Raw genomic sequence first — 114,340 nt, 5'->3', positions numbered from 1 at the left:
AGGCCCGGCTGATGTCCCAGGCGATGCGCAAGCTGACCGGCTCGATCTCCCGCTCGAAATGCATGGTCATCTTCATCAACCAGATCCGCATGAAGATCGGCGTGATGTTCGGCTCGCCCGAGACCACCACGGGCGGCAACGCGCTGAAATTCTACTCCTCCGTCCGTCTCGACATCCGCCGCATCGGCGCGCTGAAGGACCGGGACGAGGTGGTCGGCAACGCCACCCGCGTGAAGATCGTGAAGAACAAGGTCGCCCCGCCGTTCAAGCAGGTCGAGTTCGACATCATGTATGGCGAGGGGATCTCCAAGACCGGCGAGCTGCTGGACCTCGGGGTCAAGGCCGGCGTGGTCGAGAAATCGGGCTCCTGGTTCTCCTACGGCGATCAGCGGATCGGCCAGGGGCGCGAGAACGCGAAGACGTTCCTGAAGGAAAACAAGGACATCGCCTGGGCGATCGAGGACAAGATCCGCGCGGCCCATGGCCTCGACTTCGACGCGCCCCCGGGCGGGGACGAGGACGAGGTGCTCGAGGGCTGAGCGCCCCGGCATGACGGCGTTCGAACCGGCGCGCGGCCCCCACCGCGCGCCGGTTTTGCATTTGCGCCTTGCGGCGACGCGCCCCTTGCTCCCGGTGGAAACTTTCTTAGAATCATTCCAAATCTGATCCCACCGGAGCATTCCCATGTTCGGCTTCACCCTTGGCCGCAAGCGGTTCGGCGACCTCTCGGACCGCGAGATCCTCGCCCTCGCCATCTCCTCCGAGGAAGATGACGCGCGCATCTATCTCGACTTCGCCGAGCGCCTGCGCCTCGACTTCCCCGCCACCGCGAAAATCTTCGAGGAGATGGCGGCGGAGGAGAACGAGCACCGCCGCCGCCTGATCGACCGGTTCAAGAAACGCTTCGGCGAGGTGATCCCCCTGATCCGGCGCGAGCACGTCGCGGGCTATTACCAGCGCCGCCCGTTCTGGCTGGTCGAGGAGCTGTCCGCCGACGACATGCGCGCGGAGGCGGCGCGGATGGAGCGCAGCGCGGCCGAGTTCTACGAGCGCGCCGCCGCCCGCACGCCGGATGCGGACACGCGCAAGCTGCTCGGCGACCTCGCCATGGCCGAGCGGGGGCATGAGAACCGCGCCGAGGCGGCCGAGAAGCGCCACGTGGGCGAGGACGACGCCGCGGCGGAAGAGGCGGCCTCCCACCGCAACTTCGTGCTGACCTGGATCCAGCCGGGCCTCGCGGGGCTGATGGACGGCTCTGTCTCCACGCTGGCGCCGATCTTCGCCACCGCGTTTGCGACGCAGGACCCGTGGACGACCTTCCAGGTCGGCCTCGCCGCCTCCATCGGCGCGGGCATCTCCATGGGCTTCACCGAGGCGGCGTCGGATGACGGCGTGATCTCGGGGCGCGGGGCGCCGTGGAAGCGGGGGCTGTCCTCGGGCGTGATGACCGCGGTCGGCGGGCTGGGCCATGCCCTGCCGTACCTGATCCCCGATTTCTGGACCGCCACCATCATCGCCCTGGTCGTGGTGTTCATCGAGCTCTGGGCCATCGCCTGGATCCAGAACAAGTACATGGAGACGCCCTTCGTGCGGGCCGCCTTCCAGGTCGTGCTCGGCGGCGCGCTGGTGCTGGCGGCGGGCATCCTGATCGGCGAAGTCTAGGCGCCGTCAAAGACGCCGAATTCACGCGCGGGCGGCGGGTTTTTGACGCCGCCGCCCGCGCGAACCCCTCTAAAATCGCGGCCATATCCCTGTATTCACCCCGAGGATCGCCGCGTGCCCCTGCCTTCCCCAAGAACAACCGCCCTGTCCCTCGCCGCCTGCGCGGCCCTGGCCGCCGCCGCCGCCCCCGCCGCCGCGGCGACGCGCGTCACCGTGCAGGGCACGATTCTCGAGAACGCCGACCCCGCCTACCCGTCGGGCGATTTCGCCGCCGGGGGCGCCTGGGCGCTGCCCACCGGCGCGCGGTTCACCGCCAGCTTCCGGGTCGAGGACGGCTGGCTCGGCGCCGATGACGGCTCCTTCGGCCGTCCGGTCGCCGCCGCCCGCGGGGCGCTGCGCATCACCGACCCGGACTCGGGCGCCGTGCTGTTCTCCGCCTCCGCGCCGACGCTGGGCGGGCTGTTCACCGGGCCCACCCCCGTCGCCGCGGACGAGGCGGCGCTGATCGGCCTGCCCGCGGTCGAGGCCGAGTACGACCTGATCGAGGCGACCGGGCTGACCGGCATCGACGACCTGCGCCTGACCGTGAGCCTGTTCGGCCCGCTCGGCCTGTGGAACCAGGACGGGCTGGCGGCCGAGGCGCTGGACCTGTGGCTGGGCGGGGTGATCAGCCTCTCGAATTTCAGCAACGTGTCGAGCGAGTCGGAGACCTCCGGCGACCCGGCGGCGACCGACCCGGTGGTGTTCGACGAGGCTTTCGCGCGCATCGATGCGCTCAGCGTGGCCGACGTGCCCCTGCCCGGCGCGGCGCCGCTGGCGCTGGTCGGGATCGCCGCGCTGGCCGCGGCCGGGCGGCGGCGCCGGCGGGGCTGAGGCCCCTTCCCCGGACCGCAGAAGGGCGCGCCCGGCCGGGCGCGCCCTTTTCACATGCCGCGGGCGATGGATCAGGCGGCGAAGCCCCAGCCCTCGGGGTCGGCCACCGGGCGCGAGTCGTTGAGCTTCAGGAACCCGGTGATGAAGCGCACCAGCGCCCAGACGGTCCACAGCGCGATCACCGCCCAGCCGATCAGCACCAGCGTCAGGATCCCCCCGAGGATCACCGCGCCGAAGCCGATCCAGAAGCTGCGGATCTGGAAATCGAGATGGCTGCGCGCCATCGGCGCCGCCTCGTCGCGCTTCACATAGGCCAGGATCACGCCCGCAACGGCGCAGATCGGCAGGAAGAAGCCGACGAAATACAGGATGTAGACCAGCTGCGCCGCGTCCTTGCCCGAGAAATTGGAGGACGGGGCGGAAGACGGATCAAGGGTCATGGCGGCTCCTGGCAACGTGCAAAGCAAAAGGGCGGGGCCGATCCCGGCCCCGCCCCAATACATGGGCGCAACATCGTGGCAGGTCCACGGCGCCGCCCCGAAAAACCGCGCCTCAGCCGACGAGGGCGTGGTTCAGGTTCTCGTCCACCTTCTCGAGGAAGCCCATGGTGGTCAGCCATTTCTGGTCCGGCCCGACGAGCAGCGCGAGATCCTTGGTCATGAACCCGCTCTCCACCGTCTCGACCACCGTCTTCTCGAGGGTCGTGGCGAAGGACATCAGGGCGATGTTCTCATCGAGCTTGGCGCGGTGCTTCAGCCCCCCGGTCCAGGCGTAGATCGAGGCGATGGAGTTGGTCGAGGTCGCCTTGCCCGCCTGGTGCTGGCGGTAATGGCGGGTGACGGTCCCGTGGGCGGCCTCGGCCTCGACGATCTTGCCGTCCGGGGTCATCAGCTGCGAGGTCATCAGCCCGAGCGAGCCGAAGCCCTGGGCGACGGTGTCGGACTGCACGTCGCCGTCGTAGTTCTTGCAGGCCCAGACGAACTTGCCGTTCCACTTCATGCAGCAGGCGACCATGTCGTCGATCAGCCGGTGCTCGTACCAGATGCCCGCGGCCTTGAACTTGTCGGCGAACTCTTCCTCGAACACCTGCTGGAACAGGTCCTTGAAGCGGCCGTCATAGGCCTTGAGGATGGTGTTCTTGGTCGACAGGTACACCGGCCAGCCGAGCGACAGGCCGTAGTTGAAGCTCGCCCGCGCGAAATCGATGATCGAAGCATCCAGGTTGTACATCGCCTGGTAGACCCCGGCCGAGGGGGCGTCGTAGACCTCCCGCTCGATCACGGCGCCGTCTTCGCCCACGAACTTCATCGTCAGCTTGCCCGCGCCCGGGAAGGTGAAGTCGGTGGCCTTGTACTGGTCGCCGAAGGCGTGGCGGCCGACGACGATGGGCGAGGTCCAGCCCGGCACCAGCCGCGGCACGTTGCGGCAGATGATCGGCTGGCGGAACACCACGCCCCCGAGGATGTTGCGGATCGTCCCGTTGGGGCTGCGCCACATCTTCTTGAGGCCGAACTCCTCCACCCGCTGTTCATCGGGGGTGATGGTGGCGCATTTCACGCCGACGCCGACTTCCTTGATCTTCTCGGCCGCGTCGATGGTGATCTGGTCGTCGGTGCGGTCCCGCTCCTCGATCCCGAGATCGTAGTAGAGCAGGTCGACGTCGAGATAGGGCTCGATCAGCTTCTTCTTGATGAAGTCCCACATGATGCGGGTCATCTCGTCGCCGTCGAGTTCCACGATGGGGTTGTCGACCTTGATTTTCGTCATGCTGGCGCGCTCCCGGACAAGGCTGGCGGTCTGGGCGTCCCGTCGCCGCAGGGGAGGCGCGGGCGGGACGCGGATTACATGCAATCGTATACATCGGCATACCGCCGCGTACAAGGCATGCGGCGGCGCAAAAGGACGCGCCGCGCTGGACGTGGAGCGCGGGCGGGTCCAAGTGAAACCCTCCGGCGCGACTGAACGGCATTAAGGATACGAAATCATGAACAAGCGGTGGCGACAGCTGCGCATGGGCCTCTCGACGGTGACGGGATGGCGGAAGCAGGGATTCTTCATCCCCTATCGCTACGCCGGAACCGTGCCGGAGGTGCAGCCGCGATACGAAGGCGTGGAGGCGGCTTTCGACGCCGCTCGCCCGGCCTTCGAGCAGGTGCTGGACGCCGCCGCCCGCCATGCCGAGGCGCTGGCGGCGATCGGCGGCCCGGCCCCGTCGCCGCGCTGGGAGCAGGAGTGGTTCCCGCGGCTCGACGGCGCAGCGGCGTGGCTGCTGGCGCGCGAGGCCCCTCCGGCGCGGATCGTCGAGGTGGGCTCGGGGCATTCCACCCGGTTCCTCGCCCATGCGGTGGCGGCGGCGGGGGCCGGGGCGCGGCAGGTCTGCATCGACCCCGCCCCCCGCGCGGCGCTGCTGGACCTGCCGGTCGAGTGGCGCTCCAAGGTGCTGGGGCCCGAGGACATGGACCTGTTCGAGGACCTGGAACCCGGGGACATGGCGGTGTTCGACAGCTCGCACATCCTGGTGCCGGGCACGGATGTGGACATCATCCTGTCCCGCATCCTGCCGGTGCTGAAGCCGGGGGTGCGGGTGCATGTCCATGACGTGTTCCTGCCGGACCCGTACCCCGAGGCGTGGCTCTGGCGCGGGTATAACGAGCAGAACGGGCTGGCGCCCTGGATCCTGTCCGGCGGGCTGAAGCCGCTCTGGGCCTCGCATTACGCCGCCACGCGGATGGGCGCGGGCGAGCGGCCGGGGATCAGGGGCCTGCCGTATCGGGGCGCACCCGAAAGCTCGGCCTGGTTCGAGAAGGCCTGAGACCGCCTTTTCCACGCCGAAAGCTTGCCTTTTCGCCCCGCACAGGGCTAGTCCCGCCCGGGAACGAGGCAATTCAAGGGGACGGTGCGCATGAGCGGCTGGGACACGAGCGGCGGCGAGCATCCGCAGGCCGAGGGGCCGGCGATGATCCTGGTCGAGCCGCAGATGGGCGAGAACATCGGCGCCGCGGCGCGGGCGATGTGGAATTTCGGCCTCGACCGGATGCGGCTGGTGGACCCGCGCGACGGCTGGCCGAACCCCAAGGCCGTGGCCATGTCCTCGGGCGCCGCGCACGTGATCGAGAACGCGAAGGTCACCCCCACCACCGCCGAAGCGGTGGAGGACCTGCACTACGTCTACGCCACCACCGCCCGCCCGCGGGAGATGGCCAAGGCCGTGATGACCCCCGAGGCCGCGATGAAGGACGCCGCCGCCCGCATCGCCCGCGGCGAGAAGGTCGGCGTGCTGTTCGGGCGCGAGCGCACGGGGCTCGAGAATGACGACGTGGTGCGCGCCAACGCCATCGTCACCGTGCCGGTGAACCCGGCCTTCGCGTCGCTCAACCTCGGGCAATGCGTGCTGCTGATGTCCTATGAGTGGCGCCGCCAGGTGGACGACACGCCCGCCGTGCAGATGTCGACCGGCCATTCCGAGACCGCCGGGAGCGCCGACGTGGACCGGATGCTGGACCACCTGGAAGAGCAGCTCGAGGAGGCCGGGTTCTTCCACCTGCCCGACAAGAAGCCGATGATGGTGCGCAACCTGCGCAACCTGTTCCGCCGCGCGCCGCTGACCGAGCAGGACGTGCGCACCCTCTGGGGCGTGTTCCGCACGCTGTCGGAAAAGCGCCGCCGGAGGGGCTGAGCGGGAGGGGTCGAGCGGGAGGGGCCGAGCGGGAGGGGCCGAGGCCCCTGCCCGCCCCCGCGACGACCTGCGCCGCTTGGCCATGTTGGCGCGGGCGCGCGAAATGCTATCTCCGCCACTGACCCCGCCCGGGCCCTGCGCCCCGGCGGTCCCTGACGCGAAGGACAGGAGCCAACGCGCATGAGCAAGAAACGCGCGATCTTCGAGGAGACGACCCCCGAGGCCGCCGCCGCCCGTCCCGCCGCCCCCGCCCCGGGCGCGGCGGACGCGGCGCGGCGGCGCGGGCGCAGGCTGATCTCGGCCTGGATGCTGGTGCTGGCGGCGATGGTCGCGGCGATGGTGCTGGTCGGGGGACTGACCCGGCTGACCGATTCGGGCCTGTCGATCACCGAGTGGAAGCCGATCACCGGCGCCCTGCCGCCGATGTCGGACGCGGCCTGGGACTCGGAGTTCGAGAAGTACAAGGCGATCCCGGAATACGAGCTGGTGAACAAGGGCATGTCCCTGTCCGAGTTCAAGTACATCTACTGGTGGGAATGGGGCCACCGGCAGCTGGGGCGGCTCGTGGGCCTCGTCTGGGCCGTGGGCTTCGCCTTCTTCGCCCTGCGCAAGATGATCCCGCCGGGCTGGGCCGGGAAGATGCTGCTGGTCGGCGGCCTCGGCGGGCTGCAGGGCGCGATCGGCTGGTGGATGGTCTCCTCGGGCCTGCACGGGCGGATGGTGGACGTGGCGAGCTATCGGCTGGCCACGCATCTCGGCCTCGCGGTGGCCATTTTCGGCCTGCTGGTGTGGTTCTCCTGGCAGCTGCGGCGCGACGGGGCGTGGATGCTGGCGGCGCGGCGGCGCAAGCTGGTCTCGCTCTCCGGCGTCAGCCACGGGCTGATGGCGCTGGTCTTCGTGCAGATCCTGCTCGGCGCGCTGGTGGCGGGGATCGACGCGGGGCGCGGCTATGTCGACTGGCCGCTGATGAACGGGCAGTTCCTGCCCTCCGAGAGCTTCGATTACGAGCCGTTCTGGACCAATTTCTTCGAGAACCCGGCGCTGGTGCAGTTCATCCACCGCATGGTCGGCTACCTGGTGATGGGCTTCGCGGTGTGGACCTTCCTCAAGGCGCGCCGCTCGGGCCATGCCGGGGCGAAGGGCTGGGCGGGCCTCGCGCTGGCGGTCTGCGCCCTCCAGGTGGTGCTGGGGATCGTGACGGTGATGCACGCGGCGCCGCTGAACCTGGCGATCCTGCACCAGCTGGGCGCGCTGGCGCTGTTCGCCGCCGCGATCCGGCTGCGGCTGGAATGCCTGTTCCCGGCGGAAGAGAAGATCGCCCGCGGCTGAGGCCGGTCGGCGAGCAACGGAAAGGGCCCGCGCGAGGGGATCGCGCGGGCCCTTTTGCATTGCGGGGGGGCGTCCGCCCCCTCAGGGGGGCAAGCCCCCGTTCGGGGCCGGAGGGCGGCGCCCGCCGCCCGGGCGCGGGCGGCGGGCGGCTCAGCCCTTGCCCATCACCTCTTCTTCGTGGGCGATGGCCCAGTCGATCATCGGGCGCCACATGGCTTCGAGCATGTCGGGGTCCAGCCCCGCGGCCTCGCCCCTGGCGCGCACGGCCGCCAGCACATGCGCCACGCGGTCGGGGGCGGCGGCGGGCACGCCCTCCTTGATCTTGAACGGGGCGACATGGCGGACATAGCCGATGCGCTCGGCCAGCAGCGCGATCAGCTCGGCGTCGAGGCTGTCGATCCCGGCGCGGATCTCGGCGAGGGACGCGCAGTCCTGCGCGGGTTTGCGGGCGGTCATGGCGGTGTCTCCTGCGGGGGGCTGGGCCTGCGAAGGGGGCGCGCGTCAGTCGGTGGCCTTGAGCCAGCCGCCGACGGTCTGCACGAAGGCCTCTGGCTGCTCGGCATGAAGCCAGTGGCCCGCCTCCTTCACCGCCACGAAGCGGGCGGCGGGGAACAGGCGCTTGATCTGCGGGCGGGCCTCGGGGCCCACGTAATCCGAATTGGCGCCGTGGACGAAGAGGGTGGGGCCGGTGAATTCCCCTTCCGTCCCGGGCCAGCCGACGATGTCGGGCATGTGCGCCTCGAGCGCGTCGAGGTTCAGCTTCCAGCGCGCGGTCCCGTCTTCCTCGACCGCCAACGACTGCAGCAGGAAGGCGCGCAGGGCGCGGTCGGGCACGCCGTCCCGCAGCTGCGGCTCGGCGGCGGCGCGGCGGTTCACGGTGGACAGGTCCACGCCCTTCATCGCGCGGATATAGGCGAGGTGGCCGTGGTTCTCATAGGCCACGGGGGCGATGTCGGCGGCGATCAGCCGGTTCACCAGTTCGGGGCGCGTCAGGGCGAGCTGCATCGACGCCTTGCCGCCCATCGAGTGCCCGAGCACGTCGGCGCGCCCGCCGCATTCGGCCTCGATGGTCTCGGCCAGGTCCGAGGCCAGCGCCGGGTAAGACGCGTCCTCGCCCCAGGGGCTGTCGCCGTGGTTGCGCAAGTCCACCGCCACCACGCGCCGGGCGGGACACACGTTCCCCTGCGCCAGCCGCTTCGAGATCGCGCCCCAGTTCTTCGCGGACCCGTAGAGGCCGTGGACGATCACCAGCGGCGGCAGGTCGGACGGGGTTTTCGGCTCGGCGATGATGGTGTTCAGGCGCATCTCGGGTCTCCTTCGCCCCACTCGATACGACAAGGGCGGGCGAGGGTCATCCCCTCGCCCGCCCCCGATGCATCAGGCCGCGCCCGTCAGTGACGGAAGTGGCGCATCCCGGTGTAGACCATCGCCAGGCCCGCCTCGTCGGCGGCGTCGATCACCTCCTGGTCGCGGATCGAGCCGCCGGGCTGGATCACGCAGGTGGCGCCCGCCTCGGCCACGGTCAGCAGCCCGTCGGGGAAGGGGAAGAACGCGTCCGAGGCGACGGCGGACCCGATGGTGAGCGGCTGCGGCAGCTCCAGCGCCTCGGCCATGTCCTGCGCCTTGCGCGCGGCGATGCGGGTGCTGTCGACGCGGGACATCTGCCCGGCGCCCACGCCCACGGTGGCGCCGTCCTTGACGTAGACGATGGCGTTGGACTTCACGTGCTTGGCGACCTTCCAGGCGAACAGGAGGTCGTTGAGCTGCGCCTCGGTCGGGGCCTTCTTCGTCACGATCTGCAGATCGTCGAGGGTGATGCGCCCCGCGTCGCGGTCCTGCAGCAGGTAGCCGCCCGCCACCTGGCGCCAGGTCGTGCCGGGCGCGGCGGGGTTGGGCAGGCCGTCGACGGTCAGCAGGCGCAGGTTCTTCTTCTTCTCGAAGATCTTGCGGGCGTCCTCGTCGACGCCGGGGGCGATGACCACCTCGGTGAAGATCTTGGCGATCTCCTCGGCCGTCTCGCCGTCCAGCACGCGGTTCAGGGCGATGATGCCGCCGAAGGCGCTGGTGCGGTCGCAGTCGAAGGCGCGCTGGTAGGCCTCGGCCAGGGTCGCGCCGCGGGCCACGCCGCAGGGGTTGGCGTGCTTGATGATCGCGCAGGCGGCCGAGAGGTTCGGGTCGAACTCCGCCACCAGCTCATAAGCCGCGTCGGTGTCGTTGATGTTGTTGTAGGACAGCTCCTTGCCCTGGAGCTGCTGGGCCGTCGCCACGCCCGGGCGGTCGTCGCCGGTGACGTAGAAGGCGGCCGACTGGTGCGGGTTCTCGCCATAGCGCAGGGTCTGGCGCAGGGTCCCGGCCACGGCGCGGCGGCGCGGGGCGGCGTCGCCGGCATGGGCCGACATCCAGGTGGAGACCGCGGCGTCATAGGCGCCGGTGCGCGCATAGGCGCGGGCGGCCAGCGTGGTGCGGAAGGCGGCGGTGGTGCCGCCGTGTTCGTCCAGCTGTTCCAGCACCGCGGCGTAGTCTTCCACGTCCGTGACCACGGCGACATGGCCGTGGTTCTTGGCGGCGGCGCGGATCATGGCGGGGCCGCCGATGTCGATGTTCTCGATGCACTCGGCCGCGTCGGCGCCCTTCGCGACGGTCTCCTCGAACGGGTAGAGGTTCACCACGAGGATGTCGATCGGCACGATGTTGTGCGCGTCCATCGCCGCCACGTGCTCGGCGTTGTCGCGCAGCGCCAGCAGGCCGCCATGGACCTTGGGGTGCAGCGTCTTCACGCGGCCGTCCATCATCTCCGGGAAGCCGGTCAGCTCGGCTACGTCGCGCACGTTCAGCCCCGCGTCGCGCATCGCGCGGGCGGTGCCGCCGGTCGAGACCAGTTCGACGCCCTTGGCGACCAGCGCCTTGGCGAAATCTTCAAGGCCGGTCTTGTCGGACACGGAAAGGAGGGCGCGGACGGGGCGGACGAGCCCGGCGGCGGCGTCGGTCATGGGGAAGGCTCCGGCTGTCGCGCCAGGGGGGATCGGACCCGTGCGGCGCGGAAAACAGGGGCGGGCCCTCAGCCCGGGAGACGCGGGCCGGCGGCGCGCGCGTCAGCCCTCGCGGCGGAAAGCCCAGGTGACGCGGCCCCAATACCCCTCCGTGCGGGCGGAGACCACGATTTGTTTCGTCGCAAGCGGCTCCGGGGCCCCGGAAGCGAAGTAAACGGCGTCTTCGAGGCCCGCGCGCCCGCCGGTGCAGGAGAATCGCCACCGCTCGGCGCCCGCGAACAGGGTGAAGTCGCCGCCATCCTGCGCCACCTGCACCTCGGGGTGCAGGTGGAAGCGGGCGGCGAAGGGCAGGCCCCGCTCGCCATGGTCCCCCAGCGCCTTGACCGCGCGGTCGACCAGCTTCTGCGCCCTGGCGTCGGGGCTTTCCACCGTGTCCTCGCCGCGGAAATCGCGGCCGTCGAGCGACAGGAACAGGCGGCGCGCGTGGATCAGCCCGTGGGTGGAGAGGAACCCGTCATGGCGCGCCAGCAGCCATTCGCCCTCGCCGTCCGAGGCCTCCTCGGCCGTCACCGTGGCAGGGCCTTCCGAGAACGGGTGCGGCCCCGGCCCCTTGGCGCGCGACGCGATGCGGGCGGAGGAGGTGCGGGCGACCGTCAGCGCCGAATGCGCCGCGGTGGCGCGGCAGGCGTCGGCCCATTCCGCCCCGAAGGCGCGGCCCGGCCCGGCGGAGACGAGGATGCGGCGCGGACCGCTGGACAGCTCCAGCGCCAGGGTCGAGGCATGCGCCTCCGGCGTCGCGGGCGGCGCGGCCACGTCCATCACCACCGCGCTGCGCCCGGCATGCATCCGCCGGAAGCCCATCGCCGCGCGGGCGGGGGCGGTGCGCGGCGCGCGGGCCAGCGCCAGCGCGTGGTCGAGCCGCCCCTCCGGCCCCGCCCCGCCGCCATGGAACCGCGCCAGCCGCCCGTCGCCGAAGCGCAGCAGGCGCAGCGCCGGGGCCATGCGGTCGAGCGCGGCCTTCAGATCATCCGGGACCGCGTGGCCCGCCGCGCCCAGCGCCTCGGCGGCGGCGGCGAGCACGAGGTGGACCTCGGACAGCTCCTCGGGGTTGCGCGACGGGATGCCCCCGTCGGCGGCGGTCATACGGTCGGCGGCGATCCCCAGCGCCTGCGCATTGCGCGCGACCTCGGAAGCGAAGCGGTCGAAGGCGAGCGAGGCCCAGACCAGCCCCGCCAGCGCGCAGATCCGCGGCCGCCCCTCGGGCGCCTTCTTCCAATGACCGGCGAGGTAGCGCGCGTGCTGGCCCACGGCGCGGTAGAAGCGTTTGGCCAGCTCCGGGTCGGCGTCGTTGAGCGCCAGCCCGGCATGGGCCGACCAGGCGATCAGGCGGCGGCCCGCCAGGCCGGGGCGCCAGCCCTCGCCCTCGCCCCGCTCGCCATGCGTCGCGATCCAGCCATAGATCCAGGAGCGCGCGACGCGCTTCGGCTCGGACCCCGCCAGCAGCGCGAAATCGCCCAGCCAGTCGAAGCCGTGCAAGGCGTCCGAGAAGGCGGCCGAGGGGGCGCGCAGCTTCCACGGGCCGAAGCCCGGGGCCTGCAATTCCTGCCCCGCGAGGCGATAGACCCCGCGCATCATCGCGCGGCCGCGGGCGCTCTCTCCCATCCAGATCGGCGCGGGACGCCCGACCAGCGCGGTCGGCGCGCCGCCGAAGCCGGCAAGCTTGATCTGGAAACCGGAGAACAGGTCGCTCAACGCTAAAGGCCTCGTCTTTCGCCCGTCCTGCGCGCGGGCCACGGGGCCCCGGCGGGCGTGCGCTGCGCTGCAACATGCGCGCGCGCCCCGCAGCTATAGCCCCGGGGCGCGGGCGGTGTCACCCGCGCTTGCGCAGGTCGGCGGCGAAAAACCCGTCCATGCCGCCCTTTTCCCACAGGAAATCGGGCCGAAGGCGCAGATCGCCATCCGCAGTCGCCCAGTCCGGGTCCCCGCCCAGCGCGGCGGGGTCCACCGGCGCGCGGGTCGCATCCGCATGGCGCTCCAGGAAGGCGGCGATGCGTGCCTCGCCTTCCTCGGGGAACAAGGAGCAAGTCGCGAAGACCAGCCGCCCGCCGGGGCGCAGCCAGCTCCAGGCCTTCTCCAGCAGCGCGTCCTGGAGGGCGGTCAGCGCCTCCACGTCCTTGCCCTGCTTGATCTGCGGCAGGTCCGGGTGCCGCCGCACGGTGCCCGAGGCCGAGCAGGGCGCGTCCAGCAGGATCGCGTCGAAGGGCGCGTCGGGGGACCATTCCTGGGCGTCGACGCAGACGATCTCGGCCGAGAGGCCGGTGCGGGCGAGGTTCTCCGCCACCCGCTCCAGCCGCCGGTCGGAGATGTCGAGCGCCGTCACCTCGGCCCCCGCGGCGGCGAGCTGCATCGTCTTGCCCCCCGGCGCGGCGCAGAGGTCGAGGATCCGTTCCCCCTTCTGCGGCGCCAGCACCCGCGCGGGCTGGGCCGCGGCGGCGTCCTGCACCCAGAAGGCGCCCTCGTCGAAGCCCGGAAGCGCCGAGACCTGCGCCTGCCGCGCCAGCCGCAGCGAGCCGCAGGGCAGAAGCTCGGCCCCCATGTCCGCGGCCAGCAGCGCGGCGTCGGCGCGCGGATGCGGGGTCAGGTCCAGCGGCGGGGCGGAAAGCTGCGCGCGCAGGATCGCCTGTGCGGTGCGCTTGCCCCAGGCTTTCTCGAGCCGGTCGCGCAGCCAGCCGGGGGCGTTGGCGGTCTCGCCCGCCTTTTCCCACGCCGCCAGCCCGTCCGGCCCGCAGGCCTTGCGCGCCACGGCGTTCACGAGGCCCGAGAGCCCGCCCGCCCCGAGGCTGCGCAGGGCCGAGACCGCGCCGTCCACCACCGCGTGGACCGGGCCGCCATCGCCATGCGCCTCGGCCGCCGCCATGCGCAGGGCCGCGCGCGCCGGGCCGGGGGGATTCGAGCGCAGGAAGGGTTTCAGCGCCGCATCCGCCTGGCCGATGCGGCGCAGGGTCAGGGCGGCGAGGCTGCGGGCGCGGGCGCGGTCGGCGGGGGCGAGGCCCGCCGGGGCGTCCTCGGCGAGATCGGCGAGCATCCGCCCGTCCTCCAGCACGCCGATCAGAAGCCGCAGCGCCTCGCGGCGCGCGTCATGGCCCTCGGGCGCGGGGCGCCGCGCGGGACCGTCCCGCCGCGGCCCGCCCCGGTGGGACCCGCCGCGCCGCCCGCCACTGCCACCGCGCTTGCCGGGGCCTTTTCCGGGGCCCTTGCCGCCGCCCGCCTGTCCGTCGCTCATCCCCAGGGTCCCCGCCGCTTGGTCGTGGGCCGCACCCCGGCCCGGGGGATCGCGGTCCGCCGCTCCCGCGCCGTCGGCGCATAGGGCTCGGCCACGCTCCCCCGCCCCATGACAGGCGCCGAGAGGCCATGCAAGCGCGCCCCGGGCCGCACGCCCATCCCGCGGGCCATCTCTTCCAGCGCCGCGATGCGGTTGCGCATCGACGGGTGGGTCGAGAACAGGTTGTCCGCGCCGCGCCCGCTGAGCGGGTTGGCGATGAAGAGATGCGCCGAGGCCGGGTCGCGCTCGGCCCGCTCCATCTGCGCATGCGGCTGCGACAGCCGCGCCAGCGCCGAGGCGAGCCAGAGCGGGTTGCCGCAGATCTCGGCCCCCAGCCGGTCGGCGGAATATTCGCGGGTGCGGGAGATCATCATCTGCACCAGCATCGCCGCGAAGGGCGCCATCAGGGCCGAGAGCAGCACGCCCACCACCCCCAGCGGGTTGTCGCGGTTGCCCCCGAACCACAGCCCGAAATTGGCCAGCATCGAGATCGCGCCGCCCATGGTCGCGGCGATGGTCATCACCAGCGTGTCGCGGTTCTTGATATGCGCCAGCTCATGCGCCATCACCCCCGCCACTTCTTCCGTGGACAGGGTCCGCAGCAGGCCCGTGGTGGCCGCGACGGCGGCGTTGTTCGGGTCGCGCCCGGTGGCGAAGGCGTTGGGCTGCGCCTCGTCGATGATGTAGATCGCCGGCATCGGCAGGTTCGCGTTGCGCGCCAGCTGGGCCACCATGTCATGCAGCTCGGGCTGGGACGCGCGGGTGACGGGGCGGGCGCCGTAGCGGTTCAGCACCGCCTTGTCGGAGTTCCAGAACGCCCAGAAGTTCATCCCGGCGGCGACCACCAGCGCCAGCAGCGCGCCCCCGGTTCCGCCGATCATCCAGCCCACGCCCATGAACAGCGCGGTGAGACCGGCGAGCAGCATCATCGTCTTGACCTGGTTCATCTCGGAGCCCTCATCCTCGGGAGCCGCGGCGGCGCGGCGTTTGCCTCGCGCCCGCGCGCGGCCTATTTGCGGTGGGAAAGCCAGTTTCCGTTCGAGGAGCGATATATGTCCGCCGACGACGAAGCGAAAGCCGCCCGCATCAAGGCCGCCGCCGAACGCGCCCTGGCCGAGGCGCAGGCCCGCAAGGCCGAGACCCCGGACGTGGCCCTGCCCACGGAACTGGGCGGCCGCGACGGCCCCGAGCCGGTCCGCTATGGCGATTGGGAGAAGAAGGGCATCGCGATCGATTTCTGATCGCGGCGCCACCTGCACGACGCCGACCGCGGCGCCGGCGCAGCGCCGACACGCGCGCGGCGGCGACGGGCGCGGCTTCCCCGGACGCACAAGGCAGCATTCCCATGACCCACCTGTTGCAGGCCATGATCCTGATCGTCGTGGCCACCCCTCTCTTCGCCATCGCCGCGCGCGTGCTGGAGATGGAGACCTCGCCCCTCGGCCTCGCCGTCTACCTGGCGCTGCTGGTCGGGCTGCACGCCCTCTGGTTCCGCTTCGTCCGCCGCCGCTGAAGCCCCTGCCCCCGCGCACGAAAAAAGGCCCCGCCGAACCCGGCGGGGCCTTTCGTCTGCGCGGGGGGCGGCGATCAGAAGAACGCCTGCAGCCCGGTCTGCGCGCGCCCGAGGATCAGCGCGTGCACGTCATGCGCGCCCTCATAGGTGTTCACCGTCTCGAGGTTCGTCGCGTGGCGCATCACGTGGTAGTCGGCCATGATGCCGTTGCCGCCGTGCATGTCCCGCGCCAGCCGCGCGATATCCAGCGCCTTGCCGCAGTTGTTGCGCTTGATGATCGAGATCATCTCCGGCGCCGCGCGCCCCTCGTCCATCAGGCGGCCCACCCGCAGCGCGCCCTGGTAGCCGAGCGAGATCTCGGTCTGCATGTCCGCCAGCTTCTTCTGGAACAGCTGGGTCTGCGCCAGCGGACGCCCGAACTGGATCCGGTCGAGGCCGTAGCGCCGCGCCTTCAGCCAGCAATCCTCGGCCGCGCCCATCGCGCCCCACGCGATGCCGTAGCGCGCGCGGTTGAGGCAGCCGAACGGGCCCTTCAGCCCCTCGACGCCCGGCATCAGCGCATCCTCGCCGACCTCGACCTTGTCCATCACGATCTCGCCCGTGGGCGAGGCGCGCAGGGACAGCTTGCCCTCGATCTTCGGCGCGCTCAGCCCCTTCATCCCCTTCTCAAGGATGAAGCCGCGGATCTTGCCGCCATGCGCGTCCGACTTGGCCCAGACCACGAACACGTCCGCGAAGGGCGCATTCGAGATCCACATCTTGCCGCCCGAGATCCGGTAGCCGCCGTCGATCTTCTCGGCCCGGGTCTTCATCCCCGCGGGGTCCGAGCCCGCCTCCGGCTCGGTCAGCCCGAAACAGCCGATCAGCGTGCCCGCGGCGAGGCCCGGCAGGTATTTCTTCTTCTGCTCCTCGGAGCCGTAGGCCTCGATCGGGTACATCACCAGCGAAGACTGCACGGACATCATCGAGCGATACCCGCTGTCGACCCGCTCCACCTCGCGCGCGATCACGCCGTAGGAGACGTAGCCGGCGCCGAGGCCGCCATATTCCTCGGGGATCGTCACGCCCAGAAGCCCGGCCTCGCCCATCTTGGCGAAGAGCTCCGGCTCCATCGTCTCGTTGAGATAGGCGTTGGTCACCCGCGGGGCCAGCTCGGCCTGCGCGAAGGCATGCGCGCCCTCGGAGAGCATCCGCTCCTCCTCGGTCAGCTGGTCGGACAGGAGGAACGGGTCCTCCCAGTTGAAGCTGGCGAGCGAGGGGCCCTTGCCTGCGCCTTCGGCCATGATGCGTCTCCTTCCCAGGATGTTTGCTTTCGCTTGGCGCATGGATAGCTTGCGCGAACCCGTTTCGCCAATGAATGATACGGCGTTTCGCATGACAAATTGGAATGCATCCATGGCCATCCCCCGCCGCTTCCTGCCCGACACCGCCCATCTCGCCGCCTTCGAGGCGACCGCCCGGCTCGGCAGCGCGACCGAGGCGGCGGCGGAGCTGGGCCTGACGCAATCGGCCGTCTCGCGCCAGGTGGCGGCGCTGGAGAAGCGCCTCGGGGTCGATTTGTTCCTGCGCGCCAACCGCCGCCTGACCCTGACCCGGGCGGGCGAGACCTATGCGCAGGAGGTCGCCCGCGCCCTGTCGATCATCGGCGCGGCCAGCCAGGCGGCGGCGGTGAACCCGGATGGCGGCGTGCTGTCGCTGGCGATCCTGCCCACCTTCGGCGCGCGCTGGCTGGCGCCGCGCCTGCCCCGGTTCCTGTCGGCGCATCCGGGCGTGACCGTGAACCTCTCGACCGCGCTGGCGCCCTTCGACCTCGCCGCCGCGGGACATGACGCGGCGCTGACCTTCGGCGAGGCGGACTGGCCCGGCGCCGTTGGCGTGGAGCTGATGAAGGAGCGGATGGCGGCCATGTGCGCCCCGGCGATGGCGGCCGAGCGGCGCTTCGCCTCGCCCGCCGACATCGCCGCGGCCCCGCGGCTCGACATCGCCACGCGGCCCCATGCCTGGGCGGACTGGTTCGCGGCCCATGGCGCGCCGCCGCCGCGCGCGCCGGGCATGGTGTTCGACCATTTCGCCGCCATGTCGCGCGCGGCCATGTCCGGTGTCGGCGTCGCGCTCCTGCCCCTGTTCATGACCGAGACGGAGCTCGCGCGCGGCGAGCTGGTCGTGGCCTTCGGCCACTCGGTCGAGAGCCGCGGCGCCTACCGCATGGTCAGCCCCGCCGGGCGCCCGCCCTCGGCCCCCTTGCAGGCCTTCCGCGACTGGCTGCTGACCGAGGCGCAGCGCGGTCGCGACGGGGTGGGCTGAGCCGCGTCTTCCGGCGGCCCAGAGCGGGCGCCCGCAAAAGGCCGCAGGTCACATTCGCATTATCGCAACAAACGTTGACATGGATCAAAGCGGTTCATTTCCGCGTCGCTAGGTTGGTGCTCGAAATCGTTTCGGAGGGCCGGACCATGAAGATCGACAGCTATTTCCCGTACCGCCTCGTCAACCTCGCCCGCGCGGTGGACGAGTCCATGAACGCCGTGCACGCGGCGCGGTTCGGGCTCTGCGCCGACGAGTGGCGGGTGCTGTCCGCGGCGGCCGAGGCGGACCCCGCCCCGACGCGCGAGATCGCGCGGCTGGCCGAGCTCGACAAGGTCGCCATCTCCCGCGCCGCCTCGAAGCTCGAGGAACGCGGGCTGATCCGCCGCCACGAGGCGCGCGAGGACCGGCGCATCAAGATCATCCACCTGACCGAGGCGGGCCGCGAGATGGTGGCCGACGCCGACCGCATCGTGCGCGAGCGCGAGGCCTGGCTGCTCGAGGGGCTGGACGCCTCGGAGCGGGCCGTGGTGGACGGGCTGATCGACAAGCTCTCGGTCCGCGCCGAGGAACTGCGGGAAGAGAAGAACAAGACCCGCTGCCGCCCCGACTGCACCGGCGCCTGCGAGGCGCTGCCGGGGATGGTGATGGAGCTCGAGCGGGCGATGGCGATCTGATCCGCCCGCACCGAACGCTCCGGCCAGAACGACGCGGCCGCCCGGACCCGGGCGGCCGTTTCGCGTTCCGGGCGGCGGCCGGCGGCGGGCGACGCGCGGCGATCCGCGACAGACCCCGCGGCAGCGGCGACGCGACGGCGCGGCGCCGCCATCCGGGCGGGCGCGCCGGGGCGGCGTCGCCGGGTCCCGCCATCCGGGCGGCGCCCGCAGCGCAGCGGCGGGCCGCGATCCGGCCCCGGCGGCGGCGCCCCGGCCTCACATGTCCTGGCGCACGATGTCGGTCACCAGCACGTCATGGGCGGCCTCGCCCAGCACGCCCTGCCCCGCGTCGCGCAGGGCCGAACGCAGGTCCGCCATCACCTGCCCGCCGGTGAACACCCCGTCGAAGCCCCCCGACTGGGCATGGCGGAACATCACCTGCAGGAACACGTCGCGCAGCTTCGGCTCGCGCTGGCGGATGATGTCGACGCCGTCCCCCTTGGTCTCGATCGACAGCGACATGATGATCATCGCCTTGACCCGCGCCTTGTCCACCAGCGGCACCACGAACTGCTTGTCGAGCGCGACGTACTGGAACTGCGCCGCCTCCTCGGGGTCATGGTCCTCGGGCTTGGGAATGTCGCTCGGGTCCTCGGCCGCCATCTCGTCATGGCCGTCCCCGTGCCCGCCGCCATGCCCGTCATCCGCGCCATGCGCGGCCTCGGCCCCGTGTCCGCCCTCCGCCGCGCCCTCGGCGCCCGCCTCCGCATGTTCCTCTGGCGGGGGCTTGAGGAAATGCCCGGCGGCTAGACCGCCGACGAGGCCGATGATGGCGAGGAGGATGGGGAGGAGCTTTTTCATGTCGGAAGGCCTCGGGAGGGGGACCGGTCAGAACGGCAGGATGATGTCGGCGATCTGCTGGCCGTAGCGGGGTTGCTGCACGTCCATGATCTGGCCGCGCCCGCCATAGGCGATGCGGGCCTCGGCGATGCGGTCATAGGTGATCTCGTTGCGCCGCGAGACGTCCTCGGGGCGGATGATCCCCGAGACCTGGAGGTCGCGCAGCTCGTAGTTCACGCGCACCTCCTGCGCGCCGGCGATGACCATGTGCCCGTTGGGCAGCACGTCGACCACCGAGGCGGCGACGCGCAGCGTGATCTGTTCGTTGCGCGCCACGCTTCCCGCGCCGGTGGAGGAGCTGTCGGAATTCAGCGCCGCCCCCGGGTCGGTGTTTGCGTTCAGCGCGCCTTCGACCACCGCGGGCAGGCCGAACAGCGCCGAGACGGACATGTTCTCCGACCCCGAGCGGCTGCGCTGGGTCGCGTTGTTGATCGAGGCCTCGTCGTCGATCTCGATCACCACGGTGACGATGTCGCCGGGCCGCTTCGCGCGCCGGTCGCCGAACAGCGATTGCGGGCCCGAGCGCCAGAGCGAGGCGGCGGCGGAGCCTGCCGGCTGCGGCTCGGGCGGCGGGGTCGCCAGCGCGACGCGGCGCGGCGCCGGGGGCGGCGGCGGCTCCAGCGGGGCGCCCGGGGGCGAGAAGGTCGGCGCCTTGCCGACATTGTCCAGCCGCTCGCACCCCGCGAGGATCAGGAGCGCCAGGATCGCGATGCGGATCATCGGCCGACCTCCACCAGTTCGGGACCGGAGACGCGGCCGACCACCGAAGCGCGCGAGACGAGGTTCATCACCCGCACCCGGTCGCCCTCGGCCCCGCGGTCCAGCGCGCGACCCTCCGCCTCGATGGTCAGCGGGCCGCGGCTGAAGCGCAGGGTCACGATCTGGTTGCGCTCCACCATCGCGGGGGGCGAGAGGTCCCCGGCGGCGATCGGGCGGCCCGGGAACAGGGTGATGCGGGCCTCGAGCCCGGCGATCGCCGTCTCCTCGGCCACGCCCTGCGCCGGTCCCGGCCTGCGCGACAGGTCGTCGAGCGCGATCCGTTCGCCCGCGCGGATCACGCGGCTGGGCGTGACGAAGCCGGACTCGGCAGAGCTTTGCTGCGCGGCCGCGGCAGGCGCGGCGAGCAGCAGCGCCGCCAGCACGGCGGTCACGCCGCGGGGTTCTCCTCGCGCGCGCATCTCAGCGGATCTGGCTCGTGGCGCCGAGCATCTGGTCGGCGGCGGTGATGACCTTGGCGTTCAGCTCGTAGCCGCGCTGCGCCTCGATCAGCTCGGTGATCTGGCGCACCGGGTCGACCGAGCTTTCCTCGAGGAAGCCCTGGCGCATGGTGCCGCGCCCGTCGACGCCCGGCTCGCCCGCGTTCGGCGCGCCCGAAGCCTCGGTTTCGAGGTAGAGGTTTCCGCCGATCGCCTCGAGCCCCTTGTCATTGGCGAAGGAGACGAGGTCGATCCGCCCCAGCTGCTGCGGGGCCACCTGGTCGTTGAAATAGGCGTAGACCTCGCCCTGGGCGTTGATCGAGATCGCGCGCGTCTCGTCCGGGATGGTGATCCCGGCGGCGAGCTCGAACCCGTCGGAATTGACCATCACCCCCTCGCCGGTGCGTTTCAGCGCGCCGTCGCGGGTATAGGCCGAGCGGCCGTCCGGCAGCACCAGCTCGATATAGCCGTCGCCCTCGATGGCGACGTCGAGCTCGCCGCCCGTCGCCTCCACCGCGCCCTGGCTGACATCCATGGAGACCGCGGCGGGGCGCACCCCGAGGCCGAGCTGGATGCCGGTGGGCAGCAGCGAGCCGTCGGCGGCGTTGACCGTGCCGGGGCGGGCGAGCTGCTGGTAATGCAGGTCCGCGAACTCGGCCCGGCGGGCGTTGTAGGCGGTGGTGTTCATGTTGGCGAGGTTGTTGGAGACGACCTCGACGCGCATCTGCTGCGCTTGCATGCCGGTGGCGGCGATCCTGAGGGCTCTCATGAGCGTATCCTCCGTTCTGGCGGGTTGCGGCGGCGTCGTTCGACGTCGGGGACGGGCGGCTCAGCGCGTCATCGCGGCTGGCCGATGGTTCGGATGACGGCGCGGATGCGCTCGTCCTCCCGGTCCTGGAGGGCCTGGCCGGCCTCGTAGGCGCGCTGCACCTCGATCATCCGGCTGAGTTCGAGCACCGGCGAGACGTCGGCCCCCTCGATGAAGCCCTGGTGGATGACGCCGCCCTCGACCGGCGCGACCGGCCCCCCGGGGTTGAACAGAACGCCCCCTTCGCGGGTCATGGCCGAGAGGTCGGGCGGGGCGACGAGGCCGATCTGGGTGACCGGCACGCCGTCGGCCGAGACCGAGCCGTCGGTGGCCACCGAGATCGATTTCGCGTCCGGCGGCATGAAGATCGGCGCGCCGCCGGCGTCGAGCACCCTGTGGCCCTCGGGGGTCACCAGTTCGCCATCCGCGTTGCGCAGGAACGAGCCGTCGCGGGTCAGGCGCAGGCCGCGCGGCGTCTCGACCTGGAAAAAGCCGTCGCCCTCGATGGCGAGGTCGAACGTGCCGCCGGTCTGGGACAGCTCGCCCTGGCCGAAGAACGTGTCGCGCACATGCGCCTTGGCCATGGAGAGCGAGCCGCCCTCGACCGGCACCGCCTTGACCATCTCCGCGAAGATCGCCCCCTCGCGCCGGAAGCCGGTGGTCGCCATGTTGGCGATGTTGTTGGCGATGACGCGCATTTCCTGTTTCAGCCCGCTCTGGCGGGTGATCGTGACATAGCCGGCGTTATCCATCGCGCAGCGCCTCCTCGATGAAGCTCTCGGCGGTGCGGCTGCGTGCGATCAGCGCGCGGGCGCCGGAAAGGCTGGGTTCCTGGGTGTCGGGCGGGGGCCCCATGGCGGCGAGCGCGTCCTCGGACAACGAGGGCGCGAGTTCGGCGGCGGCCTCCGGCGCGGCGCCGGAGGCCCAGGCCGCGAAGGTCGAACGCGCGGGGGACGGCGCGAGGGCCGCGGCCGCGCGCCATTCCCCGGCGCGCCAGGCGAAGCGCGAGCGGGTCTCGGGGTCCACGCCCTCGCCCGAGGCGACGGCCTCCCACGCCTCGGCATGGCGCCCCTCGGCGACGAGCGCCGCGACGCGGACCTTCTGCGCCGCGGCGCCGTCCTGGGCGCCGACCAGCTCCAGCGCCGCGTCGCCGTCGCCGAGCGCCACGTGGGCGCGGGCGGCGGCGAGCGCCGCGGGGTCGTGGCGCGCGACGCTGGGGGCGACCATGCCCAGCGCGGCGTTGGCGAGGCCGATGCGCGTCAGCCGGTCCGCGGTCGCGGTGCGCGCGGCGTCGCTGTCCGGGCCGTCGCCCATCAGCCCGGCGCGGGCGATGGCGGCGCCGGCATACTCCACGTCGCCGTCCCGCTCGGGGCCCGCGGCGAGGTACAGCTCCTGCGCCACCATGCGCAGGGTCTGGTCGCCGATCTCGCCGCGCTCGACCTCCGTCTCCAGCACGTCCATGGCCGGGATGAAACGGTCGCCGCCGCGCGCCCGGATCTCGGCGGCCTTCAGCCGGTCGCCCAGCGGCGTGCCGCGATGGGCGAGGGCGGCGGCGGCGGCCGACTGGATCAGCACCTGTTCCACCTGGCGGCCCTGGCCCAGCAGCCGCTCGATCAGCAGCGCCGTCGCCTCGGCCCCCGCGGGCGAGGAGCCGCCCGCGATGCGCCGAAGCGCGCGGTCGGCCTGGGCGTCCTTGCCCTCGGCGATGTCCAGCTTGGCCATCGCCAGCGTCCGCTCCGGGCTGCGCGGACCCGGCGCGCGCTCCATGATCGAGGCGACGCGGCGGGCGGCCTCGAGGCGGCCGCCCTCGAGCAGGTTGGTCAGCAGCCGCGCGCCGATCCGGTGCCGCAGCGGCGGCGAGATCTCGGCCAGGGCGGCGGCGAGCGCGTCGGCCGCCGGAACGGTGTCCGGGACCTCGGCGCCGTCGCCATTCGCCGCCGAAAGCCGCCAGACGGCGGCCAGCCCGGGGCAGTCCTTCTGGGTCGAGAGGGGGCCGCCCTCGGCATAGGGTTCGCCGTCCACGACATGCGCCATGTCCGTCAGAAGCGGCCCGGCGCGCAGCGGCGGCGCGACGGTTCCGATGACCGCGCGGGCCTCGGCCCCGAAGCCCAGCGCGATGTAGACCCGCGCGAGCTCGGCGGCGGCGGGGCGCACGATCTCGTCCACCGCGTCCATCAGGCCGACCCGGCGGGTGGCGATGGCGACGGCAGGGTCCTCGGACGCCTCCAGCACCGGCAGCGTGAAGCGCGGATCCGCGATGCAGTGATCCGGCGTCGGCGCGCGCCGCGGGCGGTCCCGCTCGATCACCGAGCGGATCTCGACCTGGCCGCGGGCCGCCTCGAGCATGGCGGCCATCGGGTCGCCGTCGGGGGCCGCGTCGGGGGCGCCCTGCGCGTCGGGCTCGGCCGCGTGCGGATCCGCGGCATGGTCGTCGCCATGCGCCTCGGCGGGCGCGTCATGCGGCGGCGCCTGCGGCTCCTCGGCGGGCGGGGCCTGCGGCCGTTCCGAGAACTCCACGAGCCCCTCTTCGGCCGCCCGCGACAGCTGCTCGATCAGGCGTCGCTGCGCCTCGGCGACCACCGAGGCGACGTCGTCGAGCGGCGCGGCCGGCGGCGTATCGGCCGCGTGCGCGTCATCGCCGGCTTCGGAGGGGGCCGGCGTCTCGGCGGCGGGATCCGTGGGGGCATGCTCTTCCGCGGCATGGTCCTGCGCCCCGGCGGTCGGGGCGTGGTCGTCGCCATGATCGACGGCCGCGCGCGCGGGCGCATCACCGGCATCGGGGGCGGGCGCCTGCGCGGCAGGCGCCGGCGCCGGCGCCGCGGGCGCGGGGGCGGCGGCCCGGGGGGCCGGCCGGGCCTCGGCCACCACCGGCGAGGGCGCGTCGGCGGTCGGCGGTTCCTCCCGCGCGCCGTCGCGGAAATCGAGCACCAGGCTGCGCGGCCCGAGGCGATACACGTCGGCCTCGCAGGCGCAGGACATCGAGAAGGTGATCTCGGACCCGCCGCCGGCCGTCGACGCGGTGGCGCGCAGCACGCGGGACACCCGGCGCTCGGGGAAGATGGCGGCGGAATCGACCTCCGCCTCGATGTTCGGCAGGCGCAGGGTCAGCGCGCGGCCGGCCCGATCGACCTCCCACGCCGCATCCGGCGGCAGGTCGAGCACGACCCGGCTGAACGAGGAGAACTCGCTCGCGCGCAGGCGCAGCGATTCCTGCGCCCCGGCCTGTCCGACCGGGAGCGCGAGGGCCGCGAGCGCGGCGAGAGAGGTGACGACGCGCCAGGTCATGCGGCGCTCTTGGCGCCGCGCAGCGCCTCGTTCAGGTCCGCGAAGCCGGGACGCACCTCGCCCGGCGCGTTCTGGCGGCCCACCTCGACGCAGATATCGGGGGCATGGTTGTGCAGGTTGGCCACGAGCACGTCGCGGATCAGGGTGTAGAAGGTGTGGTCCGACTCGATCACCGTCTTCACCTTGGCGGCGAAGGGGCCGACCAGGCCGTAGGCGAGGAACACGCCGAGGAAGGTGCCCACCAGCGCGCCGCCGATCATCTTGCCCAGCACCTCGGGGGGCTGGTCGATCGAGGCCATGGTCTTGATCACGCCCAGCACCGCCGCGACGATGCCCAGCGCGGGCAGGCCGTCGGCCATGGACTGGAGCGCGTGGCTCGAGTGCATGGCATGGTGCAGCTTGTGCTCCAGCCGCTTCTCCAGCACCTCCTCGACCTGGTGCGGGTCGTCGTAGTTCATCGACCCGGCCCGCATCGTGTCGCAGATGATCTCCACCGCCGACTTGTCGGCGAGGATGTTGGGATATTTCTGGAACACCGCCGATTCCTGGGGCCCCTCGATATGCCCCTCGAGGTCCATCGGGTTGCCGCGCGCGATGCGGATCAGCTCATACAGAAGGCACAGCAGGTCCTGGTAGTCCTGCGGCTTCCACTTCGGGCCTTTGAAAACCTTCCCGACGTCCTTCATCGTGTGCTTCACCGCGGCCATGTCGTTCGAGATCACGAACGCGCCGACGGCCGCGCCGCCGATCATCATCATCTCGAACGGCAGCGCCTTGATGATGATCCCCATCTTGCCGCCGGCGGCCACGTAGCCGCCGAACACCATCACGAGGATGATCACGATGCCGACAATACCGACCATCCGGGGGACCTCTCGAACTCTTCCAGACAAGGAGATGCGTGGGGGCCGAGTGTCGGCCGAACGCGGTTAAAAAAACGCTAGGCGGCGCCGGTCATTCACGCGGCGCGTTGGCGTTCCGCCCGGCGATCGTGGCGCTGATGGCGTAGGCGCGCTCGGCCGGAAGCCCGGCGAGCACCTCCGCGGCGACGTCCTGGCGCATGCGCGCGAGGAACCCGGCCGCGAAGCCGATATCCATGGTCTGGAAGATCTTCGACGACTTCTTCGGATCCATGTTCTCGTACACCTCGACCAGCCGCTTGATGTCCGCCTCGGCGGCGTCGTCGGCGATGGTCAGCGTCTGCTCGAGCCGCGCGCGCGCTTCCTCGAGTCGTTCGCGCTCCGCCCGCATCCGCGCCTCGGCCGCCTCCAGCAGCCGTTCGCGGTCGGCGATCTGAAGCGCGCGGTCGCGCAGCTGCAGCTCCCGCTCCCGCACCGCCTCGAGCAGCGCGCCGGCGTCGCCGCCGGGCGTGCACTCGGCCTGCGCGCCGCCGCGGGCGGGCGCGGCCGGCTGCGTGTCCGGCGCGGCCAGGGCCCCGGCCGCATGGGCCACCGGCCCGGCGGGATCCATGATGCGGATCGCGGCCGAGGCGACGAAGCAGCCGACGATCAGCGCGGCGGCGCCGACCCGGGGCCGCCCGGGGACCGGGGCGGGCGTGCGCGTCATGACGCCCCCCCGCGGGACAGCGCGCGAATCGCGGCCGCCAGCGCATCGCGGGACGAGCGCGGCTCGTCCTCGGGCGCATCGCCCCCGACGGCTTCGAGCTCGGGCTCGGGGTCGAGGACGTCCGTTTCCGGATCCTCCGCACGCGGGGCGGCGGCGCGCACCAGCGGCCGCGGCAGCCGCGATTCGGCGTCGTGCATCGCGGCGATCAGGATCTCGAGGCGACCGGCCGCCGCCTCGGCCCGCGCGGTGCGCTTCGCAAGCTCGCGCGTCTGCTCGTTGGCCGACTTGCGCGCCGTCTCCATGGCCTTGCGCAGGTCGTCGGCCTGGCGCGAGAGCGCCGCGACGGCGCCGCCGAGCCCCTTGTCGAGGTCGCCCAGCTTGCGCAGCCGCCGCGACAGCACGTGGCAGTAGATGGCCGCGGTGACGGCGGCGCCGATCAGCAGCCCGTCGGCGATCAGGGTCATGTCCGCGCCGATCATTGCAGCACGAAGCGGGTGATCAGCAGATCGCGCACCCGTCCCTCTCCGGTCACCACCTGGATGCGGCGCAGCATCTGGGCGCGCAGCCGGGCCATCGCGGCCGGGTCCTGCACGTCTTTCTCATCCAGCGCGCGCAGATACGTGTTCAGCACGTCCAGCACCCTCGGCTTGAGCATCTCGACCTCGGCCTGGTGAAGCGGCTCCACCTCCAGCTCCGCGCTCATCACCAGGTGGCGGGCGCGGGCGCCGCGGCCGAGCGAGATCACGATCTCGTCCAGCGGGACGAAAGCCGTCGGCGGCAGGTCCGGCGGCGGCTTGGCCGCCTTCTCCTCCTTCGCGTGCTCTTCGCCCCCGCCGATGGGGAGGGCGAGCATGCCCGAGTAGACGGCGAAGAATCCCCCGCCGCCCAGGACCAGCATCAGGACGAGGCCGATGATCAGCCCGCCCTTGCCGCCCTTTTTCTTTCCTTCCTCGACGATGTCGTCGGGATCGATGTCAGCCGTGTCGGCCATGCCGCCTCCGCGCATCCTGCTGCGTTGGGGCAAGTCCTAGACCCGCTCTGCCTAAGAGGACGTAAACCGGGGAGGTAACCTGATCTTAAGCGACGGGGGCGCATTCCTCGGGTCAAGCCAGAAGGGCCGGCCCGCCGATCGCGGGCCCATAAAGGTGTGAGATCAGAGTGAACGGTCTGCTGTCGATCTGGGAAGGAAGCGATCCGCGTCAACGCTTGGTGGCGCTGCTTGCTGGACTCGCCGCGCTTCTTGCGCTCGGCGGCCTGGCGAGCGTCGCTCTGAAACCCAACATGTCCCTGCTTTACGCAGGTTTGGACCAGAGCGCCGCCGGCGCCGTGGTCACCGCCCTCGAATCGCGGGGCGTGCAATACGAAGTGCGCGGAGACGGCATCTTCGTCGAAGAGGGGCGGCGCGATGCGATGCGCATGGCGCTGGCCGCGGACGGCCTGCCCGAAAGCGGGGCCGCGGGGTACGAGCTTCTCGATGCCCTGTCCGGTTTCGGCACCACCGCCGAGATGTTCGACGCCGCCTACTGGCGCGCGAAGGAAGGGGAGCTGGCGCGCACCATCGTCGCCCTGCCGACCATCCGGCGCGCCCGCGTGCATATCGCCAACCCGGTGCGCCGGCCGTTCGAACGCGGCTCGGAACCCACCGCGTCGGTCGTGGTCACCACCATCGGCGGCGCCCTGCCCGGCCACCAGGCCGAGGCGATCCGCTTCCTGGTCGGTTCCGCCGTCGCCGGTCTGCAGATGCAGAACGTCTCCGTCATCGACGCCGAGCGCGGGATCGCCCTGCGCGCCGGCGAAGAAGGCGCCGGGACCGCGGCCGAGGGCGAGGACCGGGCCGAGGCGATGCGGCGCAATGTGGAGCGCCTGCTGGGCGCCCGCGTCGGCCCCGAATCGGTGATCGTGGAGGTCTCGCTCGACACGGACCGCAACGCAGAGAAGATCACCGAACGGGTGCTCGACCCCGAATCCCGCGTCGCGGTGTCCACCGACACCGAGGAGACGTCCGCCGAATCCACCGGCGGGGCCGGGGGCGGCGTCACCGTCGCCTCGAACCTGCCCGACGGCGATGTCGAGACCGATGGCGGCGGCGGCGCGAGTTCGAACTCCACCCGCTCGCGCGAGCGCGTCAACTACGAGGTCTCGGAGGTGCTGCGCGAGCGCACCCGCAACCCGGGCGAGATTCGCCGCATCTCCGTCGCCGTCCTGGTCGACGGGCTGCGCGAGACCGCCGCCGACGGGACCGAGACCTGGACCGCCCGGCCGGAGGAGGAGCTGCAGGCGCTGCGCGCGCTGGTCGAATCGGCGATCGGCTTCGACGCCGCCCGCGGCGACACGATCTCGATCCAGACCATGCAGTTCGCCCGCGGCGCCGAGGCGGGAGAGTTCGCGGAGGCGGGCGCGGGCGGCTTCCTCGCCGCCAACGCGATGACGCTGATCCAGCTCGTCGTGCTCGCCCTCGTCACGCTCGCGCTGATCCTCTTCGTGCTGCGCCCGATGATGCAGCCCGCGCCCCGCTCGGGCGCCATCGGGTCGGACGAGGAGTCGCTGCAGCTCGGCGCCGATCCGCTCGGCAACGTGGAGCGCAGCATCGAGGCCGCGGGCGACCTGATTGACGCGGAAGGGGTGGGCGTCGACAAGCTCGCCGCCCTGCGCGACGCGGTGCAGGAGCGGCCCGAGGACAGCGCCTTCCTGCTCCGCTCCTGGCTCGAATCCGATGACAAGACGGGGAAAGCGGCATGAACAGGGCCATGAACTGGGAAAGCTTCGAGGACGACGAGGACGCGCCCCCGCAGACCCGCAGCGCCAGCATCGAGGAGTTCGTGCGCCCCGCCCCGCCGCCCTCGGCCGAGGAGATCGCGGCCAGGGCCGAGGAGGAGGCGCGCCGGGCCGAGGAGGAGGCGCTGGCCGAGATGCTGGCCCGCGCCCGCGGCGAGGGGAAGGCGGAGGGCTTCGAGGCGGGCGCCGCCCAGGCCGAGCAGAACTTCATCGCCGAGCGCCGGCTGATCCTGTCGGACATCCGCGAGCGGCTCGCCGACGCCGCGCTGCTGCGCGAGCGGGCGGACGCCGAGGCCGCGGCCTCGCTGCGCGAGCTGTCCGAGGCGCTGGTGCGCGCGCTCGCCCCCGCCCTGTCGCGCTCGGGGCTGGCGGCCGAGGTCGCCGCGGCGGTCGCCGCCGCCCATGACGACCAGCTCTCGTCCCGCGGCGCGCCGAAGGTGGCCGTCGCCGCGCCCGCCGACCAGCTGCCCGCGATCCGCGCCGCGCTGGACGAGGCCGGGCTCGACGCCGAGCTGACGGCGGACGATTCGCTGACCGCGCTCGAGGCGCGGGCCAGCTGGGGCGACGGGATCGACGCGATCGATCTCGGCCGCTGCGTCGACGCCGCGATGCATGCCGTCGCGGTCCATTTTGCAACCGATGAGGAGACCCGGGCCCATGGATGACCCGATCGATGGCGAAATCGATGGCGGCGGCGACGGCGCCCTCGCCGCGGCGGAGCCCGGCGAGACGCGGCGCAGCCGCGGATCCGCCGTGCTGGGCGTGCCGATCGAGGTGGTGGTCTCGGTCGGCCGCGCGCGGCCGCAGATCGCCGAGCTGGTGACGCTGCGGCGCGACTCGGTGCTGCCGCTGGACAGCCGGATCGAGGATCCGGTGGAGCTTTATATCGGCGAGAAGCTGATCGCCCGCGGCGAGCTGCAGGAGATGGACGACGATTCCGGCCGCCTGGCCGTGCGCCTGACCGAGGTCGCCGACCTGTCGGGCGGCGTCTGACCGTGACCCCGGCGGCGGACCCTCACACCCCGCACGCCGCGTTGCGCGCGCCCGGGATCCCGCCCCGGGCCGCGCGCCGCATCGCGGCCCGCGCCGCGCCCAGCGCCGCGCTCGCCGGCGCGCTCCTGCTCGCCGGCCCCGCCGCCGCGCAGGAGGTGGCCGTGAACCTCGGCGACGCGCCGCTCACCCTGCGCTCGCTGCAGATCCTCGGCGCGGTCACGCTGCTCTCGCTCGCTCCCGCCATCGCGGTGACGCTCACCTGCTTTCCCTTCATCGTCACCGTGCTCTCGATCCTGCGCCAGGCCATCGGCGTGCAGCAGGCGCCGCCCTCGATGATGATCGTCAGCCTCGCGCTGTTCCTGACCTGGTACGTCATGGACCCGATCTTCCTCGAGGCCTGGGCCGCCGCGCAGCCGGCGATCGAGGGGAATGCGCCGCTTGAACAGGGCCTGGCCGATGCGCTGGTCCCGTTCCGCGCCTTCATGGAGGCGCGGACCGCGCCCGGCACGCTGGCCGAGATGGCCGCGACCGCCCCGCGGCCCGCGCCCCTCGACGGCCCGCCGCCCTGGTCGGTGCTGGTGCCCAGCTTCCTTCTCTCCGAGATCACCCGCGCGTTCGAGATCGGGTTCCTCGTCTTCCTGCCCTTCCTGCTGATCGACCTGATCGTCGCCTCGGTGCTGATGTCGATGGGCATGATGATGGTGCCGCCCGCGGTGGTCTCGCTGCCGTTCAAACTCGCATTCTTCGTGCTCGCGGACGGCTGGACGCTGCTCGCGGGCGCCCTCGTCCGGGGATACACGTCATGAACGATTTGCCCGCCGTCCTGTCCGAACCCCCGCCCCCCGCGCTGACCCAGGCCGAGGCGCAGAAACGTTCGGTCGCGCCGAGCGCCGAGTCGCTGACCTGGCCCGAGAAGGCGACCATCGTGCTGATCGCGCTGGGGCCGGAGACGGCCTCGGCCTTCCTGCGCGACCTGGGCGAGGACAACATCCGCCGCTTCGCCCGCGCCGTCAGCCGGATGCGCGAGATCCCGCACGACGTGGTCGACGTGGTGCTGAGCAACTTCATGGAGACGCTGGGCGACGAGATGTCGGTGCGCGGCGGCATGGACGAGGCGAAGCGCTTCCTCGGGCAGGTGATGGACGGGGATTCGGTCAACCGCATCCTCGAGGACCTCGACGGGCGCGGCGGGCGGTCGATCTGGCTCAAGCTCGCCGATGCCGCCGACGCCTCGCTCGCCGGCTGGCTGTCGATGGAGCATCCCCAGTTCGCCACCGTGGTGCTGACCAAGCTGCGCTCGGACCAGGCCGCGCGGGTGCTGGAGCGGTTCGACCAGAACTTCGCCCAGGACGTGGTGATGCGCATGGCGCGGATCCCCACCCCCGACCCGGCGGCGATGGACCAGATCCGCGAGGTGATCGAGCGCGATTTCGTCAGCGTGATGGAGCGCACCCAGGGCGCCCGCAAGCCCGCGGACCTGATCGCGGGGCTGATGAACCACGTCTCCTCCTCGGTGCGCGACACCATGCTGGGGCACATGGGCGAAGAGAACCCGCGCCTGGCGCAGGAAGTGCAGCGGGTGATGTTCACCTTCTCGGACATCGCCAGCCGCGTCGGTGCGCGCGATATCGGCAAGGTGGTCAAGGGCGTCGAGGAAGACGTGTTCATGACCGCGATGAAATCGGCCATGGCGCGGGACGACCCGGCGGTCGAATTCATCCTCGGCAATGTCGCCAAGCGGCTGGCCGAACGCTACCGCGAGGATCTCGCCGCCATGCCCGACGTGCGGCGCAAGGAAGGCGAGGCGGCGGAGGCCGAGGTGGTCGCGGCGATCCAGGCCCTGGTCAAGAAGGGCGAGATCAAGCTCATCGAGCTGGATGGCGGCGACGAGTGAGCGCCGCGGCGGGGCGCCCTGCCCCGCGCGCGCCCGACCGGGCGCGCCGCCCGCCCCCGCGCCGGACATGCGAACGCCTCCCGGCCAGCAGCAAGCCGGGAGGCGGAGCGTGAGGGTCCGGGCCGCGCGCGGCGGCGCCGGGACAGGGCTCAGAGGCCGGCGAGCGCCTTGGCCTGGCCGGCCCAGTCGTCGCGCATCGGGCGGCCGCGGACCGAGCTGATCTGCTCGTCCAGCCACTCGAGATTGGCCTCGGTCATCTCCGCGATCTGCGCGAAGGTGTAGATGCCGAGCCCGTTGAGTTCGGCCTCCAGCTTCGGGCCGACGCCCTTCAGAAGCTTCAGGTCGTCGATCATCGCGGGGGCGGCGTCGTACAGGGTCGCCGGCGCGGCGGCGGCGGGGGTCGAGAACAGGTCGGCCTCGGGGGCCTCCTCGGCCACGGTCTCGACCGTCTCCTCGACCGCCGCGACGGTCTCTTCCGCAACCTCTTCCACGGCCTCTTCAACCGGGGCGGCGACGGCCTCGACGGCCTCCTCGACCTCTTCGACGATCGCCTCGGCCTCGACCGGCGGCTCGACGATGGTCTCTTCGCCCCTGGCGGGCGAGAAGGCGGCGAAACCGGCGAACATGGACTTGGGGGTCATGTCGCCCAGCGCGGAGGGTTTGAACATCTCCGCGAAGCGGTACGGCACGCCGAAGAAGGGCGCGGCCGGCGAGAAGCTCAGGCAGTAGTCGTAAAGCGTCTCGTCCTCGCGCTTCATCAGCGGGGTCGGGAAAACGGCGTCGATTTGCATGGCGTGACTCCGGGTGTGCTGCATGGAGTATCCATAACACAACCGTGCTGCATTGCAACATAACCTTGCCGCGATGCGGGCGGCGGGGCGGGACGGGATGTCGCGCCGCCCTGCCCCGATCCTTGCGGGCGCTGCGTCCGCGCCGGGCGGCCGCGCCTTCGCAGGCGCAGCGGGGTCAGACCGCGGCGCGCAGGCCCGACAGGCCGTAATGCTGCGCGAGCCGCCCGAGGGCGATCTTCAGGACCACCTTGCCCGAGCGCGCGGCCCAGCCCATGCGCCGCTCGGTCGCCTCGAGCCCCTCGAGGAAGCAGCAGGCGCGCAGGGCGGCGTCGTTCAGCCCCGGGCCCAGCGCCTCGAGCGCCTGGGCGAGGCGCTCGCGCGCCGCCGCCGGGCCCTCGGCCGGGCCGCGCCCGGCGCCGCGGGCGGATTCGTCGACCGAGGCGAGGAAGCGCGACCAGTCCTGGGCGATCTTCGGCCCCGCCTGCGCACGCTCGAAATCCTCGCGCAGCCGCTCGCCCGCCACCACCTCTTCGGCGGTCAGGAACGGGCGGCCGTCGGCGCCCTTGCGCCGGGCGAGCCAGCCGAGCGGCGTCTCGCCCATGTTCACCTGCATCTCGCGCGCCGCGCCCTGGTCGTCGACCACGCGGCGCGACCCGGCGACCTGGTGCTGGCGGGCGAAGACCGAGGGGCCCTCGGCCAGCTCCATCGCCGCCTCGACCCCGCCGCGCTCGGCCGCGCGGCGACGCGCGTCGCCATCCCCGGCCAGCGCCCGGCGCAGCCAGGCGCGCCCGGCCTCGGTGATCTCGTATTTCGCCAGGTTCCGCCCGCGATGGGCGCAGCCGATCCAGTCGCGCGCGGCCATGGCGGCGGCGCTGCGGGCGGGCAGCTTGGCGAGGGTGACGGGCCCTTCCGGCCCCGGGCGGAAGACGCAGGCGCTCTCGGCCCCCTGCGCGATGGCCAGGAAGGCGCGCGGTTCGCTCAGCCGCCGCAGGATCCGGCGCGCGTCCTTCTCCAGGGCCTTGTCCGCGTCCTGCGCGGCGCGGGGGGAAGCGGGATCGGCGGCGCTGTCGGTGACGGAAATCTGGGGCAACGCTGTCTCCATGGTCTGTGCGTAAGCTTCTGCGCCGCCCGAGCGGGCCAGCAGGGCTTCCGCTTCGGTCAGCAACACGTCGTGCAGCGGGTCGTCGCGCCGGGTTTCAAGCCGGCGCACGGTGCGCATGACGGTGGAGGGGTGAACGCCGCGGCGCCGGGCGAGGTCGCGCATGGCGACGCCCCCGACGGTGTGGGCGATGTAGTCTTCCGCTTCGGCGAGCCGCCTCGGGTCCGTTCCGGGACCGTAGACTCGCCTCACGGCGTGGATGCAGCCCTCGAGGGCGATTTGGCTGTGCATGCCGGCTGTCCAGCTTGTCCGATAATTTGAAGCAATTTCACGCTATGGTTGATTCGTGAATCGCAGGTTAACCAGCTTTGTAAAACTGGTCTATGAGCTGCGTTCGATAACGCATTCTGTTGGATTGATTTTCCCATCGCGCGGTGATGACGATTTTCGCGCAACACCCGCATTGGTGGAGTCAGGATGAAGGGGCACACCTCGAAAGGAGGAAGTCATGTTCCATTCCACCGACTTCGACGCCGCTTCTGAAACTGTCGCCGCAACCTCTGCCGCGCTCCAAGACGCGGGGCCGCGAAACCGTGCCGACAACGCCGCGGCCTCTGCGGAAGGCAGCCTGCTGCGCCGCCCGCGCCTGCTCGCCCGCGCCGCCCGCGAGGGCGCGCGCATGTACCGGCGCGAGCGCGACCTGACCGGCGCCCTGCCCGGCATGACCGGCCCGCGCCGCGGCGGGGACATCGTCTCGCGGCTGCTGGGGATCGAGGCGCAGATCGACGAGGACCGCCGCGCCGGCGCCGCGGGCTACTCGGCCCGCCGCCACGTGCAGATCCTGTCGGCGCTGGTGGCCGAGTCGATGGCGCTGGCCGAGGCGCGCAAGGCGGACTGAGCGCGCCGCCACGGACCCCCGCGCGCTTCAGAGCCCCCACGGGGCCGCGCGCCGACACGACCGCGACGCCGCCCCTCCACGCGGGGCGGACAAAGAAAAACCGGCCCGCGATGGGGCCGGTCCGGGGGCGTCACGCCCCGTTCTGAACTGTCGCCGGGACCCGCCCGGCGCGCCCGCGCCCTCAGGAGAAGGCGTCGGGCATCGCGGCCTTGCGCTGCGCCACGTAGTCCCGCAGCGCCTCGGCGATCGCCGGGTCGAGCGGCGGGGCCTCGTAGTCCCCGAGCATCTTCTTCACCCGGTCCGCGGCCATCTGGGACGTGTCGCGCGCGCCCTCTTCCGACCAGGTCTCGAACGGCTTGTTGTCGAAAGTCTCGGAGCGCCAGAACGCGTCCTGGAAGTTGTTCTGGGTGTGCGCGCAGCCGAGGTAGTGCCCGCCCGGGCCGACCTCGCGGATGGCGTCGAGGGCGAGACCGTTCTCGGACAGGTCGATCCCCTTGGCCAGCGCGTGCAGCGCGCCGAGCTGGTCGGCGTCGATGACGAATTTCTCGAGGCTCGACACCAGGCCGCCTTCCAGCCAGCCGCAGGCGTGGAGCATGAAGTTCACGCCGCCCATCAGCGCCGCGTTCAGGGTGTTGGCCGTCTCCATCCCCGCCTGCTGGTCGGGCAGTTTCGACCCGCAGAGCGAGCCGCCGGAGCGGAACGGCAGGTTGTAGCGGCGGGCGAACTGGCCCGCGCCCCACAGGATCTTGGTCGCCTCGGGGGTGCCGAAGGTCGGGGCGCCCGAGCCCATGTCGATCGAGGTCACGAAGGCGCCGAAGATCACCGGCGCGCCGGGACGGATCAGCTGGCTGTAGGCGACGCCCGCCAGCACCTCGGCCACCACCTGGGTCAGCGTGCCCGCGACCGACACCGGCGCCATGGCGCCGCCGACGATGAACGGGGAGATGATGCAGGCCTGCCCGGCGGCGGCGTAGACCTCAAGCGCGCCGGTCATGGTGGCGTCGAAGGTCAGCGGCGAGTTGACGTTGATGAGCGAAGTCATCACCGAATTCTCGCGCACGAACTCCTCGCCGAACAGGATCTCGCACATCGCGACGCTGTCGGCGGCGCGCGAGGGTTCGGTGACCGAGCCCATGAACGGCTTGTCGCCCAGGGTCATGTGCGCCATCAGCATGTCGAAATGGCGCTTGTTGACCGCGATGTCGGTCGGCTCGCAGACCGTGCCGCCGGTGGAGTGGAGCCATTTCGACATCTGGCCCAGCTTCACCAGCTTCTCGAAGTCCTCCATCACCGCGTAGCGGCGGCCCTTTTCCAGGTCGCGCACGAAGGGCGGGCCGTAGACCGGCGCCAGCACCAGCGAATCGCCGCCGATGGTGACCGAGTTCGCGGGGTTGCGGGCGTGGTGGATGAACTGCGACGGGGCCGTCTCGCACAGTTTGCGGGCGAGGCCGCGGGGGATGCGCACGCGCTCGCCCTGGACATCCGCGCCCGCCTCGCGCCAGCGCTGCAGCGCGCCGGGATTGTCGACGAAGGCGACGCCGATTTCCTCGAGCACCGTCTCGGCGTTGTACTCGATGGTGGCCAGACCCTCTTCCGACAGGATCTCCATGGTCGGGATCCGGCGGTTGATGGCGGGGACCGCCTCGACCTTGCGGGCCGTGCGCGCCGCGCGGCGGGCCGCGCCGCCGCCGCCGCCCGCGCGCCCGCGGCGGCGACCGCCGCCGGCCGCGTCGCCGGATTCAGGGATGTCCACGTGGTCCGAGCCGTCCGCCATGGCCCAACTCCTTGTCGTATGCGTTGTCGAAAGCGCGCGCCGGCGACCGCCGGAAAGCGATCCTGCGTCACCGTCCCTTTTAGGCGAGCGCGCGGCGGCGGGCCGGGCGGAAACCGCCGCCGCAGCGTCCGCTCGCGACATGCGGGGGGCGCGGCGGGGCCGCGGGGCGCGGACGCGCGCCGGGCGAGCGCCGCCGCCGGGGCGCCGCCGCCGGGACGCCGCCTGCGGCAGAACTGCCGTTACGGAAACAATCTATAGATCGCAACTGCGCTGGTGATGAACAGGATTCGAACAAACGCATACTTGATGACGAAAGGGCTTCCGCTCGTCCTCGAAATACGTATTCATTCAAGCATCCCCCTCGTTACAGAGAGTCTCTCCCGATGATGCAGGCTCAGCCCACGCCGCGCCGCTACCGCTTCAAGACGCCGACACCCCCCTCGTTCCTCGACCGCGTCCGTTCCCGCACCCGCGCCCTCGTCACCGAGGGCGAAGCCGCCGCCCGCCGGGCGATCTGGATGAAGGCCGCCCTCTGGGCCGTCATCGGCGCCTTCGCCTACTGGGCGATGATCTCCTCCGATCCCGGCTGGGGCACCGTCGGCCTCGCCATCCTCGCCGCCCTCGCGCTGACCATGCTGCCGATCAATCTCGGGCACGATGCGACCCATGGCGCGGCGTCGAAGAGCAAGCTCGTGAACGACCTCGCCACCGTCTTCACCTTCGGGGTGCTGGGCATGTCCGGGCACCTGTGGCGGCGCCGGCACATCCACAACCACCACATGTTCTCGAACCTCGAGGGCGCGGACACGGACGTGGACGCCACGATCCTGCTGCGGATGACGCCGCACCACCCGTGGCTGCCGATCCACCGCTTCCAGCCCTTCTACGCGCCGGTGCTCTACGGCCTCGCGCTGCCGCTGCGGGTCTACGTGATGGACTGGTTCAGCCTCGCCATCGCGCGCAGGACCGATCCGAAGACCTGGGCGACCCCGCGCCAGACGGCCTATTTCCTCGGCAACAAGGCGATCCACCTCTGCCTCGCCACCGCGCCGCTCTTCGTCATGGAGATCGGCTTCTGGCCCTGGCTCGGGACCTACCTGCTGGCGACCTCGGCGGCCTCCACGATGCTGACGATGATCCTGATCGGCACCCATATCCACGAGGACGCGGCCTTCCCGGTGGCGGATGAGGACAACCGCATCGCCCATGACTGGGGGCGGCACGTGATCATGACCTCCTGCGACTGGGCGCCGACCTCGCGCGTCGCGGCGTTCTTCTTCGGCGGGCTGAACGCCCATACCTCGCACCACCTGATGCCGCAGATCCCGCACACGCTCTATACCGAGATCTCGCCGATCCTCGAGGAAGAGGCGGGCAAGGACGGGCTGCCCTATCACAAGATGTCGATGCTGGAGATGGTGGCCGGGCATTACCGCCACCTGCGCAACATGGCGAAGAAGCCCGAGAACGCCGAGGCGCTGGCCGCCGAGGCCAAGCCGCGGCCGATCGCGGCCTGAGCCCGGCCCGGCGCGCGGCCCGACCGCCATCCGACGACCATCCGTCGGCCATCCGACCGCCTTCCATCTGCGGCCCGGCCGCCGCGAAAACCGCGTCCCGGCGGCGAAAACCGCCGCCGGGGCGTTCCGTCGGGGCGAAAATGCGGGTATAGGCGGCGCAACATCCCACCCCCGCCACGGAGCCGCCCATGACCCGAGCAGAGCACGACCTCATCCTGATCGTCGATTTCGGCTCCCAGGTGACGCAGCTGATCGCCCGCCGCCTGCGCGAAAGCGGCGTCTACTGCGAGATCCACCCCTTCAACGCCCTCGACGACGCCAAGGTGCGCGAAGCGGCCCCGAAGGGAATCATCCTCTCGGGCGGGCCCGCCTCGGTGCATGACGCCGGCAGCCCCCGCGCGCCCCAGGCGGTGTTCGAGCTCGGCGTGCCCGTGCTCGGCATCTGCTATGGCCAGCAGGTCATGGTCGAACAGCTCGGCGGCAAGGTGGAATCGGGCCATCACCGCGAATTCGGCCGCGCCTTCCTGACCATCGAAGAAGCGCACCCGCTGTTCGAGGGGCTGGCCGATGTCGGCTCCTCGGAGCTGGTGTGGATGTCCCATGGCGACCGCGTGACCGCCGTCCCCGAGGGCTTCCACGTCATCGGCGCCTCCACCGGCGCGCCGCAGGGCGCCATGGCCGACGATTCGCGCCATTTCTACGCGGTGCAGTTCCACCCCGAGGTGCACCACACCCCGAACGGCGCCCGCATCCTGAAGAACTTCACCCGGGGCATCTGCGGCCTTTCCGGCGACTGGACCATGGCCGCGTATCGCGACGAGGCCATCGCCAGGATCCGCGAGCAGGTCGGCGACCGCCAGGTGATCTGCGGCCTCTCGGGCGGCGTGGATTCCTCGGTCGCCGCGGTCCTGATCCACGAGGCGATCGGCGACCAGCTGACCTGCGTCTTCGTCGATCACGGCCTGATGCGGATGGGCGAGGCGGACGAGGTCGTGGAGCTGTTCAAGAACCACTACAACATCCCCCTGATCCACGCCGAGGAGCAGGACCTCTTCATCAACGCGCTCGAGGGCGTGTCGGACCCCGAGGTCAAGCGCAAGACCATCGGCAAGCTCTTCATCGACGTGTTCCAGAAATACGCCGACCAGATCGACGGGGCCGAGTTCCTGGCCCAGGGCACCCTCTATCCCGACGTGATCGAGAGCGTGAGCTTCACCGGCGGCCCCTCGGTCACCATCAAGTCCCACCACAACGTGGGCGGCCTGCCCGAGAAGATGGGCCTGAAGCTGGTCGAGCCGCTGCGCGAGCTGTTCAAGGACGAGGTCCGGGCCCTGGGGCGCGAGCTCGGCCTGCCCGACGCCTTCGTCGGCCGCCACCCCTTCCCGGGGCCGGGCCTCGCCATCCGCTGCCCGGGCGAGATCACGCGCGAGAAGCTCGACATCCTGCGCAAGGCGGATGCGGTGTATCTCGACCAGATCCGCAAGCACGGGCTTTACGACGAGATCTGGCAGGCCTTCGCCGCCCTGCTGCCGGTCCGCACCGTCGGCGTGATGGGCGACGGGCGCACCTATGACTACGCGCTTGCGCTGCGCGCGGTCACGTCCGTGGATGGCATGACCGCCGACTGGTACCGCTTCGACCATGACTTCCTGGCCGAGACCTCGACCCGGATCATCAACGAGGTCGAGGGCGTGAACCGGGTGGCCTATGACATCACCTCGAAGCCCCCGGGCACCATCGAGTGGGAGTGATCTTCGCCGCCATGGCGAGGCGCAGGGGCGGGCCTTCGGGTCCGCCCTTTCGCGTTCCGGGAGGCCCGTTCAGGGTCGCGCCGAGGCGGGTTGAAGTTTGTCGCGAAAATGTCGAAATCGCTCTTGCAGCCCCCCGCCCCGGCGGGTAGATACCGCGCCAACGGGTGATTAGCTCAGGTGGTAGAGCAGCTGACTCTTAATCAGCGGGTCGTAGGTTCGAGCCCTACATCACCCACCAAGATTTAAGACGCGGGGTCAGGCGGTTGCGCACCTGGCCCCGTTTTTTTGCCTGCACGCCGAGGCCCCCGGGTAAGCACGGGGTAAGCATCGGCGCCGCGATTTCACTTGCCCCGTCCCATTCGCAGCCCCCACCGTGAAGGCGGGAGGAATTGCGTATGGGACATGTCCGCCTCGGTACGTTGCCGCGGTCGCGGAAGTGGCGTCAGGTCGTCGGGATGCTCGGCGCCGGCGCGCCCGTGGACGAAATCGCCCGCGCCTCGGCCGATGCAGCCGACTCGGTTCTGGAACAGGCCGCGAAAGATCCCGCCTTCGGGGATGCGTTCTGGCTGCTCGCCAATCTTCCTCTTGCCGCACGGTCCCCCGGCTGGGTCGAGAACCTGCGCATGCTCGGCGTCGAAGTCACCGACGCGCCGACGCTTCTGCAGCTCACCGGCGCGGTGACGGATGCGCTGGACAGGGACGCGGGCGTCCGCGGCATGCGCTCGGATCTCGGCGAGATGGCGCGGCTGGCGCTGGTGGAGAGCCTCGTGGACACGCTCGGCCCGCAGCTGCCGGGGCTGTTCGAACCCGATCCCGCCGACCTGCGCCGGGCGCTCGGGCGCTGCGCATCCGGGGACAGGTTTGCGGAACTCTCCCGCAGTTTCTTCGCCAACCTCACCCGGCGCACGCTCGACTGGCACCTGAGCCGGGAGCTTGCGAACCATATCGGCCCGGACAAGCGCTTCGCGTCGGACATGCAGCGGCGGGCCTTCGACGAGGCCCTCACCACCCACTGCATCGAGACCTCGCGCATCGTGCGGGACTTCCTCGGGGGATGGTACGGCAAGACCGCTTGGCGTGACGGCGACCTGTCGCGCGAGGCGGCGGGGAAATTCGCGGCCGTCGCCTTCCGCAAGATCCGGGCCGAGCTGGGGCGCCGGCAAGATGCCCACTGAACCTGCGGAAGTCCTGATCCGCGGCGACCGGGCGGCGCCCAGCGGCGCGAAACGGCGGCTGCTGCTCGACGTCAACGGCCGCGAGGCTTTCGCGACGCTCGACCCGGGCCTGCTGGCCCGCGCAGAGGTCGAGGCGAGCGACCACGTGCGCGACCTCCTGGAAATCGCCGCCTGGATCTATGCCGCCGACGCCATGCTCCCGCGCGGCGATGCGACCGATCCCGGGCTGGGACGGGGCTGGCGGCGGCGGATGCGCTTCGTGCTGCCGGTCCGAGACCCGGCGTTCTGGAACCGGCCGGAGGTCGCCGCGAAGCTCGAAGCGATCATCGCGCTCATCTCCGAGGACCAGTGCCGGTTCGAGTTCGAGGAAGGGCGCGCCCCCGCCCCGGTGCAGGAGCCGATGCCCGGCCTTGAAGGCGGGTTCGCGCCCGACGCGGCGCTTCTGTTCTCCGGCGGGCTCGACAGCCTCGCGGGCGCGCTGGAGGAGACGCTGTCGCAGAACCGCCGCGTGCTGCTGGTCAGCGCCCGCTCGGCGACCAAGGTGCAGAAGGTGCAGGACACGCTCGTCCGCGCCCTGCGCAGCCAGGTCGGCGAGGGCCGCCTGCTGCACGCCCCGGTGGGCCTCAACGTCAAGGAGGGCGAGACCCGGGAGTCGACCCACCGGACCCGTTCGCTGTTCTTCGCCGCGGCGGCGGCCTGCCTCGCGCAAGCGCACGGGATCGGCGCGGTGCGCTTCTACGAGAACGGCGTGGTGAGCATGAACCTGCCGCCCTCGGGCCAGGTGATCGGCACGCGGGCCACGCGCTCGACCCACCCGCAGGCGCTGGCGATGTTCGGCGACCTGCTCACCCTCGCGCTTGGCCGACCGATGCCGGTGGAGAATCCCTTCTTCTGGAAGACCAAGACGGACGTGGTGACCCTGATCCGCGATCTCGGCGCCGAGGACCTGATCCGCGCGACGCGCAGCTGCGCCGACGTGCGCAACATGACCCGGGCGCATTCCCACTGCGGGCTCTGCTCCCAGTGCATCGACCGGCGGTTCGCGATGCTGGCGGCGGGTCTCGATGCGGCAGACCCGGAGGAGGCCTACGAGGTCGACCCGCTGCTGGGTCCGCGCCGCACGTTGCCGGACCGGGAGATCGCCCTTGGTTACGCGCGGAATGCCGAGACCTTCGCCACCAAGACGCCCGGCGCGTTCATCGCCCGCTTCGGCGAGACCGCACGCGCGACCGCCTGGCTGCACGGTCCCGCGGACGTGGTCGGCCAAAGGCTGTTCGAGATGCACCGGCGGCACGGCGTCGCCGTCAGCGGCGTGGCCCAGAAGGCGCTCTCTCGCGTGATGACCGGCGAGGTCGAAGCCGACCCCGAGAGCCTGATCGCCATGCTGGGGCAGGCACGCCTTTCTGGAGCGACGTCGGAGCCGCGCCGCATCGAGCCCGAAGCGGCGCCGAATGCGGAGACTTTCGAATTGCGTATCGGCCCATCGACCAAGCAGGTCGAGATCGCGGGTCTCGGAACCGTCGTCAACACCTCGGCCGCCATCCTTCGCTTCTTCGCCCAGCGCCATCTCGAGGCGATGGGCCAGGGCCTGGAGCCGGAGGATCATCCCTTGATCGCTGCCGGGACGCTCGAAACCGAATGGGGTGTCGAGGCAGCCACTGTGCGCCGCCGCATCAATCGCCTGCGCGCCGACATCGCGGCCCTCGCCATCAAACGCGGCCTCGCCCCTCCAGCCGAGGGCGACGTCCTCGAAAACCTCCCCTGGCGGGGATACCGGCTGAACCCGGACCGCGTGCGGGTGGTGATGCGGGCTCAGTCGTCGAGAACCTGAAGATCATCACCGCCCATCCCGAGGAGCAGTTCGCGCTGCCGCCCGGCCGACACGGCGCCGTAGCTGCGGAACGTCGTCAGCACGTCCTCGTGCCCGAGATTCTGGCTCCAGGCCTTGAACGCTTCCGGCGTCGCGCAGTGCCGCTGTGCGAGATCCACCAGCGTCTTGCGCAGAAGATGCGGGGTGAAGGGCGGCAGGCCGGCGGCCTCGAACGCCCCACGGCAGATCGAAGAGACCCGGGCCGTCCCGGACCACGGCGCTCGATCCAGGCCATCCGCCTCGAAACCGCCCGCGCCGCGCGAGACCTTCTGGCGCGGGAACAGCGGATCGCCCGGGCCGAACAGCAGGTCATGGGACAGTTCGCGGTCCCAAGCGCCCAGGATCTCCTCGACATCCGCCCCCACCGGGAAGAACCAGGTGGTGAAGCGCTTGCCGAACTTGGTCTCGACGCCCTGCCCCGCGAAATGGATGCAGCGCCCCGGCAGGTCGAGATTGCCCCGCCGCAACGTCACCAGCGCCCCGTCCCGCGCCCCGGTCAGCAGGAGCGTCGCGAGGATCGCCCTGTCCCGCCGCTGCAGCAGCGTCGCGGCGGGCATCAGGCGCAGGGCGTGCAGCGCCTGCTCGGGAGACGGGTGCGCCCGCCAGGCGCCGCCATGCGCGGCTTTCGTGGTCCGCTTCGAAGGCGTGAAATAGTCCGCATCCGAATGCCGGACCTTCGACCGATAACCGGGCTGATCCGCGAGCCAGCGGAAGAACGCCTTCAGGTCGCGCAGCGTGCCGTCGACCGAGGAGGCCGAGAGCGGCCTGCCCTGCGCGGTCCTCTCCGCCTCCAGCGCCCGTTTGAAGGCCCGCGCTTTCTCCGGGTGCAGCGCCCCGAAATCGCCGCCGCGGGTCTGCGCTTCGTACCGGGAAAGCGATGCCGCGGCCCGGTCGACGCTGGTCTCCGAGAGGCCGCGCGCCTCCTTCAACCAGACGAGGTAGGCGCGCTTGATGCGGGTGTTCCTGGAAGGCGTCTTCGCCATGGTTTCAGCTCCTGCCTTGAAGGGGACATGCACGGGGCGACCGGCGGCGCCCTTTAATCGTGCCGGGCGCTATGCGCGCGTCACGTCCATGCGGGATGCGAAGAGCGGCAGGTCGGAGGCCCTGACGGCGCGGTGCACCAGCCGTTCGCAACAGGGACAAATGCCGATCAGCATGCCGCCTGCATCGGTGCGGGCCCGGTACTCCGCCATGCCGCCCGCGGGGTGGATCGCGCGGCGACAGGGCAGGCACCAGATCTCGGCAGGACCGAGGACGACGTGCCCCCGCGCCCGTCGCTCGATCAGCCAGGACTTGAGATCCTCGCCGCGGATCAGCCAGGGTTTGGCGGAGCGATCCGCGGGCAAACCGTCGGCGGTGATCCACCTGCGGAGGGTGCGCGGATTGCGGCCGGTCGCCTCGGCCGCCTCGTGCACGGTGTAGATCTGGTGGCGCTTGATGCGGTGGGCGGTGGGGCGGGCCATGGCCTCAGCCCTCCTGCCCGAGCGGCCCAGCGGTGTTCTGGTGAAGCCGCGCGGCCTCGTAGGCCTCCACTTCGTCGAGCGGATAGATCACCCTGCCCCCGATCTTCAGGTAGCGGGGCCCGACGCCCCGCCAGCGCCACTGCTCCAGCGTGCGCGGGGAGATCGCCCAGCGCGCGGCGAGCTGGTCTTGCGTGAGGTTCTGCATGTCCGAGGCCTCGTTCTGCTGCTGCCGGGCGCGGTTCGATGCACCGGGCTTCTGCAGAACATGATGGCCTTCGACAGGGCGCAGGGATGTAGACAGGGCCGAGGGAAGTTGTGACGGGAGCGACCGCCAAGCCTCTGAAAACACTCAAACGACGCCCGCTAACCGTGACGCCGCCGCGCTTGATCCGTTGCGTTCACCTCTTTGCCGCCCAGCCGCACCGCCCCATGATGCTGCAAGACGAATCCGGAGCGCCGCATGATTTCCTTCGAAAACCCCGCACAATCGACCGACTGGCAGAAAGTCTACGACGCCGTTCTCGACGGTCTTGTCGCCCTCGCCGATGGTCGTTTCGTCAGCGTCTTCAAAGCGGTCAAAAAGGCCCGCGGGCCGGAGTCCCTGAAGCCCATGACGCTCGAACAGCTCGCGGGCGAGTGAGCGGTGATCTGCATCGCAGAGGCGACCGGCCGGATGCTGCGTGAGGATGTGCGGCTGCTCACCGCACTCTCCGAACGCCAGCTGCGCGAAGCTCAAGCCGAGTTCGTGACCAAGGCGGCTGCCTTTCCCGCAAAGGCGCAACTGGCGCCGCATCACCTCACGTCGCCGTCCGCCTGCCAGGTCTTCGATGCCGCCCGCGCCGCCCTGCCCGGCCTCCTCGACAGCGTCTCCCCCGGGCACGGCATGACCGAACCGGCCATGCACGCCCTCTTCGACCGCTGCCTCGACCTCCACGGCGGCCGGGTCCAGTTCGAAGAACCCGAGCACTACAGATCGCTCCACGAACAGCTGCTCGGCGCCCCCGGCGTCTCCGCCCGGCGTGAACTCGACTGGGCCAGGCACGAGGCCTGGATACGCGGCCTCTGGGACCGCGAGCCGATCTTCGCCCAGACGCCGAAGAGCGGCGTGACCCTCGCCCGAACCTACCTGCCGCTGCGCTGCTGCGGGCATACCCGGGTGAAGGAGGGGCGCGGGGATGACCGCGACGACGGGGGGACATGGGACGTCCACGTGGACACGCTCCACGACGCCATGCACCGCTGGATCGACGATCCCGACGGCCAGCCGGTGAAGGTCATCGCCGGCACGCCCGGCTGCGGCAAGTCGAGCTTCGCACGCGCCTTCGCGGTCGAGTTGATCGACAAGGCGCGCCGGGAGGGGCCGCGCCGCCGGGTGCTTCTGGTCCGGCTGCAGCACTTGAAGATGCAGGACGACCTGAAGACCGCCCTCACCGCGCATCTCGCCTCGCGCCACGCCCCGGCCCTTGCCGATGGCGGCGAGGGGCTTCCGGGCGATCCGCTCGCCTGGCTGACGGAGGATGGCGTGCCGCTGGTCCTCATCTTCGACGGGCTGGACGAGTTGTCCCACAGCGACCAGGGGAGAGGGTCACGCGACCCGCTTCTTCCAGGCGCTGGAGCGGCTGATGTCGAGTTGGCGCGGCCGCCCCCTGCGCGCCGTGGTGCTCGGCCGGTCCCATGCCTGCCGCACCGCGCTGCAGGCCTGCCACCTGGGCGAGGAGGGGCGGATGCTGCATGTCGCACCGCTTCGTCCGCTGACGCTCCAGTCCCGACGCTTCGACCAGAACCCGCTCTCGGACGGCCGCGACATCCGCAAAATCGCCGGGGGCGAAGCGCTCGCCGAAAAGGATCAGCGCGCGGAGTTCTACGCAAGGTCCCAACCCTTCGCGGAACACGCCCCCGCGGACCCGCCCGGGGGCGTGACAGACGACAACATGGAGGAGCTGAACGCGGAACCCCTGCTGCTCTACCTGTTCATGCTGTCCGAATATTGCGGATCAAACTGGGAGACGGCGCGGGACAACCCCAATCTCGTCTACGACTCGATCTTTCGGGAGGTCTGGAAACGCAATGCCAAAAAGGACCACGCCGCGAACGCCGGCATCCGGGAGGAGGAGGATTTCCTTCATCTCGTCGAATGCCTCGGCCTCGCCGCCTGGCAGGGCAACCTGCGCACGGGACGCGAAGACGCCTATGACCGCATCCGCCGCGTGCACGGGACCCGCGCCCGCCGCAACCGGCTGAAGGACGTGCCTGCCGCGCGGCTGGAGAACGTGGCGGTTCAGTTCTACACCCGCGCGGAGTTCGGCGAAGGGACCGGTTTCGAGTTCGTGCACAAGAGCTTCGGCGAATACCTCGCCGCCCGCGCCCTCGCCTCCGCCGCCCGCGCCTTCGCCGCCAGCCTGTCTGGCGAGGAGTCGGAGAGTTTCGAGGAGGTTGCACCACGCTGGATCGACCTGATCGGGATGGGAGAGATCTCCGGGGAGCTGATGGGCTACCTCAGGCGCGAGCATTTCGGCGACGCCGCCGGGACGGTGGCGGCGCTGGAGCCCTTCCTGCAGCGCGCGGTCGCCGACGGCCTGCCGGTGCACCAGCGCGCCACCGCGGATGACGACTGGACGACGCTGGCGGCTCGGCATCGCTGCGCGCTCACCGCGCTCTACGCCATCTGCTCGGCCGCCGCGGACGCCACGGGGCCGGGAGAGGAGACCCGCCGCCGGTTCCGGCCGATTCCGGCAGGGCGCGCGAAGGACGCGGAAGCCCACATGCCCGGCTATCGCGCGCTGGCCGGGATCGAGGCGGCCTTTCCCGGCGCAGGCGTTCGGGTGCTGAGAGCGGTCGATCTCTCCAACTTGGCTCTTCTTGGCGCGGTCCTGCAGGAGGCGGTCCTGAAGGACGCGGACCTGCGGGACGCGGACCTGCGGGACGCCGTCCTGCGGGGGGCGGTCCTGCGGGACGCGGACCTGCAGAGGGCGGGTCTGCAGGGCGCGGACCTGCGGGAGGCGGACCTGCAGGGGGCGGGCCTGCGGGGGGCGGGCCTGCAGGGGGCGGTCCTGCAGGGGGCGGACCTGCGGGAGACGGATCTGCGGGACGCGGACCTGCGGGGGGCGGACCTGCGGGGGGCGGACCTGCGGGGGGCGGACCTGCGGGGGGCGGACCTGCGGGGGGCGGACCTGCGCGGGGCGGACCTGCGCGGGGCGGATTGCAGCCGGCTGCACATTGACTCCGCTCGGCTGCAATCCGCGATTATATCGAAAACCGTTGGCCTTGAACAGGCGCAGATCGACACGGCGCAGGGCGACGCCCATACCCACCTGCCCGATCACCTCACTCGCCCGGCGCATTGGACGACGGAAGAGCCATGAGGCCGCGGACGCACGGCGCTTGCCGCTATTTCCGCAGATCGTCGAAGAACTCCGACGCCGGCGCGACGGCTGAGAGCCGCAGCCGCTCCCGCGCGCGGGTCGCCGCGACGTAGAGCAGGTGGCGCTCGGTGGCGAGGATCTCCTCGAGGCTGGCCTCGTCCGCGGCGGTCGCGATCCGCGCCTCGTCCGGCAGCGCGCCCGCGTCGAGCGCGATGACCGCGACGGCTCGGAACTCAGCCCCTTTCGCGTCGTGCATGGGCAGAACCCGCGGCCGCGGACCACCGCCCGCCGCAGCGACGGCCACGGCTTGCGCCCGCGCCGCCTGAAGCGGTCCACGGTAGAGCACGGCGCATTCCGCCGGGGCGATCCCCGTCTCCATCGCCGCGCGGAGCCAAGCCGCGGCGGCCGCTGCCTCAGCCTCCGCATTCTCGAACACCGCGATTTCCGGCGCGGGGCCCTCGAACAGCGACACCACTCCGCGTCGTCGGTCCTCGCCACCATCGGCTTCGAGGATGGAGGGCGGAAGCAGCAGGTCGGTGCGGGCCCGGATCTGCTGCGACGTACGGTAATTCACCTTGAGCGAGCGGGAGCGGCCGGCGATCTCCACCCCTGCCAGCTTCCACGGGAAGGGCGGGCGGAAAATGCGCTGGCCGATATCCCCGGCGAAGAACAGCGCGTTGGACCGACCACCCGAGAGCGCGGCGAGGACATGGAGTTCGGAAACCGAGATATCCTGCGCCTCATCCACCACCACGGCGGCGAAGGGATGTTCGCCGGTCTCTGCCAAGTGGCGGGCAAGATCGTGATGCGCACGGGCGCGGGTCGCGAGCCCCTTCGCCTCGAGCGCCCCACGGACCCTGGCGAACACCGCCCACAATTCATCCCGCCGCCGCTGCGCCATGCGCACCTTGCGGCCCAGCCGGGGAAGGTCTCGGTAGGTATCGCCATCCCGCACGTCCCATGCGTCGACGACCAGCCGCCACTCATCCTGAAGGAATTCCGGCGAGACCGACACGCCCAGCGCCGCGGCGGCGTCCTCCAGCAGTGCGGCGACATGATCATCCTCGACGATCTCCGCGGGGCCGAGCAGGTCCGCGTGCAGTTCCTCCAGCACGTCCGGCAACGCCCCTACCCGCAGGCGCCGCCGCAGGTCGCCCGTGGCGAGCAGGTCCAGCTTGTGCGCCAGCCCCTCGGCGAGCACCGGGCTGAAGGTCGCCACCAGCACCGCTTCGCCCTTGGCCTCCTTCGCGAGACGCACGGCCCTGTGCAAAGCGACCACGGTCTTGCCGGTTCCGGCCGAGCCGATGATCCTCGCGGGACCGTTGAAGTCTCGCTCGACGAACTCCCGCTGGGCCGGGTGCAGGAATACCGCCCAGCGCTCCCATGGGGCCTCAAGCGCGGCTGCGAGCTCCTCTTCGTTCTCCATGACCTTGAAGCGGCGCACCGCGTCAGGATGTGACCAAGGGTCGGCTGCAGTGGCCGCGACGGGGGTCGGGCGTTCGCCCACAGCGGCCTGAAGCAGCGCCTCCCCAGCCTCGGGCGGCAGGTGTCCGGCGATGTCGAGCACCGTGTCCTCGGTCGCGTCGCGCACGGTAAGCAGCCAGTCTTCAGGCACGCCCCAGGACAGCAGCGTTTCGTCCGGCTCTTCGGCGAAGAGGCGCGGTTTCTTCACCGCCTCCTCGACATAGCGCTGGATGACCACGTCCTCTACAGTCTCGCGGATCTCGACGATCTGGGCAGCACCCGTACGGGGATGCGTCTCGATCCGCCGCCGCTCCGCCCAGGCGTACGCGTCGTCATGGTGGCCGACCCAGGCCAGCAGCGTGTTCCCACCGTCCTTGTGCAGCACGAGGCGGATGTCGCGCGAGGCGCGAGCAGTCCAGAAGTGCGGGTCCTTCGCGCGGTCAACGCGGTGCAGAGAGAGACCAGGGGCCGCAGGGTTCATCTGGAGATCGAAGGCGGCGGTCTTCGCGGCCTTCTGCTCGGGCGCGGAGAGATTGCCGAGAGCGGCTGTGAAGGTGTCGGCGATGCGGAAGGTCACGCTAGTCCAAGCCTCTTTGCGAGCGCTGGGGCGTCATGGTGAAACCGTATCCAGTTCTGAGCCCCCTCCCGCTCGAGTCGCGCAAGCGCCGCGGGGTAGCGTTCGTCGATTTCACGGTAAATCCGCCCCGTACGCCCGCCCGGAGAGTAGACTTCACCGAGTTCTTTTGCCATCAGGCTCCGGAGTTCGAGCATGCTCTCCCAGTGCAAGACATCTCCCACTAGCTCGGGCAAAGTTCGGAACTCCACATAGTCTCGCCCCCTGTCGACGTAATGCCGTGAGCGAAGCCGGCTTTCTTTTTCGAGCTGAATCTGCTCCCTGCGCGCTTGGGCTTCGGATCGGGCCGCGGACTCGACACCCGATCCGCCGAGATAATGCCCCCTTCGGCTCATCCTCACACCCCCATCACCTTCATCACCTCGTCCCCGAGGTGGTTGATCACCTTCACCGCGATCCGCCCCGAGGCAGGCCGGCGGAACGGGCGCGACTCCGTTCGCGTCAGGCTCTCCCACGCTTCCTCGTCCACCTCCGCCTTCAGCGACCGCTTCAGCGCATCGTACGGGGACTGCGCGCCGGGGAAATAAGCGTGCCGGACGAAGAAGCTTTCCTCATTGTAGTCGGTGTCGAGGAACCAGCAGGCGATCTCGTCAGGCTCGGAGCTTACCACTTCCCCGGTCGTCGGCTTGAAGATGTCGACCCCGCGCAGGCGGACGCGGAACATCTCCCCATCCGGGACCAGCTCGATATCCGGCTCGCCGAACACCACGAACAGGTTGCCGCCGCCCGCCTTCAGGTCATCGGCCATGTGCAGGTCCGGGTTCATCCGCGCCTGCAGGATCGGGACGCGGCCCAGTTTGCGCAACTCGGCAGTATGCGCATCGAAGTTGAAGGCGCAGGCGATCACGATGTCATAGCCGGCATCCGCAGCCTCGCGCGCCGCAGCGACGAGGTCCGCACGCTGCACGGTGCCGTATTCGGGGCCGATGAAGACGCCGGCCTTCCGCTCCACCGCGTCCTCACCCTCGCCCTCCATGTACCGCGCCTCGGCGCAGAGCCATTCCCCCGGCCATGCCGTCAGCTCGTGGAAGTTCAGCCGCGCCTTCTTGTCCGCCTGCTGGACCCCCGACTTCTTCAGGTTCTCCAGCATCGCGGCCTGGTAGTTCTCCGCCTCCCGCGCGCCGCGGGACCGGGCGCCGCCCGCCGCGTCCAGGCTCTCGATGATCTCGCCGTCCTCATCCACCGCCATGGTGCGATGGGGCGAGAGGCTCTCGACCGTGAAGGGCCCGGCGACGCGGATCCTTTTGCGGTCCTCATAGGGCTTGTCGTAGAGGTTCTCGAACTCGGCCTTGGCGGCGATGGAGGCGTCGATCTCCCGCTGCCGGGCGATCCGCGCCTCCCAGAAGGCGGCGAGGGCCGCGCGGGCGGGTTCGGGCCAGGAGGGCGGGGCCTCACGCGGGATCTCCCATTCCATCAGCCCGCCGGCGGGGGCGGGCTCGCCCGAAGGGAGCGTGACCTCGCCCGTCTTGCGGAAATCGACCTTCTCGCCTTTGCGCCCGCCGGTCTCGATGGGCAGCGGCTCGGGGTGGCCGGCGAGGGCGGCGTTGAGATCCGCGCGCGCGGCCTCGACGGCCGGCTGCAGGCGGTCCCAGATCACGTCGATCTCGGCATTGTTCGCGATGGATTTGAGCGTGATGTGCGGCACCCGCTGATAGACGAAGCCGTGGCGGATGTCGTTATGGGTGGAATGGGTCGAGGGGGCTTCGCGGGTGATCTCGGCGGTTTTCTTCTGCCCCTCGTCGCTGTCGGCGAGCAGGTAATACGGGTATTTCGCGCCCATGATCCGGGCGCGGGCGAGCGCGAGGGCGACGCGGGAGGTGTCGATGGTGATCCAGCGGCGGCCCCATTGTTCTGCGACATGGGCGGTGGTGCCCGAGCCGCAGGTCGGGTCGAGCACGAGGTCGCCGGGGTCGGTGGTCATGAGGAGGCAACGTTCGAGCGTTTTACTGCCCGTTTGAACCACATAAATCTTCTCATCTGTAAAGTTTCCAGTACCCGTGTCTGTCCAAAGATTTGAAATCGGCAGCGCGCCTGAGTCCGAATGAAAGCGCCGGTACCGGAAACTGTTTGAAGCAACGTGCACGCGGCCAGCGCGGGTCAGTCGCGTCATCCCTGTGGGGAAACTCGCTTTCCAATGAGAGTTTTTGGAAAACGGATCCTGCGAAACGCCACAGTATCTAAAAAGTTGCGGCTCGCGTGCTGCACCCTGAGAAATCAGATTGTCAGGATTGTATGGCTTTGCACCAATCGGGACCTGTACATCCGCCGCTTTTTCCGCTGCGGAAACACCGCGATAGGTGAAATCATCCAGATAGAGCCAGCTTGCATTACCCGATCCAAGCTCAAAAGGCTTTTCGCGCATGATACCGCGCACTTTCAGGTTCTGACGCGACTTCGAAAACCAAACGATGTAGTCCGCGACATTTGAAATGGCATCAGCTGAGAAGCCATAGGTTTTCTGAACCACAATGTTGCTAACAAAATTCTCCTCCCCGAACACCTCATCCATCAGCGCCCTTACGCGATGCACGTTCTCATCGCCGATCTGCACGAAGCAGGACCCGCTCTCGGTCAGAAGGTCCCGCGCCGCAACCAGCCGGTCGCGCAGATAGGCGAGGTAGGAATGGATCCCGTCCCGCCAGGTGTCGCGGAACGCCTTCACCTGCTCGGGCTCCCGCGTCAGGTGGTCGAGCTTGCCGTCCTTCACGTCCCGCGACGTGGTCGACCACTGGAAGTTGGAGTTGAATTTGATCCCGTAGGGCGGGTCGAGATAGATCGCCTGCACCTGCCCGCGCAGCCCCTCGCGCTCGGCCAGCGAGGCCATGACCGCGAGGCTGTCGCCGAGGATCATCCGGTTCGACCATTTCTTGGAGTGGCGGTAGAACTCCACCTCCGCCTCGCGGTCCTCATCCGTCACGCCGAAATGGTCGAAGAGGTCGACGCCGCCCCCCTCGCCGTTCCGCGCCCGCCCCGCGCGCAGATCCTCGATGATCGCCTTGGGGTGCACCTGCTCCTGCAGATAGATCGGCGGGGCCTGAACTTCGAGCGCGTCCTGCTCCGGTTCCTTGCCGCGCCAGACCAGCTGGGGGTCGAGATCGCGGTTGCGGCGCTCATACGCGACGCGGATCGGCGCCTTGTCGGCGGCGTGCATGACGGGTTCAAGCTCGGGCGTCGGGATGTTCGCCCGGGTCGCGTCATGGTCGATGGCGGAGACGGGGGTTTTCTTGTCGGTCATGACGGGGTCTCTCAGACGGTCGCGGGGGCGGTGAGCAGAGCGTCGATGGCGGCGTCGAGCTCTTCGCGGAAGGAGTGGACGGCGCGCAGTTCGGCGAAGCCCCATCGGCCGTAGCGGCCCAGCGCGTTGACCGCGGGAACCCATATGTCCTTCGCCGCGGCGGCCTTGATGGCGGCGTTCCCGTCGCGGAATCCCTTGACCTCGATGATGAGGGTCAGGGGTTCGGTTTCCCCCCCTTCGGGCGCGTCGGGGTCGGCCAGGCGGATCAGGAAGTCCGGGCGATAGCGATGCGCTTCGCCTTCGACGCGATAGGGGATCTCGAAGCCGAGGTTGTGGTTCTTGGCATAGGCCAGCACCTTGTGATGATCCTCGATCAGGCGGGCGAGCTGCTCCTCCCACTCGCTGTCGGTGACGATGTAGTTGATGTGGGACCGGTCGGGCCGCGGCTGCCAGCGGGGCGCGGAGGTGTTGAAGTTCACGTCGGCGGTGGAGCCGGTGGGGTTGTAGGGGTCTAGGATCGCGCGCAGGACTGGCTTGCCCTCCGGCCCCTCCACCGAGAGCCCGCCGAGGATGCGGTCGCAGATGTCATCGGTGAGCAGCTTGTAGAGCGCCTGGGCTGGCATGGTGCCGCCTTCGCAGACGAGCAGATCCGCATCCAGCCATTGCTTGACGATGCGGTTGGCCTTGGGGAACAGGCCCATGCGCGGTCGACCGTCCGCATCGCGCAGTTTGTGCATCACGAGATGCGCGGCGATGCGCTGCTGGATGGTGGAGCGGCGGATGGAGCCCAGATGCTCCAAGGTAAGATCGACCGGTTCGCCGACGATGCCGCTCATCTTCACCTCGGCGGCGCCGACCTTTTCGGGCGTCAGTACGAAGGGCTCGATCTTCGAGAAGTCCGCGGTGAGACGGTCGTCGGCGAAGTCCGGGCGATAGCCTTCGACACGGGGGAAAGTGATCTCCAGGTCATCCCGCTCCGGGCTCATGGCGCGAACGTTGACCACATCGCGAGGCTTGTTGACCGGAGCCTGCACCGCCTGGCCCGAGAAGTTGAGCCCGTCGATGCCCATGATGTCGGCGTACTCGGTGCGGAACAGGCGTTGGCCGGTATCCGGGTCCGGCTCGGGGTCAAGATCGTAGGAAAGACGGCGCAGGGCGCGGCCGATCACCTGCTCGCAGATCAGGCGCGTGCCGAACGCCCGCAGGCCGAAGATATGCGTCACGTTGTTCGCGTCCCAGCCTTCCGTCAGCATGGACACGGAGACGACGCAGCGAACCTGCTCGCCGAGACGGCCCTTGCGGCCGATGGTGTTCATGACCTCGCGCAGGATGTCCGCGTCGGCGAGAACGTCGGCGCCCTGCCCCCGGCTGGCCTGCTCGCGCCTAAAGGCCTCGATCTCAGCGGCATGGGCGTCCCGGAACGCCTTGTCGATATCGCCGCCGGCTTCAAGGGTCGCGCTGTCGATCAGGATGGTTCGGGGCTTTGCGAGGCGCTCGCCATAGTCATCGTAGTTGTGGAACAGCCCCAGCTTACCTTTCACAAAGTCGATCTCGCCATCCGCGCTCTCGCGCTCGTAGCCGGCGATGTAGTCGCGCAACATTTCGGAGTTGGTGGTGTTGTTGCAGACGACGATGAAGACCGGCGGCACGCCGACGCCTTCTGCCTCCCACGCTTCGTAGGTTTTCTCATAATGGCCGTAGAGCGCATCGAGCGCCGCCTGCACCTCAAGAGGAAGGTCGGCAGGGTTTGGCTTTTTCTGCCCCTTCGCCTTCTTGGGCATCCGCTTTCCAACCTCTCTCCAGAGGTTGCGATACATCGGTTCCGGGCGGCCCGGAACGTTGTCCGCCACCGGAACGCGGGGAAGCTTGACGATCCCGCATTCGATTGCATCCATCAGCGAGAAATCGGAGACGACCCAGGGGAACAGCGTCCCCTCGACATATCCCGAGCCCGCAAGGAAAAAGGGCGTCGCGGACAGATCATAGACCACGGGCACGCCGAGCAACCGCTTCGCAGCCTCGATCCCCGAGATCCAGAGCCGCGCCGCCTCTGCGTTCGCCTCGGCCTCTTTGCGCTCGTCCCCGCTAAGCTTCCGGGCGGCTGCACCCGGTCGCTCCCGGTAGCAGTGGTGGGCCTCATCGTTGATCACGACGATGTTCTTCATCCCCATCAGGTCCTTCATGACCCGCTGGAGCATCTGCCCCTCGGTCTCCAGCGTGTCCAAGACTTCCCCGTGACCCGCCAACGCCGCACGCCCACCCTTCGAAATGTCCTGCGTCTCACGGCGTTTGAAGGCGTGGTAGTTGGTGATGACGATCCGCGCCTTGCCCAGGTCCGGCAGCAGGTCGGTGGGCACGAGACTCCGGCTGGCGTAGTAGCTGTCCGTGTCGTTGGGCTGAAGAACCCTGAGCCGGTCCTTGATCGTGATTCCCGGCGCGACGATCAGGAAGCCCTTCGAATAGCGCTTTGCATTCGGCGAGCGAACGGCATTCAGCGTCTGCCATGCGATGAGCATCGCCATGACGGTGGTTTTTCCAGCGCCCGTGGCAAGCTTGAGGGCGATACGAAAAAGCTCCGGGTTCGCCTCGGCATTGGCCTGCTCGAGCCAGCCGAGGAACCGCCGACCACGCCCTCGCGATCCACCTTTCGGCGCGACCTCGGCCAGCCATATCGCCGTCTCCACCGCTTCGAGTTGGCAAAAGAAGGGGCGGATCGGCTGGCTCTCGTCAGCCTGCAGCGCGCGCCAATGCTGCAACAGGCGCTGGGTTACAGGCGAGACGCCCCATTGGGACGGATTCGGCAGACGCCGCCAAGTGTCGACCTCCTGGCGCAATTCGTTGAGGTTCGACTGGTTGTACTCAGTACTGCTCGTAGAGAGGCCGGCGGCATGGTCGAGGCCAAGATCCCCCTGAGGCGCGCTGCCGGAACTGCGGGCGCCAGGGATCGCCGAAATCAGGTCCGCCTTCCGGCGGTGCGGCAGAATGCGGTCGGTGGGCCGTCCGTCCTCCAACTCCCAATGTCGATCCGGCACGAAATAGGGCGAATTCAGGATGGGACGCTCAAAGAAAGACATGGCTTACACTCGCTCGAAACTTCAGCGCGCAGGTTCCAGACCCATGAAACCTCTTAAATGAACGCAGCCTTAGTGTCTCGCCTGAGTCGGGGCTCCGGTTCAACCGATCTTAAGAGGTTATGCCAGCAGGAATCGTCATTCCTTCTCGTCAGGTCGTGATAACCCACCCGCTCCCGCCACCTTCCCCCCGAACCGATCCGCCGCATTCCGCAGCGCATCGTCCGCAAGGTGCGCATAGCGCTTCGTCGTCTCCGCCGAACTGTGCCCAAGCAGCTGCCCCACGATCTCGAGGCTCAGCCCCGAGGACACCAGGTGCGACGCGAATGTGTGGCGGTTGTCGTGGCGGCGGTAATCCTCCAGCCCCGCCTCCGCGGTCAGCGCAGCCCAGAAGCGCTTGATCTCCCGCAGCGGCTGCCCCTCGACCCGCCCGGGGAACAGCCAGTCCCCGGGGGCGCGCCCAGCGCAGAGGGCGCCCACCAGCTCGACCGCCGGGGCGCTGAGCGGCAGGTGCTCGGTCCGCTTTTGCTTGGTCTGGTGAGAGGGCTTGGTCCAGACGCCGCGGTCGAGGTCGAAGTCCCCGACCTTCGCGCCCAGCACCTCGCCCAGCCGCGCGCCGGTCAGCAGCTGGAGTTTCACCGCCTCCGCCGCGGGTTGGCCGGAGCGGCGTTCGAGCGCCTGCCACAGGCGGCGCAGTTCGGCGTCGGAGAGCCAGCGGCGGCGCTTCTCCTCCTGGAAACGCGCGACGCCCCTGGCCGGGTTGTCAGGGCGCCAGCCCCAGGCGACGGCGAGGGAGAACATCTTCGACAGCAGCGCCAGCGCCCGGTTCGCCTGGTAGGGGGTGGCGGCCATGCGCTCCCGCAGGTCCTCGACATCCCGGCGCGCGACGTCGCGCACGCGCTTGCGGCCCAGCGCCGGGAGGACGTGACCGTCGATCAAACCGCGGTCATTGCGGACGCTGTTGGGGCGCTTGTTGGGGATGGCGTGGCGGGTGAGATAGTCGTCGCAGAGGTCGCGCATGGTCGGCGCCTTGCGGGCCTCGGTCTTCTCCGCCACCGGGTCGGCGCCGCGCATGGCGTCGGCGAGCAGCGCGCGGGCCTGTTTCTTCGCCTGGTCGAAGCTGAGGAGCGGGCCGTGGCGACCGATGGTGGCGCGGCGCGTGGCGCCTGTGTCTTTCGCGCGGTATTGGACCACGTAGCTCCGCACGCCGCTGGGTTTGACCCGCAGGCCGAAGCCGGGGAGCGCCTCGTCCCAGATCACCACGTCGCGCGGACCCGGCTGGATCTTCTCCACCACGCTCTTGGACAGGCGCTTCGTCGGCATGTGCGGGGCTCCGCTTGCTTACCCGGGTAAGCAGCAGGTAAGCAGGAGCGCGTGAAATGGCAAGGGGCCGAGCGAAGCAGGTCGAAAGGTGGATGGCGCACAAGCATCTGATTTTATGTCATTTCTCCAAGGTGGCAGAAATGCACTGCGCGGCCGAGAAATCCCTGACTGACGACTCTTAATCAGCGGGTCGTAGGTTCGAGCCCTACATCACCCACCAAGATTTAAGACGCGGGGTCAGGCGGTTGCGCACCTGGCCCCGTTTTTTTTGTGCGCGCGGGCAAGGCCCGGCGCTTCGGGCCTCCCCGCCCTCACACCGGCACCTTCGCGTTCGCCTTCACCCGGCGCAGGGAGAAGCTGGTGTTGATCGCCCGCACATGCGGCAGCGCCGTCAGCGCGTCCTTCACCGTCCGCTCGTAATCGCGCACCGAGCGGGCCAGGACGTGCAGCATGTAATCGTGCTCCCCGGTCAGCGAATGGCATTGCAGGATCCGCGGCTCCAGCCGCACCGCCGCCTCGAACTCGCGCAGGATCTCGCGGCGATGCTCCTTGAGCGCGACGAAGCAGAAGGCCGAGATGTCGAACCCCGCCCCCTCGGGATCCACCAGCCGCAGGGGCGCGGAGACGACGCCCTCCTCCTCCATCCGCTGAAGCCGCCGCCAGACGGGGGTGTGGCTCAGCCCCACCTCCTCGGCCAGCTCGCGCGTCGTCAGGCCCGGCCGGTCCTGCACCGCCCGGAGGATCTTCAGGTCCGCCTCGTCCAGCTCCATGCCGCCCTCCTCGCAACAGCGTTCCGATTCGTTTTTATGGATCGAAACATTGTCCCACCTTGGGCGCACTTCGGAAACAGGGTCCTCGGAATGCCCCGTCCCGGCCCCGTTTTCGCGACGCTGTCCTACGCCGTCCGCGCCATCATGGAAACGCGGCTGGGAGGACGCGCCATGACCCGGGAAATCACCCTCGACGACAAGTACACGGCCGAAAGCGGCCATGTTTTCATGACCGGCACGCAGGCGCTGGTGCGGCTGCCGATGACGCAGATGCGCCGCGACCGGGCGGCGGGGCTGAACACCGGGGCCTTCATCTCGGGCTATCGCGGCTCGCCGCTCGGGGGGCTCGACCAGCAATTCGCCGCGGCGAAACGGTTCCTCGACCCGCTCGACATCGTGTTCCAGCCGGGGCTGAACGAGGACCTCGCCGCCACCGCGGTCTGGGGCGCCCAGCAGCTGCACCTGTCGCCCGGCGCCCGCAAGGACGGGCTGGTGGGCCTGTGGTACGGCAAGGGGCCGGGCGTGGACCGCTCGGGCGACGTGTTCAAGCACGCCAACGCCGCCGGGACCGCGGCCCATGGCGGCGTGCTCGCCGTCGCGGGGGACGACCACACCTGCAAGTCGTCGTCCATTCCCCACCAGTCGGACCATGCCTTCATCTCGGCGCTGATGCCGATGCTCTACCCGTCCTCGGCGCACGAGTTCCTGGAGCTGGGCCTGCTCGGCATCGCCATGTCGCGCTATTCGGGCTGCTGGACCGGGTTCAAGGTGATCTCCGAGACGGTCGAGACCACCACCGTGATCGACCTGGCGCAGGAGGGCGCCCGCTTCACCGCGCCGACCGATTTCGAGATGCCCGAGGGCGGGCTGAACCTGCGCTGGCCCGATGCGCCGCTGGAGCAGGACCACCGGTTGCAGGAGCTCAAGGGCTTCGCCGCCATCGCCTTCGCCCGCGCCAACGGCGTCGACCGGGTGATCTTCGACCAGCCGGACGCGCGGCTCGGCATCGTCGCCTCGGGCAAGGCCTATGAGGACGTGCATCTCGCGCTGACCGAGCTTGGCATCGGCCCCGAGGAACGCGCCGCGATCGGCCTGCGCCTTTACAAGGTGCGGATGCCCTGGCCGCTGGAGCCGGAGGGGATCCGCGCCTTCTCCCGGGGCCTCGAGGAGGTGCTGATCATCGAGGAGCGGCGCGAGATCATCGAGAACCAGGTCAAGCAGCAGCTCTTCAACTGGCGCGCCGACGTGCGCCCGCGGATCGTCGGCAAGCATGACGAGGACGACCGCCCGTTCCTGCCCCTGTCCTCGGGGCTCAGCGTCTCCGCCGTCGCCCGCGCCATCGCCGACCGGGCGCTGCGGCTGGACCTGCCCGGGGGGCTGGCCGCCCGTCTCCAGGCCCGGGCCGCGGCGCTGGAGGCGGCCGAGGCCGCGGCGATCGACGCCCCGACCGAGCGGCTGCCGCATTACTGCGCCGGCTGCCCGCACAACACCTCCACGAAGGTGCCCGAGGGGTCGAAGGCCATGGCCGGGATCGGCTGTCACTTCATGGTCCAGTGGATGGACCGCAACACCGAGACCTTTACGCATATGGGCGCCGAGGGCGTGCCCTGGACCGCCATCGGGCGGTTCACCGACGAAAGGCACCGCTTCGTGAATCTTGGCGACGGGACCTATTTCCACTCCGGTCATCTCGCCATCCGCCAGTCGGTCGCCGCGAAGGCGAACATCACCTACAAGATCCTCTACAACGACGCCGTCGCCATGACCGGCGGACAGACCCATGACGGCGATCTGTCCCCGGCGCAGATCACCCACCAGGTGTTCCACGAAGGGGTCGCGAAGATCGTCCTCGTCTCGGACCGCCCCGGGCTGCACCGCCCCGCCGACCTCGCCCCCGGGACCGAGATCCGCCACCGGGACGAGATCGACGCCGTGATGAAGGAGCTGCGCGAGATCCCCGGCGTCACCGTGATGGTCTACGAGCAGACCTGCGCCGCCGAGAAGCGCCGCCGCCGCAAGCGCGGGACGATGGAGGACCCGGACATGCGGGTCTGGATCAACCCCGCGGTCTGCGAGGGCTGCGGCGATTGCTCCGTCCAGTCCAACTGCATCGCGGTCGAGCCGGAAGAGACCCCGATGGGCCGCAAGCGGCGCATCAACCAGTCGGCCTGCAACAAGGACTTTTCCTGCCTGAAGGGCTTCTGCCCCAGCTTCGTGACCGTGCGCGGCGCCGCCCCGCGCAAGCCCGAAGCGCAGGCGGGACCCGATGTCTCGGCCCTGCCCGAGCCGGAGCTGCCGGTGATCGGCCGCGCCTGGAACATCGCCGTCGCCGGGATCGGCGGCACCGGCGTGCTGACCGTCGGCGCGCTGCTCGGCATGGCCGCGCATCTCGAGGGCAAGGTCCCGATGATCCTCGACATGGCGGGGCTGGCGCAGAAAGGGGGCGCGGTGCTGACCCATGTGCGCATCGCCCGCCCCGAGCGGATCGCCACCGCCCCGCGCATCGCCGCGGGCGGGGCCGACCTGCTGCTGGCCGCCGACCCGGTGGTCGCCGCGGGCAAGGAGGCGGCGCTGCTCTGCGATCCCGCCCGCACCCGCGCGGTGCTGAACGCGCGCGTCGCCCCGACCTCGGATTTCGTGCGCCTGCGCGATTTCGATTTCCGCGAGGCGGCGCTCCTGAAGGCGGTGGCCGAGCGCACGACGGGGCGCGAGGATTTCCGCGACTTCGCCGGCGCCGCCCTGGCCCTTTGCGGGGACGAGATCGCGGCCAACCTGATGATGCTCGGCCATGCCTGGCAGCGCGGCTTCGTCCCCGTGGGCCGCGAGGCGATCGCCCGGGCGATCCGGCTGAACGGCGTGGCGGTGGAAAGCAACCTCGCCGCCTTCGACTGGGGGCGGCTGATGGCCCATGACCCGGCCGCCATCGCCGCGCGGATCGCGCCCCCGTCCCCCGTCCCCGCCCTGCGCGACATGTCGCTGGAGGAGGTCCTGGCCCATCGCGAAGCGCACCTGGAGGCGTACCAGGACGCCGCCCTCGCCCGCCGCTATCGCGCCCGGATCGAGGCGCTGATGGCGGCGACCCCGGGCGAGGCGGCGTTGCACCGCACCGCCGCCATCGCCTATGCGCAGGCGCTGGCGTACAAGGACGAATACGAGGTGGCGCGCCTCTATGCCTCGCCGGACTTCGCCGAAGGGCTGAAGGCGGCGTTCGAGGATGGCGGCCGCATCGCCTTCAACCTCGCGCCCCCGGTCCTGCCCGGCACGGCCGCCGACGGGCGGCCGAAGAAGCGCGCGTTCGGCCCGTGGATCCTGCCCGTGTTCCGGGTTCTGGCGCGACTGAAATTCCTGCGCGGGACGCCGCTGGACCCGTTCGGGCGCGGCAAGGACCGGCGCGAGGAGCGGGCGCTGATCAAGGCGGTGGAGGACGATCTCGACCTCGTGACCGGCGGGGGCGTGCCCGCCGACCAGGCCGAGGCGCTGCTGCGGCTGGCGACCGAGGTCCGCGGCTACGGCCCGGTGAAATCCGCAGCCTTCGCGAAGGCGATGGCGGCGCGGGAGGCGCTGCGGGCCGGGATCGGACGGGCCGGGGAGGCGCCCCCGCTCGCCGCCGAGTGACCGCCCGGGGCGGCCCCTGCGCGACTCGCGCCCCGTCCGCCCCGCGACTCGCGCAGCCCCCCCGCCGGTCGGCGCGGGCGGCGGGCCCCGGCGCCGCCGGATCGAAAATTCTTTCCCGCGCCGGGCGCGCAGACCGGGCGCGCAGATTGCATGTCCTTTCAAGGGCTCGCGCCAGGAGGGCGCCCGAAACCCATATTTGGTTGCGAATATGAATTGATTAAAATCAAGGAAACAAGTTTCTCCCCGTGCCCAATTGACGTGCCTGAGGGCGGCGCCGGCAACGCCCCAGGGCCGCCCAGCAGCCGGCATTGGGGAAGACACATGACCGAGATCATCACGGACGGCCTTCCGTCCCTCGCCGTCGAAGCCGTCGGCACGCCCGTCGTCTACACCTCCGGCCTCCGGGTCCTGAGCATCGACGACATCCTTGGAACCTTCGGCGGCGTCACCTACGCCGACGACCCGAGCCTGATCGACACCGACGGGTCCTCGGGCGCCGAGACCTATACCGACAAGGCGGGCAACACCCTCTATCCCATCGACAGCGAATTCGGCTTCTACGTGACCGATTTCGTCGGGGCCGAGACCAAGATCCTCGACGGCGACTACGCCGAGGGCTTCGCCGGCAACGTGCTCGATGACGAGGGGAACGTCATCGGCATCTCGCTGCACAACGCCGAAACGGACATCTTCAAGTCGGGCGCGCCGCTCGGCACCTGGGCGCTCGGCCTCGGCGGGGCGACGGTGAAGGCGTCGACCGAACACTACAACGTCATGGCGCAGGTCCTGTCGGACCAGGCGTTCCCGGGCGACCCGGACGCCGTCGCGCCGCTCGACGACGACCTGAAGCTGCGCGACCTGCGGCCCACCGGGACCGACGGCGCGTGGGAGCCGGGCGTGCTGCACGAGCTTTACGTGTCCGAGCTGACCGACGCGCTCGAGACCGCGGTGGCCGACGTGGACGGCGGCGCCGCGCCGCAGACCTATGCGGATATCGACTTCGACCGCGACGGAACCCTCGACACCTACACCACCATGGCCGTGTCGCTCGATTACGACACGGATGGCGACGGCACGCCCGAGGCCATCCTCGTGGGCGGCGTCGATCTTGATGCGGATGGCGAGGCGGACGTCGTCGACAGCTGGCTCAACGGGTTCGGGACCATCGACGTCACCGACCTGCTCGAGCCCAACGAGTCCACGATCAACTACGACATCGCTTACGGCGACGACTACTCCGTCACCCTCAAGGATGACGGCAAGCTGCTCTATCGCTGGGGCACCGCGGTGAAGCGGCCGAACGACATCCGCATGGATGTCGAGATCGACCTGCCCGAGGAGTGGACGCGCGACCTCGACAACAACGGCATCGCCGACAGCCTGGAGAACGGCCACGCGGGCTTCCGCGTGATCAGCGCCCAGCTGCTGGTGACCCATGACATCACCAACAACCCGAACGACCAGATCCGCCCCGAGGACTACGAGAACGAGGCCGCCATCGGCCGCCTGCCCTCCTACTACGAGGTGACGGACCCGGACGACGCCGCCAACACCCTGTGGGTGGCCGTGCGCGACAGCTACAACGGCGAAGGCGAGCCGCTGCCGAGCTATCTCAAGCTCGACGCCTCCGGCGAGGTCGACATGACCGCCGGCGGCACGGCCGTGTACTTCCCCGACGGGACGCTCGCGGGCTACCGCAACGAGGACGCCTCGGGCGTCATCGGCGCCGTGTTCCGCGACCTGTCGCTGATCGCCGCCGCGGACGGCATGGACGCGGCCTCGGAGGATCTGACCGAGGGCTTCACCGCCGACTGGTACACCACCGTCGACCGCGAGCCGTTCGAATGGTCCTATGACCTCTACCCCGCGGACGACTACCGCCAGGTGTTCGTCAGCTTCCACAGCCGCGAAGAGGCCGAGGCCGAGGGCTTCACCGACGACGCGCTCGTGTCCGGGCCGCGCTGGCGCCTGACGCCGAACAAGTTCGGCCAGGACCTGCCGGGGCTCGAGGTCCCGCTCGAGGAGAACACCCCGCCGCCCTACCAGAGGGACAACATCAAGTACGAGACGGGCGAGCTGATCACCACCTCGATCAACCTGCTCGACTGGGAAGGCGACTCGCCGCTCTCGACCAGCCACGGCTTCATGCTGATCGACCCGACCCGCCTGGACGAGAACGGCGACGGCATCATCGATGCGGGCTGGAGCGCGGTGAACGGGACCCTGGGCGAGGGCGACGCGCTGCCCACCGGCCTGATCCTGACGGCGGTGACGCCGAACGGGCAGATGCTGCGTCCCGACACGCTCGACACGGCCGTCTACCTGAAGGGCGACCGCCAGGACAGCACCAGCATCTACGACATGCAGCTGGTGATCGAGTACGAGAGCATCGAGCCGCCGGCGACGATGGGCGCGGTGCAGACCATCGACGCGCTGACCCATGTCGACCAGACCGTGTCCTTCGAGGGCGGGGCCGAGTTCCTGAACCCGGTCGTCTTCGCCACGGTCACCTCCATGAACGGCCGCGCCCCGGTGACGGCGGAGTTCTCGGAGATCACCTCCACCGGCGCCACGCTGCACCTGGAGGAGCCGGACTACCTCGACGGCTGGCACGCCGCGGAAAGCGTGACGCTGCTGACGCTCGAGGAAGGCGCCTGGCGCCTGGCCGACGGCACCATGCTCGAGGTCGGGACCACGGTGATCCCCGAGGGGCCGACGGACACGTTCTACTCTGTGTCCTTCGAGGCGACCTTCGACGAGGCGCCGACGGTGCTGCTGCAGGTGCAGACGGCCAACGGCCCGCAGTGGGAGATCGTCCGGGCCCGGAACATCACCACCGAGGGCTTCGAGATCGCGCTGCAGGAAGAGCAGGCGAACAACGAGGGCGGGTCCCACACGATGGAGGTGGTCGGCTGGGCCGCGATCGACGTGGCGGGCGCGGACGACGTGTTCGAGTGGAACGGGCTCGGGGCCCAGGCCTTCAGCTCCAACTCGGTCACCGATTTCGGCGACGCCTTCAGCTTCGACGAGGCCGTCGGCACCGATCCGCTGATCTCGGCCGGGCTGACCAGCTACAACGGCGCGGACCCGGCGAACCTGCGGATCGCCGACGTGATCGACGACGGGACCAACGCCACCGCGCTGTGGTTCGCGCAGGAGGACCAGTCCGCCGACGCCGAGACCTCGCACTGGCCCGAGACGGCCTCGGGCCTCGCCTTCGAGACCGCGGGCCTGCTGACCGCCACGGAAGTGTTCCTCGACACGCTGGTGGTCGGCTGATCCACCAGGCCCCGGGGGCGGTCCGCCGCCCCCGGGACCCGAGGCGGAAGGGCCGCCGCGCAGATCGCGCGGCGGCCCTTTTCGCGTGCGGCGCGGCCCCGGGGGACGCATGCAGCCCGAAACCGTTTCACGACCATGGATAAATGCCGTGATCTTGCCGCTTGTCCGTCAGCGCGCGCTTATTATATGCCTGATTGCGAATATCAACAAGCAGGAGCTTACGCCCATGTCCCACGCCTCCACCGCCCGCGCCCTCGGCGCCCGCGCCCTCGGCGCCGCCCTGCTGCTCGGCCTGCCCGGCGCCGCGCTCGCCGGTCACAACAACCCGTGGTCCAGCGACCTCGCCTCGCTCAACGAGCAGTTCCACGACGAGAACCAGGCCCGCAGCGCCGACACCCCGGGCGAGGACGAGATGCGCGGCGTCATGGTGCAGAACGCGCATGGCAAGCTGTCGGACGTCGCCGGCGGGCGCGGCGCCGCGCAGGGCGGAACCGGCCAGGGCGAAGCGGGCCATGGCGGCGGCCAGGGCGGCGGCGGCCAGGGTGACGGCGGCGCAGGCGGCGGCGGCGCAGGCGGCGGCGGCGGCGGCGGCGCAGGCGGCGGCGGCAATGGCGGCCGCGGCTGATCCCGCCCGGCGCGCATGAAAAGGGGCGCGGGCGGCCCACCGGCCCCCCGCGCCCCGTGCGTCTCATGCCCCGGCGCTCGCGGCGCCCCGGCGACGCCTCAGCGGAACAGCAGCACCGGCACGGTGCAGGAGCGCACCATCTCGGTGGTGGTCGAGCCTATGATCAGCGACCGGATCCGGCTGTGCCCATAGGCGCCCATCACCAGCAGGTCGATCCCCTCGCGCTCGATATAGCCCGCGATCACCTCCTCGGGCTGGCCCGGCTGGATCCCGGCGGTGATCTCGTGCCCCGCGGCCGACAGCATCGCCCGCGCGCCGTCAAGCTTGCGCTTCGCCTCGGCCGACTCCGGACCCACCGACAGAAGGTGGATCTTCATGCCCTCGAAGAAGGGCGAGCGGGCGGCCATGTCCACGGCCTTCAGCGCCGAGGCGCCGCCGTCGAAGGCGATCAGGCAGGACCCGACCGGCTTGAAGGCGCGGCTCGACACCAGCACCGGGCACTTGGCGGCGCGCACCACGCGCTCCATGTTCGAGCCGAGATGTCCCTTGGCGAAATCCGCCGCCTCGCCGCGCTTGCCGATGACGATGACCCGGGCGTCCGCCTCGACGCTGACAAGCTCCTCGACGATGTCCCCGGCGCGCAGCTTGGCGGTCGCCTCGGCCCCCGCCTCGGCGGCGCGCGACACCGCATGATCGAGGATCATCCGCCCGCGCTGCTGGGCGAGCTTGCCGCGCTGCGCATCCAGCTCGGCCAGTTCCTCGAGCAGCGCCGAACGCGCCCCGAGGCCGATGGCGCCCGAGCGGTCCTCGCGCCCGTGGTTGCCCTCGCGCGGGCCGATCACGTGCAGAAGCTCCAGCGGGCGGCCGATGCGGGCGGCGGCCCAGGCGGCGTGGTCGGTCACGCTCTCGGAATAGATCGAGCCGTCGATCATGGCGACGACCTTGCCGGTCTCGAGCCCCGCGGCCTTGGTATCGGTCATGTCCCGTCCCCCCTCAGTGCCCGGCGTCCAGCACGGCGCCGGGTTTGTCATAGACGCCGAGCTTGTCGACGATGGTCTCGGAGGCGGCGTTCAGGCCCACCACCTCGACCTCGGCGCCCTCGCGGCGGAACTTCAGCACCGCCGCATCCAGCGCGCCGACCGAGCTGATGTCCCAGATATGCGCGCCCGAGACGTCGATGGTGACCCGCTCCAGCGGCTCCTTGAAGTCGAAGGCGGCCATGAAGCGGTCGGCCGAGGCGAAGAAGAGCTGCCCCTCGATCCGGTAGGTGCGCGCGCGCCCGTCCGGCGTCGCCTCGGAGGTCACGCGGAAGATCTGCGCGATCTTGGCCGCGAAGAAGATGCCCGACAGCAGCACGCCCACCAGCACCCCGATGGCGAGGTTGTGGGTGCCGACGACCGTGACCACGGTGGCCAGCATCACCACCGAGGAGGAGCGCGGGTGGTCCTTCAGGTTGCGGATCGAGGACCAGGAGAAGGTGCCGACCGAGACCATGATCATGATCGCCACCAGCGCCGCCATCGGGATCAGCCCGACGATGTCGCCCAGCACCACGCACAGGATCAGCAGGAACACGCCCGCGATGAAGCAGGACAGCCGCCCGCGCCCGCCGGATTTCACGTTGATCATCGACTGGCCGATCATCGCGCAGCCCGCCATGCCGCCGATGAAGCCGGTGGCGATGTTGGCGAGGCCCTGCCCGTAGCACTCGCGGTTCTTGTCGGACGTGGTGTCGGTCAGGTCGTCCACGATGTTCGCCGTCATCAGCGATTCCAGCAGGCCCACCGCCGCGACGCCCGCCGAGTAGGGCAGGATGATCTGCAGGGTTTCGAGGTTCAGCGGCACCTCGGGCAGCAGGAAGACCGGGAAGGTGTCCGGCAGTTCGCCCATGTCCGAGACGGTGCGCAGCTCGTCGAGGCCAAGGCCCATGGTGACGGCGGACAGCACCAGGATGCAGACCAGCGGCGACGGGATCGCCCTGGTGATGTAGGGGAACAGGTAGATGATCGCGAGGCCCGCGGCGACGAAGACGTAAGTCAGCATCGGCACCGTGTCGGGGTCCAACTCCGGCAGCTGCGCGATGAAGATCAGGATCGCCAGCGCGTTCACGAAGCCGGTCATCACCGAGCGGGAGACGAATTTCATCAGCCCCCCGAGGCGCAGCGCCCCTGCCCCGAGCTGCAGGACGCCTGCGAGGATCGTGGCGGCGAGCAGGTATTGCAGGCCGTGGTCGCGCACCAGCGTGACCATCAGCACCGCGGTGGCGGCGGTGGCGGCCGAGATCATGCCCGGACGCCCGCCCGCGATGGCTGTGACCACGGCGATGGAGAAGCTGGCGTAGAGGCCGATCTTCGGGTCCACGCCCGCGATGATGGAAAACGCGATCGCCTCGGGGATCAGCGCGAGGGCGACGACGAGGCCGGAGAGAAGGTCGCCGCGGACGTTGCCGAGCCATTCGGCGCGCAGGCGGTGAAGGATGTCGGGATGCAAGGGTCGCTCCTGCTGGTCGGTCAGGGGGGCGGCCGGGCCTTGCCGCGCCGTTTAGCGGGTGCGCGGCCGGGGCCGCGCCGGGGTCGACAGGCGCGGGCGTCAGGACGGCGGGCGTCCGGAGGGGGCGGGAAGGCGCCGGGCCGGGTCGCCGCGAAAGACGCGCGCGGGGTGGATTGGGTCTGGGCGGCCATGGAAACGGCCCCACGCGGGGGGCCAGGCTGCGGATGGGCGGCACAATAGAGGCGAAAACCGGGGCCGTCGACGCAGTTTTGCCGCGCCGCGGCAAAACGCGGCGCGGGCGGTGATGTTCAGGAGGGGCGTGCAGGGGGGCGCGCCCGCCGCCGTTGGATGGCGGCGGGCGCGGGGCCTCAGCCCCGGCGGCGGCGCAGGGCGAACAGGCCCGTCAGCCCCGCGGCCAGCGCGGGCAGGGATGCGGGCAGCGGCACGTCCGAGACACCGCCCGTCTCGCCACCCGACTCGGCCTGCGCCTCGGCGATCGGGCCGGTGAACGGGTTGTAGAAGACATAATCGCCGAGATCCCCGCCCCACCTGACCTGGATCGACCCGAGGTCGGTGATCTGGGCCAATCCGGAATCCGGGACCGGATTGCCCTTCGACCACCTCGAATTGACACCGCCGCTCAGGTCCAGCGCGGCCACGCCGGCGCCGTCGGTGGTGATCCAGGTGGCGATCGGGTTGGTCCCCGTGCCATAGTCGATGGACCAGCTGCGGGTGTCGACGATGGTTCCGTTCACGTCGAAGATCGCGTCCAGGATGTGGGCGTTGGTGTAGCTCTGGTTGATGTCGGTCGACCCGCCGTTGTCGACGATCAGCGTCATGCTGTAGGTCTGTCCGGCCCAGCTGTCATAGTCCCAGGCGGGCATGTCGAAGGTGAAGGAAAAGGGCGCCGCCGCGGCCGGAGCGGCGCACAGGCAGACGGCGGCCGCGAAGGCGGCCGAGCGAAGGCGTTTCGTCATGTCGATTTTCTCCCCATAGGCCGCAACCGGCCGCCACCAAAACTACGCGGTCTCCGCCCGGCACGGCAAATGATTCCGTTAATCTTTGATTAATATTCACCACGTTTCCGCCGGAGGTCACCCAGGGCGCGAAGACTTGACGGCTCGCGCAATCCAGGGCCGAGACTTGCGCCCGGCTTCACATCCCTTTCACTTGCCCTTCCCCTGCAAAACCCTGTTTCAATGCCCTCCCGCACCGGCGCCGATCACGGGAGGACCCGACGCCCATGCCCCTCCGCCTCTTCTCCACGGCGCGCCGACCGGCGCATCTCGGGCCCTACCCGCTCGAACGCCTCGCGCGCACGGACGCCGCGCCGGACCTCGCCGCCGCGCCGCCCTTCGCGCCCCTCGCCTTCGCCCGCCCCGACCGACCCGAGAGCCTCGTGAACGCCATGGCGGGCCACCAGGCGATGCTCGACGCCATCCGCGACGGGCTGGTGAACCGCGCGCAGGCCGAGATCCCCGCGGACCTGACCGAGCGCGCCAACCACCTGAAGGGCTTCGCCTATTTCTGCGACGCCTCGATGGCCGGGACCGGCGCCCTGCCCGCCGGGGCGATCCTCTCCGCCCCCGCCGTGAACCCGGGCGTGGAGCGGCTGCGCAAGGACCTGCAGACGCGCCAGACCAAGACGCTGGCCGCCGGGATCGACATGATCATGGCCGATCTGAAGGAGAGCATGGAGGCCCCGCCCTCCGGCATCGACGGCCACACCCATGCGCTGGTCCTGCTCTATGAGCATCACCGCGACCCGCGGGCGGATGAGCCGGGCGCCGACTGGATCCTCGACGCGCAGGCCGAGCGCGCCTGCCTGCGGGCGGCGGAGACCGCCGTCGTCATCGCCAATTACATCCGCCTGCTGGGCTGGGACGCGAAGGCGCATTCGGGGGCGGCCTCGGATGTGGACCTCAACCGGCTGGCCCTCGCCGCGGGGCTGGCGACGGCGCAGGACGGCGCCCTGCACGCGCCCTTCCTCGGGGACCGCTTCGGGCTGGCCGCGATCACCATGGCCCTGCCCGTCGCGCCCGACCGGCCGCTGGCCGAAGACGCCGCCCGCGCCGAACGCAGCCTCGGCTGGGCGCTGGGGCGGGGCACGGTGAAGGGCGCCCTCAACCGCGATCCCTACGCCGGGCGGAACTACGTCGACGGCGCCCTCCCGTTCGAGCGCCTCACGCGCGTCGACACTCCCACCACCTACATGGACGAGCCGCGCATCCCGCGCGTCCCCAAGCGCACCGACATGTTCGCCCGCGCCCAGTTCGGCGACATGGGCAAGCCGGTGCAGGAGGGCGCCACGGGCGGCAAGTACGCCCGCAAATCCGCGCCCTCGATGGGCCAGCGGCGGGCGCTGGGGGCCTTCGTGCTGCTCCAGGACGGGGCGCCCGGCGCCGGGCCGCGCCCCACGGACGCCAGGGCCAATGCCGAGGCGCTGAAGGCGGCGTCCTATTTCCTCGGGGCCGATGCGGCGGGCCTGTCGCGCTGCCCCGACTGGGCCTGGTATTCCCATGACGCGGCGGGCGAGGCGATCACGCCCCCCCATGACCAGGCGCTGTCGCTGATCATCGACCAGGGCTACGAGACGATGGAGGGCGCGTCGGGCGACGACTGGATCTCGGTCGCCCAGTCGATGCGGGCGTACCTGCGGTTCTCGCTGCTCGGCGGGGTGATCGCGCAGCAGATCCGCAACCTCGGCTATTCGGCCAAGGCGCATTCGGTGATGGACGGGGACGTGCTGCAACCGCCGCTGCTGCTGCTCTCGGGCCTTGGCGAGGTCTCGCGCATCGGCGAGGTGATCCTCAACCCCTATCTCGGCCCCCGCCTGAAATCCGGGGCCGTGACCACCGACATGCCGGTGGCCCATGACAAGCCCATCGATTTCGGCCTCCAGCGGTTCTGCGAGGCGTGCAACAAGTGCGCCCGCGAATGCCCCTCCGGCGCCATCACCGCCGGGCCGAAGCTGATGTTCAACGGCTACGAGACCTGGAAGTCCGACAGCCAGCGCTGCGCCACCTACCGCATCACCACCGAGGGCGGGGCGATGTGCGGGCGCTGCATGAAGACCTGCCCCTGGAACCTCGAGGGCATCTTCGCCGAGGCGCCCTTCCGCTGGGCGGCGATGAACATCCCCTCCGCCGCGCCCGCGCTGGCGCGCCTCGACGACGCGGTGGGCAATGGCGGGCTGAACCCGGTGAAGAAATGGTGGTGGGACATCGAGCTGGCCGAGAACGGCGCCTATCGGCCCGCCCGCGCGCCGGTGAACGCCCGCGACCTGCAACCGAAGCTGAAGATCGACCCGGCGGAGCAGACCCTCGCCGTCTATCCCGCCCCGCTCGCGCCCCATCCCTGGCCCTACCCCTTCCCCATGGACCGCGAGGCCGGGATCGCGGCCTATGAGGCGATGATCCCGGCGGAGGAATACCGCCGCCGCATCGCCGAGGGCGATGAGAGCATGGTGCATCGCTACACCCTGCCCGGCGGGAACCCGGTGCTGCGGGTGGTGGTGGCGGCGGTGGAGCGCCCGACGCCCGACACCGCCCTCTACACCCTGCGCGACCCGGACGGCGCGGACCTGCCGGAATGGGCCGCGGGCGCCCATGTGGACGTCGTCGTCGCGCCCGAATTCCTGCGCCAGTACTCGCTGGCCGGGGACCCGGCGGACCGGTCCTGCTACAAGATCGGCGTGCTGCGCGAAGATGCGGGCCGCGGCGGCTCGGCCCTGATGCACCGGATCTTCACGCCGGGGCGGCGCATCTTCATCTCCCGCCCCATCAACCATTTCCCGCTGCACGAGGACGCGCCGAAGAGCTTCCTGATGGGCGGCGGCATCGGGGTGACGCCGATGCTGGCCATGGCCCACCGACTGCACGCGCTGGGGCGGGATTTCAGCCTGCACTACTCGGTCCGCAGCCGCGCCGACGCCGCCTATGCCGCCGAGATCGCGGCCGCGCCCTGGGCGGATCGCGCCCATCTCCACGTCTCCGCCGAAGGGACCCGCGCCGATTTCGCCGCCCTCTTCGCCGGGGCGCCGGAGGGGGCGCATGTCTATGCCTGCGGCTCGGACCGGCACATGGACGCGGCGATGGCGGCGGCGGACGCGGCGGGGATCCCCGAGGACGCCCGCCACGTCGAGTACTTCGCCCTCCCCGAGGAGCCGGAGTATGAGAACCACCCCTTCACCCTGCGCCTGGCCTCGGGCCAGGAGGTGCCGGTGGACGCCGAGACCTCGGCCGCCGACGCGCTCATCGCCGCGGGGATCGCGGTGGACCTCAAGTGCTCGGACGGGCTCTGCGGGGTCTGCGCCTGCGGGGTCCGCGCGGGCGCGGTCGAGCACCGCGACTTCGTGCTGTCGAAGGCGCGGCGCGAGAAGGAGATGATCCTCTGCCGCTCCCGCGCAGCCGAGCCGGGGGGCGTGCTGGAGATCGACCTCTGAAAACGCGAAAGGGGGCGCCCGGACCGGGCGCCCCCTTCGAACTCCATCGCCCGGCGGATCAGATCAGCACTTCCTCCGCGGTCAGGTAGTAGCTGTTCAGCGAGCGGTTGTCGTAGTCGCGCATCGCCGGGGTCTGCAGCCCGAAGAACGAGATCGACTCCGGCAGGTGATCCGTCTCGGAATCGCCCGACCGGTCTTCGAACAGGTCATAGGCGAAGCCCCCGCTGGTCCCCTCGTCGACGAGGGCGACCGGGTCCTGCCCGTTGAAATTGGCCAGCTGCGCCAGCGTGAAGGCGTTTGCGGCCGGCCCATGGGTCCACTCCACGTCCAGGCCGTCATCGGGCTGGTCCACGACCACGCCGGTGCGCACGTCGAAGTCGAACCCGTCCCAGGACCCCACGCCGGTCTCGACGGCCATCCAGCCCACGACCTCCGAGGCATGCCAGCCGTCCGATCCCTCGGCCTCCTGCAGGAACAGCGTCGCCCCGTCGACCGTGACGTCCCGATAGCGCGCGATCACCCAGTCGGCCCCATGCGTGGTCTGCACCATCAGGAACAGCGCCGGCGGGGCGGCGAAGTCGAGATCGAATTCGATGTCCACCCCGACCGAGAGGCTGCCGCCCCCGACATCGGTCGTCCCGACCTGCATCTTGCGGCCGTCCGACAGCTGCCAGGTCCCGATATCCACGGTCATGGTGTTGAAGGTGTAGTCGCGGAACGGGTTCATCGGCCCGGTCCCCGGCAGGTTCTGCATGGTCAGGGTATGGGCGGAATGCGGCGTGTCCTTGTCCAGCCGCAGGATGCGCACCTGGCCGGAATCCTTGCTCACCAGCGGCTCGGCGAAGAACACGCTGTTGGTCAGGTTGCCGTCGAAGAACAGGTCCTGCGTCCCCGAGAGGATCGAGGGGATGCGGTACCAGCCGACCTTGGCCATGACGTCCGAGCCGCCGACCTCATCGCCCACCAGCATGTCGCCCGCGGTCCCCAGCGCCAGCAAGGAGACGCCGTCGCCGCCGTTCACCCCGTCGCCGCCCGCCGCCGGGTCCTCTCCGATGCGGCGCTGGAAGCTGTCCTGCTGGACGCCCGTGATGATCGCCTCGACCGACTCGACATCCACGAGGCTGTCGATCGAGGCGAAGATCGCGGGGATCTCGAAATCGTTCTCAAGGGTGTAGTCGGTCACGTCGGTGAAGCCGACCGTGCCCTGGTCGGCGTGCCAGGACCGCAGGTAGGACCCGTCGCCGGTGCCGCCGAAGCTGTCATCCGAGATCGCGACATAGCCGACCGGCGCGCGCAGCGGGTCGTTCGGCTCATAGACATGGTTGTCGAGATAGATGTCGCCCCCCGAGGCGGGGTCGTCCGAGTCGGGCCGCCAGCGCGACCGGACATAGCCGTCGGTCTCGCCCTGCACCTGGTGCAGCACCACCGGATCGCCGGTGAAGCCGTCGAAGCTGACGGGCGTGTTGCGGGCCGGGTCGAGGTTCAGGTCGCGCGCCGCGGTCGCCCCGGCCTGGATGCGGATGCCGCCGGCCATGGTCCAGGTCCCGGCCTCGACCACCAGCCAGCTGACCCGCTCGGCCGCGTGCCAGCCGTCGCCGCCGGGCCCTTCCTCGAGCCGCAGGTCGATATAGCTCGACCCGACCTCGGCCACCTCGACGGTGAACCAGTCGGCGCCGTTGGCGGTGTTGGCCACCGCTATGACCACCGGGTTGTCGAACGCGCGCGACAGGGCCACGCGGCTCGTCGCGTGGGTCAGCGTGGTCGTGCCGTACTCGGCAAAGAATTCTGCCATCTGTTCCACCCTGATTATTGAATGCCTGGTCGATCAACAGGTCCCGCCCCGGAAACTCCCCAAGAGGCGGATCGGGAGCATACCCGGCTTCACGCCGAGTTCAGATTAAAATCCACTTAAACGTGCCGCGGAAAAACAAGAGACCCCCGCGGGCGGCGGGCCCGCGGGGGTCAGGGGCGGCGCCGGGGCGCCGCGGGGGGGAAGGGGGTCACTCGGCCGGGGCGTGCAGGCCGCCGGCATGGCCCGAGGGTTTGCCGGGCAGCGCGATGGCGACGATGATGAACACCGCGGCCAGCGCCAGGCCCAGCAGGTCGCCGGGGATGGCGGTCAGCCCCTCGTACTTGGCGCCCGGCACCGCGCCCAGGGTCACCTTGCCGCCGCCGATGGCGTCGAGCAGCCCCGAGGCTTTCCACGCCGGGTAGGTCGCCATGTAGGCGGCCGCGCCCAGCAGGCCCCCGGCGATGAAGAACAGCGCGTCCTTGCGCCCCGAGGCCGCCGCGCAGACGCCGGTGCCCGGGCAATAGCCCGACAGCGCCCAGCCGCCGCCCAGAAGCAGACCGCCGATGAAGACGCCGACGTAAGCGGTCTTCACCGACATGTGGCCCACGTCCACCAGGCCGATCATCTGGCCGCCGAACATCAGCGCCGAGCCGGTGCCGATGGCCAGCAGGATGGTCTTCATCAGGTGCAGGTTGGAGAAGTTGAGCATCCGCCCGATCAGGTTGGGGTTGGTCGCCCCGATCCGGTCGAGGGTGGCGCCGAACGCGGCGCCGATGACGATGGCGAGCACGATCTCCATGGCTCAGGCCTCCCGGTTATAGAGGTAGAAGGCGACGGGGATCGCGGCGGCGAAGGCCCCGGCGGCGAAGATGTAGCCCGACAGCGCGGTCTGCATCATGCCCGACATCATGTGCCCCGAGGTGCACCCGCCCGCGAGCCGCGCGCCATAGAGCACCACGAAGCCCCCGAGGAAGGCGGCGGCGTAGCGCTTGGCCGCCGATCCGCCGACGCTCTCGCGCCAGAGCTGCGGCATGGTCTTTTCCGCGGCGCCGATCCCGCCCCGCGCCCAGGCCGAGAGCCCGGCACCGGCCATCATCGCCAGCACGAAGAGGAAGGAGTAGTTGATCGGGTTGGCGACGCTCTTGGCGTATTTGCCGCCCGATTTCGCGAGATAGGCGTTGGTCGAGGTGTAGCCGCCCTCGGCGGCCTGGGTCACCACCTCGGGCGAGGCCGCGTCCCAGAGGATCCCGTCCAGGATCACGAACTGCGTCGACACGCCGATCGGTTTGACCAGCGCGACGGCGAGGAAGAAAACGACGCCCAGGAGGACGCCGCCGGTTTTCCATGAGAGCGTCATGGCGTTTCCTTTCCCTAAATACATCTTCTTTATCGAATATGATGTATTGAATCGGATGCGCCTTGATCCAGGTCAAGACCCTGCCGGGCGGCGCGGTTTTCGCGCCGGCGCGGGCCCCGCGCAGGTCCGGCCCCGCGGGCGACCCTCTCGCGGGGCGCCCTGCGGGATCGGGACGGATCGGGGGAACGGGGGCGCCCGCGCCGGAAGGGCCGGGGCGCCAGGTCCGGGGCGGGCGGAACGTGGCGGGCGGGCCGGGCGGCGCGGCGCAGGCCGAGCGGCGCAGGCGGACCGACGCGGCGCGGGCCGCGCGCGGCAGGGTCAGCGGCGCGCGGCGGCGCCGTCCTCCCGCTTGCGGGCGCCCGGCAGGCGCATCCGGGCGACGACGCCCTCGGGGCGGCGCTCGATCTCGAACCGCCCGCCGCACCCACGGCAGAAATCCTCGACCACCGACAGGCCGAGCCCGGCCTCGGGGCGGCCCTTGGTGGTGTAGAACGGCTCCTTGAACCGCTCGGTCTCGACCCCGTCGCCCGGACCGCCGCCATCGCTCACGCGGATCTCGAGCCAATCCCACCCGGCGCGGCGCGGCGGGTCGGCGGCCGGGGAATCGAGCAGCTCGATCACCACCCGGCCGCCGTCCGGCATCGCCTCGCCCGCGTTCTGCACCAGCTCCTCGAACGCCTCGACCAGCGCCTCGCGGTCGCAGATCGCGAAGGGATGCGAGGTCTTGCACGCGTAGCTCGCCGTCACCCCGGCGGGCAGCAGCGAACGCAGGTAGGCGATGCGCTGCGCCAGTTCGGCGTCGACATTGGTCCGCGTCGCCACGCCGCCGGAGGCGTGGCCGGCGGTCTGCAGCCGCGCGACCAGGTGATCGGCCCGGCGCAGCGCGGCGGCCACGCGCACCCGCCACCCGGCGGCCGCGCCCGGAAGCGGCGCGACGTCGCCCCCCGGCGCGCCCATCGCCTCGAACTGCGACCGGATCACCTCAAGCGACTCCCCGGTCACCATCGACACCCGCGACACCACCCGGCGCAGCGCGGCATGGCGGTCTTCCAGGATCCGCCGCTCGCGCTCGGCCCGCGCCATCTCCTGCGCCTGCGCCTCGGCCTGCAGCCGGCTCGCCCGCCGCTCGGCCCGCAGCACGCCCAGCGCGGCGGCATGGCCCGCATGGGCGTACCACGCCGCGCAGACCATCACCGCGGCGACGGCGATCAGCCCGGCATTGACCGCGCGCACCACGAGTTCGTCCGGCGTGCCGGTGAACAGCGCCGCGAAGCCCGCCGCGACCGAGATCGCGACCAGCAGCGACAGCCGGCGCGCCATCGCGGCGACCGGCGCCGCCGACAGCGCGAAGCGGCGGCTGAGCGGCTGCAGGGGCGAGACCAGCAGCGCGGCCCCGATCAGCGTGCACGCCGCCGCCGTCGGCAGCGACAGCGCCGCGTAGGGCGTGATGGCGAGAAGCCCCCCGGGGGCGAACCAATAGCCGAACAGCGCCGAGATCCCGATGACCAGGGTCGCCGCGGTGAAGGCCAGGCCCGTCGCCCCGCAGCCCGGCCGCCCGAGGCCCGACAGCGCCAGCCCGGCGCAGAGCGCCGCCGTCGCCGTCGCCGGGGACATCACGTCGCCCTGCTGCCACATCAGCAGCACCCGGGGCGCCGCGTCGCCCAGCGCCGCCGCGACCGCGTATTCCAGGAGCTTCAGCCCCGCGAAGGCGGCGGCGATCCTGCCCAGCAGCCGCCCGCGCCGCGCGGCGCGGCCGCCGCGCTCGATCCCGACCAGGAAGACCCCCAGCCCCAGCGCCGTCGCCGCCGCCGCGGTGGACAGCGCCATGCCGGGCCAGTCCGGGTGCAGCCGCCCGGCGTCGCGCCCCAGCGCCGCGGCGAGGATCGTGTTGGCCGCCAGCGCCGCGGCCAGCAGCCCGAAGGCGGCCGAGAGCAGGCGCATGGCCCGCCGCCCGCCCGCGGAGCCGCTCAGCGCCGCGACGGGCAGCGCCCGCAACGGCGACCGGCCGGAGCCGGGTATGGCGTTTCCGAAACTCACCCGTCACCGCCCGTGCCCGCCGCGCGCCGCGGCCCGCATTCCGCCGCGCGTCTCCGCGCGCCCCGACCGGCCGCCGCCGTCCATCCCGTCACCGCAAGCTCCCCCCGCCGTCCGCAAGGTCCGTCCGTCTCCCCATGAAACGGCCCGGGCGCCGTCCGCGCAACCTTGCCGCCCGCCCGCGCCCAAAAACATCGGCGCGCAGCTTCACGAACTTGTATTAACGAGCTTTCAACTTTAGCGTCGCCACAAGAGATGTCACTCCCCTCCCTGAACCTCGCCGGCGCGCGGCTTGCGCGGCCCGCCGGAACGCAGATGGCGGACGCGATGAAGCTGGCGAGCAAGCTGAGACTGGGCGTCCTCGCCCTCGCCGTCGCGGCGGCGGCCTCCGCCGCCATCTCCGCCTACGTGCTCAGTTCCATCGGGGCGGAGCGGGAGCGGCTGACCGGCGAGTCCCTGCCGCGCATGCTCGCGCTGACCCGGCTGGACGAGATGACGTTCAGCATGCTCGCCGCCTCCCACGTGCTCACCGATCCGCGCCACCCGCGCAGCCACGCCGCCCGGCGCATCGCGCTCGAACGCGACGGGCGCCGTTTCGCCGCCGGGGCCGAGCGGCTGGCGCGGGAGGTGGACGCCGCCCACGGGGACGCGCTGCTGGACGCCGCGGCGGAGCTGGAGGGCGGGCTGGCCGCCATGGCCGCGGCCGAGGCGCGCGCCGACGCGCGCCGGGCCGAGGCGGACGCGCTGCTCGACGCGGCGGACGCGGCGCTGAAGGACGCGGCCGGGCGCCTCGCCGCCTGGCGCGAGGGGATGCGCGACGCAGGCCTCGGGCCCGGCGATGCGCAGGACCGGCCCGAGCGGGTGGACGCCTACCAGGCGCTGCTCTCCTCGGCCGCCACGCTCGACTTCGTCGGCGCCGTGATCGCGCAGTCGCGCCTTGTCGCCAGCGGCCCGCAGGTGGAGCGGATCGGCACGGCCCAGGCGATCATGCAGCGCGACCTCGCGCGGCTGCTGGCCCGCCTGCCCGACGCGCCCGAGCGGGCCGCGGTCGCCGCCGCGCTGACCGAGCTGCGCCGGCGCGTGCTGTCCGGCGCGCTGTCGGAGGCCCTCGCCGCCGCCGCCGCCGCCAGCGAGGCCGGGCGCGCGCAGGGGCGCGAGCTGGTCTACACCCTCAGCCGGGCCCGGGCGGTCACCGTCGACGCGGTGGCCATGCTGCGCGCCTCGATCGAGGCGGAGGGCGCGGCGCTGAGCGCGCGCACCCGCTCGCTCTACTCCCTCGTGGCGCTGCTCGGGCTGGTCGCCATGCTGGCCGGGGGCGCGGTCGCCTACGGCCTGGTGGAGCTTCTGCTGGCGCGGCGGCTGCGGATCGTGGACGAGAACCTGCACCGGATCGAGGAGGGCGACCTTTCCCCGCCCGGGCGCATGCCCGGCGGCGCGGACGAGATCGCCCGCATCGCCGCCGCCGTCGAACGCCTGCGCCTCGGGGTCGCCGAGCGCGCGCGGCTCGAGGCGGCGTTGCAGCGGCGGACCGAGGAGGCCGAGCGCCACGCCTCGGCCAAGAGCGAATTCCTGTCGATGATGAGCCACGAGATCCGCACCCCGCTCAACGCCGTGATGGGCCTGTTCGAGCTGATCGAGCGGTCCGACGCGCCGGAGCGCCAGCGGCGCCGCGCCGCGCATGGACGGATGGCGTCCGAGGGGCTCTACGACGTGCTGTCCAAGGTGCTCGACGCCTCGCGGCTGGAGGCCGGGCTGCTGGTGATCGAACCGCGCCAGGTGGAGACGGAGGCGCTGGTCGGCTTCCTGCGCGCCAGCCTCGAGGGCGCCGCGGCGGACAAGGGCGCCGGCGCGCGCTTCGCGGTGCGGACCGAGGGCGACCCGCCGCCCGAGATCCGCGCCGACGAGGTGCGCCTGCGCCAGATCCTGTCGAACCTGGTCGACAACGCGGTGCGCTTCTGCCCGGACGGCCGCGTCGAGGCGATCATCCGCCCGGCGCCCGGCGCGCCGGACTGGATCGAGTTCGAGATCCGCGACGACGGCCCGGGCATCCCGCCCGAGCTGCACGGCCAGGTGTTCGAGATGTTCCGCCAGGCCGAGGACGGGATCACCCGCGGCGCGGGCGGCAGCGGCCTCGGCCTCGCGATCAGCCGCGCGCTGGCCGAACTGATGGGCGGCGCGCTGACCCTGCGCAGCGCGCCGGGCGAGGGCGCGTCCTTCGCCCTGCGCCTGCCCGTCGACGCCGCCGCCTCGGCGAAACTGAGCGAGGCCGCGGAATGAGCATGGTCCTGGTGGTCGAGGACGACCCGTTCAGCCGCTTCACGATGACCGAGATGCTCGACGAGCTCGGCCACGCCACGCTCTGCGCCTCGAGCGGGGAGGAGGCGCTGCGGCTGCTGTTCGACCGGGCGCAGGATATCGGCGTGGTGCTGCTCGACATCCACATGCCGGGCGTCTCGGGGGCCGAGGTGGTGCGGGCGCTGCGCCGGAGCGACCTGAACCCGCCGCGCGACCTGCCGGTGCTGGCGGTGTCGGCCGACCCGCTGTGGCAGAGCCAGGCGCGGGTGCGCGCGGCCGGCTGCGACATCGCGCTGCCCAAGCCGGTCTCCCTCGGGGCGCTGAAACGCGCGCTGTCACGGGTGCTGGCGCCCTGAGCGCGACGACGCGGGCGCCTGGCGGCCACGGGGCGCCCCCGGCGGCCAAAGGGCGGCCTCCCGTCCACCGGGCGCGGCCGCGGGCGGGCCGAAAAGCTCCGCGCCGAGATGGACCGGGCCGAAATGGACCGCGCCGAGATGGACCGGGCCGAAATGGACCGGGTCGAGATGGACCGGGCCGGAAAGGGACAGGGCGAAAGAGGGACCGGCGGAAACGGGAAGTCCTGGGTCAGGACCGGCCCGAAGAAAACGGGCCGCGCCGACCGCGGGGCGGCGCGGCGGCCGCTCCCGCGCGCCCTCTCCGCCGCTCGAGGGGGCCGCCGCTGGAGGAGGAAGGCGGGCGCGGGACCCGATCCCCGCACGGCGCACCCTGCAAGGGCCGGTCCGACCGGGCGGAGGAGCGCGGCGCGGCTCGCCCCCCGGATCCGGCGGCGCGCCGGGCCGGGGACGGCCGCCCCCTCAGTGCACCCTGCCGGGGCCGGTCGATGTCGGGCAATCGCCCAGCTTCGGGCAGCCCTTGCAGCGCGCGAGATAGCCGGCCATGGCGCACAGGTCGTCGGGCCGCACGGGCTTGTGCAGCACCCAGGAGATCCCGGGCGCGACCTCGGCATGATCGCCCTCCCGGAACACGCTGGTGCCGGTGACGAGGAGGATCGGCGTCTCCGGGTGGCGGATCGCGATCACGTCCGAGAGCGACAGGGTCGACCTGCTGTGCAGGAAGAGGTCGAGGATCACGAGGTCGTAGCGGCTGGACAGCGAGCGCGCCTCGGCCTGCTCCAGCGTCGTGCAGACGTCGCAGGCGAAACCCGCGTCGGAGAGCGTCTCGTCCCAGAGGAACCCGAGGGGGCGATCGTCCTCGACGATCAGGGCGCGGGGCTGCTGCTCCGCGGCGCCGATGCAGGCGAGGTCAGCCATGCCGCCCGGCGGGCCGGGACCGCGCGCCGTGTCGCCGTTTCGTGGACATCTTTTTCCCCCGGGGCGTCCGCAGGACCGATCGCGACCCTTGAAGACGGAACACCGCTCATCAGATGTAAAATCCCGCGAGCTGGTTAAGAAACCCTTAAGGTTAAAATTTTCTCCTCTGGAGAACATCGGGGGCGCCGGGGGGGCGACGCCCCGGCGGCCCCTCTCGCGCCCCGTTCGGCCCGGGCGCGGTCAAGGCGTTTCGAATTGCGCGGGGACCGGCGGCGGCGGGAAGGGTCACGTTAAGGCCGCCATGCGCAGAACGGGCGTCCAGTGAACCGCCGCGCCGAGTCGCGGCCCCAGCCTGGTCGGACCGCATGAAGCGCCTCATCGAAGCCCTCGATCACCCCGCCTGGCTGTTCTCGGCCGAGGGGGACCTCGTGGCCGACAACGCCGCCGCGCGGCGACGCGCGGCCGGGCTCGGCCCGGGCGGCGGCGCGGGGGGCGACGCGGGGGGCGGCCCCGGCGGCGGCGCCCAGGCGGGCGGCGCCGACATCGCCGCCCGCCTGCGCGCCGCGGTCGACGCGGTGCGCCTCGGGGCCGGCCCGACGCCGATCGGCGACGGGGCGCCGGGCGATGAGACCCGGATCGGAGAGGTCGACTGGCTGAACCCGGACGATCCCGCGGCGGGCATCCTCGCGCAGCTCGCCCCCGGCGCGGCCGCGGACGGGGGCGCGGACGGGGGCGCGGGCGAGGGAGCGGGCGGCGGCGAGGACGCCCGGGCCCGTGCGCTCGAGGCGGAGCTCGACGCGATGCGCCGCCAGCTCGCCGGGTTCCGCAACATGGCCGACAGCGCCCCCGGCGCGGTCTATGAACGCGTGGACACCACCGACGGGCGCTGGATCTACACCTATCACAGCGCCGGGATGCCCGACCTGTTCGGCGTCACCGCCGAGGCGGTCGCGCAGGACGGGCGCGCGGTGTTCCGCAACATCGACCCGGCCGAGGTGCGCGAGATCGCCGCCAAGGCCGGCGCCGCGCGCCAGAGCGGCGAACAGTTCGAGCTGGTGATGAACGTGGCCCACCCGGAGCGCGGGCCGCGCTCGGTGCTGCTCAGCACCCAGCCCTTCCCGCAGCCCGACGGCTCCACCGTCTGGTACGGCGACATGGCCGACATCACCGCGCAGAAGGCCGCGGAACGGCGCGCGGCGCAGGCCGCCGCGGACGCGCGCCGCGCATGACCGCCTCAACCGCCTCGCCGACAACGCGCCCGGCGCGCTCTGGGAATACCGGCTGGACGCCGCGGGCGACGGGACGCTGGCCTATTTCAGCGCCAGCCTGCCGGACATGGTCGGGGTCGACGCGCCGAGCCTGCGCGCGGACCCGCGCGCGATCCTGCGCCACGCCGCGCCGGGCGAGGCGGAGCGGGTGCGCGAGGGGTTCGAGGCGGCCCGGCTGACCGGCGCCGCCTTCAGCTGCGCCTTCCGCCTCGATCACCCGCGCGGCGGCGCGCGGCAGCTGCTGCTCTCGGCCCAGCCCGCCGATCTCGGCGACGGGGTGACGGGCTGGTACGCCAACCTGCTCGACATCACCCGCCAGGCCGAGACCGAGGCCCGCGCCGCCCACGCGGCCGAGGAGGTGGCCGAGCTGAACCAGCGCCTCGCCATCCTCGCCGATTCCGCCCCCGCCGCCCTCTACGAATTCCGCGTGGACGAGGACGGGCGCGCCGAGTTCCCCTTCTTCACCGCCCGGATGCCCGAGCTGATGGGCCTGCGCCCCGAGGCCGTGTCGGCCGACGGCCGCTCGGTCTTCGACGCGGTGCATCCCGACGACCTGCCGAAGGTGGAGGCGGAGACCGAGCGCTCGCGCCTGACCATGCAGCGGTTCTCGCAGACCTTCCGCACCCGCGACGGCGAGCGGTGGCTGAGCGCGACCGCCCAGCCCGTGCGGCAGGAGGGCGGCGCGGTGCGCTGGTTCGGCTTCATGTTCGACGCGACCGAGCGGATCGAGGCCGAGCGCCGCGCGGCCGAGGCCGACGACGCCCTGCGCCGCGCCCATGCGCGCTTCCTGCTGATGGCCGAACACGCCCCGGGCGCGATCTTCGAGCTGCGCCTCGGCGAGGACGGGCGGCTGCGGTTCAAGTTCTTCAGCCCGCGGCTCGAGGAGCTCCTCGGCATCCCGCGCGACCGGCTGCGCCGCGCCGCCGGGGCCGCCTTCGACACCATCCCGCCCGGGGACCGCGCCGAGGTCGCCGCCGCCGTCGCCGCGGCGATGGAGGCCGGCGCCCCGACCGCGTTCCGCCACCGGGTGCTGCATCCCGCGCTGGGCGAGCGCTGGATTCACGTCTCGCTCAGCCCCAACGGGCGCGACGACGACGGCGTGATCGCCTATGGCAACGCCATCGACGTGACCGACGACATCCGCCGCGAGACCGAGCTGCGCGAGGCCCATGCCCTGGCCGAGCGGATGCGCCGCGAGAACGAGCGCCAGGCCCTGCATGACGGGCTGACCGGCCTGCCCAACCGCCGCAGCTATGACCGGGAGACCGAGCGCCGCGCCGCCGCCGGGGACCGGGCGGGGACGATCGTGCGCATCGATCTCGACTATTTCAAATCGGTCAATGACACGCTGGGGCACGAGGCCGGCGACGCCGTGCTGCAAAGGGTCGCCGACGTGCTGCGGGCCTGCCTCGGCCCCCGCGATTTCGCCGCGCGCATCGGCGGCGACGAATTCTCGCTGCTGCCTGACCCGGCGCGCGCGCTCGACGACGTCTGCGCGCTGATCGAGCGGGTGCGGACCGAGCTTGCGCCCCCCTTCTTCTTCGAGGGCCGCCAGTGCCGTTTCGGCGCCAGCTTCGGCATCGCGCGGACCGAGGACATGACGCGCGAGGCCGCCGACCTGCCGGTCTTCGCCGACGCCGCGCTCTACCGCGCCAAGGCGCTGGGTCGGAACCGGCTGGAGCTGTTCACCCCCGAGCTGCGCCGCGACATCCTCGAGGAACGGCAGCTGGCGGTGGAGCTGCACGAGGCGCTGGAGCGCGACGCGTTCGAGCCGTGGTTCCAGCCGCAGTTCTCGGCCCGCGACCACGGCCTTGTCGGGGTCGAGACGCTGCTGCGCTGGCGGCGCCCGGACGGTCGGGTGCTGACGCCCGAAAGCTTCATGCACGTGGCCGCCCAGCTGCGCATCGTGCCGGAGATCGACCGGATCATGATGCTCAAGGCCGGCGCGGCCCTGACCCGCTGGCGCGAGGCGGGCGTGACGGTGCCGAAGATCAGCTTCAACGTCAGCTCGGGCCGGATGCAGGACCCGGACGTGGTGGACCTGGCGAAGCAGGTCGCGGGCCAGGGCGTGCGGGTGACGTTCGAGCTGCTGGAATCGATCCTGGTGGAGGAGGAATCGGACGCCTTCCGCTTCCATCTCGACAAGGTGCGCGAGGCCGGGATCGAGATCGAGATCGACGATTTCGGCTCGGGCCACGCGTCCATCATCGGCCTGATGCAGATCGCGCCGACGGCGCTGAAGATCGACCGGCGGATCGTGACCCCGGTCGCGCGCGAGGCCCGGTCGCGCAAGCTGGTCCGCGCGATCGTGGAGATCGCCGAGACGCTGGGCATCGGCACGGTCGCCGAGGGGGTCGAGACGGCCGAGCAGGCGCGGATCCTTCGAGAGATGGGCTGCGACGTGCTGCAGGGCTTCCACTTCTCGCGTCCGCTGGACGAGGCGAAGCTGGCGGAAGCGGCCCGGGGCTGGCGGGTTCGCGCGGCCTGATCCCCGGCGTCCGCTCCCGGCCCCGCCCGGTCAAGTCCCCGGCCCCGGCCCGGAGCGGGAGGGGGAACATGCGTGCAATTGCTCTGACACCGGCGTCGATGGTGGTCGGCCGCGGCGCGCCCGGCGACGGGCATGGCCGCACCGTCGGCCATGCGCTCACGCTGCCGCCGAAAGAAGCCGCGCCCTGCCTTCGCGCCCGCCTCGACGCAATCCCCACACCGCCGATGCAGGAATACGACGAGCGCGACAGTGAAGGGCGTCTTGCCTCCCTGGCCAAGGCTCTGCGCCTCGACATCCGGCGCGTCCCCATCACGCCCGCGGGCCCCGGATCGCCCCGGGACGAAGACATCGCCGCCAAGCTGATTGCGGACGCCGCAGCGCCTGAAGCGCGGGGACAGGGGGGCGAGCATCCCCTGCACCCCTCTCAGGAACCGACACGGGGTCCAGGGCGCGCACAAATCGCATGATTCCCGCCCGGGCCTGCCCCGAGGCTCCAATGGGGGGCAAATCCCTGCCCGCCTGTGCGGGGACCGGCGCGGAGAAGGCACGTCACACCGCCGCTCATCCCCCACCGGCATCAACAGCCCGCGGCGTTCGAGGGGGACGATCGCGGGGGAACCATCCAGACAACAAAAAACCCCTTAAGGATCGACACCTTAAGGGGCTTTATGGCGGAGAGACAGGGATTCGAACCCTGGGTGGAGTCACCCCCACAACGGTTTTCGAGACCGCCCCGTTCGACCACTCCGGCACCTCTCCGCAGAAGGCTTCGTGGCCTGTGGCGCGTCATGTATCGTCGTGCCGCGCGGCTTGCAACCCCGTTTTCGACCCGAGGCGCGGAAGGCGCCGAGAAACCGCGCCTCCCCCGCCCCGGCAGGACCTCAGCCCTTGCCGATCATCGTGCCGCCGCCATGCACCGTGAACAGCTCCAGCAGCACCGCGTGCGGGGCCCGGCCGTCCAGGATCACCACCGCGCCGCAGCCCTTCTCGATCGCCGAGAGCGCGGTCTGCGTCTTGGGGATCATCCCGCCCGCGATCACGCCGTCCTCGGTCATCTTGCGCACGTCCTCGGCCGACAGCTTGGTGACCACGTCGCCCGAGGCGTCCTTGACGCCCGAGACGTCGGTCAGCAGCAGCAGGCGGTCCGCCTTCAGCGCGCCCGCGATGGCGCCCGCGGCGGTGTCGCCGTTGACGTTGTAGGTCTCGCCGTTGCGGCCCACGCCGACGGGGGCGATGACGGGGATGTAGTCGTTCTGCGCGAAGGCCTGCAGCACGCCCGGGTTCACCTCCACCGGCTCGCCGACGAAGCCGAGGTCGAGCGCCTTCTCGATGTTCGAATCCGGGTCCTTGTGAGTCTTCAGCGCCTTCTCGCAGACCAGCAGGTTGGCGTCCTTGCCCGACAGGCCCACGGCCTTGCCGCCCTGCCCGTTGATGGCCTGGACGATGGCCTTGTTGATGCGGCCCGCGAGGACCATTTCCACGACCTCGACCGTCGCCTCGTCCGTGACGCGCAGGCCCTGCACGAACTCGGATTCGATGGCGAGACGCTTGAGCATCTGCTGGATCTGCGGCCCGCCGCCGTGGACGACCACGGGATGCACGTTGCACTGCTTCATCAGCACGATGTCGCGGGCGAAGCGGCGCATCGCGTCGTCGTCGCCCATGGCGTGGCCGCCGAATTTCACCACCACGGTCGCGCCGTCATATCGCTGGAGATAGGGCAGCGCTTCGGAGAGGGTGCGGGCGGTGGCGATCCAGTCGCGTTTCATGGCGGCGGATTTCTCCATGGGAACAGACCTTCTGAAAGGACGGGCGGGTTCGCTGAAGTCTTACCCCGCGCGGGGGGCGGAGGAAAGCGCGCCGCGCCGCGCGCCCGTGCGGCGGCCCGCGCCGCCCCCCTCCCGGCGCCGCCATGCGGCACGCCGTTCCGCGGCGCTTGACCGCGGACGCCCGCCCGGTTTCTGATCCTCGCCATGACAACGCCCGCATCCCCCCCGCGCCTGTTCTACGGCTGGATCGTCGTCGCCGTGGCCTTCGCGACCATGGGGGTCGCCATCACCGCCCGCACCGGGCTGTCGCTTCTGTACCCCGAGCTGATCGACGAATTCGGCTGGTCCTCGGGCGCCGCGGCGGGGGCGATCGGGGCGGGGTTCTTCGTCTCCACCGCCATCCTGCCGGCCGTCGGCTGGATGATGGACCGCTACGGCCCGCGCCTGACGCTGCCCGTGGGGGCCTGCCTCGTGGCCGCGGGCTACGTGCTGCTGACGACCGCCGACAGCCTGCCGGCGCTCTATGTCGCGGTGGGCGGCTTCGCGGTCACCGGGTCCATGGCGATGAGCTACATCGCCCATTCCATGTTCCTGCCCAACTGGTTCGTGCGCCGCCGCGGGCTGGCGGTGGGGCTGGCGTTCTCGGGCGTCGGGGTGGCGGGGATCGGCCTCTTGCCGCTGATGCAGTGGGGGATCGACACCTATGGCTGGCGCGACGCGGCGCTGGCCATGGCGGCGCTGATCGTGGCGGTCATCGTGCCGATCAACGCGATCTTCCAGCGCCGGAGCCCGCAGGAGATGGGGCTGCAGCCCGACGGCGACCCCGCGCCCCTGCCCGGCGCCGCCCCCGCCGACGACCTGGTGGTGGACCGCGCCTGGGCCGAGACGGAGTGGACCCTGCGCCTTGCGATGCGCACCACCCGGTTCTGGTGCGCCTCGGGCGGGTTCTTCCTGGGCCTGTTCATCTGGTACGGCATCCAGATGCACCAGACGCGGTTCCTGGTCGACGCGGGCCTGGCGCCGGAGCGCGCCGCCACGGCGCTCGGCCTCGTCGCCTTCTGCGGCATCTTCGGGCAGATCGGCGTCGGCGCGCTGTCGGACCGGATCGGGCGCGAGCCGTGCTGGGGGATCGCCGGGGCAGGCTTCGCCATCGCCTCGGCCGCCTTCCTCGGCTTCGCCGAGACGGGGGACGAGCGGCTGGTCTGGCTCGCCGTCGCGGCGCAGGGGCTGATGGGCTACGGGCTGGCCTCGATCTTCGGGGCGGTGGCGACCGAGCTCTTCGCCGGGCCGCGCCTCGCCTCTATCTTCGCGGCGATCAGCGTGTTCGGCAATTTCGGCGGCGGCGCGGGGGCCTGGGCGATGGGCGCGCTGCATGACCTGACCGGGGATTACCGGGCGGGCTTCGCGCTGTGCATCGTCGCCTCGATCGGCTCGGCCGTCCTGATCTGGGCCGCGGGGCCGGGCAAGGTGCGCCGCGTGGCGGGGCGGCGGCGGGCCTGAAACCGGCCCGATCCATCGCCGTTAACGGCGCGGAAGGCGATTCGCCCCTATCCCGACGCATCTGCGGCCTGTGCGGAGGGATGGACGGTCCCCCCGCGGCGGGCCTCACCGAGTGCGGAACGGAAGGGACGGACCCATGGCGGCCAGCGCGGTGCAGTCGATCGACACGAGCGGCGCGCGGGCGCGTCCCCCGGCGCCGGGCATGGACGGCGCGCCGCCTGGCGAAGCGCCCGACACGGCGCCGGCGCGGGCGAAACCGCTGCGCCAGTTCCTGCGCACCGTCACCCCTACCGGCCGCGCCCGCCCGTTCGAACGCTCCGAGATCATCGTCTCCAAGACCGATCCCAAGGGGATCATCACCTACGCCAACGACGTGTTCCTGCGCGTCGCCCAGATGGAGGAGGAGACCGCCCTCGGCGCCCCCCATTCCATCGTCCGCCATCCCGACATGCCGCGCTGCGTCTTCAAGCTCCTCTGGGACCGAGTCTCGGCGGGGGAGGAGATCTTCGCCTACGTCCTCAACCTCGCCAGCTCCGGCGACCATTACTGGGTGCTCGCGCACGTGACCCCCAGCTGGGGGCCGGACGGGAAGATCGTCGGCTACCATTCTTCGCGCCGCGCGCCGCGCGACAACGCGGTGGAGGTCGCCGCCGGGCTCTACAGGCAGCTCAAGGCGGTCGAGGACGCGGCGGGCGGCAAGGCCGACGGCATGGCCCGCGGGGCCGCCGCGCTGGGCGATTTCCTGAAAGAAAAGGGGCTGAGCTACGATGAGCTCGTCTTCTCTCTCTGACGCCGCCCCCCGCGTCGGGGCGGCGCTCGGGGCCCTCGCCCTCGCCGCGCTCGCCGCCGCCGGGGCCATGGGCCAGGCCGCGCCCTGGATCGCGCCCGCCATCGGCGCGCTGATCTGCGCCCTCGCCGCCCTCGCCCCCCGCGCCCGCGCCGCCGAAACCCCGGCCGAGCAGGCCGAGCGGGCCGAGCGCCGGGAGGGCCGCCGCGTCATGGACCGGGAGATCGACCGCATCGCCGCGGTGCTCGACGCCGCCGCGAAGGGCGATCTCGAGGCGCGGCTGGCCCCCCTGCCCCGGGACGCCCACGCGCGGGAGATGGCGCTGAACCTCAACCGCACGCTCGACATCGCCGACGCCTTCGTGCGCGAGGTCGGCGGCACCCTGACCGCGGTGGCGCGGGCCGAGCATCACCGCCGCCTGCTGCCGCACGGCTTCAAGGGCGATTTCGCCCGCGTCGCCGCACAGGTCAACGACGCCACCATCCAGATGAGCGACCGCGTCGCCCATTTCACCGAGCTGACGGCGCAGTTCGAGGCCCGCGTCGTGGCGGTGTCCGAGGCGGTGACCTCCTCGGCCGCGCGGCTCGAGGACACCGCGCGGGGGGTGTCGAACACGGTCGAGCGGGCGCAGAACGGCGCCCGCGCCATCGACGGCTCGGCCGAGGCCGCGCGCGGCAACGTCGAATCCGTGGCCGTCTCGGCGCAGGAGATGGACGGGGCGATGGCCGCCGTCTCGGGACGCGCCGACCGCAGCGCGGGGATGGCCGACAAGGCGGTGGCCGAGACCCGCGCCGCCGCGCAGGCGGTCGAATCCCTCTCCGCCGCCGCCACCCGCATCGACGAGGTGGTGCAGATGATCAAGGGCGTGTCGGACTACACCAAGCTGCTCGCCGTCAACGCCAGCGTCGAGGCGGCGCGCGCCGGCGACGCGGGCAAGGGCTTCGCGGTGGTCGCGGCCGAGGTGCAGGCCCTCGCCACCCAGTCCGCCGACGCGACGCGCGAGGCGGCGGACCAGATCAAGGCGGTGCAGACCGGGGTGCAGTCCGCGGCCTCGGCGATGACCTCGGTCTCGGCCACCATCGACGCGCTGGCCGAGACGGCCAAGGCCACGACCCAGGCGGTGAACGGCCAGCGGGAGGAGATCCGCGGCGTCGCCGCCAACATGGACGACGCCGCCCGCAGCTCGCGCGATGTCGCCGGGCACGTGCGCGACGTCTCGGGCGCCATCACCGCGACGGAGCAGGCCGCGCGCGAGGTGCTGGCCGCGGCCCACCAGCTCAACGAACAGGCGGCCGACCTGCGGATGGAGCTCGAGACCTACCTCGCCGCCGCCAAGGCGGCCTGAACCGGCCGCCGCGCCAGCGATGCCGCGCTGCAGCGGCGAAGCGCTTGCCCGCCGTCATATATCTGTCATCATGAATTCACGAATGCGGGCCGACGCCCGCAACGTCAGACCACAGGACTTGCCGACCGCCGTATTTCCCCGCCGCTGAAAGGACCCGCCATGGCCCGCATTCTCGCCGCCGCGCTCGCGCTCGCCCTCGTTTCGACGGCGGGGCCCCTACCGGCCCAGGAGCGGCCGCGGGACATGACGGCGGAGCTCGACTCCAACGGCCACGCGCAGACCTGCAAGCATTTCGCCAACCGCGCCCGGTTCCGCCACCTCGCCCCCGCGCATCTCGTCGCCGCGGCCGAGGCCTGCCCCGAGGCGCTGGCACGCGCGGGCGAGCCCGCCGCCGACGCGCTGCTGGACGGGCTGACGCGGCTGCGCCTCACGGTGCGGGAGATGAACACCACCCGCCTCTACGGCCGCCCCGACCCGGGGCCGCGCGCCTTCCCGGTGGCGGCCGCCAACGGCGCCTGGGCCGCCGCCTCGGCCCCCGGCCGCCCGGTCTCGCGCAGCGGCGAGTACCTGATCGCGCGGGAAATGGGCGTCCTCGCCGCCCTGCGCGCCTGGCGCGCCGTCGACTGACCCAAGCCGACTGACCCCAGCCGACTGAGCCCAGCCGACCACCCCGCGCAGGCTGGGGTCCGCCCGAGGCCTGACCGGCGGCACAGACCCCGCCACGGCCGGGCCCCGCCGCCCCGCGCGCCGCCCGGCCAGGGGCCGCCGCGCGCCCGCGCCGCCCCCCGCCCGTCCGCCGCGCCATGCGCGCCGCGTCCCCGGCGCGCCCTTGCGCCGCCGCGGCGCCCGCGCCGACTGCAAGGCGCCCCCCGGCGTGATCCCCGCGGCGGGCCCCATGGCAGGCCCCGCGGCGTAGAGGCCCACGGAATCCCCTTGACCTCGCCCCCCCGCCCCTGTTCAACGCCAGCGTCCCGAACCCTGTCCGGAGCTTCCGATGGATGAGCAAAAAAACCTGATCTTCGCCGCCGGCCTCAGCCTCCTGGTGGTCGTGGTCTGGTTCTTCCTGTTCCCGCCCCAGGAGCCGCCCGCGCCCCAGCAGCAGGCCGCCGTCGAACAGGGCGCCGCCCCGTCCACCGGCGCCGCGCCGCAGATGCAGGCCGCGGACGCCGCCGCGCCGGTCACCCGCGCCGACGCCCTGGCCCGCTCCTCGCGCGTCGAGATCAGCACCCCCCGCCTCTCCGGCTCCATCGCCCTCAAGGGCGGGCGGATCGATGATCTGCACCTGCTGGACTACAAGACCTCGCTCGACGAGGACGCGGACACGGTCACGCTGCTCTCGCCCATCGGCGCCCAGCACCCGTTCTACGCCGTCTACGGCTGGCTTCCGACCGCCGAGACCCCGGTCAAGACCCCCGGCCCGAACACCGAGTGGTCGCTGGCCTCCGGCGGGACCCTCGGCGTCGACGCGCCCGTGACGCTGGAATGGGACAACGGCGAAGGCCAGGTGTTCCAGCGCCAGGTCTCGGTCGATGAGAACTACATGTTCACCATCCGCCAGACCGTGCAGAACAACGCCGAGGCGGCGATCACCCTCGCGCCCTACGGCTATGTCGCCCGCCGCGGCGACCCGGACACGGTGAACTTCTACATCCTGCACGAAGGCGCGGTGGGCAAGTTCGACGGCACCCTGCACGAATTCGACTACGACGACATGCAGGACTTCGACGGCGTCGGCGGCCCGGGCGAGCGCCAGCAGGCGGTCGCCGCCAACGAATCCGGCTGGCTCGGCTTCACCGACAAGTACTGGATGGCGACCCTCGTGCCCGATCCGGGCCAGCGCTTCGACGGCGTGTTCAAATACGCCCAGCTCGGCCAGTCCCACGAATACCGCACCGAGATGCGCATGCCCCCGGTGCAGGTCGCGGCCGGCGCCTCGGCGACCTCCTCGACCCATCTCTTCGCCGGCGCGAAGGAACTGCCGACGGTCGACGCCTATGCCGACAGCATCGCGCCGGGCTTCGACGACTCGATCGACTGGGGCTGGTTCTTCTTCCTGACCAAGCCCATCGCCCACGTGCTCGTCTGGCTCAACGGCCTGATCGGCAACATGGGCGTGTCGATCATCGTCCTGACCTTCCTGATCAAGGCCGCGCTCTTCCCGCTCGCCTACAAGTCCTACGTCTCCATGTCGAAGATGAAGAAGCTCCAGCCGGAGATGGAGAAGATCAAGGAGCGCTGCGGCGACGACAAGGTGAAACTGCAGCAGGAGATGATGGCCCTCTACAAGAAAGAGAAAGCCAACCCGGCGGCGGGCTGCCTGCCGATCCTGCCGCAGATCCCGATCTTCTTCTCGCTCTACAAGGTGCTGTTCGTCACGATCGAGATGCGGCACGCGCCGTTCTTCGGCTGGATCCAGGACCTCTCGGCCCCGGACCCGTCCTCGATCCTCAACCTGTTCGGCCTGCTGCCCTTCGATGCGCCGGACCCGTCGAGCTTCCTCGCGATCTTCTCGCTCGGCGTGTTCCCGATCCTGCTCGGCATCTCGATGTGGGCGCAGCAGAAGCTGAACCCGGCCCCGACCGACGCCACGCAGGCGACGATCATGGCGTGGATGCCCTGGGTGTTCATGTTCATGCTCGGCCAGTTCGCCTCGGGCCTCGTGATCTACTGGGTCGCGAACAACACCATCACCTTCCTGCAGCAGTACCTGATCATGCGCTCCCAGGGGGTGGAGGTGGACTTCTTCGGCAACGTGAAGAAGAGCTTCAAGCGAAAGCCCAAGGCCGACGCCAAGGGCTGACCGCCCTGCCCCGCATGAAAAAAGCGCCCCGGCCGGAAACGGCCGGGGCGCTTCGCTTTCCGGGCGCCGCCTGCGCGGATCAGCGGCCGAACTTGCCCTGGAAGGTGGCCTTGCCGAGGGCGGTGGCGTTGATCATGAAGCCGTGGACCGCCTTCGACGCCCCCTCGGGCACGTCCAGCTTTTCGGAGGGCAGCGCGTAGAGGGTGAAGTCATAGCGGTGCGCCGCGTCCCCCTCGGGCGGGCACGGGCCGCCCCAGGCGGCGGCGTAGTCGTTGACCAGCATCCGCGCGCCGCCGGGCAGGCCGTCGCCCCCCCCCGCGGCCCCGGCGCCCTTCGGCAGCTCCGACACCCCGGCCGGAATGTCGAGCACGATCCAGTGCCAGAACCCCGCCCCGCCGGTCGGCGCGTCGGGGTCATGCACCATCAGCGCGAAGCTCTGCGTGCCCTCGGGCGGATCGGTCCAGGCCAGGGCGGGCGAGACATTGGCGCCGGTGCAGCCGGAGCCGTCGAACACCTGCTCCATCGCCACGGTCGCGCCCGGCGCGATGTCGGGGCTGGAGAGGTCGAACGCCGCGGCGGGCGCCGCCGCCGCGGCGGCGAGCCCGACGACCAGAAATGCAGATCTGAACCTGAGATGAGTCCTCGAATTTTGAATACTTGAGCAGGGCGTCGGTGTACGTCCTGACGACTCGGTTAATACACGAGATTTAAGGTGATTCTGGGGCGAAGCCTTCCCTAACGTCACGGTTTCAACGGGAAATCTTTTCCACGCCGCGGGGCACGCCGCGGTTGACCGCGCCCCCACGCATCGGTCCTGATGGAGACCGGCCGCGCAGAACGCTGTTTCGCAAAAGCGTCATCCCCCGCGGCCCCGACAGGAGGTAACACCCATGCTTCGCATCGCCGCCCTCGCGGCCGCGGCCCTTATCGCCGCCCCGGCCCTGGCCGAGAACCGCATCGACCTGACCCGCCCCGACGCGCCCGAGCTGGCCGCCTACGGCCCCCACGCCGTGGCCCAGCGCACGCTGAGCGTCACCGACCCGGGCCGCCTCGACGTGCTGAACGTCAAGGACGGCGCCCGCCCCACCTATGACCGCACGCTGGCGCTGGAGGTCTGGCACCCCACCGCGGCGAAGATGGCCCCGACGCCCTACGAGGTCACGCTGCGCGACGGCGAGACCACGGCGATGATCGTGGGCAAGGCGCAGCGCGACGCGCCGCCGGACATGTCGGGCGCGCCCTACCCGCTGGTCATCATCTCGCACGGCTACCCGGGCAACCGCTTCCTGATGGGGCATCTCGGCGAACAGCTCGCGTCCCGCGGCTATGTCGCCGTGTCCATCGACCATACCGACAGCACCTATTCCGACCAGGCCGCCTTCGGCTCCACCCTCTACAACCGCCCGCTCGACCAGATGTTCGTGCTCGACGCCGTGGCGAAGATGGCCGGGGCGGGCGGGCCGCTCGAGGGGCTGGTGGATGCGTCCAATGCCGGGCTGATCGGCTATTCCATGGGCGGCTACGGGGCCGTCATCTCCTCGGGCGCCGGGATCACCCAGGCGGGCGTGGACCTGGTGTTCGGCGCCCCCGAGGGGATCCTCTCGCGCCACATGACCGGCGCGGAAGAGCACGAGGCGCTGATCGATGAGCGCCTGAAGGCCGTGATCGCCATCGGCCCCTGGGGGATGGAGCTTGGCCATTACGGCCAGACCGGGCGCTTCTGGGACGCGGAGGGGCTGGCGGGGATCCGCAAGCCGATCCTGTTCATGGCCGGCTCCGCCGACGCCACCTCGATCTACGAGACCGGCATCAAGGCGATCTACGACGGCGCCGTGAACGCGCCGTATCGCGGCATGGTGGTGTTCGAGAACGCCGGCCACAACGCCGCCGCCCCGATGCCCGCCCCGGAGGAGAGCTGGGCGATGTCCGAGAAGCTCGGCTGGGCGCCCTTCGCCCATTACGCCGACGCGGTCTGGGACACTGTGCGCATGAACGACATCGCCCAGCACTTCGCGACCGCCTTCATGGACCTGCACCTGAAGGGCGACGCCGACAAGGCCGCCTATCTCGACCTGGTCGAGGACGGCGGCGCCGCGACCTGGGCGAAGGAGAAGGACGGGACCCCGAAGGAGGGGCACACCTACTGGACCGGCTTCGCCAAGGACACGGCCAACGGCCTGCTGTTCCTGACCGACCGCGAGTGACGCGGGCCTGACGCGACGGCGAGGCGGCGGGCGCCGCCGCCTCGCATCCCGGGCCGATCCGGGCTATGGAAGGGCCGAGACGCCACCCGCGCCCCGGAGCCCGCTTCCATGACCATCCTCAACGCCATTTTCCGCCACCCGGTGAAGGCCGTGGGCGGCGAGAGCCTGCCCTCGGCGACGCTGGCGGCGGGCGAGACGCTGCCGGGCGACCGCCGCTTCGCCGTGCTGCACGACCACTCGCGGCTCGAGGCGGACAGGGAGGGCTGGGCCCGCTGCACCACCTTCCTGCGCGGCGCCGCGATCCCGTCCCTGATGGCGGTGACCAGCCGCGGCGCACCGGGCGGCGCCATCACCTTCCAGCACCCGGACCTCGCGCCCCTGTCGGTCGATCTCGACACGGCGGAGGGCGAGGCGGCGTTCCTGGCGTGGATGGACCCGCTGGTCCCCGCGGGGGCGCCCCGCCCCGCCGCGCTCCACCGCGCGGATCGCGGGATCACCGACAGCCGCGACAAGGGCATGGTGACGGTGATGTCGGACGCGTCGCTGGCCGCGCTCGGCGCCGCGATGGGGCTGGCGATGGACCGGGGCCGGTTCCGCGGCAACCTGTGGATCGGCGGCCTGCCCGCGTGGCGGGAGATGGCGCTCGCGGGCGCCCGCCTGAGCATCGGCGGCGCGGTGCTGGCGCTGCACGGGCCGGTGGAGCGGTGCTCGGCCACCCTCGCCAACCCCGCCACGGGGCGGCGCGACGCGGACGTGCTGCGGGGGCTCGAAAAAGCCACCGGCGCGATCGATTTCGGCATGAAGGCCACGGTGCTGGAGGCGGGCCAGATCCGCGCCGGCGACGCGGTGGAAATCCTCTGAGAAGGGCGAAGCGATGAAGATGCAGTTCCAGGTGAACGCCCCCGTGGACCCCGAGCTCGAGGAGCGCGGCCGCAAGCTGTTCGCGGGCGAGGTCGACTTCCTGAAGGGCGTGGTGGCGATGGACGGGCTGCCGCCGGGGGACCGGCCGGAGTTCTGCTTCGCCGGGCGCTCGAACGTGGGCAAGTCCTCGATCATCAACGCGGTGACCGGGCGCAAGGCGCTGGCGCGGACCTCCAACACCCCGGGCCGGACGCAGGAGATCAACTTCTTCGACCTCGCCGGCAAGGCCTGGCTGGTGGACGTCCCCGGCTACGGCTTCGCCGAGGCGCCGGTGGACGTGGTGCGCAAGTGGCAGACCCTGCTGAAGACCTACCTCTCGGGCCGCCAGAACCTGCGCCGGGTCTTCGTGCTGGTCGATGCGCGCCACGGGATCAAGCCGGTGGACCACGAGATCATGGAGCTTCTCGACCGCGCGGCCGTCAGCTTCCAGTGCGTGCTGACCAAGGCGGACAAGGTGAAGGGCGGCGCGCTCGACAAGGTGCTGGGCCAGGTGCAGACCGAGCTGGGCAAGCACGTGACGGCCTACCCGGAGATCCTGGTGACCTCCTCGGCCCGGGGCGACGGGCTTGAGCTTCTGCGCGCCGCGGCGGCGAGCCTGCTGGAGAGCTGAGCGGCGGGGGCGGCGCCCCTTCCCCGGCCCCGAAATGCAAACCGCCCGCGCCGGGATCCCGGCGCGGGCGGTTTTCGCTTGCGCGGCGCGGCCCCGAGGGGCCGGACCGTCAGGCCCTGGTCGCGGCGCGGCGGCGGCGCAGGAAGGCCAGGCCGCCCAGCGCGGTCAGCAGCATCGGGGCCGCGGCCGGAACCGGGACCTCGGTGACGCGCAGGTAGAGCTGGACGCTGTGGATGTGCATCTTGACCGAGGAGGACAGCTCCGACGCCAGGATGGTCGACACGTTGCCGGTCAGCAGCGAGGTGTTGAGCTGGTAGATCGCCCAGGACTGCGCGGTGCCCGCGGTGTTCGAGGCGAGCAGCACGATGGCCGCCTCGGTCGCGTCGCCGATCGAGGAGACGTCGTAGACGCCGATGTCGCTGGCGCTGGCGGCGAGCACGTCGACCTCGAAGGTCGCGTCGACCGCGCCGTAGGCCGACCAGGTCAGCGTGTTCGGGCCGTCGGGCAGGCGGTTGCCGGACTCGGGCGCCAGTTCGGCAACCAGGTCCCAGTCCCTGAAGCCGGCGAAGCCGCCATTGCCGTTGACCAGCGCCTCGTTGCCGGTGTCGTCGCCGACCACGATCATCGGGTCGCTCTGACCCGCGTCGTCCACCCAGACGCCGGCGCAGTCGATGGAGTTGGAGATGCCGTGTTCATAACCCGGCGTCGGACCGAACGAGCACGCCCCGGCGCCCGTACCTTCGCCGATCGGAACGGCGGAGGCGCCGTCGGCGCCGCCGATCAGGATCGCGGCGGAGAGCGCGGCCGAAGCGGCGAGCCAGGAGAGCGATTTCATGTTCCGGTACCCCATCTAAATCAGTCGGGCGCGCTGTCTTCCGCCAGGACACGTGGAGGACGCTGCGCCAAGAATCTTCATATCGCACACGCACAAATGTTCGCGTCTTTTTAGGGAAAAATCAAGCACGTTGGCGGAGCGCAGCCAATGGTTTAACCCTGATCGCGCGCGCAACCGCGGCGCGCCGCAACATGACCGAAAGCTGAAAGGGCCCGGCGCTCCGCCGGGCCCTTCCGCGTCTCTTCGAAGGTCCCGCTCAGACGCAGAGACACTCCGTGAAGCTCTCGTACTCCACCCCGTAGATGAAGTTCTGGTAGTTGGTTTCCTCGCCGGTCGCCGGGTCGATGGTCTGGATCGGGGCCAGGATCAGGCCGACCAGGTCGCCCTCGCCCGCCTCGTAGCCCTCGCCGAGCGCGATGGCCTCGTCCACGATCTCCTGGGCGTCGGCGTCGATGAAGGACAGGACGCCGTCCAGGTACCCGTCGGTCAGGTTCCAGATCGCGGTCTGGATCGAGTCGTTGGAGTAGCCCTGCCCGAGGAAGTCCTGGTTGAGGATGTAGGTCACCAGGTCGAGGTTGAAGTAATTCTCGACATACTGGCCCAGCGACACGTCGGTCTCGTCCGCCAGGAACAGCTCCGAGGTCAGGGCGACGCCGCTCAGGACCTCGCCGTTGATGTCCACGCAGTAGACGTCGGTGCTGTCCGTGCGCTCGAACCGCGAGAAGCCCGGGGCCACCACGTCGACCTCGAACAGGCCGCCCTCGGACGACACGTCGGTGACCGTGAACTCCACGAGGTCCGGCTTGATCTCGTTGATGTCCTCGAGCGTCTTGATGTTGTCGGCGCAGATCATCAGGCTCACCGTCGCCGTGGCGGACCCGCCCTCGGCGGTCTCGGCGGTGTAGGTGAAGCTGTCCATGCCCATCGTGTTGAACTCGAGCGAAGCCCACACGTCGACGCCGTCATAGGTGACGGTGCCGTCGGCGTTGATGGTCAGCGACGCGCCCGCCCCGGTGGTCACGGTGTCGCCGGCCGAAACCGCCACGCCGTTGATCTCGGTGATGGTCAGGCCCGCGTCGTCATTCGCCAGCACGTCGAGGGTCGGCGCCACGGTCCAGCAGAACGAGGCGCTGTCATCGGTGACGTTCGGGTCGACCACGACCGAGCTGAGGTCGTAGAGGCCCGCATCGACGTCGCGCAGGTGCTCGCCCACGCCGAGGGTGAAGGTGTCGGACAGGCCCGCCGCGTTCACGTCCGAATCCGCGGCCTCGCCGGCCAGGTTCTGGATCGTGGTCACGTAGGTGACCGGGATGTCGGAGATCTGGATCGCGTAATCCCCGGCCTCGAGCCCGTCGAACAGGTAGAAGCCGTCCGCGTCCGTCACCACGGTGATGCCGGTGGCGACGCCGTTCTTGATCAGCTCGACGGTGATGCCGGCGACGCCGACCTCGCCCGCGTCCTGGGCGCCGTTGCGGTCCTCGTCCAGCCAGACGCGGTCGCCGAGCGAGCCGAGCTGGTCGGTGAAGTCGCCCGAAGACCCGCCGATCTTCAGCGAGCCCTCGCGCGCGCCGCCCTCTTCGCCCACGGACATGTAGCGCAGGCCGAAATCCATGTTGGCGAAGTCTTCGATCGTCACGTCGCCCGAGGTGGACGAGATGATAAAGCTGGTGTCGCGGACGTCGTCCTTGCCGATGCCCTGGGTGCCGAACTCCACCCCGCCGTCGAAGGCGCCGTAGGTCTTGACCACCTCGCCGTTCAGGTTGGTGTCGGAGGTGACGCGCTTGATCTTGTCGGCCTTGAGGGCGGTGTCGGAGACGTCGGCGCCGGTGATGGTCATGCCGGACAGCAGGTCTTCGTCGCCGATGTCGAAGAAGAAGCCGCGCAGGTCGCCGACCAGGTCCGGCCCGAGCTGCACGATGTCGACCTTCAGGCTGCCGTCAGCCAGTTCGGTCAGGGTGATCTGGGTGTCGATCGCTCCCTCGATGACAAACGTCACCGAGGTGCGCTCGCCCACGAAAGTGGTCGAGTCAGTCATTGGAAATTCCCCACGATTATACGCTGAAATACGCTGAATGTCGGCGGAGACAGGGCCCCGTACCCTGTTTCCACGCCTTACGCTCGAAGACAGTACCCCTATGCCGTATTCATGTCACGTACATCTTGAAGTCATGCGACAGTCACGGCGCCCGGGCGAGGGAAGCTTTTGTAAAAAAAGCGAAACTCATTAACGGCTCCTGCGGCCGCCTCCCCCATCCGGGGGATGCGGCTGCGGGCAAGATGAACGCACCCGCCCGAAATGATTCGCGCGCGCCCGCATCGACGCGGGGTTGAGCCGCCCCGCCGCCGCCGAAACGCGAAGGGCCCGGCGCGATGCGCCGGGCCCCGGTTGCTTTCGGATCTCCGCCCCGGTCAGACGCAGAGGCACTCCGTGAAGCTCTCGTACTCCACCCCGTAGATGAAGTTCTGGTAGTTGGTCGTGTCCTCGCCGGTGGCCGGGTCGACCTGCTGGATCGGGGCCAGGATCAGGCCGACCAGGTCGCCCTCGCCCGCCTCGAAGCCTTCGCCGAGCAGGGTCGCCTCGTCCACGATCGCCTGCGCGTCGGCGTCGATGAACGACAGGATGCCGTCCAGGTAGCCGTCGGTCAGGTTCCAGATCGCGGTCTGGATCGAGTCGGTGGAGTAGCCCTGGCCCAGGTAGTCCTGGTTGAGGACGTAGGTGACCAGGTCCAGGTTGTAGTACTGCGCGACGTACTGCTCCAGCGAGGCGTCGTTCTCGTCCGCCAGGAACAGCTCCGAGGTCAGGGTGACGCCGCTCAGGACGTCGCCCTCGACATCGACGCAGTACACGTCGGTGCTGTCGACGCGCTCGAAACGCTCGTAGCCCGGCGCGGTCACGTCGACCTCGAACAGGCCGCCGGTGGCGGTCACGTCGGTCACCGTGAACTCCACGAGATCCGGCTTGATCTCGTTGATGTCCTCGAGGGTCTTGATGTTGTCGGCGCAGATCATCAGGTCCACCGTCGCCGTGGCCGAGCCGCCCTGGGCGGTGGTCGCGGTGTAGGTGAAGCTGTCCATGCCCATCGTGTTGAACTCGAGCGAGGCCCACACGTCGACGCCGTCATAGGACACGGTGCCGTCGGCATTGATGGTCAGCGAGGCGCCGGCCGCGGTGGTCACGGTGTCGCCCGCGGACACGGCCACGCCGTCGATCGCGGTTATGGTCAGGCCCGCGTCGTCGTTCGACAGGACGTCCAGGGCCGGGGCCTCGGTCCAGCAGAACGAGGCGTTGTCGTCGGCCACGGTCGGGGTCGAGGCCACGATGCCGCCGTCGAGGTCGAAGTAATCCTCGCCCACGCCCAGGGCGTAGGTGTCGGACAGGCCGGACGCGTCGATGTCGCTGTCGGCCCCTTCATCGCCGCCCGCGTTCTGGGCGGTGACCTCGTAGCCCTCGGGGATGTCCGAGACCTGCACGGCGTAGTCGCCCGCCACCAGGCCGTCGAACAGGTAGGTCCCGTTGGCGCCGGTGGTGACGGTGCGGCCGGTGGCGACGCCGTCCTTGAGCAGCTCGACGGTCACGCCCTCGACGCCCGCTTCGCCGGCGTCCTGCACGCCGTCGCCGTCGGTGTCGTACCAGATGGTGTCGCCGATGGAGCCGAGGCGCACGATGCCCGCGTCGAGGCCCATGTAGTCCTCGCCCTCGGCCAGCGCGTAGCTGTCCGACAGGCCCGAGCCGTCGACATCGCTGTCGGCCAGGTCGTCGCCCGCGTTGCGGGTGGTGAAGGCTTCGTTGGCCGCCAGGGCCGAGGTGACCTGCACCGAGTAGTTCCCGGCCTCGAGGTCGGTGAACACGTAGTTGCCGTTCGAGTCGGTGGTCGCCGTCGCGCCGGTCGCCACGCCGTCCAGCAGCAGGGCCACGGTGGCGCCGTCGACGCCCGCCTCGCCCGCATCCTGCAGGCCGTTGCCGTTGTCGTCGTACCAGACGCGGTCGCCGATGGAGCCGAGCTCGACCACCGAGGACAGGTCGAACAGGCCCGCATCGAGGTCGGTGCGGTTCTCGCCCTCGGCCAGGGTGAAGGTGTCCGAGAGGCCAGCGGCGTTGACATCCGAGTCCTCGGCCTCGCCGCCCAGGTTCTGCAGCGTGAACACGTAGTCGGTCGGCAGGTTCGAGACCTGGATCGCGTAGTCGCCGGCCTCGAGGTCGGTGAACAGGTAGTTGCCGTTCGCGTCGGTCACCTGGGTGATGCCGGTCGCGACGCCGTCCTTGATCAGCTCGACGGTGATGCCGGCCACGCCGGCCTCGTCCGCGTCCTGGATGCCGTCATAGTCGGCGTCCAGCCAGATGGTGTCGCCGATGGAGCCGAGCTCGGGCTCGCAGTTGGCTTCCTTGACGCCGGTGATCTCGACGTTGTCGAGCCAGATCGACTCGTCGCCCGCGGTCATGGACGCGGTGACCTTCAGCTTCATCCAGGCCGAGGTGTGATCGTAGGTGTAGTTGATCTCGCCCCAGTAGCCGTTGACCAGCTTCTGGCCCGACTGGTCGCCGACCAGGTCGTTGCCGACGCGGCTGAAGGTGTCGAGGGTGACCCAGGCGCCGTCGACCAGCAGCTCGACCTTCACGTAGTCGGCATTGGCCTGGCCCGCGCCTTCCCAGTTGCAGATGTCGGAGGAGCCGGCGTCGAACGAGATCTGGACGCTGTCATACTCGGACGCATCGAAATGACCGAAGGCGATGGAGCCGTCGGAGCAGCCGTTGGCATAGGCGGCGTCGTAGTAGGACGCCCAGCCGTCATCCCACAGCACGTTGGCCGACTCGGCCGGGTCGCACAGCCCGTCGAAGGTCTCGGTCAGCAGCGAGACGTACTCGGGCTCGCAGATCACGGGCTCGGGCTCGCAGGACTCGACGCCGGTGATGGAGAAATCGGCGATGCCGATCACCTCGTCCGAGGCCGAGGTGTCCGAGATCACGCGGAACTGCGCGTCGTCGGCCGGGTCGGTCACGGTGTAGGAGATCGAGTTCCAGCCGTAGGAGTTGAAGTACTGCCCGGTCTGGTCGCCGACCATGGAGTTGCCGACGCGGGTGAAGGTGTCGAGGGTGACCCACTCGGCGCCGTCCCAGACCTGGACGTAGAAGAAGTCCTGGGCCGAGCCGTAGCCGGCGCCTTCGAACTTGCAGATGTCCGAGGTGGCCATGGTCAGGGTGATGGTGGCGCTGTCGAGGTTCGAGCCGTCGAAGGACTTGAAGGTCAGCGCGCCCTCGGAGCAGCCATTGGCCATGGCGAGGCCGTTCGAGCCGTACCAGTTGTCGTCCGAGACGACGTTGGCGTTCGCGTCGAGATCGCAGTTGGCGAACGTCTCGTACATCACGTTCACGCCGCCGTCGCGCGGGCAGCCGCAATCGTCGTAGCCGTTCTTGTCGTAGCCGTCCTTGTCACGGCCGCCGCGGTCGTAGCCGTCGCAGTCGTAGCCGTCCTTGTCGTAGCCGCCGCGGTCGTAGCCGTCCTTGTCATAGCCGCCGCGATCGTAACCGTCGCAGTCATAGCCATACTTGTCGTAGCCGCCGCGGTCGTAGCCGCCCTTGTCGTAGCCGGCCTTGTCGTACCCGTCGCAGTCATAGCCGCCGCGGTCGTAGCCGTCCTTGTCGTAGCCGCCGCGGTCGTAGCCGTCGCGGTCGCAGCCCGAGCGGTCGTAGCCGTCGCGGTCGTAACCGTCGCGATCGTACCCGTCCTTGTAGCCCTCGGTGCAGTAGCCATCGCGGTCGCGGCCGTCGCAGTCGTAACCGCCGCGGTCGTAGCCGTCGCGGTCGCGGCCGTCACGGTCGTAGCCGTAGCAGTCATAGCCCGACTTGTCGTACCCGGAGTAGTAATAGGTCATCCTGTTGCCCTTCTTGCGTTCGCTTTGCCGAACGCCGCCCCCCACTGACGATGGCGATACGGTTCGCGCCCCGCCCGAACACAGGCAGGACGACGTCGGCTTTTCAAAGCCGCGGGTTCAATACGCACCCGTCGCTGACTCACACGGAGCTCAAGGCAGGCTCACGGTCACCTGCCCCTCACGTCACTTAATACCCTATTCACCGTGATATGTGAACGGAAAAGGCAGGCCGTTAGTGATGTATTTGGGCACCCGCTCCCACAACCTTTGCGCGAGTACGTAGGGTTAACATCGCCACAGCGGGGTAAAATATGGCGAAATCGGCGCGGATTCAGCTATTGGCGCCCCGATTAGTATCCCAATAGATGAACGGTCGCGAAAGCACGCAACTGAATTATGGCGTCAGGTTTCGTTCACATTAAACGCCATTCACCCGCCCCCGTCGCCCCCATCAGAAGGCTTTGCATTCCACGGAGTTGCGCTAACTTGCAGGCCACGGGACGAGACCGCGCCCGCCCTGCCCCGAGGACGCCCCGACATGCTCTCCCTGCTTCGACAGCTGCTGATCCTCGCCCTCCTGACGGGCGCCGCCGCCTGGGCGCTCGACCGTTACGGTCCCGGCGCCGGGGAGGACGCCGCCGAAACCCGCCGGGCGCGCCCCCCTGCCGCGGTCGAGGCGGCGACGGCCGAATCGACCCGAATCGAACGCTCCGTCTCGGCCGTCGGCACCGGGCGCGCCCGCCGCTCGGTCGAGCTGCGCGCCGCCGCCCCCGGCCGGGTGCAGGACATCGCCTTCACCCCCGGCGCGACCGTGAAGAAGGGCGACGCGCTGGTGCGCCTCGACAGCGCGCCCCAGGCCGCCGCCCTGGCCGAGGCGGAGGCCGAGCTGGAAGAAGCCCGCGCCGCCTTCGACCGCGCCAGCGCGCTGGCCGAGCAGGGCCGCGTCACCGGCCAGGCCTTCGAGGCCGCCCGCGCCGACCTGCTGCGCGCCGAGGCGCGGCTGGAGCGCGCGCGGGTCGACCTCGACGAGCGCGTCGTGCGCGCGCCCTTCGACGGGGTGATCGGCCTGACCGACCTGGCCGAGGGCGCCCTGGTCGGCCGCGACGTCGCCATCGCCACGCTCCAGGACCTCAGCGTCCTGCAGGTCGCCTTCTCGGTGCCCGAGCGGTTCTTCGCCGACGTCGCCGTGGGCGACCCGGTGCGCGTGGAAACCACGATCTTCCCCGGCCGCTTCTTCGAGGGCCGCGTGACCGCCGTGGAGCCGCGCGTCGATGAAGTCACCCGCGCCTTCCGGGTGCGGGCCGAGGCGCGCAATCCCGGCCTCGCCCTGCCCTCGGGCCTGTTCCTGCGCGTCACCCTGGTGTTCGATTCCATCGACGGCGTGGCGGTCCCCGAGGACGCGGTGATCGTCTCCGGCGGCGGCGCCCATGTCTTCGTGATCGGCGAGGGCGACGTGATCGAGCGGCGCGCCATCACCGTCGGCCGGCGCTGGAACGGCCGGGTCGAGGCCGCGGACGGCCTCGCCGCCGGCGAACGCGTCGTCACCCGCGGCATCCAGAAGGTCCGCGACGGCGCGACGGTCCGGGTCATCGCCCCCGACGCCCCGCGCGCCGACGGCGCCGTCGCCGCCCCCACCGCCGCGGCGGGCCAGCGCGGCGGCGAAGGCGCGAGCCGGTCATGACCCTTTCCGAGATCTCCATCCGCCGCCCCGTCCTCGCGGCGGTGATGAGCCTTCTGATCGTCGCCGCCGGGCTGATGTCGCTGACCCGCATCCCGGTGCGCGAGCTGCCCGACACCGACGCCGCCTCCGTCTCGATCCGCACCACCTGGTCCGGCGCCGCGCCCGAGGCGGTGGACGCGCAGATCACCGAGACCATCGAGGGCGCCGTCTCGGGCGTCTCCGGCGTCGACCGGATCGAGAGCAACTCGACCCGCGGGCGCGCCAGCACCACCGTGCGGTTCCGCGACGGGGTGGACGTGGACCAGGCCGCCGCCGACGTGCGCGCCGCCGTGGGCCGCATCCTCGGCCGCCTGCCGGACGAGGCCGAGGACCCCCAGGTCTTCAAGAACGACGACGACGCCGACCCGATCATCCGCATGGGGCTGATGTCCGACCGGATGACGCCCGAGGAACTGACGGATTACGCCGAACGGTACATCGTCGACCGCATCGCGGTGCTGCCCGGCGTCTCGGCGGCCGAGGTCTCGGGCCGCCGCACCCCCGCGCTGCGGGTGGAGCTCGACCCCCGCGCCATGGCCGCGCGCGGGCTGACCGCGACCGAGGTGGTCGACGCGCTCGGGCAAGGCAACGTGGAGCTTCCGGCGGGCGAGATCATCACCCGCGCCCGCGTCTTCCAGCTGCGCGCCGACACCCGGCTGCAGGGGCCGCAGGATTTCCGCGACCTGGTGATCAAGACCGTGGACGGGGCGCCGGTGCGCCTGGGCGACGTCGCGATGGTCGACACCGGCCCCCTGAACGAGAATTCCTTCGTGCGCGCCCGGGGCCGGCCCGCGGTCGGCATCTCGATCCAGCGCCAGTCGCAGTCCAACATCGTCGCCATCTCCGAGGCGGTGCGGGCCGAGCTGGAGCTGATCCGCGCCGACCTGCCCGCGGGGATGGAGCTGATGATCGGCTCGGACGACGCGGTCTTCATCCAGTCGGCGACCGAGGAGGTGCTGACCACCCTCGGCATCGCCGTGGTGCTGGTGGTGCTGGTGATCTTCGTGTTCCTCGGCTCGCCCTCGGCCACGCTGGTGCCGGTGGCGACGATCCCGGTGGCGCTGATCGGCGCGCTGGCGGGGATCTACGCCATGGGCTTCTCGATCAACATCCTGACGCTGTTCGCGCTGATCCTGGCCATCGGCCTCGTGGTCGACGATTCCATCGTGGTGCTGGAGGCGTGCCAGAAACGGGTGGAGCGCGGCGAGCCCCCGGCCGCCGCCGCCATGCGCGGGTCGCGCGCCGTCACCTTCGCCGTGCTCGCCACCACCGCCACGCTGATCTCGGTGTTCCTGCCGATCGGCTTCCTGGAAGGCCAGGTCGGGCGGCTGTTCACGGAATTCGGCGCGGTGCTGTCCATCGCCGTCATCGTCTCCACCTTCGTCGCCCTCTCGCTCGCCCCCGCCCTCTCGGCCCGGGTGCTGCGCAAGGGCGCGGGCGGCTGGCTCGAGCGCCTCGCGGGCTGGGGCTTCGCGCGGGCCGAGGCGGTCTACCGCGTGGCCCTGCGCGGGGCGCTGGCCAACCCGCTGGTGGTGATCGCCATCGCCGGCGCGCTCGGCGCCTCGGCCTTCTGGCTCGACGGCCAGGTGCCCAAGGAGCTGGCCCCGAAGGAGGACCGCGGCGTGTTCTTCGTGGTCGGCGGCACGCAGGAGGGCACCTCGCTCGAGCTCACCGACCTCGAGATCCAGGAGGTCGAGCGCCGCCTGCAGCCGCTGCTGGACAGCGGCGAGGCCGAGATCGTCTATTCCGTCGTCGGCCTCGGGGCCGCCTATCACCGCAGCTTCGTGGTCGTGCGCCTCGCGCGCTGGGAGGACCGGGACCGGTCGAGCCAGGAGATCGTGGCCTCGATGATCGGCCCGATCACCTCGATCCCCGGGCTGCGCGCCTTCCCGATCCAGCCCGCGGGGCTGGGCCTGCGCGGCTCCTCCTCGCCGTTCCGGGTGCTGGTGCAGGGGCCGGACTTCCACACCGCCGCCGGATGGGCCGACACGCTGATCGCGGGGCTCGAGGCGCAGGGCGGCTACATAAACCTCGAGACCGATTTCGAGCTGTCGCAGCCCGAGCTGCGGCTCGAGGTCGACCGCGCGGCCGCCGACGACCTCGGGGTGCCGGCGCGGGACGTGGCGCTGACCATCCAGACCTTCTTCGCCGGGCGCGAGGCGCGCGGCTACATGGTCGACGGGCGCGAACGCCCCGTGCTGGTGCGCGCGGGCGCGGATTTCCGCGGCTCGGCCGAGGACCTGTCGGGGATCTACGTGCGCTCGCGCACCTCGGGCGCGCTGATCCCCCTCTCGGCCATCGTCACCACGCAGGAGGGCGCGGCGTCCCCGGGCCTGCGCCGCTTCGACCGGCAGCCCTCGGTCGGGATCAACGGGTCCCTCGCCGACGGCATGTCGATGGGCGAGGCGATCGAGACGGTGGAGCGGCTGGCGCGCGAGCTTCTGCCGCCCAATGCGCGCCTGTCCTATCGCGGCCAGACGCGCGAGTACCAGGAGACCTCGGGCGGCGCGTCCTGGACCTTCCTCGTGGCGCTGGTGATCGTCTATCTCGTGCTCGCCGCGCAGTTCGAGAGCTTCGTCGACCCGGTGGCGATCATGCTCTCGGTGCCCCTGTCGGTGACGGCGGCGCTGGCGACCCTGTGGCATCTCGAGGCGTCATCGAACATCTACACGCAGATCGGGATGATATTGCTCGTCGGCTTGATGGCGAAGAACGGGATCCTGATCGTCGAATACGCCAACCAGCTGCGCGACGAGGGGAAATCCGTGCGCGAGGCGGCGCTGGAAGCGTCGGTGGAGCGCCTGCGCCCGGTGATGATGACGGTGGTGTCCACCGTGCTCGGGGCGGTGCCGCTGGTGATGTCCTCGGGCGCCGGGTCGGAATCGCGCGAGGCGATCGGGCTGGTGGTGATCGGCGGCTTCGGCGCGGCCTCGGTGCTGACGCTGTTCCTGACGCCGGTGCTGTGGGACCAGCTCGCCCGCCTGACCCGCGGCCGCGCGGCGGCGGCGCAGGAGATCGAGGCCCAGGTGGCCGAGGTCGAGGCGCGCGAGCGGCTGGCGCGGAAACAGGCGCAGGGGGCGGGCGCGCCGCCGCGGCCGGACCCGGCGGCGGAGGAGTTCGACCTGTTCGCCACCCCGCCCCGCGCGGGGGAATAGACCGCGGGCGCCAATCGAGGGCGTCAGTCGAGGGCGCGGAAGGCGGCGAGGACTTCCTCGATCAACTCCACCGGGCGGTTCGTATTGGCCTGCGCGCCGCGCGAGCGTGCATCGCGGCGCTGCGCCTCGGAGGCCTCCGAGGTGTAGATGATGAAGGGCGTCTCGTCGCCGGAATCTCGCATCGCGGCCAGCAGGTCGTACCCGGCCCGCGGACTTTCGGGCCGCCCCATGTCCGAGATCACAAGATCCGCCCCGACCTCCTTCAGCTGCGCCAGCGCCGCCTCGGTCGAACGTGCCGTCTCCACCTCCATGCCGAGCGCGCGCAAGGTCCGCGCCTCGGCGGCGTTGCCGTGCGGCCGGTCGTCCACCCACAGGACCCGCCGCCCGCGCAGCGGCCGTCGCGCGGCGGACTTCATGGTCCGCGCCAGCCGCTCTGCCGCCGCCGGACCGCCTGCGCCCGAGCGGTCCGCCTCGGCGCGCGACAGCGCCGCGGTCGCCTCGATCCACCGCTCCACATCCCCGTCGCCGCTGAAATCCGAGGGTCCATAGAGCTTCAGGTGGTGGCGCACGACCAGCCAGCTGAACACCGCGAACACCGCCGCGGGGAAGAGCGCCAGGAACCACACCAGCACCGTGCGCTGCGGCTCGGTCAGCGACCCGCCAAGGCCGATCACCAGCGCGGCGATCGCGTAGATCATCACGATGAACAGCGAAATGACGCTGAGCGGCGAGCGCGTGAAATTCTGCGCCTGCGCTGCGAAATCCTTGGGCGAAGTCGGTGTCATGCCGGGCCTCCTGCGACCGCCGCAGCTTGCGCCCGAACCGGCCCCCGCACAAGCCATGCGCCGAAACCGACGCTTGAATGCGGCGCCGCGACATGAGGCTGGACTCGGCCCCGTTCCTTGCCTACGGTTTCCCTCGTCGCAGGTGGGAGAGTTCGGCCCCCGCGGGCCGACGCCGAAGGAGCAACCGCCCCGGAAACTCTCAGGCGCCAGGGACCACCCGCGACGAGGACAGCTCTGGAGAGAGGCGCGCGCGCGTCCGCCGACGGGATAACGATCTCAGGCGAAAGGACAGAGGGGGCGTTGGATGCGGCGGGGCGGACCCCGTCTGCGAAAACGCCGGGTCCCGCGCCGCAAGGGCGCCCCGGCCGCATATCGGGGGAGCCCATGGCCGACGCAACGCCATCAGAAGACCTGAAGACCACGCCGCTGGACGCGCTCCACCGCCGCCTCGGCGCGCGCATGGTGGGCTTCGCGGGCTGGTCGATGCCCGTCTCCTACCCCGCCGGGACGCTGGCCGAACACAAGGCGTGCCGCGAAGGGGCCGCGCTGTTCGACGTCTCCCACATGGGGCAGGTGGACCTGCGCCCGCGCTCCGGCGACGTCGCCGACGCGGCACGGGCGCTGGAGCGCCTGGTCCCCGCCGACATCCTGTCGCTGGGCGAGGGCCGCCAGCGCTACGCTCTCTTCACCAATGACGCCGGCGGCATCGCCGACGACCTGATGGTCAGCCACGCCGGGGACCGCCTGTCGCTGGTGGTCAACGCCGCCAACGTGGGCGGCGACATGGCGCTGCTGGCCGCCATCGAGGACGCGGTGGAGGTGATCCCCCTGCCCCGCGCGCTGCTCGCCCTGCAGGGGCCGGGGGCCGAGGCCGTTCTGGCGCGCCTCGGGGCCGACCTGTCGGCGACCCGCTTCATGGACCGGGTGGAATTCGAGCTCCTGGGCGCCGCCTGCATCGCCACCCGCTCGGGCTATACCGGCGAGGACGGGTTCGAGATTTCCGTGCCCGAGGACGCCGCCGAAACCATCGCCGCGGCGCTGATCGAGGAGGGGGAGGCCGCGCCCGCGGGCCTCGCCGCCCGCGACAGCCTGCGGCTGGAGGCGGGGCTGTGCCTGCACGGCTCGGACATCGGGCCGGACACCACCCCGGTCGAGGCCGGGCTGATGTGGTCCATCCAGAAATCCCGCCGCCCCGGCGGCGCCCGCGCGGGCGGCTTCCCCGGCGCAGACGCGATCTTCGCCGCGCTGACCGAGGGCCCCGCCCGCCGCCGCGTCGGCATCAAGCCCGAAGGCCGCGCCCCGGTGCGCGCGCCCGCGCCGCTCTATCCCGCGGAAGACGCCGAAACGCCCGTCGGCCAGGTCACCTCCGGCGGCTTCGGCGCGACGGTCGGCGGCCCGGTCGCCATGGGCTATGTCGCCGCCGCCGCGGCCGACGGAACTCCGCTCTGGGCCGAGGTGCGCGGCAAGCGCCTGCCCTGCGCGGTCCACCCGCTTCCCTTCACTCCCGCCCGCTTCAAACGCTGAAGGACCTCCCCATCATGCTGAAATTCACCGAAGAGCACGAATGGCTCAGCCTCGACGGCGACATCCTCACCGTCGGCATCACCGAACACGCCTCGGCCCAGCTCGGGGACGTGGTGTTCGTCGACCTGCCCGAGGAGGGCGACGAGGTCGAGACGGGGGCCGAGATCGTGACCATCGAGTCCGTCAAGGCCGCCTCGGACATCTGCGCCCCCGCGGGCGGCGAGATCACCGAGGTCAACGCGGCGCTGGCCGAGACCCCGGCCCTCGTGAACGAGGACCCGATGGGCGAGGCCTGGTTCTTCCGCATGAAGATCTCCGATCCCTCCGACCTCGACGCCTATATGGACGAGGCCGCGTACAAGGCGTTGGTGGGCTGATGGGGTACGATTTCACCGATTACGAGCCCTATGACTTCGCCAATCGCCGCCATATCGGCCCCTCGCCCGAGGAGATGGCGCAGATGCTGGCGGCCGTGGGGGCGGACAGCCTCGATGCGCTGATCGACCGGGCCGTGCCGCAGGGCATCCGGCAGCTCTCGCCGCTCGATTTCGGCCCGGCGCTGTCGGAGCAGGACGCGCTGTCGAAGGTGCGCGCCGTGGCGCAGAAGAACGCGGCGATGACCTCGCTCATCGGCATGGGCTGGCACGGGACCGTCACGCCGCCGGTGATCCGGCGCAACGTGCTGGAAAATCCCGCCTGGTACACCGCCTACACGCCCTATCAGCCGGAAATCAGCCAGGGGCGGCTCGAGGCGCTGCTGAACTTCCAGACGCTGGTCTCCGACCTCACCGGGCTGCCGGTGGCGGGCGCGTCGCTGCTGGACGAGGCGACGGCGGCGGCCGAGGCGATGACGCTGGCGCGCCGCGGGTCGAAGTCGAAGGCCGAGGCGTTCTTCGTCGACAAGGCGTGCCATCCGCAGGTGATCGCGGTGATCCGCACAAGGGCGGAGCCGCTGGGCATCCCGGTCATCGTCGGCGACCCGGAGGGCGATTTCGACGCCGAAGCCGCCTTCGGCGCCCTCTTCGCCCTGCCCGGCACCCATGGCGAGATCCGCGATTTCTCCGCCCAGGTCGCCGCGTTGCAGGCGGCGAAGGGCGTCGCCGCCATCGCCTGCGACCCGATGGCGATGCTGCTGCTGAAAAGCCCCGGGGAGATGGGCGCCGACATCGCCATCGGCTCGGCCCAGCGCTTCGGCGTGCCGATGGGTGCGGGCGGCCCGCACGCCGCCTTCATGGCGGTGTCGGACAAGCTCAAGCGGTCCATGCCCGGGCGGCTGGTCGGGGTGTCGGTGGATGCGCGCGGCAACCGCGCCTACCGGCTGTCGCTGCAAACGCGCGAGCAGCATATCCGGCGCGAGAAGGCGACCAGCAACATCTGCACCGCGCAGGCGCTGCTGGCGGTGATCGCGTCGATGTACGCGGTGTTCCACGGGCCGGACGGGCTGAAGGCCATCGCCCAGCGCATCCACCTGAAGGCCGCGCGCCTCGCCGCGGGGCTGGAGCGGATGGGCTTCGACGTGGGGCCGGAGGCGTTCTTCGACACGATCACGGTGAAGGTCGGCGCGCTCCAGGGCGTGATCCTGCGCTCGGCCCGCGCCGAGGGGATCAACCTCCGGCCCGTGGGCGAGGACGCCATCGGCATCGCCATGGACGAGCCCGCGACGGACGACACCATCGCCGCCGTACTGCGCGCCTTCGGGGCGGAGCCGGAGGCCGCCGCGCAGATGGCCGCCGCCCGCGTGGCGCATCGCCTGCCCGAAGGCATGGCGCGCGAGAGCGGCTACCTCTCCCACCCCATCTTCCGCATGAACCGGGCCGAGGCGGAGATGACCCGCTATATCCGCCGCCTCGCCGACCGGGACCTGGCGCTGGACCGGGCGATGATCCCGCTCGGCTCCTGCACCATGAAGCTGAACGCGACGGCCGAGATGATCCCGCTGACCTGGCCCGAATTCGCGAACGTCCACCCCTATGCGCCCGAGGAGCAGCTCGCGGGCTATGCCGAGGTGGTGGCGGACCTGTCGGAGAAGCTCTGCGCCGTGACCGGCTATGACGCGGTGTCGATGCAGCCCAATTCGGGCGCGCAGGGCGAGTATGCGGGGCTGCTGGCGATCCGCGGCTGGCACCGGGCGCGCGGCGACGCGCAGCGGGACGTGTGCCTGATCCCGGTCTCGGCCCATGGCACCAACCCCGCCTCGGCGCAGATGGCGGGGATGAAGGTGGTGCCGGTCAAGACGGCGGCCAACGGGGACGTGGACCTCTCGGACCTGCGCGCGCAGGCGGAAAAGCACGCCGCGAAGCTGGCGGCCTGCATGATCACCTATCCCTCGACCCATGGCGTGTTCGAGGAGACGGTGCGCGAGGTCTGCAAGATCACCCACGACCATGGCGGGCAGGTGTACCTGGACGGCGCCAACCTCAACGCCATGGTGGGCGTGGCGCGGCCGGGGGACGTGGGCGCGGATGTCAGCCACATGAACCTGCACAAGACCTTCTGCATCCCGCATGGCGGCGGCGGTCCCGGGATGGGGCCGATCGGGGTGAAGGCGCACCTTGCGCCGTTCCTGCCCGGGCATCCGCTGGGCGGCGGGCGCGTGGGGCCGGTCTCGGCCGCGCCCTGGGGGTCCCCGTCGATCCTGCCGATCAGCTGGATGTACTGCCTGATGATGGGCGGCGCGGGGCTGACCCAGGCGACCAAGGTGGCGATCCTGGCGGCCAACTACGTCGCGGCGCGGCTGGACGGCGCCTATGACGTGCTGTTCCGCGGGCCGGGCGGCTGCGTGGCGCATGAGTGCATCCTCGACACCCGCCCCCTGGCCGAGAGCGCTGGGGTCACGGTGGACGACGTCGCCAAGCGGTTGATGGACAACGGCTTCCACGCCCCGACCATGAGCTTCCCGGTGCCGGGGACGCTGATGGTGGAGCCGACGGAGTCGGAGCCGAAGGCCGAGCTCGACCGCTTCATCGACGCCATGCTCTCGATCCGCGCAGAGGCCCGGGACATCGAGGAGGGCCGCGCGGACCCGGAGAACAACGCCCTGAAGCGCGCGCCGCACACGGTCGAGGACCTGGTGGGGGCGTGGGAGCGGCCCTATTCGCGCGAGCAGGCCTGCTACCCGCCGGGCGCGTTCCGGGTGGACAAGTACTGGCCGCCGGTGAACCGGGTGGACAACGCCTATGGCGACCGGAACCTGGTGTGCACCTGCCCGCCGATGGAGGCCTACGCGGAGGCGGACGCCGAAGCGGCGGAATGAGGCTGGTCCCCCGCCCGAGCGTTCGGGCGGGGGATTGGCGGCGGCCCGGCGGTCTCCAGGTCTGCAGCGGCGGGGGGCCGCGCCGGGCGGCGCAGGGCCCCGGCGCAGGGCGTCGGCGGGGACGTCCCTGGAACAGTCCTGCGGGGGAGCGGCCGATCTCGGGGGCCTCCGGCCCCGTCGACCGGCCGCGCGCGCCCTGGCAGTCGTCGCGCAGGCGGTGCGGGACTCGCCGGGCGCGCAGGTCGACCCTCGGGATGATCGCGGGGCCGTGGGCCGTGGGCCTTGGGCCGTGGGCCGTGGGCCGTGGGCCGTGGGCCGTGGGCCGTGGGCCGTGGGCCGTGGGCCGTGGGCCGTGGGCCGTGGGCCG

The 114,340-nt window shown here is 71.1% G+C and carries 88 protein-coding genes, 2 tRNA genes, 1 pseudogene and 1 riboswitch (1 of these 92 running past the window's edge); of the genes and pseudogenes, 45 read left to right on the top strand and 46 right to left on the bottom strand.

Annotation, left to right across the window (positions count from 1 at the left end; translation table 11 throughout):
* From recA to ACQ5SO_RS02665, 3 genes are all read left to right on the top strand, one after another.
* A protein-coding gene (recA, locus tag ACQ5SO_RS02675) for a recombinase RecA (protein WP_430940020.1) crosses the window boundary here: on the top strand, positions 1-539 show its 3' portion. The gene continues 529 nt to the left of window position 1, outside the view; the window shows 539 of its 1,068 coding nt (coding positions 530-1,068); its start codon lies beyond the left edge, outside the window; its stop codon occupies positions 537-539.
* A 145-nt stretch (positions 540-684) separates the two neighbouring features.
* Positions 685-1,662, top strand: a complete 978-nt coding sequence (gene mbfA, locus ACQ5SO_RS02670; RefSeq protein WP_430940019.1) for an iron exporter MbfA — start codon at positions 685-687, stop codon at positions 1,660-1,662.
* A 114-nt stretch (positions 1,663-1,776) separates the two neighbouring features.
* On the top strand, positions 1,777-2,535 hold the full coding sequence (locus ACQ5SO_RS02665; protein ID WP_430940018.1) for a hypothetical protein: 759 nt from the start codon (positions 1,777-1,779) through the stop codon (positions 2,533-2,535).
* A gap of 71 nt (positions 2,536-2,606) precedes the next feature.
* Here ACQ5SO_RS02665 and ACQ5SO_RS02660 read toward each other — a convergent pair whose 3' ends face one another.
* Positions 2,607-2,975, bottom strand: a complete 369-nt coding sequence (locus ACQ5SO_RS02660) for a DUF4870 family protein (RefSeq protein ID WP_430940017.1) — start codon at positions 2,973-2,975, stop codon at positions 2,607-2,609.
* Between the two features lie 112 nt (positions 2,976-3,087).
* Positions 3,088-4,302, bottom strand: a complete 1,215-nt coding sequence (locus ACQ5SO_RS02655; RefSeq protein ID WP_430940016.1) for an NADP-dependent isocitrate dehydrogenase — start codon at positions 4,300-4,302, stop codon at positions 3,088-3,090.
* A gap of 217 nt (positions 4,303-4,519) precedes the next feature.
* On the opposite strand from ACQ5SO_RS02655, the gene ACQ5SO_RS02650 reads away from it, so the two are divergent.
* The 3 genes from ACQ5SO_RS02650 (at position 4,520) to ctaA (ending at position 7,540) form a co-directional block, all read left to right on the top strand.
* A complete protein-coding gene (locus tag ACQ5SO_RS02650; protein ID WP_430940015.1) occupies positions 4,520-5,347 on the top strand; it encodes a class I SAM-dependent methyltransferase in 828 nt (275 codons plus the stop codon).
* Between the two features lie 90 nt (positions 5,348-5,437).
* Positions 5,438-6,211: an RNA methyltransferase gene (locus ACQ5SO_RS02645; protein WP_430940014.1), complete on the top strand. Its 774-nt coding sequence runs from the start codon at positions 5,438-5,440 to the stop codon at positions 6,209-6,211.
* Between the two features lie 180 nt (positions 6,212-6,391).
* Positions 6,392-7,540 carry a heme A synthase gene (gene ctaA, locus ACQ5SO_RS02640; protein ID WP_430940013.1) on the top strand — a complete coding sequence of 383 codons (1,149 nt, stop codon included), beginning with the start codon at positions 6,392-6,394 and terminating at the stop codon, positions 7,538-7,540.
* 150 nt (positions 7,541-7,690) lie between these two features.
* Here ctaA and ACQ5SO_RS02635 read toward each other — a convergent pair whose 3' ends face one another.
* The 6 genes from ACQ5SO_RS02635 to htpX all read right to left on the bottom strand — a co-directional run bounded on the left by ACQ5SO_RS02635 (position 7,691) and on the right by htpX (position 14,799).
* On the bottom strand, positions 7,691-7,996 hold the full coding sequence (locus ACQ5SO_RS02635) for a chorismate mutase (protein WP_430940012.1): 306 nt from the start codon (positions 7,994-7,996) through the stop codon (positions 7,691-7,693).
* A gap of 45 nt (positions 7,997-8,041) precedes the next feature.
* Positions 8,042-8,845, bottom strand: a complete 804-nt coding sequence (locus ACQ5SO_RS02630; RefSeq protein WP_430940011.1) for an alpha/beta fold hydrolase — start codon at positions 8,843-8,845, stop codon at positions 8,042-8,044.
* A gap of 86 nt (positions 8,846-8,931) precedes the next feature.
* Positions 8,932-10,530, bottom strand: a complete 1,599-nt coding sequence (purH, locus tag ACQ5SO_RS02625) for a bifunctional phosphoribosylaminoimidazolecarboxamide formyltransferase/IMP cyclohydrolase (protein WP_430940010.1) — start codon at positions 10,528-10,530, stop codon at positions 8,932-8,934.
* Between the two features lie 102 nt (positions 10,531-10,632).
* Positions 10,633-12,282 (bottom strand): heparinase II/III family protein, encoded by a 1,650-nt coding sequence (locus tag ACQ5SO_RS02620; protein ID WP_430940009.1) that lies wholly within the window; start codon positions 12,280-12,282, stop codon positions 10,633-10,635.
* Between the two features lie 118 nt (positions 12,283-12,400).
* Positions 12,401-13,813: a transcription antitermination factor NusB gene (locus tag ACQ5SO_RS02615; protein WP_430940008.1), complete on the bottom strand. Its 1,413-nt coding sequence runs from the start codon at positions 13,811-13,813 to the stop codon at positions 12,401-12,403.
* The gene (htpX, locus tag ACQ5SO_RS02610; RefSeq protein WP_430940007.1) at positions 13,810-14,799 is read right to left on the bottom strand and encodes a zinc metalloprotease HtpX; all 990 of its coding nucleotides are present in this window, start codon (positions 14,797-14,799) and stop codon (positions 13,810-13,812) included. The genes ACQ5SO_RS02615 and htpX overlap by 4 nt, the downstream gene beginning before the upstream one ends.
* Positions 14,800-14,904: 105 nt before the next feature.
* Here htpX and ACQ5SO_RS02605 point away from each other — a divergent pair, with 105 nt between their 5' ends.
* Both ACQ5SO_RS02605 and ACQ5SO_RS02600 read left to right on the top strand, forming a co-directional pair.
* Entirely contained in the window at positions 14,905-15,093 is a 189-nt protein-coding gene (locus ACQ5SO_RS02605; protein WP_430940006.1) for a DUF1674 domain-containing protein, read from the top strand.
* Positions 15,094-15,197: 104 nt separating this feature from the next.
* Positions 15,198-15,365 carry a hypothetical protein gene (locus tag ACQ5SO_RS02600; RefSeq protein ID WP_430940005.1) on the top strand — a complete coding sequence of 56 codons (168 nt, stop codon included), beginning with the start codon at positions 15,198-15,200 and terminating at the stop codon, positions 15,363-15,365.
* A 74-nt stretch (positions 15,366-15,439) separates the two neighbouring features.
* Here the strand turns inward: ACQ5SO_RS02600 and ACQ5SO_RS02595 are convergent, their stop codons facing one another.
* Positions 15,440-16,648 carry an acyl-CoA dehydrogenase gene (locus tag ACQ5SO_RS02595; protein WP_430940004.1) on the bottom strand — a complete coding sequence of 403 codons (1,209 nt, stop codon included), beginning with the start codon at positions 16,646-16,648 and terminating at the stop codon, positions 15,440-15,442.
* Between the two features lie 112 nt (positions 16,649-16,760).
* Between ACQ5SO_RS02595 and ACQ5SO_RS02590 the strand changes: the two genes are divergently transcribed.
* Both ACQ5SO_RS02590 and ACQ5SO_RS02585 read left to right on the top strand, forming a co-directional pair.
* Positions 16,761-17,669: a LysR family transcriptional regulator gene (locus tag ACQ5SO_RS02590; RefSeq protein WP_430940003.1), complete on the top strand. Its 909-nt coding sequence runs from the start codon at positions 16,761-16,763 to the stop codon at positions 17,667-17,669.
* Between the two features lie 146 nt (positions 17,670-17,815).
* The gene (locus tag ACQ5SO_RS02585; protein ID WP_430940002.1) at positions 17,816-18,343 is read left to right on the top strand and encodes a MarR family winged helix-turn-helix transcriptional regulator; all 528 of its coding nucleotides are present in this window, start codon (positions 17,816-17,818) and stop codon (positions 18,341-18,343) included.
* Positions 18,344-18,598: 255 nt separating this feature from the next.
* Here ACQ5SO_RS02585 and ACQ5SO_RS02580 read toward each other — a convergent pair whose 3' ends face one another.
* From ACQ5SO_RS02580 to ACQ5SO_RS02535, 10 genes are all read right to left on the bottom strand, one after another.
* Positions 18,599-19,183: a flagellar basal body-associated FliL family protein gene (locus ACQ5SO_RS02580; RefSeq protein WP_430940001.1), complete on the bottom strand. Its 585-nt coding sequence runs from the start codon at positions 19,181-19,183 to the stop codon at positions 18,599-18,601.
* Between the two features lie 27 nt (positions 19,184-19,210).
* Entirely contained in the window at positions 19,211-19,942 is a 732-nt protein-coding gene (gene flgH / locus ACQ5SO_RS02575; protein WP_430940000.1) for a flagellar basal body L-ring protein FlgH, read from the bottom strand.
* Complete coding sequence (flgA, locus tag ACQ5SO_RS02570) at positions 19,939-20,373, bottom strand: flagellar basal body P-ring formation chaperone FlgA (protein WP_430939999.1); 435 nt, start codon at positions 20,371-20,373, stop codon at positions 19,939-19,941. Before flgA ends, flgH begins: the two co-directional genes overlap by 4 nt.
* Before the next feature lie 28 nt (positions 20,374-20,401).
* Positions 20,402-21,187 carry a flagellar basal-body rod protein FlgG gene (flgG, locus tag ACQ5SO_RS02565; protein WP_430939998.1) on the bottom strand — a complete coding sequence of 262 codons (786 nt, stop codon included), beginning with the start codon at positions 21,185-21,187 and terminating at the stop codon, positions 20,402-20,404.
* A 68-nt stretch (positions 21,188-21,255) separates the two neighbouring features.
* A complete protein-coding gene (locus tag ACQ5SO_RS02560) occupies positions 21,256-21,978 on the bottom strand; it encodes a flagellar hook-basal body complex protein (RefSeq protein ID WP_430939997.1) in 723 nt (240 codons plus the stop codon).
* Positions 21,971-24,511: a hypothetical protein gene (locus tag ACQ5SO_RS02555; protein WP_430939996.1), complete on the bottom strand. Its 2,541-nt coding sequence runs from the start codon at positions 24,509-24,511 to the stop codon at positions 21,971-21,973. The genes ACQ5SO_RS02560 and ACQ5SO_RS02555 overlap by 8 nt, the downstream gene beginning before the upstream one ends.
* A complete protein-coding gene (gene motA, locus ACQ5SO_RS02550) occupies positions 24,508-25,374 on the bottom strand; it encodes a flagellar motor stator protein MotA (protein WP_430939995.1) in 867 nt (288 codons plus the stop codon). The genes ACQ5SO_RS02555 and motA overlap by 4 nt, the downstream gene beginning before the upstream one ends.
* Positions 25,375-25,465: 91 nt before the next feature.
* Positions 25,466-26,077: a MotE family protein gene (locus ACQ5SO_RS02545; RefSeq protein WP_430939994.1), complete on the bottom strand. Its 612-nt coding sequence runs from the start codon at positions 26,075-26,077 to the stop codon at positions 25,466-25,468.
* Entirely contained in the window at positions 26,074-26,541 is a 468-nt protein-coding gene (locus ACQ5SO_RS02540) for a hypothetical protein (RefSeq protein WP_430939993.1), read from the bottom strand. The genes ACQ5SO_RS02545 and ACQ5SO_RS02540 overlap by 4 nt, the downstream gene beginning before the upstream one ends.
* An 11-nt stretch (positions 26,542-26,552) precedes the next feature.
* Positions 26,553-27,068: a flagellar basal body-associated FliL family protein gene (locus ACQ5SO_RS02535; RefSeq protein ID WP_430939992.1), complete on the bottom strand. Its 516-nt coding sequence runs from the start codon at positions 27,066-27,068 to the stop codon at positions 26,553-26,555.
* Positions 27,069-27,235: 167 nt separating this feature from the next.
* On the opposite strand from ACQ5SO_RS02535, the gene fliF reads away from it, so the two are divergent.
* The 5 genes from fliF to ACQ5SO_RS02510 all read left to right on the top strand — a co-directional run bounded on the left by fliF (position 27,236) and on the right by ACQ5SO_RS02510 (position 31,739).
* Positions 27,236-28,816, top strand: a complete 1,581-nt coding sequence (fliF, locus tag ACQ5SO_RS02530; RefSeq protein WP_430939991.1) for a flagellar basal-body MS-ring/collar protein FliF — start codon at positions 27,236-27,238, stop codon at positions 28,814-28,816.
* On the top strand, positions 28,813-29,517 hold the full coding sequence (locus tag ACQ5SO_RS02525; protein WP_430939990.1) for a hypothetical protein: 705 nt from the start codon (positions 28,813-28,815) through the stop codon (positions 29,515-29,517). The genes fliF and ACQ5SO_RS02525 overlap by 4 nt, the downstream gene beginning before the upstream one ends.
* Positions 29,510-29,845 (top strand): FliM/FliN family flagellar motor switch protein, encoded by a 336-nt coding sequence (locus ACQ5SO_RS02520; protein WP_430939989.1) that lies wholly within the window; start codon positions 29,510-29,512, stop codon positions 29,843-29,845. The genes ACQ5SO_RS02525 and ACQ5SO_RS02520 overlap by 8 nt, the downstream gene beginning before the upstream one ends.
* 80 nt (positions 29,846-29,925) lie before the next feature.
* Positions 29,926-30,651: a flagellar type III secretion system pore protein FliP gene (locus ACQ5SO_RS02515; RefSeq protein ID WP_430940054.1), complete on the top strand. Its 726-nt coding sequence runs from the start codon at positions 29,926-29,928 to the stop codon at positions 30,649-30,651.
* Entirely contained in the window at positions 30,648-31,739 is a 1,092-nt protein-coding gene (locus ACQ5SO_RS02510) for a flagellar motor switch protein FliG (protein WP_430939988.1), read from the top strand. The genes ACQ5SO_RS02515 and ACQ5SO_RS02510 overlap by 4 nt, the downstream gene beginning before the upstream one ends.
* 149 nt (positions 31,740-31,888) lie before the next feature.
* On the opposite strand, the gene ACQ5SO_RS02505 is transcribed toward ACQ5SO_RS02510, so the two are convergent.
* The gene (locus ACQ5SO_RS02505) at positions 31,889-32,530 is read right to left on the bottom strand and encodes a hypothetical protein (protein WP_430939987.1); all 642 of its coding nucleotides are present in this window, start codon (positions 32,528-32,530) and stop codon (positions 31,889-31,891) included.
* A 175-nt stretch (positions 32,531-32,705) separates the two neighbouring features.
* Positions 32,706-33,920 carry a DUF6456 domain-containing protein gene (locus ACQ5SO_RS02500; protein ID WP_430939986.1) on the bottom strand — a complete coding sequence of 405 codons (1,215 nt, stop codon included), beginning with the start codon at positions 33,918-33,920 and terminating at the stop codon, positions 32,706-32,708.
* A gap of 217 nt (positions 33,921-34,137) precedes the next feature.
* Between ACQ5SO_RS02500 and ACQ5SO_RS02495 the strand changes: the two genes are divergently transcribed.
* A complete protein-coding gene (locus ACQ5SO_RS02495) occupies positions 34,138-34,527 on the top strand; it encodes a DUF6477 family protein (protein ID WP_430939985.1) in 390 nt (129 codons plus the stop codon).
* A 181-nt stretch (positions 34,528-34,708) separates the two neighbouring features.
* Here ACQ5SO_RS02495 and ACQ5SO_RS02490 read toward each other — a convergent pair whose 3' ends face one another.
* Positions 34,709-36,301, bottom strand: a complete 1,593-nt coding sequence (locus tag ACQ5SO_RS02490; protein ID WP_430939984.1) for a trimethylamine methyltransferase family protein — start codon at positions 36,299-36,301, stop codon at positions 34,709-34,711.
* 383 nt (positions 36,302-36,684) lie between these two features.
* Between ACQ5SO_RS02490 and ACQ5SO_RS02485 the strand changes: the two genes are divergently transcribed.
* The 5 genes from ACQ5SO_RS02485 to ACQ5SO_RS02465 all read left to right on the top strand — a co-directional run bounded on the left by ACQ5SO_RS02485 (position 36,685) and on the right by ACQ5SO_RS02465 (position 42,575).
* Positions 36,685-37,818 (top strand): fatty acid desaturase family protein, encoded by a 1,134-nt coding sequence (locus tag ACQ5SO_RS02485; protein WP_430939983.1) that lies wholly within the window; start codon positions 36,685-36,687, stop codon positions 37,816-37,818.
* A gap of 188 nt (positions 37,819-38,006) precedes the next feature.
* Complete coding sequence (guaA, locus tag ACQ5SO_RS02480; RefSeq protein WP_430939982.1) at positions 38,007-39,569, top strand: glutamine-hydrolyzing GMP synthase; 1,563 nt, start codon at positions 38,007-38,009, stop codon at positions 39,567-39,569.
* A 162-nt stretch (positions 39,570-39,731) separates the two neighbouring features.
* Positions 39,732-39,807 (top strand) — tRNA-Lys (locus tag ACQ5SO_RS02475).
* 217 nt (positions 39,808-40,024) lie between these two features.
* Positions 40,025-40,744, top strand: coding sequence for a hypothetical protein (locus ACQ5SO_RS02470; protein ID WP_430939981.1), 720 nt, complete (start codon positions 40,025-40,027; stop codon positions 40,742-40,744).
* Positions 40,734-42,575: a 7-cyano-7-deazaguanine synthase gene (locus ACQ5SO_RS02465; RefSeq protein WP_430939980.1), complete on the top strand. Its 1,842-nt coding sequence runs from the start codon at positions 40,734-40,736 to the stop codon at positions 42,573-42,575. The genes ACQ5SO_RS02470 and ACQ5SO_RS02465 overlap by 11 nt, the downstream gene beginning before the upstream one ends.
* On the opposite strand, the gene ACQ5SO_RS02460 is transcribed toward ACQ5SO_RS02465, so the two are convergent.
* The 4 genes from ACQ5SO_RS02460 to ACQ5SO_RS02445 form a co-directional block, all read right to left on the bottom strand.
* A complete protein-coding gene (locus tag ACQ5SO_RS02460; RefSeq protein WP_430939979.1) occupies positions 42,557-43,597 on the bottom strand; it encodes a tyrosine-type recombinase/integrase in 1,041 nt (346 codons plus the stop codon). The two genes, ACQ5SO_RS02465 and ACQ5SO_RS02460, sit on opposite strands and share 19 nt — an antisense overlap.
* A gap of 69 nt (positions 43,598-43,666) precedes the next feature.
* Positions 43,667-44,077 (bottom strand): helix-turn-helix domain-containing protein, encoded by a 411-nt coding sequence (locus ACQ5SO_RS02455; protein ID WP_430939978.1) that lies wholly within the window; start codon positions 44,075-44,077, stop codon positions 43,667-43,669.
* Positions 44,078-44,081: 4 nt separating this feature from the next.
* Entirely contained in the window at positions 44,082-44,282 is a 201-nt protein-coding gene (locus ACQ5SO_RS02450; protein ID WP_430939977.1) for a helix-turn-helix transcriptional regulator, read from the bottom strand.
* Between the two features lie 144 nt (positions 44,283-44,426).
* Positions 44,427-45,044 carry a hypothetical protein gene (locus ACQ5SO_RS02445; RefSeq protein WP_430940055.1) on the bottom strand — a complete coding sequence of 206 codons (618 nt, stop codon included), beginning with the start codon at positions 45,042-45,044 and terminating at the stop codon, positions 44,427-44,429.
* Here ACQ5SO_RS02445 and ACQ5SO_RS02440 point away from each other — a divergent pair.
* Both ACQ5SO_RS02440 and ACQ5SO_RS02435 read left to right on the top strand, forming a co-directional pair.
* Positions 44,961-45,644, top strand: a pseudogene (locus ACQ5SO_RS02440) (NACHT domain-containing protein); the annotation flags it as partial. The gene ACQ5SO_RS02445 and the pseudogene ACQ5SO_RS02440 overlap by 84 nt on opposite strands.
* A 55-nt stretch (positions 45,645-45,699) precedes the next feature.
* Positions 45,700-47,439 carry a pentapeptide repeat-containing protein gene (locus tag ACQ5SO_RS02435; RefSeq protein WP_430939976.1) on the top strand — a complete coding sequence of 580 codons (1,740 nt, stop codon included), beginning with the start codon at positions 45,700-45,702 and terminating at the stop codon, positions 47,437-47,439.
* Between the two features lie 25 nt (positions 47,440-47,464).
* Here the strand turns inward: ACQ5SO_RS02435 and ACQ5SO_RS02430 are convergent, their stop codons facing one another.
* The 5 genes from ACQ5SO_RS02430 to ACQ5SO_RS02410 all read right to left on the bottom strand — a co-directional run bounded on the left by ACQ5SO_RS02430 (position 47,465) and on the right by ACQ5SO_RS02410 (position 57,936).
* On the bottom strand, positions 47,465-49,480 hold the full coding sequence (locus ACQ5SO_RS02430) for a UvrD-helicase domain-containing protein (RefSeq protein ID WP_430939975.1): 2,016 nt from the start codon (positions 49,478-49,480) through the stop codon (positions 47,465-47,467).
* Between the two features lie 394 nt (positions 49,481-49,874).
* Positions 49,875-52,772: a site-specific DNA-methyltransferase gene (locus ACQ5SO_RS02425; RefSeq protein ID WP_430939974.1), complete on the bottom strand. Its 2,898-nt coding sequence runs from the start codon at positions 52,770-52,772 to the stop codon at positions 49,875-49,877.
* An 11-nt stretch (positions 52,773-52,783) separates the two neighbouring features.
* Positions 52,784-55,846, bottom strand: coding sequence for a BPTD_3080 family restriction endonuclease (locus ACQ5SO_RS02420; RefSeq protein WP_430939973.1), 3,063 nt, complete (start codon positions 55,844-55,846; stop codon positions 52,784-52,786).
* A gap of 135 nt (positions 55,847-55,981) precedes the next feature.
* Complete coding sequence (locus ACQ5SO_RS02415) at positions 55,982-57,166, bottom strand: tyrosine-type recombinase/integrase (protein WP_430939972.1); 1,185 nt, start codon at positions 57,164-57,166, stop codon at positions 55,982-55,984.
* Positions 57,167-57,477: 311 nt separating this feature from the next.
* On the bottom strand, positions 57,478-57,936 hold the full coding sequence (locus tag ACQ5SO_RS02410) for an Lrp/AsnC family transcriptional regulator (protein ID WP_430939971.1): 459 nt from the start codon (positions 57,934-57,936) through the stop codon (positions 57,478-57,480).
* 171 nt (positions 57,937-58,107) lie between these two features.
* On the opposite strand from ACQ5SO_RS02410, the gene ACQ5SO_RS02405 reads away from it, so the two are divergent.
* From ACQ5SO_RS02405 to ACQ5SO_RS02395, 3 genes are all read left to right on the top strand, one after another.
* On the top strand, positions 58,108-61,551 hold the full coding sequence (locus ACQ5SO_RS02405) for an indolepyruvate ferredoxin oxidoreductase family protein (RefSeq protein ID WP_430939970.1): 3,444 nt from the start codon (positions 58,108-58,110) through the stop codon (positions 61,549-61,551).
* Between the two features lie 321 nt (positions 61,552-61,872).
* Positions 61,873-64,830, top strand: a complete 2,958-nt coding sequence (locus ACQ5SO_RS02400; RefSeq protein WP_430939969.1) for an H-type lectin domain-containing protein — start codon at positions 61,873-61,875, stop codon at positions 64,828-64,830.
* Positions 64,831-65,056: 226 nt separating this feature from the next.
* On the top strand, positions 65,057-65,455 hold the full coding sequence (locus ACQ5SO_RS02395; RefSeq protein ID WP_430939968.1) for a hypothetical protein: 399 nt from the start codon (positions 65,057-65,059) through the stop codon (positions 65,453-65,455).
* 98 nt (positions 65,456-65,553) lie between these two features.
* On the opposite strand, the gene ACQ5SO_RS02390 is transcribed toward ACQ5SO_RS02395, so the two are convergent.
* The 3 genes from ACQ5SO_RS02390 to ACQ5SO_RS02380 form a co-directional block, all read right to left on the bottom strand.
* The gene (locus ACQ5SO_RS02390; RefSeq protein WP_430939967.1) at positions 65,554-66,435 is read right to left on the bottom strand and encodes a universal stress protein; all 882 of its coding nucleotides are present in this window, start codon (positions 66,433-66,435) and stop codon (positions 65,554-65,556) included.
* Positions 66,436-66,448: 13 nt separating this feature from the next.
* A complete protein-coding gene (locus tag ACQ5SO_RS02385; RefSeq protein ID WP_430940053.1) occupies positions 66,449-67,933 on the bottom strand; it encodes a SulP family inorganic anion transporter in 1,485 nt (494 codons plus the stop codon).
* A gap of 380 nt (positions 67,934-68,313) precedes the next feature.
* A complete protein-coding gene (locus tag ACQ5SO_RS02380) occupies positions 68,314-68,922 on the bottom strand; it encodes a VPLPA-CTERM sorting domain-containing protein (RefSeq protein WP_430939966.1) in 609 nt (202 codons plus the stop codon).
* A gap of 266 nt (positions 68,923-69,188) precedes the next feature.
* Here ACQ5SO_RS02380 and ACQ5SO_RS02375 point away from each other — a divergent pair, with 266 nt between their 5' ends.
* The gene (locus ACQ5SO_RS02375) at positions 69,189-72,389 is read left to right on the top strand and encodes a reductive dehalogenase (RefSeq protein ID WP_430939965.1); all 3,201 of its coding nucleotides are present in this window, start codon (positions 69,189-69,191) and stop codon (positions 72,387-72,389) included.
* 58 nt (positions 72,390-72,447) lie between these two features.
* Here ACQ5SO_RS02375 and ACQ5SO_RS02370 read toward each other — a convergent pair whose 3' ends face one another.
* From ACQ5SO_RS02370 to ACQ5SO_RS02355, 4 genes are all read right to left on the bottom strand, one after another.
* Positions 72,448-74,181, bottom strand: a complete 1,734-nt coding sequence (locus ACQ5SO_RS02370; protein WP_430939964.1) for a hypothetical protein — start codon at positions 74,179-74,181, stop codon at positions 72,448-72,450.
* A gap of 208 nt (positions 74,182-74,389) precedes the next feature.
* Positions 74,390-74,980, bottom strand: coding sequence for a YeeE/YedE thiosulfate transporter family protein (locus ACQ5SO_RS02365; RefSeq protein ID WP_430939963.1), 591 nt, complete (start codon positions 74,978-74,980; stop codon positions 74,390-74,392).
* 3 nt (positions 74,981-74,983) lie between these two features.
* Positions 74,984-75,538 (bottom strand): YeeE/YedE thiosulfate transporter family protein, encoded by a 555-nt coding sequence (locus ACQ5SO_RS02360; protein WP_430939962.1) that lies wholly within the window; start codon positions 75,536-75,538, stop codon positions 74,984-74,986.
* A 318-nt stretch (positions 75,539-75,856) separates the two neighbouring features.
* A complete protein-coding gene (locus ACQ5SO_RS02355; RefSeq protein WP_430939961.1) occupies positions 75,857-77,479 on the bottom strand; it encodes an ATP-binding protein in 1,623 nt (540 codons plus the stop codon).
* A 348-nt stretch (positions 77,480-77,827) separates the two neighbouring features.
* On the opposite strand from ACQ5SO_RS02355, the gene ACQ5SO_RS02350 reads away from it, so the two are divergent.
* Together ACQ5SO_RS02350 and ACQ5SO_RS02345 are read left to right on the top strand one after the other, a co-directional pair.
* Complete coding sequence (locus ACQ5SO_RS02350; protein WP_430939960.1) at positions 77,828-79,849, top strand: ATP-binding protein; 2,022 nt, start codon at positions 77,828-77,830, stop codon at positions 79,847-79,849.
* Positions 79,846-80,223 carry a response regulator gene (locus tag ACQ5SO_RS02345; RefSeq protein ID WP_430939959.1) on the top strand — a complete coding sequence of 126 codons (378 nt, stop codon included), beginning with the start codon at positions 79,846-79,848 and terminating at the stop codon, positions 80,221-80,223. Before ACQ5SO_RS02350 ends, ACQ5SO_RS02345 begins: the two co-directional genes overlap by 4 nt.
* A gap of 459 nt (positions 80,224-80,682) precedes the next feature.
* On the opposite strand, the gene ACQ5SO_RS02340 is transcribed toward ACQ5SO_RS02345, so the two are convergent.
* A complete protein-coding gene (locus ACQ5SO_RS02340) occupies positions 80,683-81,138 on the bottom strand; it encodes a response regulator (RefSeq protein WP_430939958.1) in 456 nt (151 codons plus the stop codon).
* A gap of 365 nt (positions 81,139-81,503) precedes the next feature.
* Between ACQ5SO_RS02340 and ACQ5SO_RS02335 the strand changes: the two genes are divergently transcribed.
* From ACQ5SO_RS02335 to ACQ5SO_RS02325, 3 genes are all read left to right on the top strand, one after another.
* Positions 81,504-82,367 (top strand): hypothetical protein, encoded by an 864-nt coding sequence (locus ACQ5SO_RS02335; RefSeq protein WP_430939957.1) that lies wholly within the window; start codon positions 81,504-81,506, stop codon positions 82,365-82,367.
* 106 nt (positions 82,368-82,473) lie between these two features.
* Complete coding sequence (locus ACQ5SO_RS02330; RefSeq protein WP_430939956.1) at positions 82,474-84,894, top strand: EAL domain-containing protein; 2,421 nt, start codon at positions 82,474-82,476, stop codon at positions 84,892-84,894.
* A 68-nt stretch (positions 84,895-84,962) separates the two neighbouring features.
* A complete protein-coding gene (locus ACQ5SO_RS02325; protein ID WP_430939955.1) occupies positions 84,963-85,361 on the top strand; it encodes a hypothetical protein in 399 nt (132 codons plus the stop codon).
* Between the two features lie 202 nt (positions 85,362-85,563).
* On the opposite strand, the gene ACQ5SO_RS02320 is transcribed toward ACQ5SO_RS02325, so the two are convergent.
* Positions 85,564-85,653 (bottom strand) — tRNA-Ser (locus ACQ5SO_RS02320).
* Positions 85,654-85,775: 122 nt separating this feature from the next.
* Complete coding sequence (argB, locus tag ACQ5SO_RS02315) at positions 85,776-86,681, bottom strand: acetylglutamate kinase (RefSeq protein WP_430939954.1); 906 nt, start codon at positions 86,679-86,681, stop codon at positions 85,776-85,778.
* A gap of 186 nt (positions 86,682-86,867) precedes the next feature.
* Between argB and ACQ5SO_RS02310 the strand changes: the two genes are divergently transcribed.
* The 5 genes from ACQ5SO_RS02310 (at position 86,868) to yidC (ending at position 93,095) form a co-directional block, all read left to right on the top strand.
* The gene (locus ACQ5SO_RS02310; protein WP_430939953.1) at positions 86,868-88,163 is read left to right on the top strand and encodes an MFS transporter; all 1,296 of its coding nucleotides are present in this window, start codon (positions 86,868-86,870) and stop codon (positions 88,161-88,163) included.
* A 136-nt stretch (positions 88,164-88,299) separates the two neighbouring features.
* Complete coding sequence (locus tag ACQ5SO_RS02305; RefSeq protein ID WP_430939952.1) at positions 88,300-88,953, top strand: PAS domain-containing protein; 654 nt, start codon at positions 88,300-88,302, stop codon at positions 88,951-88,953.
* The gene (locus ACQ5SO_RS02300) at positions 88,931-90,295 is read left to right on the top strand and encodes a methyl-accepting chemotaxis protein (RefSeq protein ID WP_430939951.1); all 1,365 of its coding nucleotides are present in this window, start codon (positions 88,931-88,933) and stop codon (positions 90,293-90,295) included. The genes ACQ5SO_RS02305 and ACQ5SO_RS02300 overlap by 23 nt, the downstream gene beginning before the upstream one ends.
* Before the next feature lie 159 nt (positions 90,296-90,454).
* A complete protein-coding gene (locus ACQ5SO_RS02295) occupies positions 90,455-90,922 on the top strand; it encodes a hypothetical protein (RefSeq protein ID WP_430939950.1) in 468 nt (155 codons plus the stop codon).
* A gap of 367 nt (positions 90,923-91,289) precedes the next feature.
* Positions 91,290-93,095 (top strand): membrane protein insertase YidC, encoded by a 1,806-nt coding sequence (gene yidC / locus ACQ5SO_RS02290; RefSeq protein WP_430939949.1) that lies wholly within the window; start codon positions 91,290-91,292, stop codon positions 93,093-93,095.
* Positions 93,096-93,174: 79 nt separating this feature from the next.
* Here yidC and ACQ5SO_RS02285 read toward each other — a convergent pair whose 3' ends face one another.
* Entirely contained in the window at positions 93,175-93,618 is a 444-nt protein-coding gene (locus ACQ5SO_RS02285; RefSeq protein ID WP_430940052.1) for a YbhB/YbcL family Raf kinase inhibitor-like protein, read from the bottom strand.
* A 367-nt stretch (positions 93,619-93,985) separates the two neighbouring features.
* Here ACQ5SO_RS02285 and ACQ5SO_RS02280 point away from each other — a divergent pair, with 367 nt between their 5' ends.
* The 3 genes from ACQ5SO_RS02280 (at position 93,986) to yihA (ending at position 96,830) form a co-directional block, all read left to right on the top strand.
* Positions 93,986-95,299, top strand: coding sequence for an alpha/beta hydrolase family protein (locus ACQ5SO_RS02280; RefSeq protein WP_430939948.1), 1,314 nt, complete (start codon positions 93,986-93,988; stop codon positions 95,297-95,299).
* A gap of 108 nt (positions 95,300-95,407) precedes the next feature.
* Positions 95,408-96,160 carry an MOSC domain-containing protein gene (locus tag ACQ5SO_RS02275; protein ID WP_430939947.1) on the top strand — a complete coding sequence of 251 codons (753 nt, stop codon included), beginning with the start codon at positions 95,408-95,410 and terminating at the stop codon, positions 96,158-96,160.
* A gap of 13 nt (positions 96,161-96,173) precedes the next feature.
* Complete coding sequence (gene yihA / locus ACQ5SO_RS02270) at positions 96,174-96,830, top strand: ribosome biogenesis GTP-binding protein YihA/YsxC (RefSeq protein ID WP_430939946.1); 657 nt, start codon at positions 96,174-96,176, stop codon at positions 96,828-96,830.
* A 109-nt stretch (positions 96,831-96,939) separates the two neighbouring features.
* Here the strand turns inward: yihA and ACQ5SO_RS02265 are convergent, their stop codons facing one another.
* From ACQ5SO_RS02265 to ACQ5SO_RS02255, 3 genes are all read right to left on the bottom strand, one after another.
* Positions 96,940-97,665 (bottom strand): VPLPA-CTERM sorting domain-containing protein, encoded by a 726-nt coding sequence (locus ACQ5SO_RS02265; protein ID WP_430939945.1) that lies wholly within the window; start codon positions 97,663-97,665, stop codon positions 96,940-96,942.
* Positions 97,666-97,921: 256 nt separating this feature from the next.
* Positions 97,922-99,700 carry an SdrD B-like domain-containing protein gene (locus tag ACQ5SO_RS02260; protein WP_430939944.1) on the bottom strand — a complete coding sequence of 593 codons (1,779 nt, stop codon included), beginning with the start codon at positions 99,698-99,700 and terminating at the stop codon, positions 97,922-97,924.
* A gap of 374 nt (positions 99,701-100,074) precedes the next feature.
* Positions 100,075-103,536, bottom strand: coding sequence for an SdrD B-like domain-containing protein (locus ACQ5SO_RS02255; RefSeq protein ID WP_430939943.1), 3,462 nt, complete (start codon positions 103,534-103,536; stop codon positions 100,075-100,077).
* A 538-nt stretch (positions 103,537-104,074) separates the two neighbouring features.
* Here ACQ5SO_RS02255 and ACQ5SO_RS02250 point away from each other — a divergent pair.
* Both ACQ5SO_RS02250 and ACQ5SO_RS02245 read left to right on the top strand, forming a co-directional pair.
* Positions 104,075-105,217: an efflux RND transporter periplasmic adaptor subunit gene (locus ACQ5SO_RS02250; protein WP_430939942.1), complete on the top strand. Its 1,143-nt coding sequence runs from the start codon at positions 104,075-104,077 to the stop codon at positions 105,215-105,217.
* Positions 105,214-108,411, top strand: coding sequence for an efflux RND transporter permease subunit (locus tag ACQ5SO_RS02245; protein ID WP_430939941.1), 3,198 nt, complete (start codon positions 105,214-105,216; stop codon positions 108,409-108,411). Before ACQ5SO_RS02250 ends, ACQ5SO_RS02245 begins: the two co-directional genes overlap by 4 nt.
* A gap of 23 nt (positions 108,412-108,434) precedes the next feature.
* Here ACQ5SO_RS02245 and ACQ5SO_RS02240 read toward each other — a convergent pair whose 3' ends face one another.
* The gene (locus ACQ5SO_RS02240; protein WP_430939940.1) at positions 108,435-109,196 is read right to left on the bottom strand and encodes a response regulator; all 762 of its coding nucleotides are present in this window, start codon (positions 109,194-109,196) and stop codon (positions 108,435-108,437) included.
* Between the two features lie 133 nt (positions 109,197-109,329).
* A riboswitch (glycine riboswitch) is annotated at positions 109,330-109,422 on the top strand.
* 158 nt (positions 109,423-109,580) lie between these two features.
* Between ACQ5SO_RS02240 and gcvT the strand changes: the two genes are divergently transcribed.
* The 3 genes from gcvT to gcvP are packed head-to-tail and all read left to right on the top strand — an operon-like array spanning position 109,581 to position 113,973.
* Positions 109,581-110,720: a glycine cleavage system aminomethyltransferase GcvT gene (gene gcvT, locus ACQ5SO_RS02235; RefSeq protein ID WP_430939939.1), complete on the top strand. Its 1,140-nt coding sequence runs from the start codon at positions 109,581-109,583 to the stop codon at positions 110,718-110,720.
* A 17-nt stretch (positions 110,721-110,737) separates the two neighbouring features.
* Positions 110,738-111,097 carry a glycine cleavage system protein GcvH gene (gene gcvH, locus ACQ5SO_RS02230; protein WP_430940051.1) on the top strand — a complete coding sequence of 120 codons (360 nt, stop codon included), beginning with the start codon at positions 110,738-110,740 and terminating at the stop codon, positions 111,095-111,097.
* Positions 111,097-113,973 carry an aminomethyl-transferring glycine dehydrogenase gene (gene gcvP, locus ACQ5SO_RS02225; RefSeq protein WP_430939938.1) on the top strand — a complete coding sequence of 959 codons (2,877 nt, stop codon included), beginning with the start codon at positions 111,097-111,099 and terminating at the stop codon, positions 113,971-113,973. The genes gcvH and gcvP overlap by 1 nt, the downstream gene beginning before the upstream one ends.
* Positions 113,974-114,340 lie beyond the last annotated feature (367 nt).

Origin of the sequence: Rhodovulum sp. DZ06 (genome assembly GCF_050586345.1) — a bacterium.
Lineage (GTDB): Bacteria > Pseudomonadota > Alphaproteobacteria > Rhodobacterales > Rhodobacteraceae > JBOCEF01.
This window is presented reverse-complemented; position numbering and strand designations above follow the sequence as displayed.

Coding starts and splice junctions, on each gene's coding strand:
- ACQ5SO_RS02545 (WP_430939994.1), bottom strand. CDS start 26,077: ATGACGCGCACGCCCGCCCCGGTCCCCGGGCGGCCCCGGGTCGGCGCC.
- yihA (WP_430939946.1), top strand. CDS start 96,174: ATGAAGATGCAGTTCCAGGTGAACGCCCCCGTGGACCCCGAGCTCGAG.
- ACQ5SO_RS02375 (WP_430939965.1), top strand. CDS start 69,189: ATGCCCCTCCGCCTCTTCTCCACGGCGCGCCGACCGGCGCATCTCGGG.
- flgG (WP_430939998.1), bottom strand. CDS start 21,187: ATGAGAGCCCTCAGGATCGCCGCCACCGGCATGCAAGCGCAGCAGATG.
- ACQ5SO_RS02510 (WP_430939988.1), top strand. CDS start 30,648: ATGAACGATTTGCCCGCCGTCCTGTCCGAACCCCCGCCCCCCGCGCTG.
- ACQ5SO_RS02330 (WP_430939956.1), top strand. CDS start 82,474: ATGGTCGGGGTCGACGCGCCGAGCCTGCGCGCGGACCCGCGCGCGATC.
- ACQ5SO_RS02275 (WP_430939947.1), top strand. CDS start 95,408: ATGACCATCCTCAACGCCATTTTCCGCCACCCGGTGAAGGCCGTGGGC.
- ACQ5SO_RS02285 (WP_430940052.1), bottom strand. CDS start 93,618: ATGGAGCAGGTGTTCGACGGCTCCGGCTGCACCGGCGCCAATGTCTCG.
- ACQ5SO_RS02455 (WP_430939978.1), bottom strand. CDS start 44,077: ATGGCCCGCCCCACCGCCCACCGCATCAAGCGCCACCAGATCTACACC.
- ACQ5SO_RS02265 (WP_430939945.1), bottom strand. CDS start 97,665: ATGAAATCGCTCTCCTGGCTCGCCGCTTCGGCCGCGCTCTCCGCCGCG.
- ACQ5SO_RS02435 (WP_430939976.1), top strand. CDS start 45,700: ATGTCGAGTTGGCGCGGCCGCCCCCTGCGCGCCGTGGTGCTCGGCCGG.
- ACQ5SO_RS02500 (WP_430939986.1), bottom strand. CDS start 33,920: ATGCACAGCCAAATCGCCCTCGAGGGCTGCATCCACGCCGTGAGGCGA.
- ACQ5SO_RS02405 (WP_430939970.1), top strand. CDS start 58,108: ATGACCCGGGAAATCACCCTCGACGACAAGTACACGGCCGAAAGCGGC.
- ACQ5SO_RS02280 (WP_430939948.1), top strand. CDS start 93,986: ATGCTTCGCATCGCCGCCCTCGCGGCCGCGGCCCTTATCGCCGCCCCG.
- ACQ5SO_RS02595 (WP_430940004.1), bottom strand. CDS start 16,648: ATGGCCGAAGGCGCAGGCAAGGGCCCCTCGCTCGCCAGCTTCAACTGG.
- ACQ5SO_RS02395 (WP_430939968.1), top strand. CDS start 65,057: ATGTCCCACGCCTCCACCGCCCGCGCCCTCGGCGCCCGCGCCCTCGGC.
- ACQ5SO_RS02255 (WP_430939943.1), bottom strand. CDS start 103,536: ATGACCTATTACTACTCCGGGTACGACAAGTCGGGCTATGACTGCTAC.
- ACQ5SO_RS02560 (WP_430939997.1), bottom strand. CDS start 21,978: ATGGATAACGCCGGCTATGTCACGATCACCCGCCAGAGCGGGCTGAAA.
- yidC (WP_430939949.1), top strand. CDS start 91,290: ATGGATGAGCAAAAAAACCTGATCTTCGCCGCCGGCCTCAGCCTCCTG.
- ACQ5SO_RS02465 (WP_430939980.1), top strand. CDS start 40,734: ATGCCCACTGAACCTGCGGAAGTCCTGATCCGCGGCGACCGGGCGGCG.
- ACQ5SO_RS02525 (WP_430939990.1), top strand. CDS start 28,813: ATGAACAGGGCCATGAACTGGGAAAGCTTCGAGGACGACGAGGACGCG.
- ACQ5SO_RS02370 (WP_430939964.1), bottom strand. CDS start 74,181: ATGGCAGAATTCTTTGCCGAGTACGGCACGACCACGCTGACCCACGCG.
- ACQ5SO_RS02460 (WP_430939979.1), bottom strand. CDS start 43,597: ATGGCGAAGACGCCTTCCAGGAACACCCGCATCAAGCGCGCCTACCTC.
- ACQ5SO_RS02485 (WP_430939983.1), top strand. CDS start 36,685: ATGATGCAGGCTCAGCCCACGCCGCGCCGCTACCGCTTCAAGACGCCG.
- ACQ5SO_RS02335 (WP_430939957.1), top strand. CDS start 81,504: ATGAAGCGCCTCATCGAAGCCCTCGATCACCCCGCCTGGCTGTTCTCG.
- ACQ5SO_RS02645 (WP_430940014.1), top strand. CDS start 5,438: ATGAGCGGCTGGGACACGAGCGGCGGCGAGCATCCGCAGGCCGAGGGG.
- ACQ5SO_RS02325 (WP_430939955.1), top strand. CDS start 84,963: ATGCGTGCAATTGCTCTGACACCGGCGTCGATGGTGGTCGGCCGCGGC.
- ACQ5SO_RS02635 (WP_430940012.1), bottom strand. CDS start 7,996: ATGACCGCCCGCAAACCCGCGCAGGACTGCGCGTCCCTCGCCGAGATC.
- ACQ5SO_RS02380 (WP_430939966.1), bottom strand. CDS start 68,922: ATGACGAAACGCCTTCGCTCGGCCGCCTTCGCGGCCGCCGTCTGCCTG.
- ACQ5SO_RS02305 (WP_430939952.1), top strand. CDS start 88,300: ATGGCGGCCAGCGCGGTGCAGTCGATCGACACGAGCGGCGCGCGGGCG.
- ACQ5SO_RS02240 (WP_430939940.1), bottom strand. CDS start 109,196: ATGACACCGACTTCGCCCAAGGATTTCGCAGCGCAGGCGCAGAATTTC.
- ACQ5SO_RS02260 (WP_430939944.1), bottom strand. CDS start 99,700: ATGACTGACTCGACCACTTTCGTGGGCGAGCGCACCTCGGTGACGTTT.
- ACQ5SO_RS02340 (WP_430939958.1), bottom strand. CDS start 81,138: ATGGCTGACCTCGCCTGCATCGGCGCCGCGGAGCAGCAGCCCCGCGCC.
- gcvP (WP_430939938.1), top strand. CDS start 111,097: ATGGGGTACGATTTCACCGATTACGAGCCCTATGACTTCGCCAATCGC.
- ACQ5SO_RS02540 (WP_430939993.1), bottom strand. CDS start 26,541: ATGACCCTGATCGCCGACGGGCTGCTGATCGGCGCCGCCGTCACCGCG.
- guaA (WP_430939982.1), top strand. CDS start 38,007: ATGACCCGAGCAGAGCACGACCTCATCCTGATCGTCGATTTCGGCTCC.
- ACQ5SO_RS02350 (WP_430939960.1), top strand. CDS start 77,828: ATGTCACTCCCCTCCCTGAACCTCGCCGGCGCGCGGCTTGCGCGGCCC.
- ACQ5SO_RS02495 (WP_430939985.1), top strand. CDS start 34,138: ATGTTCCATTCCACCGACTTCGACGCCGCTTCTGAAACTGTCGCCGCA.
- ACQ5SO_RS02410 (WP_430939971.1), bottom strand. CDS start 57,936: ATGGAGCTGGACGAGGCGGACCTGAAGATCCTCCGGGCGGTGCAGGAC.
- ACQ5SO_RS02295 (WP_430939950.1), top strand. CDS start 90,455: ATGGCCCGCATTCTCGCCGCCGCGCTCGCGCTCGCCCTCGTTTCGACG.
- ACQ5SO_RS02425 (WP_430939974.1), bottom strand. CDS start 52,772: ATGACCGACAAGAAAACCCCCGTCTCCGCCATCGACCATGACGCGACC.
- ACQ5SO_RS02420 (WP_430939973.1), bottom strand. CDS start 55,846: ATGTCTTTCTTTGAGCGTCCCATCCTGAATTCGCCCTATTTCGTGCCG.
- ACQ5SO_RS02630 (WP_430940011.1), bottom strand. CDS start 8,845: ATGCGCCTGAACACCATCATCGCCGAGCCGAAAACCCCGTCCGACCTG.
- ACQ5SO_RS02655 (WP_430940016.1), bottom strand. CDS start 4,302: ATGACGAAAATCAAGGTCGACAACCCCATCGTGGAACTCGACGGCGAC.
- ACQ5SO_RS02585 (WP_430940002.1), top strand. CDS start 17,816: ATGAAGATCGACAGCTATTTCCCGTACCGCCTCGTCAACCTCGCCCGC.
- ACQ5SO_RS02310 (WP_430939953.1), top strand. CDS start 86,868: ATGACAACGCCCGCATCCCCCCCGCGCCTGTTCTACGGCTGGATCGTC.
- ACQ5SO_RS02535 (WP_430939992.1), bottom strand. CDS start 27,068: ATGGCCGACACGGCTGACATCGATCCCGACGACATCGTCGAGGAAGGA.
- ACQ5SO_RS02615 (WP_430940008.1), bottom strand. CDS start 13,813: ATGAGCGACGGACAGGCGGGCGGCGGCAAGGGCCCCGGAAAAGGCCCC.
- purH (WP_430940010.1), bottom strand. CDS start 10,530: ATGACCGACGCCGCCGCCGGGCTCGTCCGCCCCGTCCGCGCCCTCCTT.
- mbfA (WP_430940019.1), top strand. CDS start 685: ATGTTCGGCTTCACCCTTGGCCGCAAGCGGTTCGGCGACCTCTCGGAC.
- ctaA (WP_430940013.1), top strand. CDS start 6,392: ATGAGCAAGAAACGCGCGATCTTCGAGGAGACGACCCCCGAGGCCGCC.
- ACQ5SO_RS02590 (WP_430940003.1), top strand. CDS start 16,761: ATGGCCATCCCCCGCCGCTTCCTGCCCGACACCGCCCATCTCGCCGCC.
- ACQ5SO_RS02555 (WP_430939996.1), bottom strand. CDS start 24,511: ATGACCTGGCGCGTCGTCACCTCTCTCGCCGCGCTCGCGGCCCTCGCG.
- ACQ5SO_RS02245 (WP_430939941.1), top strand. CDS start 105,214: ATGACCCTTTCCGAGATCTCCATCCGCCGCCCCGTCCTCGCGGCGGTG.
- ACQ5SO_RS02300 (WP_430939951.1), top strand. CDS start 88,931: ATGAGCTCGTCTTCTCTCTCTGACGCCGCCCCCCGCGTCGGGGCGGCG.
- motA (WP_430939995.1), bottom strand. CDS start 25,374: ATGGTCGGTATTGTCGGCATCGTGATCATCCTCGTGATGGTGTTCGGC.
- ACQ5SO_RS02580 (WP_430940001.1), bottom strand. CDS start 19,183: ATGAAAAAGCTCCTCCCCATCCTCCTCGCCATCATCGGCCTCGTCGGC.
- ACQ5SO_RS02600 (WP_430940005.1), top strand. CDS start 15,198: ATGACCCACCTGTTGCAGGCCATGATCCTGATCGTCGTGGCCACCCCT.
- ACQ5SO_RS02520 (WP_430939989.1), top strand. CDS start 29,510: ATGGATGACCCGATCGATGGCGAAATCGATGGCGGCGGCGACGGCGCC.
- ACQ5SO_RS02505 (WP_430939987.1), bottom strand. CDS start 32,530: ATGCAAATCGACGCCGTTTTCCCGACCCCGCTGATGAAGCGCGAGGAC.
- ACQ5SO_RS02365 (WP_430939963.1), bottom strand. CDS start 74,980: ATGGAGATCGTGCTCGCCATCGTCATCGGCGCCGCGTTCGGCGCCACC.
- flgH (WP_430940000.1), bottom strand. CDS start 19,942: ATGATCCGCATCGCGATCCTGGCGCTCCTGATCCTCGCGGGGTGCGAG.
- gcvT (WP_430939939.1), top strand. CDS start 109,581: ATGGCCGACGCAACGCCATCAGAAGACCTGAAGACCACGCCGCTGGAC.
- argB (WP_430939954.1), bottom strand. CDS start 86,681: ATGGAGAAATCCGCCGCCATGAAACGCGACTGGATCGCCACCGCCCGC.
- ACQ5SO_RS02250 (WP_430939942.1), top strand. CDS start 104,075: ATGCTCTCCCTGCTTCGACAGCTGCTGATCCTCGCCCTCCTGACGGGC.
- ACQ5SO_RS02470 (WP_430939981.1), top strand. CDS start 40,025: ATGCTCGGCGCCGGCGCGCCCGTGGACGAAATCGCCCGCGCCTCGGCC.
- ACQ5SO_RS02660 (WP_430940017.1), bottom strand. CDS start 2,975: ATGACCCTTGATCCGTCTTCCGCCCCGTCCTCCAATTTCTCGGGCAAG.
- ACQ5SO_RS02605 (WP_430940006.1), top strand. CDS start 14,905: ATGTCCGCCGACGACGAAGCGAAAGCCGCCCGCATCAAGGCCGCCGCC.
- ACQ5SO_RS02415 (WP_430939972.1), bottom strand. CDS start 57,166: ATGCCGACGAAGCGCCTGTCCAAGAGCGTGGTGGAGAAGATCCAGCCG.
- ACQ5SO_RS02360 (WP_430939962.1), bottom strand. CDS start 75,538: ATGACGCTCTCATGGAAAACCGGCGGCGTCCTCCTGGGCGTCGTTTTC.
- ACQ5SO_RS02345 (WP_430939959.1), top strand. CDS start 79,846: ATGAGCATGGTCCTGGTGGTCGAGGACGACCCGTTCAGCCGCTTCACG.
- htpX (WP_430940007.1), bottom strand. CDS start 14,799: ATGAACCAGGTCAAGACGATGATGCTGCTCGCCGGTCTCACCGCGCTG.
- ACQ5SO_RS02650 (WP_430940015.1), top strand. CDS start 4,520: ATGAACAAGCGGTGGCGACAGCTGCGCATGGGCCTCTCGACGGTGACG.
- ACQ5SO_RS02400 (WP_430939969.1), top strand. CDS start 61,873: ATGACCGAGATCATCACGGACGGCCTTCCGTCCCTCGCCGTCGAAGCC.
- ACQ5SO_RS02450 (WP_430939977.1), bottom strand. CDS start 44,282: ATGCAGAACCTCACGCAAGACCAGCTCGCCGCGCGCTGGGCGATCTCC.
- ACQ5SO_RS02490 (WP_430939984.1), bottom strand. CDS start 36,301: ATGGCGGACGGCTCGGACCACGTGGACATCCCTGAATCCGGCGACGCG.
- ACQ5SO_RS02390 (WP_430939967.1), bottom strand. CDS start 66,435: ATGACCGATACCAAGGCCGCGGGGCTCGAGACCGGCAAGGTCGTCGCC.
- ACQ5SO_RS02355 (WP_430939961.1), bottom strand. CDS start 77,479: ATGCGCCTGCTCTCGGCCGCCTTCGGGCTGCTGGCCGCGGCGCTGGCG.